Here is a 98,041-nt window from a genome sequence, read left to right as displayed (position 1 = left end):
GATGCCGGCCGCGTCGATATCGGTCGTCAGTTGCGCCATGGTCGTTGCGCCGATGATGGCTGATGTCATGAAGCGGCGTGTCAGGCAGAATGCGATGGCCATGGCCGATGGGTCGAGGCCGTGGCGCTTGGCGATCTCGACGTAAGCCTTGGTCGGTGCTTCCTGCAGCGGCTGCAGGCGTCCGCCGATGTCGCCGTTGATCGAGCCGCGCGATCCCTCGGGCTTGCCGCCGCCGATGTATTTGCCGCTCAGGATGCCGCCGGCGAGCGGCGAGTAGGCGAGCAGGCCCACATCTTCATGGTGCGACATTTCCGCCATGTCGAGATCGTAGTGGCGATAGAGCAGGTTATACTCGTTCTGGATGCTGACGACGCGCGGCAGGCCGAGCTGCTCGGCGATCGTGAGATACTTCTGCGTGCCCCAGGTCGTCTCGTTGGAGAGGCCGATCGCGCGGATCTTGCCTTCCTTCACCAGTGCGCCCACCGTCTCGAGAATATCGGTGATGTTGGCGACAGCCTTGGCGCGGTCCTGCTTGAAGGGGTCGTAGTGCCAGTTCTGACGGAAGTGGAAGTGACCGCGAACCGGCCAATGGATCTGGTAGAGATCGATATAGTCGGTCTTCAGCCGCTTCAGGCTGGCTTCGATTGCCAGGCGGATATTCTTGGCATCAGCGCCTTCGCCGCCGCGAATATAGGCGCGGCCGGGGCCGGCGACCTTGGTGGCGAGCACGACATCCTTGCGCTTTCCGGTCTTTTCGAGCCAGGTGCCGATGTAGTCCTCGGTAAGACCCTGCGTTTCCGGGGAAAGCGGCGTGGTCGGATAGAGTTCGGCGGTGTCGAAGAAGTTGACGCCCTTTTCGAACGCATAGTCCATCTGGCCGTGCGCTTCGGCTTCGGAGTTCTGCGAACCCCAGGTCATCGTGCCCAAGCAGATTTCGGACACCGAGATATCGGTGCGACCAAGTTTCTTGTGTTTCATTCGGGAGCCTTAATCGTGATCTTAAAAGAATGAGGTCTTTGAAGGACGGCGCGAATTTAGGCCGGAATTGAGCAAGCGCAAGAGCAAATCTGCGGCTTTGTTGCAGTCGCGAAAGCCTTGGAACGCAGGCCTCCGGCACTTGACTCTCGGGGAAAGAATGTCAATTGGAGGCGAAATGACCGCGGGTCCATATAAAAAGGACATAGGATGACCATCGCTTTCACGTTCCCTGGCCAGGGCAGTCAGGCCGTCGGCATGGGCAAGGATCTTGCCGAGAATTTCGCCGAAGCGCGCGCCGTTTTTGAAGAGGTCGATGACGCTCTCGGCGAGAAGCTGTCCGAGACCATGTTCAACGGTCCGGAAGAGACACTGACGCTGACCGCCAATGCGCAGCCGGCGCTGATGGCCGTTTCGATGGCCGTCATCCGCGTGCTCGAAGCCAAGGGTGTCGATCTCAAGGCCAAGGTCTCCTACGTCGCCGGCCACTCGCTCGGCGAATACTCCGCTCTCTGTGCCGCCGGCATGTTCTCGATCGCCGATACCGCGCGCCTCCTGCGCATACGCGGCAACGCCATGCAGGCTGCCGTGCCCGTCGGCGTCGGCGCCATGGCCGCCATCATCGGCCTCGAACATGCCGACGTGATCGCCGTCTGCGAGGAAGCCTCGGCTCTCGGCGCCTGCCAGATCGCCAACGACAATGGCGGCGGCCAGATCGTGATTTCGGGTGAGAAGGCGCCGGTTGAAAAGGCTGCCGCCATCGCCACCGAAAAGGGCGCCAAGCGCGCGATCCTGCTGCCGGTCTCCGCACCTTTCCATTCCGCGCTGATGGCGCCGGCGGCTGACGCGATGCGCGAAGCGCTGGCAGGCGTCGCGAAGTCGAACCCGGTCGTGCCTGTCATCGCCAACGTTCGCGCCGCGCCCGTCACCGATGCCGAAGAAATCGCCAAGCTGCTGGTCGAACAGGTCACCGGCCAGGTTCGCTGGCGCGAAACGGTCGAGTGGTTCGCGGCAAACGGCGTGACGACGCTTTATGAACTCGGCGCCGGCAAGGTCCTGACCGGCCTCGCGCGTCGCATCGACAAGAACGTGACCGGCATCTCGGTCAACTCGCCGGCTGATATCGATGCGGCCGTTGCCGCTCTTCTGGCCTGATTGATTTAACGATTACAAGGAATTCTTCCATGCTCGATCTCTCCGGCCGCAAGGCTCTGGTAACCGGTGCCTCTGGCGGCATCGGCGAAGAAATCGCCCGCATCCTGCACAAGCAGGGCGCTATCGTCGGCCTGCACGGCACCCGCGTTGAAAAGCTCGAGGCGCTGGCCAATGAACTCGGCGACCGCGTCAAGATCTTCCCGGCGAACCTTGCCGATCGCGACGAAGTCAAGGCACTCGGCGTCAAGGCCGAAGCCGAACTCGACGGCGTCGACATTCTCGTCAACAACGCCGGCATCACCAAGGATGGCCTCTTCGTGCGCATGTCGGACGAGGACTGGGACAGCGTCATCGAAGTCAACCTGACCTCGATGTTCCGCCTGACCCGCGAACTCACGCATCCGATGATGCGCCGCCGCTACGGCCGCATCATCAACATCACCTCGATCGTCGGCGTCACCGGCAATCCGGGCCAGGCGAACTACTGCGCCTCCAAGGCCGGCATGATCGGCTTCACCAAGTCGCTGGCGCAGGAGATCGCGACCCGCAACGTGACCGTCAACTGCGTGGCGCCCGGCTTCATCGAAAGCGCGATGACGGGCAAGCTGAACGACAAGCAGAAGGACGCGATCATGGGCGCGATCCCGATGAAGCGCATGGGCACCGGTGCCGAAGTAGCCTCCGCCGTTGCTTACCTGGCTTCGTCGGAAGCGGCCTACATGACGGGCCAGACTTTGCATGTAAATGGCGGCATGGCCATGATCTGAAACGGAAAACTGGCTTTCGGGCCGTTTTTCCCCGCAATAGCCTGTTCACCAACGCTATGGGGTTGATTTTCTGGCTTTGCGGCAGACATAAACCGTGTTAATCGGGCCATGACTGTGAACAGTCTCCCGAGAAAGAAGACGGACCGGCAGGCTTTCCAAGCAAGCCTGGGACATCTCTGGTAGCCGGGTACAACGAGTTTGCCGAAGGTGGCTTTAGGGCGCCGCAGGCTGAAACAGGGTAGGGTGCCATAAAGGCTCTCTGATCAGGATTATAAGGTCGAGGAAACCGACATGAGCGATATCGCAGAACGCGTAAAGAAAATTGTTATTGATCATCTTGGCGTCGACGCCGACAAGGTTGTCGAAGGCGCAAGCTTCATCGACGATCTGGGCGCTGACTCGCTCGACACCGTCGAACTGGTCATGGCGTTCGAAGAAGAATTCGGCGTTGAAATTCCTGACGACGCTGCGGACTCGATCCTGACGGTCGGCGACGCTGTTAAGTTTATCGAAAAGGCCCAGGCTTAATCCTGAGCACTTTAGAAAGGGCGGACCCGGAGTCCGCCCTTTTTATTTCTGGCATGGTCTCCATAGAACACAAAAGGCGGGGGAATGCAGTCGATGAGACGGGTGGTTATTACGGGCACTGGCATGGTGTCTCCCTTGGGATGCGGCACGGAAGTGACCTGGGCTCGCCTGCTGGCGGGTGAAAACGGCGCACGCCTCGTGACCGAGTTCGAAGTCGATGACCTTCCGGCCAAGATCGCATGCCGTATCCCTGTCGGCGATGGCACCGGCGGCACCTTCAATCAGGATGATTGGATGGAGCCCAAGGAACAGCGCAAGGTTGATCCTTTCATCGTCTATGGTATGGCTGCGGCCGACATGGCGCTCAACGATGCCAACTGGCACCCCGAGAGCGACGAAGACCAGATTGCCACCGGCGTCCTCATCGGCTCCGGCATTGGCGGCATCGAAGGCATCGTCGAAGCGGGCTATACGCTGCGCGACAAGGGCCCGCGCCGCATTTCTCCTTTCTTCATTCCCGGCCGTCTGATCAACCTCGTATCCGGCCAGGTCTCGATCCGTCACAAGCTGCGCGGACCAAACCACTCCGTTGTCACCGCCTGCTCGACCGGCGCGCACGCCATTGGCGATGCTGCCCGTCTGATCGCCTTCGGCGATGCCGATGTCATGGTCGCCGGCGGCACCGAATCGCCGGTCAGCCGCATCTCGCTCGCCGGTTTCGCGGCCTGCAAGGCGCTGTCCACGCAGCATAACGAGGACCCCACCAAGGCCTCGCGCCCCTACGACAAGGACCGTGACGGCTTCGTCATGGGCGAGGGCGCCGGCATCGTCGTTCTCGAAGAGCTCGAGCATGCCCTGGCGCGCGGCGCGCGGATTTACGCCGAAGTCGTCGGCTATGGCCTGTCGGGCGACGCCTACCACATCACCGCGCCGTCGGAAGACGGCGAAGGCGCTGGCCGCTGCATGGCGATGGCGCTGAAGCGCGCTGGCCTGACGCCCGCCGATATCGATTACATCAACGCGCACGGCACATCGACCATGGCGGACACGATCGAGCTCGGCGCTGTCGAGCGCCTGGTCGGCGACGCCGCGTCGAAGATCTCCATGTCCTCGACCAAGTCCGCCACCGGCCACCTTCTGGGCGCTGCGGGCGCTATCGAGGCGATCTTCGCGACGCTCTCGATCCGCGACAACGTCGTGCCGCCGACGCTCAATCTCGACAACCCGGAGCGCGAGACGAAGATCGATCTCGTCCCGCACAAGGCGCGTCAACGGGAAGTGAACGTGGCGCTGTCGAATTCCTTCGGATTCGGCGGTACAAACGCATCGCTGGTGCTGCGCCGCTACGTCGCCTGAGACTGACCCACGACGTCCGTAACGGGCAGGGCAGTCCAATCCGATGGCTGCCCACCCGCATTTCGCCGCATTGCTTCGCAAGAAGCAGCTTTTGGGGCCAAATTTAGAGGATTGCCGGTGAGCGATACGAACCAGAGCAACGACACGACCGGCCAGCAGGGCCAGCAGTCGCAGAGTGGCCCGATCATTCCGAAATCGCCAACCGAAGCGCTGCGCCCTGAGCGCGTGCCGGAGCCGCCGAAGCGCTCCAAGAAGGCCAGAAGCCAGGTCGTCATTTTCCTGAACTTCCTGATGACGCTGGTCGTGCTCGGCTGCGCCGCCGCCGTCGTCGTCTTCTACTATGCGATTTCCACCTACCAGAGCCCCGGTCCGCTGGAGGCCAACACCAATTTCATCGTGCGCAACGGCGCAGGGATCACCGAGATCGCGTTCAATCTTGAGCGCAACAACATCATCTCCGATGGCCGCGTCTTCCGCTATCTCACCGCCACCCATCTGAATGATGGCGAAAGCCTCAAGGCCGGTGAATACGAGATCAAGGCGCACGCCTCGATGAACGAGATCATGGAACTGCTGAAATCCGGCAAGTCCATCCTCTATTCGATCTCCTTCCCCGAGGGCCTGAGCGTCCGCCAGATGTTCAACCGCATGAACGAGGACCAGGTGCTTGAGGGCGACCTGCCGACGGTCCTGCCGGCCGAGGGCAGCCTGCGCCCGGATACGTATAAGTTCTCGCGCGGTACCAAGCGCGCCGAGATCATCGAGCAAATGGCCGCGGCCCAGCAGAAGCTCGTGGACCAGATTTGGGACAAGCGCGATCCGTCGCTGCCCTTCAAGTCGAAGGACGAGATGATCGTTCTCGCCTCCATCGTCGAGAAGGAAACCGGCGTTCCAGACGAGCGCGCCCATGTGGCCTCGGTCTTCCTGAACCGTCTCGGCAAGGGCATGCGCCTGCAGTCGGACCCGACGATCATCTATGGATTGTTCGGTGGCGACGGCAAGCCGGCCGACCGGCCGATCTACCAGTCGGACCTCAAGAAAGAGACGCCCTTCAACACCTACGTGATCAAGGGCCTGCCGCCGACGCCGATCGCCAATCCCGGCCGCGATGCGCTTGAGGCCGTTGCCAATCCGTGGAAGACGCAGGACCTCTATTTCGTGGCCGACGGCACGGGTGGCCATGTCTTCGCCGCCACGCTTGAGGACCACAACGCCAATGTCCGGCGTTGGCGCAAGCTGGAAGCCGACAAGGGCGCCGATCCGAATATCGCGGTCGACGGACAGCCCGATGCCGCAACGCCCGCCGATGCGCCTGCAGCGCCCGCTCCGGCTCCGAAGAAAAAGAGAAACTAACATTATTGGAGGCTTCCATGGCTTTGCAGTCCATGACGGGTTTTGCGCGGCGCGAAGGCACGACCGATCGCTGGCGCTGGGCCTGGGAACTGCGCTCGGTAAACGGCAAGGGTCTTGATATTCGCCTGCGCCTGCCGCCTGGCCTCGAGCGGCTGGAAAATGACGTCAAGCGGCTTGCCGGCGAGCAGTTCAGCCGCGGCAATATGCAGGTGTCGCTGTCCGTCTCGTCGCCCGAAAGCCGCGTCGAAACCGTCCTCAACCAGGAAGCGCTTGCCGCCGTTCTGTCGCTGCGCGATCAGCTGGCTGATATAATCGATCCGGCGCCGTTGAAGCTCGACACGCTTCTCGGCATTCGCGGTATCGTCGATTTCCGCGAGACCGAGGATAGCCCGGAAGCGATCGCCGCGCGCGATGCCAAGATCATGAACGGCCTATGGCTGGCGCTGACCGACCTCAGGCATATGCGCGAGCAGGAAGGGGCGGCGCTGTCCCGCGTGCTCCTCGACCAGGTGGCGATCATCGAGCGCTTGACCCAGATCGTGGAAAACGACCCGTCGCGTTCGCCGCGCGAGATCGCGGCACGGCTTGCGGCCCAGGTCGCGATGCTGATGGATGCATCCGGCAAGTTCGATCAGGATAGGCTCCATGCCGAGGCGGCGATCCTGGCGACCAAGGCCGATCTGCGCGAAGAGATCGATCGCTTGAAGGCACACGTGGCCGCGGCGCGCGACCTGCTGGCCAAGGGCGGCCCTATCGGCCGCAAGCTCGATTTCCTTGCACAGGAATTTAACCGGGAATCGAATACAATATGCTCGAAGTCCAATGCGGCTGCCGTGACAGCAGCCGGTATTGAGTTGAAAGTGGTCATCGACCAGTTCCGCGAGCAAGTTCAGAATTTGGAGTGAACCATGAGCCCGACCCCGTCGAGCCCCCCAACGTCAAGCAGCCCAACCGTGATCCCCCGTCGCGGGCTGATGCTTGTCCTGTCCTCGCCTTCGGGCGCCGGCAAGTCGACCATCGCGCGCAACCTCCTGGAGCGCGACCGCAGCCTTGAAATCTCGGTGAGCGTCACGACGCGCCAGCGTCGCCCGAGCGAGATTGCCGGCACGCACTATCATTTCATCACCATTCCCCAATTCGAGCGCATGCGCGACAGCGGCGAGCTGCTCGAATGGGCGGAAGTGCATGGCAATTTCTACGGCACGCCGCGCGAGCCGGTGGAGGCCGCCATGGCCGATGGTCGCGACATGCTGTTCGACATCGACTGGCAGGGCGCCTTGCAGCTGCAGGAAAAGATGAAGGCCGATATCGTCTCGATCTTCGTGTTGCCGCCGACCATGACCGAGCTTCAGTCGCGCCTGCACCGCCGCGCCGAGGACTCCGAAGAGGTGATCGCAACGCGTCTGGCCAACTCCCGCGCCGAGATCGCCCACTGGCGCGAATATGATTATGTGATTGTCAACGACGACCTAAACACAGCCTTCGAGGCCGTGCAGTCGATCGTCCGCGCCGAACGCCTTCGCCGCGATCGCCGCCATGGCATGTTCGACTTCGTGACCGGCCTGATCGAAGAGACGCCGGTTCTCTGATGCATCCGCCGGCGCATTGGCGCCGGCGTCATTCCTTGAAATGATCAGCCGTAGCGACCGGTGATGTAGTCCTCGGTCCGCTTGTTCTTCGGCGCCTCGAATATCTGCGATGTCGGGCCATGCTCGACAAGCTCGCCCAGATACATGAAGGCGGTGTTGTCCGAGATACGGCCGGCCTGCTGCATGTTGTGGGTCACGATCACGATCGTGAAGTTCGCCTTCAGCTGCGCGATCAGTTCCTCGACCTTGGCGGTCGAGATCGGATCGAGCGCCGATGTCGGCTCGTCGAGCAGCAGAACCTCGGGCCTGAGCGCCACGCCACGCGCGATGCACAGACGCTGCTGCTGACCGCCGGAGAGGCCGAGACCGCTCTGCTTGAGCTTGTCCTTCACCTCGTCCCAAAGCGCCGCCTGCCGCAGTGCCTCTTCCACGCGCCCGTCCATCTCCGTCTTCGACAGCCGCTCATGATGGCGGATGCCATAGGCGACGTTGTCGTAGATCGACATAGGGAAGGGGACGGGCTTCTGGAACACCATGCCGACGCGGGCGCGCAGTTCGTTCATCGGATAGCGAGGGTCGAGAATGTTGTCGCCATCCAGCTTCACGGTACCCGTCGCCCGCATGCCTGGATAGAGCGCGTAGATGCGGTTGAGGATGCGCAGCAGCGTGGACTTGCCGCAGCCGGACGGGCCGATCAGGGCCGAGACCTGCCGCTCCGGGAAGCTGATGCTGACGTCGCGGATCGCCTGCGTCTTCCCGTAGAAGAAGTTGACGTTTTCGAGCGTGATCTTGTCGGTCTTCATTGTGGGTGCGGTCCTGCCGGTATCGAGTGCGCTGGAAGAGTGCAGCATTATTTCCCCCGTCTGCTCAGGATGATTCGTGATCCGACACTGAGCAGCAGCACGATGGCGGTCATGACGAAGGCGCCGGCCCAGGCGAGCGTATGCCACTCGTCATAGGGGCTCATCGCGTACTGGAAGATGACGACGGGAATGTTGGCCATCGGCCCGGACATGTCCGTGCTCCAATACTGGTTGTTGAGGGCGGTGAAGAGAAGCGGCGCGGTCTCGCCCGAGATGCGCGCCACGGCAAGCAGCACGCCGGTGAGGATGCCGGCCGATGCGGCGCGATAAAGCACATGCACCGTCACCTTCCAGCGAGGGATGCCGAGCGAAAGTGCGGCCTCGCGCATGACGTCGGGCACCAGCCGCAGCATCTCGTCTGTGGTGCGCACCACGACCGGCAAGAAGATGAAACCGAGCGCGATACCACCGGCATAGCCCGAGAAGCGCCCGGTCTGGCGCACCACAAGCTCGTAGATGAACAGGCCGATGATGATCGACGGCGCGCTGAGCAGGATATCGTTCACGAAACGAACGAGATCGCCGATCTTCTTTCCGCGGCTGTATTCCGAAAGATAGGTGCCGGCGAGGATCCCGATCGGCGTGCCGAGAACGACGGCCATGAGAACGATCAGAAGGCTGCCCATGAAGGCATTCGCCAGGCCGCCGTCCTCGCCGGGTGGCGGCGTCATTTCGGTCAGCAGGCGAGGGCTGAGTGCCGTGATGCCGTTGATCAGCGTGGTCCACAGGATCCAGATGAGGAAGATGAGGCCGATCACCGTCGCGACGGTCGCGAGCGAGAGTGCGATCGCGCTCTTGATCTGCCGATAACGGTAAAGGGAGTTGGATGTCGTCATGATTATTCTCCCTTCTGCCTGGCGATCCGGAGCAGCATCAGCTTGGCGGCCGCCAGAACGATGAAGGTGACCACGAAGAGGATGAAGCCGAGGCCGATTAGCGACGACAGATAGAGATCCGTGTCGGCCTCCGTGAACTCGTTGGCGATGGCCGCGGCGATCGAGTTGCCGGGTTCCATCAGCGAGATCGCGATATTGTGCGTATTCCCGAGCACGAAGGTGACGGCCATGGTCTCGCCGAGTGCGCGGCCGAGGCCGAGGAAGATGCCGCCGACGACGGCGGTGCGGGTATGCGGGATGACGATATCGCGCACGACCTCCCATTTGGTCGAGCCGAGCGCGTAGGCCGATTCTTTCAGCTGTGCCGGGACGACGAGGAAGACGTCGCGCATGACCGAAGCGATGTAAGGAATGATCATGATGGCGAGCACGATGCCCGACGTCAGCATGCCGATCCCCATGGGAGCGCCCGAAAACAGCGCGCCAATAACCGGCAGCGGACCGAGCCAGTCGATCAGAACGGGCTGGATATAATCGGCCATGAAGGGCGCGAAGGTGAAGAGGCCCCACATGCCGTAGATGATGCTCGGAATGCCGGCGAGCAATTCGATGGCGCCGCCGATCGGTCCGCGCGCCCAGCGTGGCGCCACTTCGGTGACGAACACCGCGATGCCAAGGCTGATGGGGACGCCGATGATCATCGCGAGCGCCGAGGTGACCAGCGTGCCGTAGATCGGCACGAGGCCGGCGAATTTCTGGGCAACGGGGTCCCATTCGGTGCCGTAGAGGAATTCCAGGCCGAAGGTGCGGAAGGCAAGGAGGCCGCCCCAACCCATGGAAAAGGTCGCGGCCAGAAGCGCGATCAGCACGAACATGCCGCAGCACAGCACGATCGCGGAAAATACCATGTCGCCGGTCGCGCCATGGCGACGCTTCACGCCGACACTCTCGGCGCGCTGCGATGCCAAAACTTGGCTCATTGTCTGTTCTCTAATCTTTGAGGGGCAATCAAAGTTAAGCCGGCCGGAAAGCAGAGCTCTCCGGCCGTTTCGACAGTATGGGGATCAACCCTTGAACTGGGCGGTCCAGTAGGCTTCGATCTGCTTCACGAGGCTATCGGGAAGCGGAACGTAGTCGAGCGAGGAAGCCTGCTTCTGGCCGTTCTCGAGCGCCCACTTGAAGAACTCGAAGGCAGCCTTGGAGCGAGCTTCGTCCTTGGCCTGCTTGTACATGATTGCCCAGGTCGTAGCCGTGACCGGCCAGGCCTTGTCGCCAGGAGCGTTGGTCATGATCAGGTTGAAGTCCTGAGCCTTGTCCCATTCGGCGCTTGCAGCGGCAGCAGCGAAGCTCTCGGCGTTCGGCTTCGGATACTTGCCGGCGGCGTTTTCGATGAGCACGTAGGGCAGCTTGTTCTGCAGCGCGTAGGCGTATTCGACGTAACCGATCGAGTCCTTCACGCGCGTAACGTAGGCTGCAACGCCTTCGTTACCCTTGCCACCGATACCGACAGGCCAGTTGACGGCGGTGCCTTCACCAACCTTGGACTTCCAGTCAGCATTGACCTTCGAGAAGTAGTTGGTCCAGTTGAAGCTGGTGCCCGAACCGTCCGAGCGGTGAACGACGGCGATCTGCGAATCCGGCAGCTTGACGCCCGGGTTCAGGTCGGCGATGGCCTTGTCGTTCCACTTGGTGACGTTGCCGAGGTAGATGTCGGCGAGAACCTTGCCGGTGAGCTTCAGCTCGCCCGACTTGATGCCCTTGACGTTGATAACGGGAACGATGCCGCCGACGACCAGCGGAAACTGACCGAAGCCGCCATCCGTCAGTTCCTTGGATTCGAGCGGCTTGTCGGAGGCGCCGAAATCGACCGTTGCGGCCTTGATCTGAGCGATACCACCGCCAGAACCGATCGACTGATAGTTCAGCTTGTCGCCGGTCTTCTTGTTGTAGTCAGCCGACCACTTGGAGAGAACGGGGTAGACGAAGGTCGAGCCGGCGCCGGTGATATCGGCGGCGGAAGCGGAGGCGGCCATGACGGCCGCAAGGCCGATGCCGAAACAGGTCGTCAAAAATCTGTTGGTACGCATAAGGGTTCGCTTTCCTGAAAGCTGAAAAGATGACGGCGAGATCAATAGGGGGCTACTTGTTTGCTTGCGCAACGAGTCTCGCCGGGAACGGGCTATTCCCCAGAGATAACAGTTTCATGACAGTCGATGAGCCAAACCGCATTCACACGATGTTAAAGCGCATCGTCGAGGAAAAGTTGGTTTTCGGTCGCGGAAATACTTGGTTTTCCCAAGTCAAGACGACTGGATTCGTAGTGTTTAACAAGCATAAAAGGCCGCCGCCTCCGCGCAAGCTAACATTTGATCTTGATGTGGCGTGGAGGGCTTAGAGGCTGTTTGCCAGACGGCAGAACTCTTCGACGGAAAGCGTCTCGGCGCGTCTCTGCGGATCGATGCCAGCCTTTTCGAGTAGCTTCTCCCCACCGATCGGCTTCAGACTCTGGCGCAGCATCTTGCGGCGCTGCCCGAAGGCTGCCTGGGTCACTTTTTCGAGATTGGCGACGGAGCAGGGGATCGGGTTCTCGTTCGGCGTCAGATGCACCACCGTCGAGGTTACCTTCGGCGGAGGCGTGAAGGCCTGCGGCGGGATGTCGAACGCCATATGCGCGTTCGTACGCCAGCCGCAGAGCACGCCCAGCCGTCCATAGTGATCGTCTTCCTCGTCGGCGACGATACGCAAGCCCACTTCCTTCTGGAACATCAGCGTCAGCGACTGCCAGAACGGCGGCCATTGCTTCGGCAGCAACCAGTTCACCAGAAGCTGGGTTCCGACATTATAGGGAAGGTTGGCGATGATCTTCACCGGCCCCTCGGGCGCCAGCGCCTCGAAGTCGGTAGTCAAAGCGTCGCCTTCGATAACCTCAAGCCGGCCAGGATAATGCGCCTGCACTTCGGCCAGCGCTGGCAGACAACGCGGATCGCGCTCGACGGCGATGACCTTCTTGGCGCCGAGTGCAAGGATCGCTCGCGTCAAGCCGCCGGGACCGGGGCCGACTTCGAACACCGTCGCGTCTTCGAGCGGGCCTGCGTTACGCGCGACCTTCTGCGTGAGGTTGAGGTCGAGGATGAAGTTCTGGCCGAGCGCCTTGCGCGCATCCAGGCCATGCCGCCTGATCACGTCGCTCAGCGGCGGCAATCCGTCCAGTGCGGCCATCAGGAATTGCTCTTGGAAACGCGACCGAGATGCCCGGCAAGTTTCAGGGCGGCAACCAGGCTGCTCTCGCGCGCCAGCCCCTTGCCGGCGATGCCGAAGGCGGTGCCATGGTCGGGCGATGTGCGGATGAAGGGCAGGCCGAGCGTCACGTTGACGGCATCGTCGAATCCGAGTGCCTTGGCCGGGATCAGAGCCTGGTCGTGATACATGCAGACCGCCACGTCATAGCGCGAACGCGCCTCGTCATGGAACATGGTGTCGGCGGGCAGGGGGCCGATCGCATCGATGCCTTCTGCGCGAAGGAACTGGATCGCTGGGTGGATGACGCTGGCGTCCTCCTTGCCGATCGCGCCGTCTTCGCCGGCATGCGGATTAAGCCCCGCGACCGCAAGGCGTGGATTGGCGATGCCAAAACGCTGGACGAGATCGGCATGCGCGATCCGGCAGGTCTCGACGATCAGCTCCGCCGTCAGCGCCTGCGGCACATCCTTGATCGGTATGTGGATCGTGACAGGGATCGTGCGAAGCTTCGGTCCGGCGAGCATCATGACGGGTGTCACGGGCGTGCCGGTCACGCGTTTCGCAAGCTCGGCCAGAAACTCGGTATGTCCGGGAAAACGAAAGCCACTTTCGTAGAGAACGGACTTGGCGATCGGGTTTGTGACGACGCCGAGTGCTTCGCCGCTAATCGTTAGTGACACAGCATGCTCGATCGCTGCAATCGTCCCTCGGGCCGTCGCGACATGCGCTTCGCCGGCGATGACTTCAATTCCTGCGGGGATCGGCAGAACGGGAACGGCGTCGGCGAAGACGTCGATCGCGCCGGCGCAATCCGTCTCGCGGATCGCGACGGTCAAATCCAGCATCCGCGCGCGAGTGGCAAGGACGTCAGGATCACCGATGAAAACAAAAGGCGGCAGGCCAAGCTCGCGGCGGCGCAGCCAGGCCATCAATGTGACGTCAGGGCCGATCCCGGCGGGATCGCCCTGGCTCAGTGCAAGCGGACGGGAAAACGCGAGCGTCATCGACATCAGCGGCGAACGATCTGCGCTTTCTTGCGCAGTTCGTCGAGATACTTGGTAGCGTTGGCGTTTTCCGGCGGCGCGTTCTTGTCCTTGGCCTTGTTCAGATCTTCTTCGCGGAAAACCATCTCGGCTGCCTGGTCATCAGAGACCTGGCGCTGGCTGCAGATTGCGAGATATTCGACGCCCTTTTCGGTCACGCGCGTTGCCGTGGTATTGCCCTTGGCCTGTTCGACCAGCGGCTTCCATTCAGGCGGCAGTTCCGGCGCCAGCATGCGGCCGAGGTCGCGAACGGAAACGTCACGCATCGTGGCGGCGAAAACCTTCGCCTGTTCGCAGCCCGGATACTTCGAGCGCGAGGCTTCCGCTTCGCTCTTGCGCTTGCCGACGATACCCTTCTTGCTGGCGGGCACGACGAAGATCATCTGCTGCAGGATATACTCGGTGGTCTCCGGCTTCTGCTTGTTGTTTTCCATCATGCGGGCAACGAGGTCGGCGTTCGACATCTTGTTGCTGTTGCCATAGCGTGCGTTGACGAGGCGCGGCCAGCTCATCTGTACGGCGATGAACGCCTTGAAGTGATCGACGCCGACACCGGCCTGATTGAGGATCTGCGTCATCTGCGCTGTCGTCAGCTTGTTGCCGGTGGCAAAGCGCGCGAACGATGCATCGACGTCGTCCTTCGACACCGACATGCGAACGCGCGAGATTTCCTGCTCCTTCAACGTCTGCTCGATAAGCTGGTCTTCAGCAGCCTTGGCGTCCGCCTTCTGGTGCTGCAGGCGCAAGAAGGCTTGGCGCTTGGCCACGTCACCACTGGTGAGAGCCGTGCCGTTGACAACCACTCGGACTTCGCTCGCGGCATAGGCCATATTGGCCTTCGGTAGTGCCAAGCCTGCGACAGTGGCGAACGCCAAGCCTGCGATCATCGTTCTTACGGTGTTCTTCGCGCCAATCATCTGTCGACCCTTCCCATTGACGCCGCGCTTTCGCGTCGCGGCGCGCCTATCTTACCGAGATAACGTCAGCGTTGCTGCCTTCGAGACGCAGCAGCATATGCCGCATATATCCAATGGCCACAATGTCCTGCATAGCGTTACGGCGAAAGAAAGGCCCCTTTCTCTCGCCGTGCTACAAAATCGATCAGTTGTTGTAGATGTTACCGTATCCGAGTTCGCTGGCATCACCGACATTGATGTCGCCAAGCGTACGGAATGTCAGCCTCGCGCCGATCGTCCAATCGCTTGCCGACTGGTCGCTGGTGTCGCGCTTGTCGGAGTAGGCGATCGTGAAGATCGTGCACTCGTCCTCGTATGTGAGGCCGATGGTCTGGCGCGTGAACGTGTTGTTGTTCAGATCATAGGCGATACCGCCGAAGATCGACCAGTAGTCCTTGAACTTGACCCGAGCACGCGTCTGCAGCTCATCATTATCCGTGTCGTAGCCATATTCCGGCTGCGCGGAGACGTGCGTGTAGAGAAGCTGGCTCTGGAACGCGTCCGTCTCGAAGCCAGCCGTCAGATCGCCGCGGCGAAGCTCGAAGCTCTTTTCGTCGAGGCGGTACGAAGCGGCGAATGCAAAGCCCTGCGGCGTCTCGATACCGCCGAGACCGACATAGTCGGACCGCGTGGTTTCAAGGCCGGAATCGGCTCCGACATTGACGAGATCGTCGGTGTCGAACGAGTTCTGGCCGCCCAGCTGGAAGGACTGGCCGAAGATGCCGTGCAGCTTGTAGCCGTTGTCGAAGGTGCCGGTGTATTGAAAGCCAACGTTAGCGCGTGTGCCGCCTTCAATACGGTCGTAACCGGAGAACTTGTCGCGTTCGAACAGATTGGTCGCATCGAAGACCAGGCTCTGCGCGTCTTCGTTCGGAAGTCTGCCAGCCAGCGATTCGTTCGGGCGCGCATAGATCTGCATGATCGGCTCGAACACATGCGTGCTGTTGTCGGTGGTGGCGAGGATCGGATAGCGAACTTCCAGGCCAGCCGTCACCATGCCACGCGTTGCAGCATCGCTCGTGTCGTAGTTGCCGCCATAGCCGACCGGGTCGTCCATGTTGAGCGCCAGCGCGTCGCCGCGAGCCGAAAGCAGCGGCGTGATCAGAACGCCGGCAGGCGTCACGAACGTACGCTTCCACGTCAGCTCGCCCGTCAGTCGCGACGTCTGGCCTTCAAGGCCACGGTAACGATCAAAGCCCGCGATGTCGTAAAAGTCGTCATGACCGCGCGAGATATTGGTGAAGTTCACGTCGGCCGAGACTTCGCCGCCGGCAAGCGGCTGCGGAGCCACGTAGTGATAGTCCATCACCGGATAGACGATCGCCTGCTTCTTCTCCGCCGTGTTCGAAGGATCGGCGTCCTGCACGTCGAAATAGAAGGAGCGCAGGTCGAAGTAGTTCCGCTTACCTAGACCGGTCAGGTAGACTTGGTTGGTTTGCGTCGAACTGTCGAAACCCTTGAGTTTGTAGGTGTAGGCGAAGTTGTTGTCGCTCTGCACCATCACATCCCAGCCGAAAGACCAGCGAGGATTGATTTTGAATGCCCCCTTCGAGGCGATCATGCCGCGAGCATCGTTCTGCGCGTCGCTGGTTCCTTCAGTGAACGTGCTGGAATTCATCTGGCTGATACCGGCCACGCGCAGAGTGTGCGTGCCGTTCTCGAAACGCTGACGGAATTCGGCGTCGGCCAGGAAGCCCTGCGTCGTGTATCCAGTACCCGTCACTGTCGCGTCCATGCTGGGCGAGATCACGTAATAGTATGGGACAGACAGGCCGAAGCCGAGATTCTGCGCGCTGACGAAGCTCGGGAACAGGAAGCCGGACTTGCGCTTGACGGTGTTGTCGGGAACGACGAGCCAAGGAACATAGGCGATGGGATGGCCGAGCAGTTCCATGCGGGCATGCTCGAGGCGAATCGTGTGCTTCTCGCCGTTCTGGATAACGCGTTCAGCCTTCACCTGCCAGAATGGCGGTTTCTCAGGCTTCTCCGCGCAGGGCAGACAGGCTGTGTAGACGCCCTTGTTGAGAATCATCTCCGTGCCACCGACCCGCTCGCCGGTTTCGGCGACGATGCGCGTGTTGTCGGGTGTCTCGATTCGAAGCGAATTGATGAAGCCGTTGGCGAAGTCATCGGTGACGTCGAGCTTGTCGGAATACATGCGCGTGCCGTCTGGGCTGACGAGCTCGACATTGCCAAGCGCCATCATCCGGCCGGTCTTCTGATTGTACTCGACTCGCTGCGAGACCATCTTGTAGCCGGCGTAATTGATCTGCACGCCACCTACGGCCGAAACGACCTCAGCGTCTTTGTTATAGACGAGCTCATTGGCCGAAAGAAGCATCTTGGCTTCCTTCGAGACATTGGGCTTCATGTTTTGCAAAGCGTCTTGCGCAATGGCAACGGGCACGTTGCCGGTATAGCTGCACAGGGCTACGCCTGCGAACAGGGCAACCAACTGCTTACGAACACTTTTGCGGTTGCCTGCCGCCACTAGCCATCCTCCTGATGAAGCAGAATTGTTGCACCCAAAGCCAAGGCGACGATGACCGGAATCCACGTCGCCACGAAAGGCGGGACAACCCCACTGCTTCCGAATGCTTTCACAAGCACGGTGACCACATAAAGCACGAAGCCTGCCAGGATGCCACCCAGAATCACGGACCTCGATTGGTTGAACCGGCTAAATTTTAGGGACACTGTTGCAGCAATGAGAGTCATCGCCACGAGCAACAGTGGTTGGGACAACAAAGAGTGGAATTGGGTCTCTAGAGCCTTGGTCGGAATCCCGAAGGATTTGGCAATGTTGATTCGGTTCGAGAGATCAAAAAACGCAATGGTTTCAGGGGCGGTAAGCCTCTGTTCGACGAAGTCCCGTTTCAAATTGGTACGGACCTGTACCTCATCCTTACGCTGAGCGATCTCGCCGGGGCGACGCTCGATAACGTTCTTAAGAAGCCAGTAACCATCTTCCAATTTTGCGGACGTCGCGTCCTGTCTGAGGATGATGTGATTGCTCGAATCGAAGTGCACGAGCACTGCGTCGACGAGCATCGTTCCATCCTCAAGAACGCTTCGCGCACCGATGATGACATCGTCCTGGCCGCTGATCTGGCGAATCCACGGCACCTGCGGGCCACCCTTCGAGGCTCCGGCGTCACCGCGCCAGTTGCTCTCGACGCTGGCTGCCTGCCGCTGTCCCCATGCCGCAAGCGGATTGAGGATCGTCATGACGCCGATGCCGAGCAGAAATGCGCCGGCGATGAAGGGTGACATGAATTGCCAGGCCGAAATACCGGCCGCGCGTGTCACGACCAACTCGTACTTGCGATTGAGGCCGATCAGTACGGTCATGCCGACGAAAAGTGCGATGAAGGGAACCGTTTGCTGCAGAATGAGCGGCAGACGCACGGCCGTCATCAGCAATCCGCCCGTCACCGTATAGCCTGGCAGGCCGGACATGCGGCTCGCGGTCTCGCTGAAGTCGACGAGGTAGACGATGCCGATGACACCGAGGAAGAACCACATCGCCGTCGTTGCATAACGACGGAAGAAGTAGCGGCCGAGCGTACCGAAAATCATGCGTCACCTCCGGCCGAGCGGGGGAACCGCTGCTGCAGCTTGCGCCAGCCGATGGCGATCCAGTTACCGATGAAGCCCAGCAGCGAGATTCGTTTGTGCGAAACCAGCGAGACAATCGCGAAAGCGCTGATTCCGATCGGCAGCGCGTAGAGGATGCCGATGAATATCGGCTTCGTTTCGATCTGGTTGGCGGCGTAGAATGTCGCCCATCGAACCGCAAACGCGAGCACCAGTGCCGATACCATCGGGTGCAGCCGTGCCTCGCGATGCGAGCGTGCGTCACCGGCAATCGCTAGCGAAATCAGCGAAAAGACAAGCGGCAGCATCCAGTCGGTCAGGCGCCTGTGAAGCTCCGCGACGTAGCTGCCGGGTTTGGCGATGTAATCCTTGTCCGTTGGGTCGGGATTGAGCAGGAACGGCAGTTCGCGGTCGGACGCGCGCAGCGTCGACTGGCCACGGTTCTGCGTGAGGTCGGACAGGTCGAAGGAATAGGAATCGAAGCGGATGATGGACACGTCGCCGGTCGTGGTTTTCCGGTGCACCTCGCCATCATGCATAATCAGCGACGTGCCCTTTTCGTCCACAGCGCCTTCGCGGGCATAGTAGATCAGCTGGAAGGCAGGGTCGCGCTCGTCGACGACGAACAGGCCCTTGAGCACGCGTCCGGCCAGGCGCTCGGAGATCTGTACATAGAGGCCGGTATCGATCTGGCGGAAGTTCTTCTCTTCAATCACGGTTGAGAGCAGATCGGCGTAAGCCGCTGCAATCATTTGCCTTGCGCCGGTCTTCGCCTTCGGTTCGACGACGTTGTCGACCAGGAACGAGAAGGCGCTGATGACGGCCGCGAGAATGATGATCGGGCGCCAGATGATGCTGCGGCGCGCGCCGGCTGCATCGATAACGGCAAGCTCCGAATCGTTGTTCATCGTCGTCAGCGTCTGCGTGACGCCGATAACCAGCGCGAAGGGCAGAACGACGGGAATGATCGAGGGCAGGATAAGTGTGGCGAGCTTGGCGAACGAACCGACCGATTGGCCGCTATCCGTCACCAGATTGATGCGCTGCAGCACCTGCGTCGTCCAGATGATCGCGAGCACGGGCAATAGGGCGACGAGAAACATCTGGCCCACGCGCCGCAATATGTATGTTTCAAGCAGTTTCATGCACGCCCTTGAACGCTCTTCGCGAATTCTTGCCGCCACGCAGCGAAAACCATCTACGCTTTTTGGTTTGCTTTTGCGACAAGCTACCGTCGAAAATTCATTCAATTTTCAGTTTTTTTTCCCGCTGTGGCGAATCGGTCAGCGCCAGGATGCCGGCAAAAACAACGAAGGATGACAACCATCCAAGAATGACGTCGGACAGATAGTGCGCGCCGAAGGCCAGACGCAATGCCGGTGCCAGTAACGAAATCGTGGCCAGCGGCAGGAAGAGCGCGCGTCGCGACGCGCGCGGCATGATGAAGAGAAGACAGAGCAGCCAGCCGGCTCCAGCCGCTTCGCCTGACACGAAAGAACAGTTGGACAGGCACTTGCCCGCCGTCGACCCCGCCGGAACGAAGTCGAGCGCGCCGCCGAAATCGGTTGTGGAAAATGGACGAGGGCGCCCCCAATGGTCCTTCAGGATGAAGTTGACGAGAACGATCGGGCCGGCGATCAGCGAACCGAGGGCGATCTTCAGCTTGCGTGCGCGCTCGGCGTCGAAGGTGGCGCCGAACTGGCTGTAGCAATCGATGAACTTCCAAAGCAGTACAAAGGCGGCGATGTAGGGAAGGCGCAGGAAGAGCGTGCGAAGCATCTGCAGTGTGAATTCCTGGCGATAAGCAAAGTGTCCGCAAACCTCGCGAAGCGACGTGCCGGCGGTGCAGGCCTCCTTGGTGAAGAAATGCGCGGACACCTCCTGATCGATCTGTGGAAACAGATAGAAAATGGCGAGCAACACTAACCAGGTGATGAGAAGAAGCTTGAAGATATCGGCGGCGCTCAAGCCCGCCTCGCGTATGGCAACCGGCCTGAAAGCCTTCAGTATGGAGTTCAAGACCGATCCTCGCGCTGGCAATTGGCCCGGACCAATAGTCGTCGCGCATGACATTTTGTTGACGCGACTCCCGCGCTCGTTGCCGCGATGGGCGCGACAATGACTTGTCTTCAGTGGTGAAAACCTGAATGATCGGGCAAGAGGATTTAAAACGATCCCACTGGAGAAGACATGTCAGCCAAATTCGATATCTCGTTTGAAAAATCTGCCGAAATTGCCGGTGGATACGCCATTCTGTTGCAGGCCAAGGGGCAGGATCTCGCCGCTGGCGCAAGTGTCGCCGACCCATCGGGCGTGGTGGCCAAGGCCGCCAAGATCGCCGGCTTCTCAGCCAAGCTTGCCGGCGCGCTCGATATCGTGGCGCCCGAGGGATCGAAGGCTGAGCGCATCTTCGTCATCGGTCTCGGCAAGGTGGACGCTCTGGTTTCGTTCGATTGGCTGAAAGCTGGTGGTGCTGCCGCCTCAAAGATCAAGAACACGACGGATGTGACGATCTTTGTGGACGCGCCCGGCGTGGATGTCACCGCAAGCCAGGCCGCCGATTTCGCGCTCGGGATGATGTTGCGCGCCTATGGCTTCGATACCTACAAAACGAAGAAGTCGGAAGACGACAGCAACGCCAAGGACGGCGGCGCGTCCGTCAAGGTCCGCATCATAACCGCAAAGGCATCTGAGGCCGCCAAGGCTTTCGAGGTCTCGCAGGCGGTCGCCGATGGCGTCAATCTGGCGCGCGATCTCGTCAACGATCCGGCGAACGTGCTCGGCCCGGTCGAATTCGCAGCCAAGGCCAAGGAACTCGAAAAGCTCGGCGTCGAGGTCGAGATCCTGACGGAAAAGGAAATGAGCAAGCTCGGCATGGGCGCGCTTCTCGGCGTCGCTCAGGGCTCCGTACGCCCGCCGCGCCTGGCCGTCATGCAGTGGAAGGGCGGCAAGAGCGGTGATGCGCCGCTGGCCTTCATCGGCAAGGGCGTCGTCTTCGATACCGGCGGCATCTCCATCAAGCCGGCCGGCGGCATGGAAGACATGAAGGGCGACATGGGCGGTGCTGCCGCCGTCACCGGCCTCATGCATGTGCTGGCTGCCCGCAAGGCCAAGGCAAACGTCGTCGGCATCATCGGCCTGGTCGAGAACATGCCCGATGGCAACGCGCAGCGTCCCGGCGATATCGTCACCTCCATGTCCGGCCAGACCATAGAGGTCATCAACACCGATGCCGAAGGCCGCCTCGTTCTCTGCGACGCCGTCTGGTATTGCAACGATCGCTTCAAGCCCAAGTTCATGATTGATCTCGCGACGCTCACGGGCGCGATTCTCGTGGCGCTCGGCAACATCCAGGCCGGCCTGTTTTCCAACGACGACAAGCTGTCGGAGCAGTTGATCGCGGCTGGAACCGAAACCCACGAGCGTCTCTGGCGCATGCCGCTGGGTAAGGAATACGACAAGATGATCGACAGCAAGTTCGCCGACATGAAGAACACCGGCGGTCGCCACGCCGGCTCGATCACGGCCGCCCACTTCATCGGCCGATTCGTTGGCGAGACGCCCTGGGCGCATCTCGATATCGCCGGCACCGCCATCGGCTCGCCGCTGGACGAGATCAACCAGTCCTGGGGTTCCGGCTATGGCGTGCGGCTGCTCGACCAGCTGGTACGCGCCAACTACGAATCATGACCGAGGTCCTGTTCTACCATCTGACCGAATCCAAGCTGGAAGACGCGCTGCCGCCGTTGCTCGACAAAAGCGTCGAGCGCGGCTGGCGCGTCGCGGTTCAGATGAAGGAAGCGACTCACAGAGATGCGCTCGATGCGCATCTCTGGACCTTCCGCGAAGACAGCTTCCTGCCGCATGGCACGGATGAAGGGGAACTCGCCGGCAATCAGCCGGTTCTCCTGACCGTCGCCGACGACAACATCAACGGCGCCACCGTCCGCTTCATCGTGGCCGGCGCCGAGCCGCCGCCGCTCGATCTCTACGAACGGGTCGTGTTCATGTTCGATGGCTACGACCAGGAACAGCTCGAAGGCGCGCGCGCGCAGTGGAAAAAGCTGAAAGGTGAGGGACACAGCCTCACATACTGGCAGCAGACGCCCGAAGGGCGCTGGGAAAAGAAAGCCTAGCCCGGGCAGACCTGGCCGGGACAGGCGCTGGCGGGCTCAGCCGATCCCGGCATCCTTGACTACCTTCTGGATGAAATCGTGCTTCGCGCGGGTATACTCCGCCCGGCTTGCCGCATGCGTGCCGGCGAGGTCGATCTTTAGCTGCTCATAGGCACGGGCGAGATCGGGATCGGCGCGTAGCGCATCGCGAAAGGCCAGCATGCGGTTCCAGTTTTCGCCGCGATATTCCACGACATGCACGAGATGCGTCCGCGTCTCGCCCTTGATGCCGCGCCCGAAGATGTGATCGTCGGGAACAAGATCGGTGCCGGCATAATCGTAGCCGATACTCTCCATCGCGCCGACGCAGGCCGGGCCATCGGCGAAGTATCGGATGCCGACCATGATGTCGATGATCGGCTTGGCTTTGATGGCGGGAATTGAGGTACTGCCGACATGCTGGATGTCGATGACGGCGTCGCCGAGCGCCTGGCGGATCGCCTCGGCCTCTTCTTCATAGGCCTCATGCCATAAGGCATTTGCGTCGGAGAGCGATACCGTCAGGTTTTTCAAGCCTAGACCGAAAGCTTCATCGTCGCGCATGCCGAACCTCTGAGATACCCAAGATGACCTTACTGTATCACGAGGCTCGGCAATTTCGAATCAATCGTGGAAGGCTTCCACGAACTTGCGCCGGCCGAGCATGAAGGCATCAGCGACGTGGCGCAGCGGCGCCAGATCGACGTCCGACTTGCCAGCCTTGACGATTTCCGCGAAGCGGCGATAGAGCGAAGGATATTCTTCTTCGGGCGCCTCGAACTTCAGTTCGCCGTTGATCGACAGCTTCGAGCCGCCTTCGGCCAGAACCATCTTGCCGGCTGCCGTCTCGGCGAAGATATCCCAGCTCTGCTTGCCCGTCTGGCGCCAGTCGAATTCGACATGTGCGGGCACGTTGTCGGCGTTCTTGAAGTGCAGATCGGCTGCGATCGGCGCGTCGCGGTTCTCCGGGAATTCCAGCGTTGCGCTCGTCAGGAAGATCGCCTTCGGCAGGATATGCGTGACGATCGACAGCGCGTTGATGCCGGGGTCGAACACGCCAAGACCGCCGGCCTGCCAGATCCAATCCTGATTCGGATGCCACTGGCGCACGTCTTCCTTCCAGACGACGTGAACGCTTTCGATCGTCGTGGACGCGAGGAAGGACTTGGCTGCCTCGACGGCCGCCGCATAGCGCGAATGCCAGCTGGCAAACAGCGAGACACCCTTGGAGGCGGCGAGCGCCTCGAGGTCGGCTACTTCGCTCAGCGTCGCGCCCGGAGGCTTTTCGAGGAACACGTGCTTGCCGGCCGAAAGCGCCTTGTGCGCGGCCTCATAGCGGTACTGCGGCGGCATGCACAGCGACACCGCGTCGATCTCGGGCACGGCGCCGAGCATCGCGTCGATCGTCGTAAAGCTCTGGACGCCATCGACCGTGCCGTGACGGCTTGCCGTGGCGATCAGGTTGAAATCCGGGTTCTTGGCGATGGAGGGAAGGTGCTGGTCGCGGACGATCTTGCCGACGCCGACGATGGCGAGGTTGATGGGTGACATGCTGTTGGCTCGCTTCGGTGTTTCGCTCAAAAGTATGATTATTGGGCGCCTGTTTTAACAGAAAGACGCCGGCGGGCAAGCGCCGGCGTTTGCCGTGAAGCTCGAATTCCGCAGTCGGATTACAGCGACGCCAAGACGGTCGGCGCGGCCGGCTTCTTGAACTTCAGCGTCACCACCTTGTAGCCCTCGGCCTCCAGCTTGGAGAGCAGGGTGGGCAACATGGTTGCGGTGCGATTGTGGATGTCGTGCATCAGGATGATGCCGCGTCCGCGCTTGTGGAGCAGGTCGAGCGTCCGCTTGGTGACGGCGGCGGGCGTCGTGTTGAAATAGTCCTTGCTGTCGACATCCACGTCCATGACGACCATCTCCCGCATGGCGATCGCGGCGCGCAGCTTGTGGCTGTCGGCGAGATAGGGGAAGCGGAAGAAGTTGACGTCGACACCCGTGGCCTTCGTCACCGCCGCTTCGCCGCGCATGACTTCCGCCATCGCCATGTCGAAGGTCAGCGCCGCCAGATTGTCGTGCTTGTAGGTGTGGCTGCCGATCGCATTGCCGTCCATCGCAACCTTGCGGGCGAGTTCGGGGTGCAGCGCCGCCATCTCGCCGACCATCATGAAGGCGCCCTTGACGCCGAACTCGTCAAGCGTCGCCAGAACACGGTCGGTGCGGCCGGGGATAGGGCCGTCGTCGAAGCTGAGAATGACTTCCTTGTCCTGCAGCCGGATATCGTGGATCGACGAGACGGTCATGATGCGGCCGGCGAGGTGATGCTGCTTGGCAAATCCACGTGCGCGCGGCTGCTCGGCCGCATCGCCGCCGATCGTGTCCTGCTTGCCTTCAGGCGCCACGATCGACGAGGTCTTGATCGTCTTGTCGGGCGCGGGCTGCTTTGTTGTCTGGCAGCCGGCGAGGGCGGCGGCGCACAGAAGAAGGCCGGAGTAAAAAGCGAAGCGATGCATGAAGAGTGTCTCAACAAATCAGTAATGAATGTTGAGACAACCTTGATGATTATGGTTAACGATCGGTTTCTTTCGACCGTTCGCGCGCTAACAAATGTTAATTTCGAAGCGCTCGACTAACGACTGTGGCTATCCCGCCATAGCCTCTTCGTATTCGGATGAAAGCTCCAGCCATTGCTCTTCGGCCGCAGCCAGTTTGGCGGCCGCTTCGCCGCGCTGCTTTGCCTTCTCCGCGGCCTTCGCCGGCGCCTTCTCGTAAAGCACGGGGTCCGCAAGTTCCGCATCAAGCCCCTGAATCAGTTTCTCCAGCTTCCCCGTCAAGGATTCGATTTCGTTGATCTTTTTCTTGAGAGGGGCGAGCGAGGCGCGCCGGTCGGCATTGAGCTTGCGCTGGTCCGCCTTGGTCGCGGTCTCCTCAGTCACTTGCGGCTTTTCGTCTTTTTTTTTGCCGGAGGCGACGATCAGATCGCGGTACTCGTCCATGTCGCCTTCGAAGGTGGTGACCGTGCCATTGTTGACCAGCCACAGCCGGTCGACGGTCGCCTCGATCAGGTAGCGATCGTGCGAGATCAGGATCACGGCGCCGTCATAGTCGTTCAGCGCCTCAATCAGCGCGCGGCGGCTGTCGATGTCGAGGTGGTTGGTCGGTTCGTCGAGAATGAGCAGGTTCGGCGCATGGAAGGCGGCAAGACCCATCAGCAGGCGCGCCTTTTCGCCACCGGACAGATCCTTGGCGGCCGTTGACATCTTTTCTGTCGCCAGGCCCATCTGCGCGACGCGGGCGCGCACCTTGGCCTCCGGCGCTTCCGGCATCAGCCGGCGCACATGTTCGACCGGTGACTGGTCTGGAATCAGGTCGTCGAGCTGATGCTGGGCGAAGAAGCCGATCTTCAGGCTCGGTGCCAGCTTCACTTCGCCGCTTTCGGCCGCAAGTCTGCCGGAGATGAACTTCGCGAAGGTCGACTTGCCGTTGCCGTTCGAGCCGAGAAGCGCGATGCGGTCGTCATTGTCGATGCGAAGGTTGAGCCCCTTGAGGATCGGCTTGCCCGGCTCGTAGCCGACAGCGCCGCCCGATATGGCGACGATCGGGGAGGCGGGCTGCTTTTCCGGTTCGGGGAATGTGATCGGCTGCACGTGATGCTCGATGACCGAGGCCACCGTGCCCATGCGCTCCAGCGCCTTGACGCGGCTCTGCGCCTGCCGGGCCTTGGAGGCCTTCGCCTTGAAGCGATCGATGAAGCTCTGCAGGTGCTTGCGCGCCGCATCGTTTTTGGCCTTCGCCTTGGTCTGCAACTCGTCGGCTTCCGCCTTCTGCCGCTCGAACTGATCGTAGCCACCGCGATAGAAGGTCAGCTTCTTCTGGTCGAGGTGCACGATCGAGTTGACGGCATTGTTCAGGAGGTCGCGATCGTGGCTGATGATCAGCACGGTGTGCGGATAGCGGCGAACGTAATCCTCAAGCCAGAGCGTGCCTTCGAGATCGAGATAGTTGGTCGGCTCGTCGAGCAGCAACAGGTCGGGCTCGGTAAACAGCACCGAGGCCAGCGCCACGCGCATCCGCCAACCGCCGGAGAAGGACGATGCCGGCCGCGCCTGCGCTTCCTGGCTGAAGCCGAGGCCGGACAGGATGCTGGCGGCGCGTGCTTCGGCCGAATGCGCGTCGATATCGACCAGCCGCATTTGAATCTCGGCGATGCGGTGCGGATCGCTGGCAGTCTCGGCTTCCGCCATTAGCGCGGCGCGTTCCTTGTCGGCGGAGAGCACGATTTCGATCAGCGAATCTTCCGTGCCCGGCGCCTCCTGGGCGACCTGGCCGATCCGTGCATTCTTGGGGATGGTGATCGAGCCCGTCTCGGCCCCGAGATCGCCGGTGATGATGCGAAAGAGGGTGGACTTGCCGGCGCCGTTGCGGCCGACGAGGCCAGCCTTCGTGCCCGCGGGCAGCGAAACGCTGGCATGGTCGAGGAGCAGGCGGCCGGCAATGCGGGCGGAGATATCGCTAATCGTGATCATGCCCGGCGTTTTGGCCGAAAGCCGCGATCAGCGCAAGAGCTTGAAGAGGCCTCTCAGCGCCCGAAGGCCTGCACCGGTAGGCGCCGGTTCGATTGTGCGGCATGCAGCGCGATGCGGGCATTGGCCTGCAGCTGCGAAGCCGTCGCGGCATCGGCGCTCAGGGCAACGCCGAGCGACACCGTCAGCTTGGCGTTCTGTCCGGCGTCCGAGGTCGCGAAGACTACGTTCTCTTCCACGGAATTGCGCAGGCGCTCGGCGATCGCCATCGCCTCCTGCATGCCGACATTGGCGAACAGGAAGGTGAATTCGTCGCCATCAGTGCGGGCCACGAAGTCGTGCTTCTTGATCGACTTGCGGAACAGGTCGGCGAGCTTCTTCAGAAGACGGCTGCCGGTCTGCGTGCCGTAGCGGCTGTTCAGCGCCTTGAAGTCGTCGATATCCATCATGATCAGCGCGCTGCCGGCCGAGCCTTCCTCGCGCTCATAGAGATCGAGCACGGTCTTGTTGAGCGCGGTGCGGTTGGGAAGGCCGGTGAGCCGGTCGGTCGAAGACGCGGTTTGAGCAGCCGCAACGCCGCGCTCAAGCGCTTCCATCCGATCGACGTCATGGCGAAGCTTGGTCTCAAGATCGGTCTCGGCGGTCAGGAGGCCGGCGAGCGAGGTCGACAGGAACTCCATCTCGCTCATGAAGGAGGAAAGGCTCTGGTCCGGGCTGCCGGTGATCGATTTCAGCGCGGTTTCCGCCGCCCGCATGAAGCTCTGCTTCTGCTTTACGCCTGATGTCAGGCGCTCGACGGCATCGCGCATCATCTTGCTCATCTCGGCCTGCGAGGTCTCTCCGACCAGCCCGCAATGGCTGACAAGACGATACTTGAGGCCGAGTTCATCGAGCGATGGCTGGCGCGGTGCCGCGCCGAGCGAGGCGATATCCTGGGCAAGGGCGGCGTTCTGGCCGACGATCGCCTCATGAAACAGCTCGTAATTGCGCGGCAGGCCTGAAACGCCAAGGCGCGTCATGTGCTGGCTGATGCGCTGGATATCCGTGACCGGTGCCGGACGGGATGTCTCGCGTTGCGCCTGCGGGCTCGATGCTGCACTTGCCATGTTGCACTCCTCGCTCGTTGGCCCTGTCCGGCCTCGTTCTCTCCCCTATGCACCGGACTATTTAAGATGCGCTGAATTTGCACCTTTTCCGAGTAAATCCGTTTCCGGGATTTCGCCAACGCGGTTAATGCCGCGTTTCTGTCATGCGCTCAGCCAGCGCTTGCCATCGCTGTGCAGGAAATAGCTGAGATCGAGCGACAGGCTGGGCTTGCCGAGCGAGGTCAGCGTCATGTGGCACTGGCCGCGATGATGCGTCTGGTGGTTGAACAAATGCGACAGCGCCGGCCACAGCGGCTGGGTGATCGCGCCGGGGCGGGTGACAGGGGTATAGGTGAACGTACCCGCAAGCGCCTCGGCATCAAGCGTATCGACCCAGTCGGCGATCCTGCGATCCTCTCGCTCACGCGCGGCACGCAGGCCAGCGAGGTCGTCATAGAGGATGCTGTCGAGCGTCGTCGGCGCGTCGCCCGATCCGGTGAAGCGCTTCATCCAGATACGGTCGGCCGACAGGATGTGGTTGAGCGTTGCGTTGAGCGAGCCGAAGAAGGCGCCGCGGTTTTCCCGGTATTCGGCATCCGTCAGTTCCGAGGCTGCCGCATAGACCTTCCCGTTGGCCCAGCGGTTGTAATCCGCAAACATCGCGTATTGTTTCTGCATTCTGCCCTCCATCTCGTGATCTGTTCTATCCTATGAGGCTTTGCCAGCAATGGCGCTGATGGCTGCATGAAATTCCGTCATCGTCTCGCGCCAAACTGTCCCGCTCTGTGACGGACGCGTGAAATTCGCGCAGCCCCCTTGTTTTCAGCCTATCGGACGGGTAAACACCGCCCACTTTTCCCCGATGAATGAGGATTATTACAATGGCGATTGAACGCACCTTCTCGATGATCAAGCCGGACGCAACGAAGCGCAACCTGACCGGCGCCATCACCAAGGTATTCGAAGACAACGGCCTGCGCATCATCGCCTCCAAGCGCGTATGGATGTCCAAGCGCGAAGCTGAAGGCTTCTACGCTGTTCACAAGGAACGCCCCTTCTTCGGCGAACTGGTTGAAGGCATGACCTCCGGCCCGACCATCGTTCAGGTTCTGGAGGGCGAGAACGCCATCCTGAAGAACCGCGAAATCATGGGCGCCACCAACCCTGCCAACGCTGACGAAGGCACGATCCGCAAGCAGTTCGCTCTGTCGATCGGCGAGAACTCGGTTCACGGCTCGGACGCTCCTGAGACCGCTGTCCAGGAAATCGCCTACTGGTTTGCAGAAACCGAAATCGTCGGCTGATTCAAAAGCTCAGCCCCACGGCTGAACCTTTTGAAATGACTCGAAAAGCCCGGCCACCGCGCCGGGCTTTTTCACGTCTTGGGGCAGGTATCGGCGCTGTCGTAATCGACGGTGCCATCCGATTTGAAGACTTCGGGGTTCTTGGTGTAGAGCGGCCCGACCACCAGCGGCTTGCCCGGCATGATCGACTGATCGACATCCGATGTGACCGTCGTCTTCAGGCTCTGCAGTTCCTTTCCGTCGGCATCGATCAGCCGGATGCTGACGGCGTAGGGCCGGTCCTTCTTGACGCAATGTATCGGCGGGCTTTGCAGGCTGATCTTCTCCCAGGCCGGAAAGATCTTCTCGTTGATCACCAACGGCGCTCCGCCCGCCGGGTTCTCGAACTCGGCGATCGCCACCGCGCCGTCTGGCAGCGGCGCTTTCTTGCTGAGCGTCACCAGATAGGTCGCGATCGCGACGCGATAGTTGAACACGAAGATATGGCCGGTGACCTGCACCAGCGTGTCGCTCTCGCTCTCGCGCTGGCAGCCGGCAAGCACCAGCATCGCCGACATCACGGCCGCTCCGAACGCTCTCATGACCCGTTCTCCTCTTTCCGTCGCCGATAGTGCTTGATCGCCTTGGCCCGGTTGCCGCAGACGGCCATGTCGCACCATGTCCGGCTCCGGTTCTTGCTGCGATCGAGAAAGAGCCAGCCGCAATTGCCGCAGATCTTCATCCGCTCCGGCTCCGGCGAGGCGATCAGCCTCAGCACCGAATGCGCGGTGGCCCGATCGATGCCGGCGGCACCCGAGCTACCACGCAGCACGGCCGCTACCGCATCCAACAGCTCCGCCAACAACTGGTCACTACCACCGGCAAGCACGCGGTCGCGAAAATAGCGATCGGTAGCCTCGCGCAAGGCGATGAACGCAGGCCTGCCATCCGGCGCAACCGGCGCGACGTCACCGAAGATCGCCCGCTCGGCGCAGAAATTCGCAGCCGCCTGCGGAAAGGCATGCAGTTGTGCATCGACGGCAAAGCGATCGATACGGCGCTGTTCGTCATGCCGCAGCACGACGCTGTTGGCGACATCGAATGCCAGTGCGCCGCCGGAAAAGCGGTGAGGGGTCCATGAGAAGGTCATCGTCAAAATATAACTGGTAAAAGCAATTTTGCCAGTTATGATTTCGGCGAAATAGGATATGTCGATGGCCTATCTCTTGCAGCAATTGGCGAATGCGGTGCCGCTGGCGGCCCTTTATGCCGCGCTGGCCTTCGGCTATGCGGTCGCCTTCGGCGTCACCAAGCGTCCCGACATCACCTATGGCGCGCTCTTCGCCTTCTCCGGCCAGATACTGCTGCTCTTCACAGATTTCGGCTACAACAAGCTTTGGCTGGTCTTGCCCGCGGCAATCGCGCTCGGCGCCGCGGCCTCGTTGGTTTACGCGATGGGAGCGGGGGTGTGGATCGGCCGCTCGGTCATGCTGCCGCTGGTGCGCCAGTCCTCGAACACGGTCATCGTCGCCGCGCTCGGCGTCACAATCGTGCTGATGGAGACCGCGCGCCTGGCATCCGACACCCGCAGCCTGTGGCTATCGCCGTTTCTGAATGGCCATGTCGTTTTCTGGCAGAGCGACGGCTTCGAGGTGGTGTTGACCGAGATGCAGTTGATCAACACGGCGCTGATGTGTGGTTTCGTGGCGATCGGCGCCGTGATCCTGAAACGAAGTTCCTGGGGCCGCGCCTGGCGCGCCGTCACCGATGATCCGAAAGCCGCCGAACTCTGCGGCGTCAGCGCCACCAGCGTCTTTCTGATGGCCTACGCCGCCGCCGTCCTGATGGCGACGCTGTGCGGCATCCTCTCCACCGCTTACTACGGCACGATGGATTTCGGCGCCGGGCTGATGTTCGGGCTCAAGGTTCTGATGGTGGCCGCCGTCGGCGGCTATTCGGACCCGCTGAAATCGGCGGGTGGTGCTGCCGGTCTCGGTCTGGTCGAGACGCTGTGGACCGCTTACGGCCCGTTCCTCTGGCGCGACTTCGTGGTCTTTTCGCTGCTTGTGCTTTTGCTGGTGCTCAGCCGGCGCGAACGGGTGATCCCGTGATCACTTCCATTTGTCGCGCGCGGCATCGTCGTGGCCCTTGGCCTCGACCCATTCCCGCGCGACGCCGTCCTTGCCGTGCTCCTTCTTCCAGAAGGGCGCCGACGTCTTCAGAAAATCCATCACGAAATTCGCGCCGTCGAAAGCCGCTTGGCGATGCGGGGCGGCGGCGATCACTAGCACGATATTCTCGCCCGCCGCGATCTTTCCGTAGCGGTGAATGGCGGTCAGGCCGTTGAGCTTGAAGCGCTCGATCGCCATCTCCGCGATCCGCGTCATCTCCGCCTCGGCCATGCCAGGATAGTGCTCAAGCTCGAGTGCATCCAGCGTCCCGCCTTCGTCGCGGCACAGGCCGGAGAAGGTGACCACGGCGCCGATACCCGGCTTTCCCTTGCTCAACAGATCGACTTCGGCCTTAAGGTCGAAATCCTCGCGCTGGACGCGGATGGTGGGGGAGGTCGTCATCCGCCCGTCATCGGCGGAAAGATACCGATCTCCCGGGCATCGCCGATCGGCTCGTCGTGCTCGACATGTTCCTGATCGAGCGCGACGCGGATCACGTCGGGAAACTGCAATGCGGTCTCGTATTCCTCGCCGAGCGTCTTCAGGTGATCGAGAAGATCGGTGACTGTGACGACGGAGGCGGGGAGCGCGATGTCTTCTTCGGCCTTGCCGATCCGCTCACGCACCCAGGCGAAATAGATGAGCTTGGTCATTCGTCGTTTTCCACGATGTGCTTGATGCCGGCGCGGAAGTAATCGTAGCCGGTATAGATCGTCAGGATGGCAGCGAGCCAGAGAAGTCCGATGCCGGTCATCGTGGTGTACGGGAAGATCTCGTCGCCGGCAGGACCCGCGAGCAGGAAGGCGATCGCTACCAGCTGCACCGTGGTCTTCCACTTGGCGATGCGCGTAACGGGAACGCTGACCTTCAGCGCCGCGAGATATTCGCGCAGGCCCGAGACCAGGATCTCGCGGCAAAGGATGGTGATGGCAGCCCAGATCGACCAGCCGGCGATTGTCTGGTCCGCGGCTACGAGCAGAAGGATCGAGGCGACCAGCAGCTTGTCGGCGATCGGGTCGAGCATGCGGCCGATGTTCGACGTCTGGTTCCAGATACGGGCGAGGTAGCCGTCAAGAAAGTCGGTGATCGACGCGATGACGAAGATCCACAGCGCAACCCAGCGGGCCGTATTGCTGATCGACAGTTTTCCTTCCACGAAGAAGCACAGGACGATGAGCGGAACCGCGAGAATGCGGCCGTAGGTCAGCAGGTTGGGGATATTGTATGCGCGCGATGCCATGAAAATCTGTCTCTGATTTGATACGTCCGTAGATGACGGCTTTGACCGCAAAGCGTCAACATTCTTTCTGTTTTTTCGCTGCCTTTGCGTGGAATTTGCGACCGACGCCACCTATTTCGCGGCGTCGTCGTGAAAATGATTGTAAACCTGCTTGGCGACCGTCTCCGAAATCCCCTCGACGGCCATAAGATCCGACAGTGCCGCCCGCGAAACCGCCTTCGCCGTTCCGAAATGCTGGAGCAAGGCACGTTTGCGTGATGGGCCGATTCCACCGATCTCGTCGAGCGGGTTCTTGACCATCTCCTTCTTGCGCCGTGCCCGGTGCGAGCCGATGGCGAAGCGGTGCGCCTCGTCGCGCATACGCTGGGTGAAGTAGAGCACCGGATCGCGCGGCGGCAGCGTGAAGCTCTCGCCGCCGGGCAGGAAGAAGCGCTCGCGCCCGGCGTCACGGTCGACACCCTTGGCGACGCCGATGGCGGTGACGCTATCGGTGATCCCGAGCTCTTCCAGGATCGCCCGCACCGCCGTCATCTGCCCCTGACCGCCGTCGATCAGGATCACGTCGGGCCATGCGGGGAAGGGCATGTCGGCGGCATCCGCTGGAGCTACCGGCTGGCTCCTGTCGGGGATACCTTCTTCCTTGAGCAGGCGTGTGAAGCGCCGGGTCATCACCTCGCGCATCATGCCGAAGTCGTCGCCAGGCGTGATGTCGGTCGATTTGATGTTGAACTTGCGATACTGGCTCTTCACGAAGCCTTCCGGCCCCGCGACCACCATGCCGCCGACGGCATTCGTTCCCATGATATGCGAGTTGTCGTAGATCTCGACGCGCTGCGGCACGTAGGAGAGCTTGAACGTATCCTTGAAGCCTTCGAGCAGCCGCGATTGCGATGCCGTTTCCGCGAGCTTTCGCCCATGCGCCTCGCGCGCATTGCCCATCACGTGATCGACCAGATCGCGCTTTTCGCCGCGCTGCGGCACCAGCACCGAAATCTTGTGCCCCGCCTTTTCGGCGAAGGCTGCGGCGAGCAGCTCCATCTCCTCCACCGTTTCCGAAAGCAGGATCTGCTTCGGCACCGGCTTGTCGTCGTAGAACTGCGCCAGGAAGGCGCTCAGCACTTCGGCGCCCGTCAGTTGCGGGTCGGCCTTGGGGAAGTAGGCGCGGTTGCCCCAGTTCTGCCCGGTGCGGAAGAAGAACACCTGGATGCAGGAAATCCCGCCCTCGTGATAGATCGCGAAGACATCGGCCTCCTCGACACCGGCAGGGTTGATGCCCTGGTGGCTGGAGACATGCGACAGCGAGGCGAGGCGGTCGCGATAAACGGCGGCCTGTTCGAAATCGAGATCCTCGGCCGCCTGGTTCATCGCCTCGGCCATATGCGCTTTCACCTTCTGGCTCTTGCCCGAAAGGAAGTCCTTCGCCTCCTGAACCAGTTCGCCATACCCCGCATCGCTGATCTCATGCGTGCAGGGCGCCGAACAGCGCTTGATCTGGTAGAGCAGGCAGGGGCGGGTGCGCGTCTCGAACACGCTGTCGGTGCAGGTGCGGATCAGGAAGGCGCGCTGCAGCGAATTGATCGTGCGGCCGACGGCGCCTGCCGAAGCGAAGGGACCGAAATAATCGCCCTTGCGGGCGCGCGCGCCGCGATGTTTCAGGATGGCGGGTGCGCGGTGGTCGCCTGATATCAGGATATAGGGAAACGACTTGTCGTCGCGCAGAAGCACGTTAAAGCGCGGCCGCAACCGCTTGATCAGATTCGCTTCGAGCAGAAGCGCCTCGATCTCGGTCCGCGTCGTCACGAACTCCATATGCGCGGTCTGCCGCACCATCTGCGCGATGCGATTGGAGTGCACGCGGCCGAGCGCGTAATTGCTCACGCGCTTCTTCAGGCTGCGCGCCTTGCCGACATAGAGAACGTCGCCGGCCTCGTTGAACATGCGGTAGACGCCGGGGCTGTTCGGCAGCCGCTTGACGAATTCCGCGATCAGGTCGGCGCCGACAAGCCCCGTCTCGTTGCTGCCGCCTTCGTTCCAGTCGATGGCAGAGGCAACCGGCGCGCCAACGGCCGAGGCAGAGCTTTCGCTTTCCAGCTCGATATCGTCGTCGGTCTCGTCATTTTCGTCGTAAAGAACGCCGCCATCCGGCAGCTTCCTTGAATTCATTCCGTAATCTCCGCCACATCGGGCGTCTGCCAGGCAAGATGCTGGCCGCCGTCGAGGGCAATCATTTGGCCGGTGATGGAGGGCGTATCATAGAGGAAGCGGATCGTCCGTCCGAATTCGCCGAATCCCGGCCCCGCCTTCATGATAAGGCCGTCGACCTGCTGCTGGAAGTCCTCTTCGCTCTGTCTAGCACTTCGAACCGTCGGTCCGGGGCCGAGCGCATTGACGCGAATGCGTGGCGCGAAGCTCTGCGCCATCGTCTGCGTTGCAGTCCAGAGCGCCGCCTTGGACAATGTATAGGAATAGAAGCCCGGATTGAGCGCCCAAACCCGCTGGTCGATGATGTTGACGATCAGCCCCGCGGCACCCTTGGGCAGCTGTTCGGCAAAGGCGGCAGACAATATGGACGGCGCGCGCACGTGCAGCGCGAAATGGTCGTCCCAGGCTGAAGCGTCAAAGTGGTGCGCCGAATCATTATGGAAGGCCGAGGCGTTGTTGACGAGCAAATCGAGCGGCCCAAGCGCCTCAAACGCCTTTTTTATCAGTCCGTTGGTGTCCTCGACATTCTTCAAATCGGCGTGAAGCGCTATCGCGTTTTTGCCCTCTCGCCGCAATTCCGCCGCAAAATTTTCCGCCTCGGCGATGGAACCATTCGCGTGGATCGCAACCGAGAAGCCGCTCGCTGCAAGATCTTCGACTATCGCACGACCTATTCTCTTGGCCGACCCTGTCACCAACGCTGTTCGAAGTCTTGTCTCGCTCAAAATCCTGCCTCTTCATCCCGCAAATCTCTGCGGTGCTTATATAGGCGGCCGATCAGATCTTATAAATAGGCGTCTTGATTGCGCACAGAACTTGGATATTGTGCGTATTATTTAAGAATATAATTCGATAAAATAAGTATTCATGATTTAACGCTTGGTTAGGGTTAATGAATTGTTTGTTGCGATAAAGCAACATCGAATTTCAGCCACCGCTAAGCCACAATCAAATCACATTTTGGCTCTTCCAAATCCTCATTTGCGCATCAATTTCCCTCTCGATCCGAAAGGGACATGCGTAATTGCTCGCGAATGCTTCACGTTAACACAGTTGATGAAGGGCGCGGGTTCGATAAGGAGATGAGTATGCGTACGTTTATTGCTAGCCTGTTGGTTTCGACCGTTGCCCTTGGTGGCTTTTCCGCTGCTTACGCGGCTGATGCCATTGATCAGATCCCGGAAGCTCCGGTCGCCCAGAACGATGTTGCACCGACCGGCAACTGGCAGGGCTTCTACCTCGGTGGCGCCGGCACCTACAACATGGGCGGCTTCGCTCACGACTACAACGCGCGCGCTTTCGGCGGTCAGATCTACAGCGGCTACAACTGGCAGCAGGGCCAGATCGTATACGGTGTCGAAGGTGACATCGGCTACTCCGGCGCTGACGGCGCTGTCGACGGCGGCACTGCCAAGAACGAAGTCAACGGCTCGATCCGCGGCCGTATCGGTTACGACCTGAACCCCTTCCTGCTCTATGGTACGGCTGGTCTGGCCGCCACCAAGAACAAGTTCAGCAACGCCGCTGGTTCTGACAGCGACAGCGCTCTGGGCTACACGGTCGGCGCCGGTGCCGAAGCCATGGTGACCAACAACATCACGGCTCGTATCGAATACCGCTACACCGACTACCAGAAGAACGACTTCAACGTCGGCGGCGCGAACATCTCGCGCGGCTATGACGAGCACAGCGTCAAGGTCGGTATCGGCATGAAGTTCTGATCAGCCGATCAGGGAAATGAAAAAAGCCGGAGCATCGCTCCGGCTTTTTTGTTGCGTTTCGTTTGTTGGGGGGCCGTCATTCCCCCTTGGGGAAGTCCGTCGACACCGCGAGTTCCCGCCATGCGGCCAGTTCCTCGGCAACGCTTGCGTTCTTCTTCTCGATCGCAGCCACCGTGTCGCTGCCGAAGGGCATGCGCAGCGGCGGATTGTCGGAATGCGCCAGCGTGATCATCGCCTTGGCGAAGCGGGCAGGGTCGCCTGGCTGCTGGTGGTTATGGATGGCGGCAAAATCGCGCATCGCTCCCACAGGTGTCTCGGCGTAGTCGGCGATCGAGCTTGGGCTGACCGACAGCGAGGTTTCGTCGAGGAAGTCGGTGCGGAAGAAGCCGGGCTCGACGACCGTCGCCTTGATGCCGAGCGGCGCGACCTCGGCGGCAAGCGCCTCCGTCAATCCTTCGACCGCGAACTTGGTCGAGCAATAGACGCCCCAGCCGGCATGCGAGACATAGCCGCCGATCGACGAGATGTTGAGGATATGGCCGGAACGCTGGCGGCGCATATGCGGCAGCACCGCGCGCGTCACCTTCAGCAGGCCGAAGACATTGGCCGCGTAGAGCTTCTCGATCTCGTCGTTGGTCGCCTCTTCGACGGCACCCAGCAGGCCGAAGCCGGCATTGTTGAGCAGGATATCGATCCGGCCGAAGCGCTTGACGGCCTGCTCGGCGGCGGCGTGCGCCGAGGCTTCATCCGTCACATCAAGCGCGACCGTCAACAGATTCGAATGATTCTGGAATTTCTCCTGCAGACCTTTCGGGTTGCGCGCCGTGGCGACGACCGCGTCACCGGCATTGAGAGCTTCCTGGGTGATAAGGGCGCCGAAACCGCGCGACGCACCAGTGATGAACCAAACACGCATGACCTTTTCCTTTCGGGTTGTGATTTGCTGACACCCCGAAACTAGCCTATGCACATAGGTGAGAGAATTTACCTTATACTCCATGAGCTAGTGAGAAATACTCATCAATGAAGCGTGTGCGCTCGACCGATCTCGCCATTTTTCTCGCCATCGCCAGTCACCGAAGCTTTCGCAAGGCCGCCGTCGAGCTCGCCGTTACGCCCTCGGCGCTGAGCCATGCGCTGAGAGCGATCGAGGAGCGGCTGGAAGTCCGCCTCGTCAACCGCACCACCCGTGGCGTGGCTCTGACGGAGGCAGGCGAGCGGCTTTTCGATCGCATTCGGCCGGCCTTTCTCGATATCGACGCCGCGCTGGATGATCTCGACACTTTCCGCGGCCAGCCCTACGGCAAGCTGCGCATCAACGCGCCGCGCGCTGCAGCCAAGCTGGTGCTGCTGCCGATCGTCTCGCGTTTCCTGAAAGCTCATCCATCCGTCGAGGTCGATATCGTCATCGATGATGCCCTTATCGACATGGTCTCCTCAGGCTTCGATGCGGGCATACGCTTCGGCGAAAGCATCGCGGCGGATATGATCGCGGTCCCCATCGGTCCGCGCCACAGCTTCGCCGTCGTCGGTACGCCGGGTTACTTCGAGGGCAGGGGCAGGCCGCAGACGCCGCATGATCTGAAAGACCACGTCTGCGTCCGGTTCCGCTTTGCCGGCGGCGCCTTCTATCATTGGGAATTCGAACGCGGCGGCATCGAGTTGGAAATCGAGGTGCGGGGCGCGCTCACGCTAGGCGATCAGGACATCATGCGCGACGCCGTGTTGCAGGGCGACGGGCTGGGCTACCTGTTCGAGGATCAGGTGCGTGACGAGATCGAGATTGGCAAATTGGTGCGGGTGCTTGAGGATTGGTGCCCCTATTATCCAGGCTTCTTCCTCTATTATCCGAGCCGCCGGCAGCTGCCGACGGCTTTGCGCGCCTTCATCGATTTCGTGAAAGCGGAGCGCGATCGCGCTCAGCCCTGAGGCTTGAGTTCCGCATAGGCAGGGAACTTCTTCTCGAAGGTCCGGAGCCAGCCGATCAGCTCGGAGTGCTCGGCTTCCCACTGGCCATGAAAGCGCAGGTCGAGATAGCCAAGCGTTGCCGCCAGCGCGAAATGGCCGCCATGCAGCTTCTTGCCGATCTTTGGCAGGTGGACGCTCAGGTGATTGAGGCCGCTCACGACCTTCTTCCACTGCCGGTCGATCCAAGGCTGGTGGATCTTCTCCTCGTCGCGGAAGCGGCGCTCGTAGACGATGGCGAGCAGGCAGTCGCAGATGCCGTCGCAAAGCGCTTCCAGCACCTCTGCTTCCGTCCGCTTGCCGTTCTTCGACGGATAGAGCTGCTTGCCCTTGAGGCGGCCGAAATAGTGCATGATCGCGACGCTGTCGAAGACAGACACACCGTCATCCGTCAGCACGGTCGGGATCTTGCCCAGAGGATTGTTATCGACGAGGATCGCCGGCCCGGCATTGGTGTCGACGCGGATCTCGGTCGCGTCGAGTTCGAGATAGCGCGCGGCCATCCTGACCTTGCTGGAATAGGGGGAGGCGGGCGCGCAAAGGATCTTCATCGTCGGTCTCTTTCAAAATGCCTGGCAACGGACTTGGAATGTGGCCGGACTATTTCGCGCGGGAAAGAGTCGGTCAATCCTCTTTCACGGCCTTGTTTTCACCGCGCAGCCAGAACGCCCGGTGCGAGGCATAGCGGTCCTGCGCCATATGATCTTTCAGCGCCGGCAGCAGCTGGTGCAGCTCGTCCTTCAGTGTGTAAGGCGGGTTGACGATGATCAGCCCCGAGCCGGTCAGTCCGGTCACCATCCCGCGGTCGCTGCGCACGGTGAGTTCGGCGCAGAGTGTCTTCGGAATATCCAGCGCCTGCAGCGCCTCGTGGAATTCCTTGATCGGCGCACCCTTCTTGATCGGATACCACAGGCAATAGGTGCCGCCGGGAAAGCGGCGATAGGCCTTGGCGAGACCATCGACCAGCCGCTCGTATTCGCCGCCTTCCTCGAAGGGTGGATCGACAAGCACGATGCCGCGCTTCTCCTTCGGCGGCAGATGTGCGCCGAGCGACAGCCAGCCGTCGAGTTCGGTGATGCGGGCATGATGGTCGCCCTCGAACAGGCGATGCAACCGCTGGAAATCCTCTGGATGCAACTCCATCGCCGACAGCCGGTCCTGCGGCCGGAAGAGCATGCGCGACAGCTTCGGCGAGCCGGGATAGTAACGCATGCCGCCGTCAGGATTGAGCTCGCGGATCGCGCTCAGATAGGGCTCGAGCAGTTCGGCCACCTGCGGCGAAAGCTCGGCTTCCATGATCTTGCCGATCCCGTCGCGCCATTCGCCTGTTTTCTGCGCCTCTTCCGAGGAGAGATCGTAGAGCCCGATGCCGGCATGCGTATCAAGCACGCGGAAGCCCGCATCCTTCTTCTGCATGTAGCGGACGAGACGCGCGAGGACCGCGTGCTTCAGGACATCGGCAAAATTGCCCGCATGGTAGATGTGGCGGTAGTTCATTTTCGCTGATGCCTACATGAATTCGCGTGGGGGACGTCGTTTCCGGCTTTTGGCCGGTTTCCGGTTGGAATATAGAAACTCCATGAACATTGCGACCCCCATCGAAGCCAAATCCCCGAAGTCCTCAGTCCGGATCGGCCACACTGCCTGTCCGCACGACTGTCCCTCCACCTGCGCGCTGGAGGTGGAGGTCACCGACGATGGCAGGATCGGCCGCGTGCGTGGGGCAAACGACCACAGCTACACCTCTGGCGTCATCTGCGCCAAGGTTGCCCGATATGCCGAGCGTCTCTATCATCCCGACCGCCTGATGCACCCGCTGCGCCGCAAGGGCGCCAAGGGGGCGGGGGAGTGGCAGCAGATCTCCTGGGACGACGCGCTGGATGAGATCGCCGAAGCCTTCGTCAAGGCCGAGGCAAAGGATGGCAGCGAGGCGATCTGGCCCTATTACTATGCCGGCACCATGGGTTGGGTACAGCGCGACAGCATCGACCGCCTGCGCCACGCAAAGCGCTATTCCGGCTTCTTCTCGTCGATCTGCACCAACCCGGCTTGGACCGGCTTCACCATGGCGACAGGAGTCTTGAGAGGCCCGGATCCGCGCGAAATGGCACGCACTGATTGCGTGGTCATCTGGGGCACCAACGCGGTCGCCACGCAGGTCAACGTCATGACCCACGCGATCAAGGCGCGCAAGGAACGCGGCGCCAGGATCGTCGTGATCGATATCTACGACAGCCCGACGATGAAGCAGGCCGACCTGGCGCTCATCCTCAAGCCGGGCACCGATGCAGCGCTTGCCTGCGCCGCCATGCACATCGCCTTCCGCGACGGCTATGCCGACCGCGCCTACATGGCGAAATACGCCGACGATCCCGCCGGCCTCGAAGCGCATCTGAAGACCAGGACGCCCGAATGGGCCGCCGCCATCACCGGGCTTTCGGTCGAGGAAATCGAGGCCTTCGGCAGGCTCGTCGGCACCACCAAGAAGACCTTCTTCCGTCTCGGCTACGGCTTCACCCGCCAGCGCAACGGCGCGGTCGCCATGCATGCGGCGGCCTCGGTCGCCACCGTTCTCGGCTCCTGGCAATATGAAGGCGGCGGCGCCTTCCATTCGAACAGCGACATCTTCCGCATGAACAATGCGGAACTGACCGGCAAGTCGATGAAGGATGCCGATATCCGCATGATCGACCAGTCGCAGATCGGCCGCGCCTTGACGGGCGATGCCGTGGCGCTGCGCCATCGCGGCCCCGTCACCGCCATGCTGATCCAGAACACCAACCCTGTTAATATCGCGCCCGAGCAGCGGCTGGTGAAGCGCGGTTTCGCCCGCAACGATCTTTTCGTCGCCGTCCACGAGCAGTTCATGACCGATACCGCCGAGATGGCCGATATCGTCATCCCCGCCACCATGTTCGTCGAGCATGACGACATCTACCGCGCCGGCGGCCAGAACCACATCCTGCTTGGCCCGAAACTGGTCGAGCCGCCGGAGACGGTACGCACCAATCTCTTCGTCATCGAGGAACTCGCCAAGCGCCTCGGCGTCTCCGACCGGCCGGGCTTCGGCTTCACGGCGCGCGAGATGATCGACCGCGTTCTCCAATCGAGCGAACTGCCCGGCTATGATCATTTCCTCGAGCACAAGTGGTTCGATCGCCAGCCGGATTTCGATGACGCCCATTTCCTCAACGGCTTCGCCCACGCCGACGGCCGCTTCCATTTCCGCCCCGACTGGCGCAACCAGCCGGCGCCGAACCGCCCGCCGGAGGCCGTCGGCCTGCTCGGACCTTATCCGGAGCTGCCGGCGTTCCCGGATCAGGTCGACGTGATCGAAGTGGCCGATGCCGAGCACCCGTTCCGCCTCGCCACATCGCCCGCCCGCAACTTTCTGAACTCCAGCTTCGCCGAGACCAAGACCTCGCGTCAGAAGGAGGGGCGGCCGGAACTGATGATCAATCCCGTTGATGCGGAAGCCCAAGACATCGCCCACGGCGATCTCGTCCAGGTCGGCAACGTCAGAGGCGAGGTGCGCCTGCACGCCAAGCTGACGACAGAGGTCAAGCCGGGCGTACTGATCGCCGAGGGCCTGTGGCCGAACAAGGCGCATGTGGATGGCGAAGGTATCAACGTTCTGACCGGCGCAGACCCCGTCGCGCCCTATGGCGGCGCTGCCGTCCACGACAACAAGGTTTGGCTTCGCAAGGATGCGGCATGACGAAATTTGAAAAGGCGAAGGCCGAGATCATCCAGGAACGGACGCTCTCGGATGGCTGGACGCGGCTCAGCACCTACGAGGTCGATTACACCAACTCCGACGGCGAAACGCACCGCATCCACCGCGAGATCTACCACCGCACTCCCGCCGCCACGATCCTGCTGCATGACCCAAAGCGCGACACCGTCGTTCTCGTCCGCCAGTTCCGTATGCCCGTCTATCTCCACGGCGAGCCGGCCTGGATACTGGAGACGCCCGCCGGCCTGCTCGACGGCGATGAGCCGGAAGCCGCCATCCGCCGCGAAGCCATCGAGGAGACTGGCTTCCGCGTCCGCGATGTCCGCTTCTTGTTCAAGGCCTACAGCTCCCCCGGCGCCAACGCCGAGCTCGTCCACTTCTTCGCGGCCTCGATCGACACCGAAGACCGCGTCTCCGAAGGCGGCGGGTTGGCCGAGGAGCATGAGGACATCGAAGTCGTCGAAATCCCGCTGGAAGAAGCGATGAAGATGATCGCCACCGGCGAGATAATCGACTTCAAGACGATCATTCTGCTGCAATGGGCGGCCCTGAACAGGGCTGCCTTGAATAAGCCCTGAGACGTTCATTCGCATGTCATGAATCGGGGCTATCGGCTCCAGCCTGTCATAATTGCCTGATATGAGGAGTAAGCCGATGTGGCTCAGCAATTTCACGATCGTTCTGCCGGATGAGGTCGTGAACAACGGCTCGCTGCGCATCGAGGATGGCGTTATCGCCGAGATACGCCCGGATACGGTCGCCAATGCCGCAATCGATGGCGAAGGCCGCCTGCTGATGCCGGGGTTCGTCGATCTTCACGGCGACATGATCGAGCGCGAGATCGCGCCGCGCCCCAACGCCATGATGCCGATCGGCTTCTCCATCCACGAGCTCGACAAGAAGCTCGCGGCTCACGGCGTGACGACCGCCTATGCCGCCGTCTCCTTCGCTACCGAAAGCGTCTACGGCCATGTCCGCTCGCTGGAAACCACCTGCGCCGTCATCGAGGGCGTGAGCCGCTTCAAGGACAGCCTCCTGATCGATCACCGCGTTCACGCGCGCTATGAGATCACCAATGTCGGCGCGGCGCCTGCGCTCGAAAAGCTGCTGGATGCCGGCCATGTCGACATGGTGTCGCTGACCGATCACACACCGGGGCAGGGCCAGTATAACGACATCCAGAGCTATATTCTAAGCATGGCCGAACGCCGTGCCATCTCCGAGGAAATGGCAGCCGAGATGGTGGCCAAGCGCATCGCCATGCGTGACAATCCGGAGATCGAGACCAGGCTTCGCCACATCGTCGACTTGTCGCTACGCCACAAGCTGTCGCTCGCCTCGCATGACGACGACAGCGCCGAGAAGGTGGCTGAGATGCACGAGATGGGCGTCACGATCAGCGAATTCCCGGTAACGCTGCCGGCCGCCGAAGAGGCACGCCGCCGTGGCCTCTGGACGCTGATGGGTGCGCCGAACGCGCTGCGCGGCCAGTCGATGTCGGGTAATCTCAGCGCGCTCGATGCCGCCCGCGCCGGCGTCCTCTCCGTCATCGCCGCCGACTATCACCCGGCTGCCTTCGTTCCCGGCATCTTCAAGATCGCCGAGGCCACCAACCTGCCGACCGCCGTCGCCATGGCAACGAAAAACGCCGCCCGCTCCGCCGGTCTCACCGACCGCGGCGAAATCGCCATCGGCCAGCGTGCCGATCTGGTTGTCGTCGAAGCCGGCGACATCCACCGCATCCGCGCCACCTTCCGCGGCGGCCGCTTCGTCTACAGCGACGGCACGCTGCACCAGCCGCGGGCGATTGCGGCGTAAGGGTTGATACGATCAAGCGAGCAGCGGTACGTCTTCGCGTGCTGCTGCCTCGATCAGTTGCTTGTCCAAAGTGGCGAGCGGCAGCTTCGTTAGAATTGCCGATGATAGGTAAGCCGCGTCATAGCCGACCGGTCGCCTTCCACTCCGCAATTTCTTCCTGTGTGATGCTAGGGATGGTTTTCCGGAAGGCAAGGATTGCCTCGACCACTTGCCTGCGCTTCTCGTGATCCGCCACGACAGGGGCCAACCTCGCCACCGGTAAACCATCGCGCAGGATAACGACCTCCTCGCCGGCTTCGACCTTGGCAAGAAGTTCGGGAAGGCTCGCTTCATCGATATTGACGGTAACAGTCATGGCGTCGCTCCGTGGGCCACGCACATGATGATCTGCATCATCCCGCCGGTCAATCAGGCGGAGATCACGGCACCGGTTGCGGTAGTGTCGGACGCACCGGCAGTCCTGACAGCCTTGCCACCTTCCATCCGCACCTTGCCCTCGGCAAACAGCTTCAGCGCCTGCGGATAGATCTGATGCTCGACCGTTAGCACACGTGCTGCCAGCGCATCAGCGGTGTCGTCGGAGAGTACAGGCACCGCCGCCTGGCCGATGACCGGGCCTTCATCCATGCCCTCGGTGACGAAATGCACGGTGCAGCCGGCGATCCGCATGCCGGCGTCGATGGCGCGCTGGTGCGTGTGCAGGCCGGGGAATAGCGGCAGCAGGGAAGGGTGGATGTTGATCATCTTCCCCTCGTAGCGCTGGATGAACGTGCCGCTCAGCAGGCGCATGTAGCCCGCGAGGCAGAGAACGTCGGGCGACAGCGCGTCCAGCGCTGCGAAGATCGCCTCCTCGTGCGCTTCCTTGCTGGCGTAGTCCTTGCGCGCGAAGGCGAAGGTCGCGATGCCCTCGGCGGCCGCCTTGGCAAGTCCACCAGCATCCGGCTTGTCGGAGATCACGCCGACGATTTCGGCCGGGAAGTCCGGAGCCTTCGCGGCGGCGACCAGCGCCATCATGTTGGAGCCGCCGCCGGAGATGAAGACGACGACGCGTTTGCGCGGAGACGTCATATGGCGAGCGTGCCCTTGTAGAGCGTGCCGTGAGCGCCTTCAGCGCGCGCGATCATCCGGCCGAGCCGCACGACGCTTTCGCCCTGGGCTTCCAGCGCCGAAATGACGGTGTCGGCATTCTCGGCGGAGACGACGGCGATCATGCCGATGCCGCAGTTGAAGGTGCGCAGCATCTCGTTTGCTTCCACGCCACCGGTCTTCGACAGCCAGGAGAACACGGCCGGAACCTTGACGGCGGTGAGATCGATCTCGGCGGCAAGGTGCTTCGGCAGAACGCGCGGAATATTCTCGGGGAAGCCGCCGCCGGTGATGTGCGCCAGCGCCTTGATTGCGCTGGTCTCGCGGATGACGCTCAAGAGCTGCTTCACATAGATGCGGGTCGGCGTCAGCAGCGCTTCACCAAGCGTCTTGCCGTCTGCGAACGGTGCCGGCGCATCCCAGGCGAGGCCGGAAAGGCCGACGATCTTGCGCACCAGCGAGAACCCGTTGGAGTGAACGCCTGAGGAGGCGAGGCCGAGGATGACGTCGCCTTCGCCGATATCGCCCGAAGGCAGCAGCTTGCCGCGCTCGGCCGCACCCACGGCAAAGCCGGCCAGATCGTAGTCGCCGGAGGAGTACATGCCCGGCATCTCGGCGGTCTCGCCGCCGATCAGCGCGCAGCCCGCGTCGCGGCAGCCGGCGGCAATGCCTTCGACGATCGCCGCGCCCTGGTCCGGATCGAGCTTGCCGGTCGCGAAGTAGTCGAGGAAGAACAGCGGCTCGGCGCCCTGGACCACAAGATCGTTGACGCACATGGCGACGAGGTCGATGCCGACGGTGTCATGATAATCGGCGTCGATCGCGATCTTCAGCTTGGTGCCGACGCCGTCATTGGCGGCAACCAGAACCGGATCGGTGAAGCCTGCGGCCTTGAGATCGAACAGGCCGCCGAAGCCGCCGATTTCGCCGTCCGCGCCGGGGCGGCGGGTCGAGCGTACAGCGGGCTTGATCTTTTCGACGAGAAGGTTGCCAGCGTCGATATCCACGCCTGCATCGCTATAGGTGAGACCGTTTTTTCCGGACTGGCTCATACTGCTCTCCGATGGCTGTCGTCGGGCGGGAAATATCCCCGCGTCACATGCGGGTCGCAATTGCATGACAGGGGCCTTTATGCAAGGCGTTGCGTGGCAAAAGCCCCAATTTCCCGCTCTTTTGAACGGAGCTTCTGGGAAATTGGACGCTGGGGTTGACCATTCTCGCGGGTGCATCCTATGTGGCTCGCAGGCCGTATCGCTGCGATGCGGCAAATACCGACGTTCGATCAGCGGAGAACATGATGCCACACCAGGTTAGCGGCGCCGGTCTGAAGCGCCAGGTTATCTTCTGGCTGTTCGTGCTCGCCGCCTTCATCGCCTTCCTCTTGGTGTTCAGCTCCATCCTGCTGCCGTTCCTGGCCGGTATGGCGATCGCCTATTTCCTCGACCCGGTCGCCGACCGACTGGAGAGGCTCGGCCTCAGCCGTCTGATGGCGACCATCGTCATCCTGATCGCCTTCGTTATCCTGATCGTGCTGGCGCTGATGATCCTGATCCCGATCCTCGCCAGTCAGTTCGCCGATTTCGCCGGCCGTCTGCCGGGTTATATCGATCAGCTGCAGACCTTCATCGCCAAGCAGCAGAACTCGATGCTGCCGGATTGGATCAAGAACCAGCTCGGCACCATCAAGAACAATTTCTCAGAAATCCTGTCGCAGGGCTTCGGCCTGCTCACCGGGCTGTTCAGCCAGGTCTGGAGCTCCGGCCTTGCTGTCGTCAACGTGATCTCGCTGATGGTCGTGACACCAGTGGTCGCCTTCTACATGCTGCTGGATTGGGACCGGATGGTCGCCAATATCGACAAGTACGTTCCCCGCGATTATGTCGCCAACGTCCACCAGATCATGCGCGAGATCGACCAGGCGATCGCCGGCTTCATTCGCGGGCAGGGGTCTCTCTGCCTCATCCTCGGCATCTGGTATGCGGTCGGCCTGTCGCTGGTCGGGCTGAACTTCGGCCTGCTGATCGGCCTCTTCGCCGGCATGATCAGCTTCATTCCGTATGTCGGCTCCACGGTCGGCTTGATCGCTGCAGTCGGCGTGGCGCTCGTGCAGTTCTGGCCTAACTATATCTGGGTCGGCGCGGTTCTCGCGGTCTTCTTCAGCGGCCAGTTCATGGAAGGCAACATCCTGCAGCCGAAGCTCGTCGGCCACAGCGTTGGCCTGCATCCGGTCTGGCTGATGTTTGCGCTGTTTGCCTTCGGCGCGCTCTTCGGTTTCGTGGGGCTTCTGGTCGCGGTGCCGGCGGCGGCGGCTGTCGGCGTCCTTGTTCGCTTTGCGCTTTCACGGTATCTTGAGAGTGACCTGTATGCGGGCGAGGCGAAGGCCACCCCGGTACGGAAGACAAAAGCTGGCCCGAAATGACTGACGTGAAAAACGCTGACTCAAGGCGCAAGCCCGTGGAGCAGCTCCCCTTGGCCTTTTCTCATGATGCCGCGACCGGTCGTGACGATCTCCTGATCTCCGAGCGATTGGCGGCGGCTGTCGAGATCGTCGATGCCTGGCCGAACTGGCCGTCGCCCGTCGTCATCCTTGCCGGCCCGGTCGGATCGGGCAAGTCGCACCTCGCCAATATCTGGAGGGATCACAGCGGCGCCAAGCTCATCCACCCGAAGGCCGGCGCCAGCGCCGCCGTCGATGCGGCCAACGGCCCGGTCTTGTTTGAAGATGTCGATCGCCTCGGCTTCGACGACACCGAACTGTTTCATGTCATCAACAGCGTGCGCGAAAACGGCCACAGCCTGCTGATGACCAGCCGCCTCTGGCCAATGTCCTGGCCGGTCGAGCTGGCCGATCTGCGCTCCCGCCTGAAGGCCGCGACCGTCGTCGAGATCGGCGAGCCGGACGAGGAATTGCTGTCGCAGGTCATCGTCAAGCTGTTTGCCGATCGCCAGCTTTATATAGATGACAAACTGGTGCTCTATATTGTCGTCAGGATGGAGCGATCGCTGAACGCCGCGCAGACGATCGTCGAGCGGCTGGATCGGCTGGCCCTCTCCCGCGGCACCAAGATCACACGCGCGCTCGCCGCTGAAGTGTTGAATGAATTGGGCAATTCCGATCCGGCTGATTGACTGTCACAGTTCCGTCGTGAAACTGATATATTCGGCTTGGCGCAATCATGAGGGGACGTCGAACGATGGACAGTGCAGTCGCGGGAAACCAGGAAACGGCTCCCGAAGCCAAGGCGAACGTTCCTCCGCTTGAAGAACTGCTCTCCAGCCCCGAGCGCTTCATCAATCGCGAATTTTCCTGGCTGCAGTTCAATCGGCGCGTTCTTGAGGAAACGCTGAACACCGAGCATCCGCTGCTCGAGCGCGTTCGCTTCCTGTCGATCTCGGCTGCCAACCTCGATGAATTCTTCATGGTGCGCGTTGCCGGTCTCGAAGGCCAAGTGCGCCAGAACATCGTTGTGCGCACGCCCGATGGCAAGACGCCGGCCGAGCAGCTCGAATCCATCCTGCAGGAAATCGACAATCTGCAGATGGAGCAGCAGGCCTCGCTGGCCGTGCTGCAGCAATATCTCGCCAAGGAAGACATCCTGATCGTCCGCCCTGGCGCGCTCAGCGAGAGCGATCGCAACTGGCTCGCCACAGAGTTCGAGCAGGCGATCTTCCCGGTGCTGACGCCGCTCTCGATCGACCCGGCGCACCCGTTCCCCTTCATCCCCAATCTCGGCTTCTCGATCGGCCTGCAACTGGTCAGCAAGAATGGCCGCGAGCCGATGACGGCGCTGCTGCGCCTGCCGCCGGCGCTCGATCGTTTCGTGCGCCTGCCCGATGACGGCAACACGATCCGCTACATCACGCTCGAGGACGTCGCCAATATCTTCATCTACCGGCTCTACCCGGGCTATGAGGTGCAGGGTTCCGGTACGTTCCGCATCATCCGCGACAGCGATATCGAAGTCGAAGAAGAAGCCGAAGATCTCGTCCGCTTCTTCGAAACCGCGCTGAAGCGCCGCCGCCGCGGTTCGGTCATCCGCCTCGAAACCGATTCCGAAATGCCGGCCTCGCTGCGCCAGTTCGTGGTCCAAGCGACCAACGTGCCCGATAACCGCGTTGCCGTTCTGCCGGGCTTGCTGGCGCTGAACACGCTGTCCGAGATCACCAAGGCACCGCGTGACGACCTGCGCTTCCCCTCCTACAACGCGCGATTTCCCGAGCGCGTCCGCGAACACGCCGGCGATTGCTTCGCCGCCATCCGCGAAAAGGACATGGTGGTTCACCACCCCTACGAGTCCTTCGACGTGGTGGTCCAGTTTCTGCTCCAGGCTGCGCGCGATCCTGACGTCCTGGCGATAAAGCAGACGCTCTACCGCACCTCCAACGACAGCCCGATCGTCCGCGCGCTGATCGACGCGGCCGAATCCGGCAAGTCGGTCACCGCGCTGGTCGAGCTCAAGGCGCGTTTCGACGAGGAAGCCAACATCCGCTGGGCGCGCGACCTCGAACGCGCCGGCGTGCAGGTCGTCTTCGGCTTCATCGAATTGAAGACCCACTCGAAGATGTCGCTGGTCGTACGCCGCGAAGAGGGCAAGCTGCGCAGCTACTGCCATCTCGGCACCGGCAACTATCATCCGATCACCGCGAAGATCTATACCGACCTGTCGTTCTTCACCTGCAATCCGGTGATTGCCCACGACATGGCCAATATCTTCAACTTCATCACCGGCTATGGCGAGCCGGAAGAGAGCATGAAGCTCGCCGTCTCGCCCTATACGCTGCGCTCGCGCATCCTTCGTCACATCAACGAAGAGATCAAGCACGCCAAGAACGGCGCGCCGGCGGCCATCTGGATGAAGATGAACTCGCTCGTCGATCCCGAAATCATCGACGCGCTCTATACGGCAAGCCACGCCGGCGTCGAGATCGATCTCGTCATCCGCGGCATCTGCTGCCTGCGCCCGCAGGTCCCCGGCCTGTCGGAAAACATCCGCGTCAAGTCGATCGTCGGTCGCTTCCTCGAGCATAGCCGCATCTTCTGCTTCGGCAATGGTCACGGCCTGCCGTCGGACAAGGCGCTGGTCTATATCGGCTCAGCCGACATGATGCCGAGAAACCTCGATCGTCGCGTCGAAACGCTGGTTCCGCTGATCAATCCGACCGTGCACGAGCAGGTTTTGTCACAGATCATGCTGGGCAACCTCATTGACAATCAACAAAGCTACGAGATATTGGCCGACGGGACGTCAAGGCGCATGGAGGTGCGCAAGGGCGAGGAGCCGTTCAACGCGCAACAGTATTTCATGACCAATCCCAGCCTTTCGGGCCGTGGTGAAGCGTTGAAATCCAGTGCGCCAAAGCTGATCGCCGGCCTTCTTTCCGGCCGCACGAAACGATAAAACTGGACCTGCATGGTTGAATCAGAAGCCCAGGGGCGCCTTCCAGGGATTGCCCCGGTCTCCGTTGTCGATATCGGGTCGAACTCGATCCGTGTGGTCATCTATGAAGGCTTGTCGAGATCGCCCACGATCCTTTTCAACGAAAAGGTTCTCTGCGGTCTCGGTAAGGGCATAGCGCTCACAGGCAAGATGGACGAGGCCAGCGTCGAACGTGCGCTTTCCGCTCTGCATCGCTTCAAGGCGCTGTCCGATCAGGCACGTGCGGCCACGATGTACGTGCTGGCGACGGCTGCTGCCCGCGAGGCCTCGAATGGCCCGGATTTCATTCATCGCGCCGAAACCATCCTGCAGCGGAAGGTGCGCGTTCTCTCTGGCGAAGAAGAAGCCAAGTTCTCCGCGCTCGGCATCGTCAGCGGCTTCTACACGCCGGATGGTATCGCCGGCGACCTCGGCGGCGGCTCTCTGGAGCTGATCGACATCAAGGGCAAGGAACTCGGGCAGGGCGTGACGCTGCCGCTCGGCGGCCTGCGCCTGTCGGAATATGCCGGCGGCTCGATGGAAAAGGCCCGCACCTTCGCGCGCAAGCATGTGAAGACCATCTCCAAGCTTCTGGCCAAGGGCGAGGGGCGCACCTTCTACGCCGTCGGCGGCACCTGGCGAAACATCGCCAAGCTGCACATGGAGATGACCAACTATCCGCTGCACATGATGCAGGGCTACGAGATCTCGCTCGAACAGATGATGCTGTTTCTCGACCAGGTCGATGCAGCAAGGGATTCCAAGGACCCCGCCTGGATGGCGGTTTCGAAGTACCGCCGCGCATTGCTGCCCTTCGGCGCCATTGCGATGAAGGAAGTGCTGAGCGTCATGAAGCCCTCGGTCATCTCCTTCTCCGGCCAGGGTGTGCGCGAGGGCTATCTCTATTCGCTTCTCTCCGAAAGCGAACGCCGCGCCGATCCGCTGCTGGAAGCGGCTCGCGAACTGGCGATCCTGCGTGCCCGCTCGCCCGAGCATGCCCGCGAGCTCTCGGAATGGACCGGCCGGATGATGCCGTTCTTCGATATCTTGGAGACGCCCGAGGAGGCTCGCTATCGCCAGGCCGCCTGCCTGCTCGCCGATATCAGCTGGCGCGCCCATCCCGATTATCGCGGCCTGCAGGCGCTGAACATCATCGCTCACACGTCCTTCGTCGGCATCAGCCATCCCGGCCGAGCCTTCATCGCGCTTGCCAATTACTATCGCTTCGAAGGCCTGCACGACGACGGCGCGACCAGCCCGCTGGCAACAATCGCGACGCCGCAATATGTCGAGCGTGCCAAGCTGCTCGGCGGCATGCTGCGTGTCGTCTATCTGTTCTCGGCCTCGATGCCCGGCATCGTCCGCAACCTGACCTTCCGCAAGTCCAACGATCCCGATCTCGACCTCGAATTCGTCGTGCCCTCGGAGTATCGCGATTTCGCCGGCGAGCGTCTCGATGGCCGCCTGCAGCAGCTTGCGAAGCTCACCAACAAGCGCCTGGCCTTCCGCTTCGAATAGCGCTGCCACCGCTCAATTCCATCCAGACAAAACGGCCCCCGCTCTTTCGAACGGGGGCCGTTTTGATTTCGATCGCAGCTTACTTGGCGTTCAGCAGTTCGCCGACTTCGAGCAGGCTGAACTCGTTGTCGTCAGCCTTGTCGACGGCGCGGCCGGCCGAGAAGGGCAGGTTGTTGTCGTTGCCGACCACGATATGGGTGGCATCGACGCGGTCGACGTTCTCGATCGTCACGAACGGCATGTCGTAGACGCCATCCTTGGTGCCGGCCTTTTTCTTGTTGTCCGGATCCTTGATGTCGAGAAGGTCGATATAGCCGATCTTGCGAACGGCGCCGTTTGCGTTGGCGTCGTTGAACTCGATCTTGTAGATGCGCTTCAGCTCGGCGGGAGCCTCGAAGCAATCTGCCTTCGGCTGCTTCGGGTCGGCGCAAGCCTTGTCCTTGCTGCCGGCGCCGTTGTCACGCTCGATCACCAGCGCGGTGCTGTCGTCGAGCATGTTGAAGTCGCCGATCGCGATGCCTTTTTCTTCCAGCGGATAGAGCCAGCTGCGGCCGGTCCAGTTCTTGGCCGCCGTGTCGAACTCGACGATGCGGATGGCGGTCCGGCCATCGACCGTCTCGACCTTGCCGTCGTCCTGGAAGAGCGGGCCTTCGAGCAGACCGTAAAGCTTGGATCCGTCCTTGGACATGGCAAGGCCTTCGAAGCCGCCTGAGCGCTTCAGATTGAAGGCCGGCATCTTGGCGACCGGGTTTGCCGGAACCGAGAGCGTCGGGTTGTCGGGCGACAGCACCGGCTTGCCGTTGACGACGGTGGAAACGACGTCGGTCAGCTTGCCCTCGGTGTCGAACTTCAGGATGTAAGGCCCGAACTCCTCGCCGATCCAGAAACCGTCGGCGATCGGCTGGATGGATTCGATATCGAAATCGGCGCCTGTGAGGTAACGCTTCTCCGCACCTTCAAGCACGATCGGGAAGGGCGCCTTCTTGTCGGGATCGGACAGGAACAGGTTCTTGACGACCTCGACCTTGCCGGTTGCCCAATCGAACTTCACCTGATGCAGGAAAAGCATGGCGTCGCTGGAGTTGGCCTTTGAGCCGAAGCCGTTGTCAGACAGCGTCCAGAACGTGCCGTCTTCCATGGTCTTGATACCGGAGAAGCCCTGGATTGGCTGTCCGTCGAAGGGAAGCTTGAGGTCGGTCACGCGTGCACCGTCCTTGCCCGGAACGGTGCCGAGCGCCTCGGTGCGCTTGCGATCCGGCGTCGTGAACTTGCCGGAGTGCTTGAGGAATTCGGGCGCATCGGCGGGAGCCGGCACCATGGTGTTCGCCGGCAGAATAGCCTGGGCGGCGAGCTTCGCGGGAAACTGCTGCTGGTCGGCCATGGCCGAACCGGAGATCAAAAGAACAAATGAAACAGAAGCAAGGAGAGCATTTTTCATCGAAACCCCCATGTGATGGAATGCGGGCTTCGATTAGCAGGCCTCTTATGTCGGCGCTTTGACACCCGCGTGAAGCTTTGGTGACGCTATGCGGTCGTCCGCCTTGACGAGCGAGATCACGCCGAGGCTCTGTCCGCGCCCCTTGACGGCGTGTTGCCCGAGATCCTCCGCCACAACCTTGGCCGGGAGTTGGATCCGCTGGGCGAGGTCGGTCGATATCAGCACCGAGCGGTTCAGCGTCTTGCAGAGCGATTCAAGCCGCGACGCGGTGTTGATCGTATCGCCGAAATACGTGATCTTGTGATGGTCGACGCCGATTTCAGCGGTGATGATGCTGCCGCCATGGAGCGCCGCGCGCAACCTCGGCACCTGCCCATAGGTCGTCAGCCAGCTCTCGGCATCCGCTTCGATCGCATTGATGATGTCGAAGATGCAATTGACGCAGCGCGCGAATTTGACGCCACGGTCCAGCGGCCAGGTAATGATCGCGGCATCGCCGACATAGTCGACGATCGTTCCCTTGTATTTGCGCACCGGCTCGGCGAAGGCCGCGAATAGCGAGCTCAGCATCTGCTGTGCGCGCAAGTCGCCATGCTTCTCCGCGAAGGTCGTCGAATCGACGAGGTCGATGAAAAGAAACACCCGCTCTTCGCTGACCGGCTTGCGGTAGCGGCTGACGAGCATGCTGGTGAACACCTCGCGGCCCAGCAACTCGCGAACTCTGAGAACGAAGATCATCAGCGAGCAGACGGCCAGCGCATAAAGAAAGGCGTTGAACGGCAACACCACCATGTCGACCCAGTAATGCGGGATGACAATGCCCGTTCCCCACAAAGAGAGGCCGGCAGCTGCGAAGCCGACACTCATCAGCACTTCGTAGATGAAAAGCTCGGCGAGGAAGAAGGTGAGCGTCGGCAGCGCTTCAATCCGGTTGTGCAGCGCGCGAAAGATCACCTTTCGCTCAAAAGCGATGATCGGCATGCCCATGCACAGCGCGAAGACGGCGCCGATGAACGGGCGGCTGTCCTGGAAGAACATGACGCTGTAGAGCACGCCGCTTCCCGCCATGACGAGCATGATCAGAAGCCAGTTCTGGACTGGGGATACTTCTCTCATAAGGGTCTTTTCGTTCAGCCTTGGCCAGCGTGCGTCTGAAGCAATGTAGGCGCGCGTAAGCCCTTTCGGAAGGGGACCGGAAGTCCCTCCCGAAAAGATTTAGCTGAATGATTGGGCGCAGTTATGGCCTGAATCGAGGCAACGCAAAATTTGCGTCGCGACTTACAGAGCGACCGTCTCGACCTTCTTGCCGACGAAACGCAACGCGACGTCGCCCTTGATCAGCTGCAGGGCCGGATCGCCGAACAGCTCCCGGCGCCAGCCGCGCAGCGCGCCCACATCTGCGTTCTCACCTTCGGCGGCGATCTTGTCCAGATCCTCGCTGTTGGCGATCACCTTGGGCGCGACGCCGTGCTTTTCCGAGATCAGCTTCAACAGAACCTTCAGGAGCTCGGCTGCGGCAGCTGCTCCCTCCGGCGCCTGGGTTTGTTTCGGCGCATGCGGCATCTCGGCCTTGGGCAAGGCGAGTGCGATATTCACCGCCTCAACGACGGCGGCACCGGCCGACGACCGTTCCCAACCCTTCGGGATGGTGCGAAGGCGGCCAAGCGCCTCGGCGTCCTTCGGCTGCTGCTGGGCGATCTCATAGATCGCGTCGTCCTTGATGACGCGCGAACGCGGCACGTTGCGGCTGCGCGCTTCACGCTCGCGCCAAGCGGCCACGTATTTCAGCACGGCAAGTTCCTGCGGCTTGCGCAGGCGCATCTTCAGGCGCTGCCAGGCATCGTCGGGATGAATGTCGTAGGTCTCTTTCGCCTCGAGCACATCCATCTCCTCGGAGAGCCACAAGGAGCGGCCTTCGCGCTCGAGCTCTGCCTTGAGATAGAGGTAGACGTCGCGCAGATGCGTCACGTCGGCCAGCGCATAGTCGAGCTGCTTTTCGGAAAGCGGACGGCGGCTCCAGTCGGTGAAGCGCGAGGACTTGTCGATCTGCACGCCCTTGGTGCGGCTGACCAGCTGGTCGTACGAGACGGAATCGCCGAAGCCGCAGACCATCGCCGCAACCTGCGTGTCGAAGATCGGATGCGGAATGAGGCCGCCCCGGTTGTAGATGATTTCGATATCCTGGCGCGCGGCGTGGAACACCTTCAGCACGCTGGAATTGGCCATCAGCTCGAAGAAGGGTCTCAGGTCGAGACCCTTGGCCAGCGGATCGACAAGCACTTCCGTCGTCGGGCTCGCCATCTGGATCAAGCAAAGCTCCGGCCAGAACGTCGTCTCTCGCAGAAACTCGGTGTCGATAGTAATGAATTCTGACTTGGCCAGCTCGATGCAGGCCGCCTCCAAATCGGCGGTTGTTTCAATCATCTCAATTCATTCGCAGGATAGACATAGTTGAACCTTCCTTCTCCTTTCGGCCCAATATGTCAACCGCTACCGGCAAAGAGTGGTCAAACAACCCTGACATAACTCGTCATGCCGGTCTTCTGATGCTCAATGATGTGGCAATGCAACAGCCAATCGCCGAGATTGTCGGCGACAAAGGCTAGCTGCACCTTCTCGTCCGGCTGCACCAGATAGGTGTCGGTGACGAGCGGCATGACCTCCCGCGTGGACGATGAGAGTACCGTGAAGCTCATCCCGTGCAGGTGGATCGGATGCGTATGCGGCGTCACGTTCTCCAGCTGCAGGATATAGCTCTTGCCGAGCTTCAGTTCCGAAAGCGGTGCCGTCGGGTCATTCGTGTCGCCCGGCCACGGCACCTTGTTGATGGCCCAGAAGCTGTAGCCCAGCGTCCCGCAGATGCTATCGACCGGCGCATTCTCGGCGGTGGCGCTGAGCACGACGGAGATTTTCTCCGCCGAAGACAGGTCGGCCTTGGCGACGGGGTTCTCCGCGAGTGCCGCGAGGTCGCCGACATTGCGCTTGAGCGAGGTGCCCACCGAACGCAGCTTGGCGATCGTTTTCGGCGTGGTGCCGCGAATGTCCTCCAGCGTCGCAACCGCGCCTTCGGAATCTGGCATGCGAACGGCAAGATCGAGGCGCTGGCCTGGGCCGATCAGCAGCAGGCCGAGCGGGAAGCGCTTCGGCACGGGATTGCCGTCGATCGCGATCACGGTCGCCTCGGCGCCTTCCATCTTCAGCGAGAAGATGCGTGTTACGTCGGTGACGGCGATGCGCAGGCGTATCAGGCCGCCGGCCGGCGCGTCATATTGCGGCTCCTGGTGCCAGTTTGCTGTGCGGACAGTTCCGTAGGTGCCGGTCTTCGCCGCATCGCGCGGCCGGAATGCCGCAATGAACTGGCCATCGCCGCCAAGGCGCCAGTCGCGCAGGTTCAGCACCACTTCGGAATCGAATGTCGGGTCAGCCGGATCATCGACCACGATCACGCCGGTCATGCCCTGGCCCATCTGCGCCAGCGTATTGCAATGCGGATGATACCAGAAGGTTCCGGCATCGGGCGGTGTGAAGGCGTAGTCGAAGCTGTCGCCGGTATAGACATAGGGCTGCGTCATGAACGGCACGCCGTCCATCTTGTTGGGAATGCGCAGGCCATGCCAATGAATGGTGGTGGGTTCGTCGAGCGTGTTGGTCAGCCGCGCCGCATAGGGCTTGCCCTTGGTCATCCGCAGCACGGGCGGCATTCCCGCATCGTTCCCCGGATTACCCCAAGTCATGATGTTCTTGGTCACACCGGCGTCGGTGAGCGTTGCCTGCGTCTTCAGCGCTTTCAGTACCTGCGGCTTCGGTGCCGCTTCCGCCAGGCCGAACTTGCCGGCAATGCCGATGCCCACCCCGTAAGCGCCGGCGACGGCGGAAGCCTTCAGAAGGTTGCGGCGGGTGAGGAGGGGCATGGCAGGACTCCGGAGAAGAATGATACGTCCTCTTTAAAGTTGACCGCGACCTTCAGCAATATGCCTTGTGCAGCCAAACTGCCGCAGAGCCTGGCATAAGATAAGGCCGCGACCGCGTCGAAAACCGCGCGCAAAGCACGTGCGAGCGGTGCCAAGTCTTGACAAATCAGGCCGCACATGCGCTTTTCCGCCCGATTTTCTTGTCGGCGCGAGAGAGCTTTTGGAGCCCCTGCTGCCGTCTTCAAGCCAAATACTGGAAATTGAGATGATGCATCGTTACCGCAGCCACACATGTGCAGCCCTCCGCAAGGCGGATGTCGGCGCCAATGTCCGGATTTCCGGCTGGGTCCACCGCGTTCGTGACCATGGCGGCGTTCTCTTCATCGACCTTCGCGACCACTACGGCATGACCCAGGTCGTCGCCGATCCGGATAGCCCGGCCTTCAAGATCGCCGAAACCGTTCGCGGCGAGTGGGTCATCCGCATCGACGGCGTCGTCAAGGCGCGTTCGGAAGACACCGTCAACAAGAACATGGCGACCGGCGAGATCGAACTCTACGCCCAGGAGATCGAAGTCCTCTCCGAAGCCAAGGAACTGCCGCTGCCGGTCTTCGGCGAGCCGGATTATCCTGAGGACATCCGCCTCAAGTACCGCTTCCTCGACCTGCGCCGCGAGACGCTGCACAAGAACATCGTCAAGCGCAGCCAGATCATTTCCGATATCCGCAACCGCATGACGTCGGCCGGCTTCGGCGAATACACGACCCCGATCCTGACGGCGTCCTCGCCCGAAGGCGCGCGCGACTTCCTTGTGCCGTCGCGTATCCACCCCGGCACGTTCTTCGCCCTGCCGCAGGCGCCGCAGCAGTACAAGCAGCTCCTGATGGTCGCCGGTTTCGACCGCTACTTCCAGATCGCGCCGTGCTTCCGCGATGAAGACCCGCGCGCCGATCGTCTGCCGGGCGAATTCTACCAGCTCGACCTGGAAATGAGCTTCGTCACCCAGGAAGACGTCTGGGACACGATGGCCCCGATCATGACGTCTGTCTTCGAGCAGTTCGCCGAAGGCAAGCCGGTCACCAAGGAATGGCCGCGCATCCCTTACGACGTCGCGATCCGCAAGTACGGCTCCGACAAGCCCGATCTGCGCAACCCGATCGAGATGCAGGCCGTCACCGAACACTTCGCAGGCTCCGGCTTCAAGGTCTTCGCCGGCATGATCGCCTCCAACCCGAAGGTCGAAGTCTGGGCGATCCCGGCCAAGACCGGCGGCAGCCGCGCGTTCTGCGACCGCATGAACGCCTGGGCCCAGTCCCTTGGCCAGCCGGGCCTCGGCTACATCTTCTGGAAGGAAGAAGACGGCAAGGTGGTCGGCTCCGGTCCGCTCGCCAAGAACATCGGCGAAGAGCGCACCGAAGCTCTCCGCGTCCAGCTTGGCCTTGAAGCAGGCGACGCCGCCTTCTTCGTCGCCGGTGAACCTGCGAAGTTCTACAAGTTCGCTGGCGAAGCGCGCACCAAGGCGGGTGAAGACCTGAACCTGGTCGATCGCGACCGTTTCGAACTGTGCTGGATCATCGACTTCCCGTTCTACGAATGGAGCGAGGAAGACAAGAAGATCGACTTCGCCCACAACCCCTTCTCGATGCCGCAGGGTGGTTTGGAAGCGCTGCAGAGCCAAGACCCGCTGTCGCTCAAGGCCTACCAGTACGACGCCGTCTGCAACGGCTTCGAAATCGCCTCGGGCTCGATCCGTAACCAGTCGCCGGAAGCCATGGTCAAGGCCTTCGAGCTGGTCGGCCTCAGCCAGACCGATGTCGAGGAGCGCTTCGGCGGCATGTATCGCGCCTTCCAGTACGGCGCGCCTCCGCACGGCGGCTGCGCCTTCGGTATCGACCGCGTCGTGATGCTCCTGCTCGGCGCCAAGAACCTGCGCGAAATCACGCTGTTCCCGATGAACCAGCAGGCGCAGGATCTCCTGATGAACGCCCCATCGCCGGCAACGCCGAAGCAGCTGATGGAACTGTCGCTGCGCGTCATGCCGCCGGTCAAGAAGGACTGAGCGAACATCGTTTGAATGAGAAAAGCCCGGCGCGAGTCGGGCTTTTTTCGTTTCTGGCCCCGATCGTTTGCGGGCAACAAAAAAGGCCCGGCGAGCAATGCGCGCCGGGCCTTCCTGATTTCATGTCAAGGCGATCAATCGTTCGCCGAAACCTTCACGCCGAGCACCTGCGGCAGCGTGTTCGGGGCGCCCATGGCGGCACCCATGATCATCGGGAACGGCACGGGCTTGGCCGGAGCGGCGTTGACGGTCAGGCTCTTCGGGTCGTCGAGGAAGGTGTTGAGGGCGGCCGATAGGGCGTTCTGCAGCTCGGGGATGTTGAGCTGCGCCAGCATGATCGGCGCCATCGCCTTCAGCGAGTCGGCCATCTGCTTGCCCGACATGCCCTGCTGGCTGCCGGCGTAATCAAGCGCGCGTTTGGTGATCGAGGCGTCGTCGAAGCGGATCTGGGCGCTTTCGAAGGACAGTTGCTGCAACAAGCCAAGCATGGCAAGGCCGAAGGCCTGCTGGGCCTGGTCCTTGTTCTGGTTGGCTTCGGCTTGCTGGGCGGCTTCCTGCAGCGACTTCACGAAGGCGAGCGTGTAGCCATTGACCTTGAAGGCGAGGTTGAGCTTGCCGACATTGCTGAAGTCGAAGGCGAACTCGGACACGTCGATCGTGCCCGGTGCCAGGTCCCAGGCGCCCTTCATGGTGATGTCGCCATTGACCTGCTGCAGCGCCAGCTTCTCGATCGCTTCCTTGTTCTGCGGATCGGCCGCCTTGCTCAAATCAGCCTTGAGGCTCTTGAAGGCGCCGTCGAAATCGAAGCCGGACTCGTCTTCGCGCAGCGTCAGGTTCACATCGCTGCCGCCGAGCGAGAACACTTCCGCGCCATCCTTGACGACCTTCAGCGGGCCGCTGTGGGCGCTCTCGTAGAGCAGCATGGAGGAGAGGCCTTCGCCCTTGGCGTCGGCAGGGATGGAGATGCCGCCGAGCGACAGCTCGGTCACGGTCAGCGTCGCGCCGTCATTGGTGGTGTTGATATCGGGGAAGGCTGCTTCCTCGATGTAGTAGCCGCCGTCCTCGTCTTCCTCGACGCCCGAAAGCGTGATTTCGCCGATCGGCAGAGCGCTGCCGTTGTTCGGCTTGAAGCTGGCGTTCTTCAGCGTCACGGTCTTGCCGTCGACATCGACGCCATCGGCCGCGAGCGTGCCGCCCTGCAGCGTGTAGGCAGCATTGATCTTCGTCAGCAGATCCTGGCCATCGAGCGCGAAAGCGGAGCCGGCGAGAGAAAGGAATGCCACGCCCGAAAGCATGAGCCGTGTCGTCCGGTAAAATGTCATGGGTGTTCCTCAGATCCAAGTGGGCGGTTGGCCATAATCTACGATGGATTTGTGCCGGTTTATATTTCGTGTTTTCTAAAATTATGTTGAAGGGATAAGCAAACAAAGTCCAAATTCGGGCAGAAAGGTTTTAGCGGTTGTTTTCTTTCTGTTCGGAGACTTCATCCACAGCCGCAATGCCCGGATTCCTTGCTCACATCAACCATCTCGGTTAGTCAGAAGGTATGGGACAAGAGATTTTGCCGCCCTCTGGCGGAGACGATGACAGCATTCTTCCGATCGACCTGAAGGCGGCGCTCGAAGAGCGTTATCTCGCCTACGCGCTGTCGACCATCATGCACCGCGCGCTCCCCGACGTTCGCGACGGCCTGAAGCCGGTTCATCGCCGCATCATCCACGCGATGAGCGAGATGGGCATCCGCCCGAACTCGGCCTTCAAGAAATGCGCCCGTATCGTCGGTGACGTCATCGGTAAATTCCACCCGCACGGCGACCAGTCGGTCTACGATGCGCTGGTCCGTCTCGCCCAGGATTTCTCGCAGCGTTATCCCGTCGTCGACGGGCAGGGGAACTTCGGCAACATCGATGGCGACAGCGCAGCCGCCTATCGATACACCGAAGCCCGCATGACCGATGTCGCCGGGCTTTTGCTCGAGGGTGTCGACCAGGACGCCGTCGATTTCCGGCTGACTTATAACGAGGAAGACCAGGAACCGACGGTTCTCCCCGGCGCCTTCCCGAACCTTCTCGCCAACGGCTCGTCGGGCATCGCCGTCGGCATGGCGACCTCGATCCCGTCGCACAACGCACATGAACTGTGCGACGCGGCGCTGCATCTGATCAAGCATCCGGATGCGACGGTCGAGACGCTTGTGGAGCAGTTCATTCCGGGCCCGGATTTCCCGACCGGCGGCATCATCATCGACGACCGCCAGACGATCATCGACGCCTACAAGACCGGCCGCGGCGGCTTCCGCACGCGCGCCAAGTGGGAGACCGAGGATCTCGGCCGCGGCGGCTATCAGATCGTCGTCACCGAGATTCCATTCCAGGTGCAGAAGTCGCGCCTGATCGAGAAGATCGCCGAGCTCTTGATCGCCCGCAAGCTGCCGCTGCTGGAAGATATCCGCGACGAGTCGGCTGAAGACGTCCGCGTCGTGCTGGTTCCGAAGAACCGCACCGTCGACCCGACCATCCTCATGGAATCCATGTTCAAGCTTACGGAACTCGAAAGCCGTTTCCCGTTGAACATGAACGTTCTCTCCATGGGCCGCATTCCGCGCGTCATGGCCCTGAACGAGGTTCTGAAGGAATGGCTGGACCATCGTCGCGACGTGCTTCAGCGTCGTTCGCGTTTCCGTCTTGCTGCGATCGAACGTCGCCTGGAAGTCCTGGGCGGTTTGCTGATCGCTTACCTCAACATCGACGAGGTGATCCGCATCATCCGCGAGGAGGATGAGCCCAAGCCCGTCATGGTCGCGCGCTGGTCGCTGACCGAGATCCAGGTCGAAGCCATCCTCAACATGCGCCTGCGCTCCTTGCGCAAGCTGGAAGAATTCGAGATCCGCACCGAGTTCGACGCGCTGAGCAAGGAAAAGGCCGAGATCGAAGCGCTGCTCGCCTCCGAGGACAAGCAGTGGCAGACCGTCGCCTGGGAAATCGGCGAGGTGAAGAAGAAGTTCGCCAAGGCGACCGAACTCGGCCGCCGCCGCACCCAGTTCGCCGAAGCGCCCGATGCCGACGAGCAGGCGATCCAGCAGGCGATGATCGAGAAGGAACCGATCACCGTCGTCGTTTCCGAAAAGGGCTGGATCCGCGCGTTGAAGGGCCACATCTCCGACACCGCGACGCTGACCTTCAAGGAAGGCGACGCGCTGAGGATCGCATTCCCGGCGCAGACGACGGACAAGATCCTTGTCATCACCACCGGCGGCAAGGCCTTCACGCTCGGCGGCGACAAGCTGCCGGGTGGCCGTGGCCATGGCGAGCCGTTGCGTATCATGATCGACATGGACAACGACCAGGACGTGCTGACGGCATTCGTCCACGATCCGCAGCGCAAGCAGATGATCGTCTCGACAGCAGGCAACGGCTTCGTCGTCGCCGAGACCGACATGGTCGCCAATACCCGCAAGGGCAAGCAGATCATGAACGTCTCCATGCCCGACGAGACCAAGCTGCTCGTGCCCGTCTCCGGTGACCACGTTGCTGTTGTCGGCGAAAACCGCAAGCTTCTCGTCTTCCCGCTCGATCAGGTTCCGGAGATGTCGCGCGGCAAGGGCGTTCGCCTGCAGCGCTACAAGGATGGCGGGATTTCCGACGTTCGCTGCTTCGCGATAGCGGATGGCCTCGTCTGGGAAGACAGCGCCGGCCGTACGTTCAGCAAGAACAAGGACGAGCTGGCCGAGTGGCTCGCCGACCGCGCTTCCGCCGGCCGCACGGTTCCCAAAGGCTTCCCCCGCAGCGGCAAGTTCGCCGGCTGAAATATATCAGCGTCCCGCTCTTGGCGAGCGGGGCATTTCCTCTAGTTCTGTCCTGTAATCACAACATGGACAAACATCATTCCGAAGGCGGACGGAATGATCGTATGTGGCGCCTTCGTGGGAAGGCGGCATGTCCGATCATGGAGGTCCGATCACGGAGGAATGTTGATGAGCGCTTGCAAGACCATTACGCTTTCAGTCGGCCACACCTACAATGCCTCGCCCTGCGAGGTTTATGACGCCTGGCTCAACCCCGAAATCGCCAAACGCTTCCTCTTCGCCACCGATGACGGCCGGGTCATCCGCGCCGATATCGAGCCGCGCGTTGGCGGCCATTTTCTCGTCATCGACAGACGGCCGACCGGTGACGCCGTTCATTATGGCGTATTTCTCGAAATGCGTCGGCCGCGCCTGATGGTGTTCTCGTTTTCGGTCGCCGAACACGATCACAATGCCGATCGCATCCGCGTCGAAATCGAGCCGCTGGGCGAGGGCACGCGCCTGACGCTGTCGCATGAAATGTGCGCTGAGTGGTCGGCTTTTGAAGAGCAGACCCATCGCGGCTGGACGCACGTGCTGAACGGGCTGGAGCGCGAGCTCGATGCGGCTCACACGGTCAAGCTGCCGGAGCTTGTTGCGTCGCAGGCTGTTTCCGAACCATCCAAAGCGAGTGCGCCATAATCGCGGTGACGAGGATGAAGCCGCCGATCAATGTCATGACCGGCGGCGTTTCCGCGAAGATCAGCCAGATCCAGATCGGCGCAAGAATGGTCTCGAGCAGATAGAACATGCCGACCTCGGGTGCCGACAGATAGCGCGGCCCGCTGGCAAGGCACCAGAACGACACTGGCATCAGCACCGCACCGTTGAAGATGATCCAGGCGGGATGCTCGATCACGAGGCCTGCCGGCAAAGCGTTCGCGAGGCCAAGCGCGGCGGGAAAGGCCGCAGCAAGCAACGGCACGAAGCCCATGGCGCGACGTGACGCGCGCCCGACGGTAATCGCACCCGCAAGCACCAGCGCCGTCAAGAGCGCCATCGCATCCCCGAAGCTGTGGCCGCCGGCCAGGCCGTCGCCGACGATCAGGCCGACGCCGACAATCATCACCGCCATGGTCACCAGCGTCGACACCGACGGGCGCTCCTTCAGGAACAGCCATGACAGCAGCGCGCCGAACATCGGATTGAAGGCGACGATGAAGACCACGTTAGCGGTGGTCGTGTTAAACACCGCAAGCAGGAATGTTATAGTCGATAGCCCGTAGAGAAGTCCGGCGAGCAGGCCCGGCTTGCCGGGCACCATCGCCGGCCAGCTTCCCTTAATCCACCGCATCGCGCAAAGGATCAGCAACGTCACGGCAACCGTTGTGATGCTGCGCATGCCGACAATCGACCACATGTCGCCATGGGCGAGACGCACGAGCGGAATGTCCATGGAGAGCGCAAGGCCGCCGATCGCCGTCAGCAGCAGGCCCTTCCGATGATCGGAAAGGGTGAGGAAACTCATTTAGGGCTGGCTACCTTCGGGAAGGGATGTTGGATCGAAACGCTCCCAGCCGCGCGCGGTCAGATGTTCCTGCGGCTGGTAGCGGGTCTTGTAGTCCATTTTCCGCGAGCCTTGAACCCAGTAGCCGAGATAGACATGCGGCAGGCCGAGCGCCTTTGTCCGTCTGATGTGATCGAGGATCATGAAGGTGCCGAGCGAGCGCTTGTCGAGATCGGGATTGAAGTAGGAGTAGACCATCGAGAGCCCGTCGCTCATCGTGTCGGTCAGGGCCGCCGCAATCAGTTCGCCGCTCGGCCGCGTTTCCAGTCCGGAGCCTTCCACACGCCGGCGATACTCGATGATCTTGGTGTTGACGTGCGTATCCTCGACCATGATCGCATAATCGAGCACCGTCATGTCCGACATGCCGCCCTGCTGGTGGCGATAGTCGAGATAGCGGCGAAACAGCGAATATTGCTCGCTCGATGGCTGCGCCGGAAATTCTGTCGAGATGATATCGGAATTGGTGGCGATGACCCGCTTCATCGACTTGGTCGGCTCGAACTCGTCGGCGAGGATGCGAACCGAGACACAGGCCCGGCAAGCTTCACAGGCCGGGCGGTAGGCGATGTTCTGCGAGCGGCGAAATCCGCCTTGCGTCAGGATGTCATTCATCTCGGCGGCGCGGGGGCCGACGAGATGCGTAAAAACCTTTCGTTCCATCTCATGCGCAAGGTAAGGGCAGGCAGCCGGGGCCGTCAGATAAAACTGCGGAGATGGCGTGGTCTGCGTATTCATCTGCTGCTGAGATGTCCTTAGGTTGCATGCTGAAATGACAGCATGACTTAAGAAAAGAAAACGTCAACAGCGCGGCAGTGCGCCGCGCTTTGTGACTGATTATACTTTCGGATATTGGCCAAAAATTTCCCCTCAAAAAGAGGGGAAATCCGCTTATTTCAGAGACTTGATCAATCTCAGGCGGTTCTGACCGTCACCGTGCCGACGAGAAAATCGTGCAGCAGGCGGCTGCGTTCGGTGAACAGGCCGACCAGCAGAATCAGCGGCGTCAGAACCGAGTTCAGGATCCAGAACAGCGCCAGGTGAACGATCGCCGTCAGGAAATCCATCTCCCGCCCATCGACGCGCACGATCGCAATCCCCATCGCGCGCATGCCAAGCGATGCCTGGCTCGAGCCGCCGACCGTGAAGCCGAAATAGAGGCCAGCGACGATCACGAACAGCGCCGGATAAAGAAAGAAACCGAGGCCGAGCGTGACGATCGACAGGAAGAACAGGATGACCGCCGCCGGAATGCAGAGCAGCAGAATGATCACATAGTCGAGGATGAACGCAAAAACGCGCCGGCTCAGCGTGCCGCTATAGGCGCGCCAATCGTCAGGTGCGGCATAGAGCGGGTTCGGGTTGAGCGACATCGTTACGGTCTCCTTTCGAGAGTGGCTACCGCTGATATGGTGACGCTCTCTGCGAATGCAATATTAGCGCGAAGCGATCAGCGCTTGGCGAGAATCTTGGCGACCTCGATGGAGAAGTAGGTGAGGATGCCGTCGCAGCCGGCGCGCTTGAAGGCTAGCAGGGTCTCGAGCATCGCCTTTTCGCCGTCAATCCAGCCGTTCATCGCCGCCGCCTTGATCTGCGAATATTCGCCCGACACCTGATAGGCGAAGGTCGGAAGGCCGAATGCTTCCTTCATCCGCCAGCAGATGTCGATATAGGGCAGGCCGGGCTTGACCATCAGCATGTCGGCGCCTTCCTCGACATCGAGCGCCGCGTCGCGGATCGCCTCGGTGCCGTTGGCCGGGTCGATATAGTAGCTCTTCTTGTCACCCTTCAGTAGCCCGCCGGTAGAGATCGCCTCGCGGTATGGGCCATAGAAGGCGGAAGCGAACTTCGTCGCATAGCTCATGATCCCGACATCCTGGTGCCCGGCGGCGTCAAGCGCCCGGCGGATCGCGCCGATGCGGCCGTCCATCATTTCGGACGGCGAGATGATGTCTGAGCCGGCATCGGCCTGCATCACGGCTGCGCGCGCAACCTGGTCGACCGTCTCGTCATTGACGATCTCGTTGCCGCGCAGGATGCCGTCATGGCCGTGGCTGGTGAAGGGGTCGAGCGCCACGTCGGTGATGACGCCGATATTCGGCACGGCCTTCTTGATGGCGATTGTTGCCTGGTTGATCAGGTTGTTCGCTTCCAGGCTGTTGGAGCCGGTCTCGTCGCGCAGCGACATCTCTATATTCGGGAAGGTCGCGATAGCGGGAATGCCGAGATCGGCCGCTTCCTTGGTGGCTTCCACCAGCTTGTCGACGCTCATGCGGTTGACGCCAGGCATGGCGGGGATCGGCTCGATGATGCCGGAGCCCGGAACCACGAAGACCGGCCAGATCAGATCGTCGACCGTCAGCCGGTTTTCCTGCACCATCCGGCGCGTCCAGTCGGCCTTGCGGTTACGCCGCATCCGGCGGTGGCCCGTGATTTCATCGACGAGGTGTGTCTTGTCCTGCATGATCGTTCCAGCTCTTGGCAGTTCGAATTGTTGCTGCGCTCATTATCATGCCATCCGACAAATCCAAACCGGGCGAATGGCCGCAACCAATCAACAGCTTGCGATCAACCGCTGGCGAAGACGCCGCAGCAATCCTATTGTCTGACGCATGAACGCTGATTCTCCGACCATACCGAAAAGCACGCTCACCGGCGTTCTCTTTGTCCTGTTCCTGCGCCTGATCGCGATCTCGTGTTTCTGGTTCGGATTGCAGTATTGGGCGATGCTTGTCGGCTACTCGCTGATCGGTGCGGGACGCTTCGATCTTCTGAGCCTGCCGTGGAAGGTGGCGAGCACCAGCCTTGCGGTTCTGTTTCCTGTGGCTGCCCTCGGGCTCTGGCTGGCCGTCTCCTGGGGACCCGTCATCTGGGTGCTCGCGGCCGGTGGCCAGATCATAATGTATGGCTTTCTTCCGGAGATTTTCGGAGCCAACAAACTCATCATTCTGCTGCATGCGGCGGTGGCCATTATATATGCCGTTTTCCGCTTTCTGCTGTGGCAGGAGAAGCGCCGGCGCCGGCAGCAGGTAAGCGTTGATTTACCCTGATACAACAGCGCGTTTTGGTAAGGCACTGTTAAGCCTGCAGTTTAAGTAGAATTTTATCTGTATTCGATAGGGTCTGTCTCAAGGCGGGAAGACAACCAACACCGCCAAACAAAACAGTGAGGCAGTCATCATGAATACGAAAATCAAGCCGCAGGCGGTATCGAACTTCCGTGAACAGCAGGACCTGGGTATCCGCGATCTTTACATGGAATCCCTTCATCTTGTTGAACGTCTTCACCGCCGTCTTCTGGATGTCATCAAGGATGAATTCGACCGTCAGGGTCGCAGCGACGTCAACGCCATCCAGGCTCTCCTCCTCTTCAACATCGGCAACTCGGAACTGACCGCTGGCGAACTTCGCTCTCGCGGTTACTACCTGGGCTCCAACGTTTCCTACAACGTCAAGAAGCTCGTCGACCTCGGCTTCATCAACCACCAGCGCTCGCGCATCGACCGTCGCTCGGTCCGCATCAGCCTGACGGAAACCGGTCAGGAAATCGCCGAGACGGTTGCCAAGCTCTATGAGCGCCACACGGCATCGATCGACAAGGTCGGCGGCATCGGCACCGATGAGTTCGCGCAGATGAACAAGCTGCTGACCCGTCTCGACCGCTTCTGGAACGACTCGATCATGTATCGTCTCTAAGCAACAAGACCCCTCCAAGGTCAAAGAAAGCCGGATGCGTTTCCCTGCGCGTCCGGCTTTGCCGTTTGCGCCGACGTGGCATCTTTGCAACGCATGGCCAGCCAACCGCGCTTCGAGCCTTAAACCCCTGTATTCAAGCCGCCTTTTAGCCGCTATTAGCCGGCAGAATCCTTGCAATGGTTTGGTTCATTCTTCGCTTCGATCGCTATCTAAAGTTGCACTTTTCGGCGGAGACACGAATTGGCCATATTAGCATGGCAGCGGAAATACACGGCAATCGGCGCTTTTCGAATCCGGGGTTTTGAGAACCTCGTCTTTCCTGCTCGCGATCATGTGATCGCCGGCAGCGAGAATTTGAGGTGCGCCGTGGCAACGGATGGGTAGTGACTGCGTTATTCGCGGTGACGAAGGGCAAAGCCACCGGTCTCTCAAGCGGCGGCATTATTGTGGTTGGGATGCATGTCTAAAAAAACAGGTACTGAAGCTCTTTCTCGGCGGGCATTTCTTGCTTCGGCCGCAGCCGTTGGCGCAAGCTCGGTAGCGGCGCCGGCACTGGCGCAATCGGCGATCGATTCGCTCATCAATGCACCGGAGCGCGGTGACTGGGATGACCAGTTCGATGCGAAAGCCGCTTCGCGTACGGCAAACGCCGTGGTGTCGAACACCCCGATCCTCGGACCGCAGTCCGTCCCCAGCATTCAGCAGGCGATTGCCCAGTATCAGCAGATCGCATCAGCAGGCGGTTGGCCGCAGGTCAATCCGGGCCAGCAGCGCCTGCAGATCGGCGTCACCGATCAGTCCGTCCAGGCCCTGCGCCAGCGCCTCTTCGTTACCGGCGACCTGCCGCAGGAAGCCGGCATGTCCTCGTCGTTTGATTCCTACGTCGATGGTGCGGTCAAGCGCTTCCAGGCACGTCATGGTCTTCCTGCCGACGGCGTGCTTGGTGAATTCACGCTGAAGGCGATGAACATCCCGGCCGACGTGCGCCTGCAGCAGCTGAACACCAACCTGATCCGCCTGCAGACCTTCCCGGAAGAGCTCGGCCGTCGCCACGTGATGGTCAACATCCCGGCCGCTTACGTTGAAGGCATTGAGGACGGCAGCGTCGTCACGCGTCACAACGCGGTTGTCGGCCGCCTCAGCCGCCCGACACACCTGGTCAACTCGAAGATCTACGAAGTCATCCTCAATCCTTACTGGACCGCGCCGCGCTCGATCGTCGAAAAGGACATCGTGCCGCTGATGCGCAAGGACCCGACTTATCTCACGAAGAACAACATTCGTCTGATCGACGGCAAGGGCACGGAAGTGGCGCCCGAGACGATCGACTGGAACGCCGAAAAGGCGCCGAACCTGATGTTCCGCCAGGATCCGGGCAAGATCAACGCCATGGCCTCGACGAAGATCAACTTCTACAACAAGAACGGCGAGTACATGCACGACACGCCGCAGCAGGGCCTGTTCAACAAGCTCATGCGCTTCGAATCCTCCGGCTGCGTCCGCGTTCAGAACGTTCGCGACCTGACCACCTGGCTGCTGCGCGACACGCCTCCGTGGTCTCGCCAGCAGATGGAGCAGGTGATCACCACCCGCGTGAACACGCCGATCAAGCTGGCCGAGGAAGTGCCTGTATACTTCGTCTACATCTCCGCCTGGGGCATGCCTGACGGTATCGTGCAGTTCCGCGACGACATCTACCAGATGGACGGCAATGCCGAACTGGCGCTCGACACGACCGCGGGCATGGAGCAGCCGGTTCAGTAAGAGCCGAAAGCTGCCTTAGAGTTATAAAAAACCGCGCCTTTCATGGCGCGGTTTTTTGTTGCGCGTAGATTGCCCAGCAAATGTCGCTCTCCGTATTGCCCTTGGCGGGGCAGGGCGCTAATAGCCTAGCGCATTCCAGTTAAGGAGCCCGCCGATGACCAATGCTTCTACCCAGACCTTCTTCAATCGCTCGCTTGCCGATACCGATCCGGAAATCTTCGGTTCGATCCAAAAGGAACTCGGTCGCCAGCGTCATGAGATCGAGTTGATCGCCTCGGAAAACATCGTTTCCCGCGCGGTTCTGGAAGCCCAGGGCTCCATCATGACCAACAAGTACGCCGAGGGATATCCGGGCAAGCGCTATTATGGCGGCTGCCAGTTCGTCGATATCGCGGAAGAGCTTGCGATCGAACGCGCCAAGAAGCTCTTCGGCGTCAACTTCGCCAACGTTCAGCCGAATTCCGGTTCGCAGATGAACCAGGCCGTCTTCCTCGCGCTGCTGCAGCCGGGCGACACCTTCATGGGCCTCGACCTCAATTCGGGCGGTCACCTGACGCATGGTTCGCCGGTCAACATGTCCGGCAAGTGGTTCAACGTCGTCTCCTACGGTGTTCGCGAAGGCGATAACCTGCTCGACATGGACGACGTCGCTGAAAAGGCACGCACCCACAAGCCGAAGCTCATCATCGCCGGCGGCACCGCCTATTCCCGCATCTGGGATTGGAAGCGCTTCCGCGAGATCGCCGATGAAGTCGGCGCCTATCTGATGGTCGACATGGCTCACATCGCCGGTCTCGTTGCCGGTGGCCAGCATCCGTCGCCGTTCCCGCACTGCCATGTTGCGACCACGACGACCCACAAGTCGCTGCGCGGCCCGCGCGGTGGTGTCATCCTGACCAACGACGAAGATCTGGCGAAGAAGTTCAACTCTGCCGTCTTCCCGGGTCTCCAGGGCGGCCCGCTCATGCACATCATCGCTGCCAAGGCCGTTGCCTTCGGCGAAGCGCTGCAGCCTGAGTTCAAGGATTACGCCGCCCAGATCGTCAAGAACGCCAAGGCGCTGTCGGAAACGCTCATCGCAGGCGGCCTCGACGTCGTCTCCGGCGGCACCGACAACCACCTGATGCTGGTCGACCTTCGCAAGAAGAACGCCACGGGCAAGCGCGCCGAAGCCGCACTCGGCCGCGCCTACATCACCTGCAACAAGAACGGCATCCCGTTTGACCCTGAAAAGCCCTTCGTCACCTCCGGCGTTCGCCTCGGCGCGCCTGCCGGCACGACGCGCGGCTTCAAGGAAGCGGAATTCAAGGAAATCGGCAATCTCATCGTCGAGGTTCTCGATGGCCTGAAGGCGGCCAACTCCGACGAAGGCAATGCCAGCGTCGAAGCAGCCGTACGCGACAAGGTGATGAACCTCACCGGCCGCTTCCCAATGTACGACTACATCGGCTAAGGATAGCGCATGCGCTGCCCATTCTGCGGATCGGAAGACACACAGGTCAAGGATTCACGCCCGGCGGAGGACAATACGTCCATCCGCCGCAGGCGTATTTGTCCTGATTGCGGCGGTCGTTTCACGACCTTCGAGCGCGTGCAGCTGCGCGAGCTCATGGTCTCGAAGAAGACCGGCCGCAAGGTGCCTTTCGATCGCGACAAGCTGGTGCGTTCCTTCGAGATCGCCCTGCGCAAGCGCCCCGTCGACCGCGACCGCATAGAGCGCGCGGTCTCGGGCATCGTGCGGCGCCTGGAAAGCTCCGGCGAAGTCGAGATCAGCTCCGAGCAGATCGGCCTGCAGGTTCTCGAAGCGCTGAAGAGCCTCGATGACGTCGGCTTCGTGCGCTATGCTTCGGTCTACCGCGACTTCTCTCATGCCGAGGATTTCGAGAAGGTGATCTCGGAGATCAACGCCAAGATCGCTCGCGATCCTTTGGATAGTTGAGCGATGAGCGCCTCGCCAGACGACGCGCAATTCATGCAGGAGGCGATCCGCCTGGGTCTCCTCCATCTCGGCCAGACATCCACAAACCCCTCCGTTGGTTGCGTCGTCGTGCGCGACGGCAAGATCGTTGGCCGCGGCACGACCGCCGTCGGCGGCCGTCCGCATGCCGAGCCGCAGGCGCTGGCCGAGGCCGGTGAACTGGCCCGCGGCGCCACCGCCTATGTCACGCTCGAGCCATGCTCCCACCACGGCAAGACGCCGCCATGCGCCGATGCGCTGATTGCATCCGGCGTGTCCCGCGTCGTCATCAGCGTCACCGATCCGGATGAACGGGTGTCGGGCAGGGGTATTGCCATGCTCCGCGATGCCGGCATCACAGTCGAGACCGGGTTGCTGGAAGAAGAAGGCCGCCACTCACTGGCCGCCTATCTCACCCGCCAGACGAAGAACCGTCCCTATGTGATTCTGAAGCTTGCCACTTCTCAAGACGGCATGATCGGCCGCATGGGCGAGGGGCAGATCGCCATTACCGGTCCCGCGGCGCGCGCCGAAGTGCAGCAGCTGCGCGCCGAGACGGATGCGATCCTTGTCGGTATCGGCACAGCTATTGCTGACGATCCGGAACTGACGGTGCGCATTCCGGGGCTTGAGGGACGCTCGCCGGTGCGTGTAGTGCTGGATCCGTTGCTGGAGCTGCCGTTGACATCGAAGCTGGTGCGGACGGCGCGGCAGGTTCCGGTCATCGTGGTGGGGCGTGAGGAGGTTTCAAAGGCGTGGGAGCAAGATTTACCCCCCTCTGTCCTGCCGGACATCTCCCCCACAAGGGGGGAGATCGACTCGTTGCGGGCGCCTTCGCAAAACGTAGATGTTGGAATGAGCGGCTCCGCCCAGCCAATCTCCCCACCTGTGGGAGAGATGCCCGGCAGGGCAGAGGGGGGTATCTCAATCGCCGACGCCTCGAACAATCAACTCGAAGCCCGCCGCCAAGCCCTCGAATCCACTGGCGTCGAAGTCGTCTATTGCCACCCCTACCACCCGGAACAGCTTCTCCCGGCACTCGCCTCCCGCGGCATTTCCTCGCTGTTGGTCGAAGGCGGTGCCAAGACGGCGCGGCTTTTCCTTGAGGCAGGCTATGTCGACCGCATCCTGCTCTACCAGGGGCCGGGCACCATTGGCGAAGGCGGTATTGAAACGCCGATCCGCAAAACCGATATTCCATCCGATTTCAAGCATGTGGGCACGCGCATCGTTGGCGCTGACAGCCTGGACGAATACGAAAGAGAAGTTTGATGTTTACAGGCATTGTCACCGACGTCGGCACGATCGAATCCGTTTCGCCTCTCAAGGAAGGCATCAAGCTTCGCGTCGCGACCAGCTATGATCCCGCGACCATCGACATGGGCGCCTCGATCTCGCATTCCGGCATCTGCCTGACAGTCACCGGCCTGCCCGAAGAGGGCAGCAATGGTCGTTGGTTCGAGGTGGAAGCCTGGGAAGAAGCGCTGCGCCTGACTACGATCGGCACCTGGACAGAGGGCAGCCCCGTCAATCTCGAGCGCTCGCTGAAGATCGGCGACGAACTGGGCGGCCACATCGTCTCCGGCCATGTCGACGGCAAGGCCGAGATCCTCTCCGTCACCGAAGAGGGTGACGCCACCCGTTTCCGCATCCGCGCGCCGGAGCATTTGGCAAAGTTCGTCGCGCCGAAGGGCTCGATCGCGCTCGACGGCACATCGCTGACGGTCAACGCCGTCGATGGCACCGACTTCGACGTGCTCCTTATTCGCCACACGCTCGAGGTCACGACCTGGGGCAAGCGCCAGGCTGGCGATTTCGTCAATTTCGAAGTCGACACCATGGCCCGTTATGCGGCTAGGTTGGCCGAGTTCCCGGTCGCGAAAGCAGAATAACCTCGCCATTGTAGTTCGTGCGCCTCGCATTGCCAAAGCCGAGCTTTTCGGCGAGGCGCAGCGAGGCGGCATTGTCGGGATCGATGATGCAGCTCATCGGCCGTGACGGAAAGTGATGTTCCGCCCAGCCGATCAAAGCCCGCAGTGCCTCGGTCGCATAACCCTTTCCTTGAGCCTCCGGCATCAACGCCCAGCCCGTTTCCAGCGTCCCCTCGGTGCTGACGGGCTGCATGTCGCGCTTCATCTCAAGAAAGCCCGCTTCGCCCACAAACCTCCCGCTCTCTTTTTCTTCGATGGCGAGGAAGCCGAAGCCCATATGGTGCCACATTCCGGCGACGCGCAACATGCGCCCCCAGCTCTGCTCCCGCGTCGATGCCACCCCGCTGATGAAGCGCACGAACTCATCGTTGCTCCACAGCGCATGATAGGCCTCGAAATCCTCAACTGTGTGCGGCCGCAGGATCAGCCGCTCGGTCTCGATCGTCGGTATCTCGGTCATTGCATCGCTTTCCTCGTCAGGCTCCTGGCTCGCCATCCCAGTAGTCGAGGCCGTCGCCGGCGCGTCCCATCACGCGAAACGACCGATCGGGCGATCCCTCGCGGCGCGTCTTCGCGAGAAACTTGCCAGAGTCAGGGTATTCAACGATATCGGTCGCGGCCTTCGTCGAGATGCCGAGATAGATGAGCGGGGTGGCACCTGTGTTGATGATCTGGTGCGCCGTCTCCGGCCCGCCCGCCGGCGCGCCGAGCACATCGCCCTTGCGGATCGGGTAGCGCTCCGTTCCAAAACGATATTCACCGGTCCCCTCGATCACGAAGAACATCTCGTCCTCGGCATGATGGTTGTGAAAGGGACAGCCCGACTTGCCCGCGGGTACCTCGTTATACCTGACGCCGAGCCCTTTCAGCCCGAGCATCGCGCCGAAAGATGTATCCGCGCTCTGGTAAAACTCTCCCTGCTTCCAGCGCTCAAGGCTGAGTGCATCCACGTTGATAACGAGTGTTTGCTGATCGGTCATTCTCGTCTCCCTTTACCTCAGGGAACTATGAGTTTGCGCGGGAAATCAACCCGTTATCGATCACGACCTGGCGTTTTCGCCCCGGCAGTCCGCCAGCACCTCGACACCCGCCGGGACGATTCGCGATTTTGCACCGCAGCCATGAGCCGAATTTGCTTGCCATTCTGCCGAAGGCATGTTTTGACCGCCGCCTGTCGAACGGCAAGTCCTCTAGGAAATGAAGGTGACCCATGGCGCGAGAAACCGCTCCTCATATCTTGATCGTTGAAGCACGTTTCTACGACGACATGGCTGATGCTCTCCTGGAAGGCGCAACCTTCGCATTGACCGAAGCCGGCGCGACCTATGACGTCGTCACCGTTCCCGGCGCGCTGGAAATTCCGGCTGCGATTGCAATGGCTCTCGATGGAGCGGATAATGACGGCACGAACTACGACGGCTACGTCGCGCTCGGCATGGTCATCCGCGGCGAGACCTACCACTTCGATATCGTGTCGAACGAATCCTCGCGCGCTCTGATGGACCTGTCCGTCAGCGAATCCATTGCCATCGGCAATGGCATCCTGACGGTCGAAAACGACGAGCAGGCTTGGTCGCGCGTACGCCGTTCGGATAAGGACAAGGGCGGCTTTGCCGCTCGCGCAGCTCTCACCATGATCGAGCTGAAGAAAAAGCTGGGTGCATAAGGCATGAGCAACGAAAACGTAGAGCGTCCGGTCAAGGCAGCGAACCAGCGTGGCGCCGCGCGTCTCGCCGCCGTTCAGGCGCTCTATCAGATGGATATCGGCGGCACCGGCGTTCTCGAAATCGTCGCCGAATATGAAGCCCACCGTCTCGGCCAGGAACTCGATGGCGAAACATATCTGAAGGCTGATCCTTCGTGGTTCCGTTCGATCGTCTCCGGCGTCGTGCGCGAACAGAAGCGGCTCGATCCGCTGGTTGCCTCGGCCTTGCAGGACGATTGGGCGCTGTCGCGTCTCGACAGCACTGTTCGCGCCATCCTTCGTGCCGGCGTTTTCGAACTTCTCGACCGCAAGGACGTGCCGGTCGCGGTCATCGTCACCGAATATGTCGAGATCGCCCAGGCGTTCTTCAGCGACGATGAGCCCAAGCTCGTCAACGCTGTTCTCGACCGCATCGCCAAGCAAGTTCGCGGCGATCAGAAAAAGTAGCGTTTCGCGCGCAAGAATCGGCCCCTTCCTCCGATTGGCTAATCTCCTCTTTCCCATTGCTCCGTAAGGGTTTTCAGCCCTTGCGGGCTTGACGTCCCGTTTTCCTCCCCGCAATCTCCACTCGGCGTTGCAGCATTTCTGTGGGAGGAAATGGAGACGGCGTGTTCGCAGCCGGAGAGGGAGTGAGCTCCGGCTCTTTTGGAGGAAAGAGCGAAATGACGATTCTTTTATGCGTAATAGCGTGCGGTTTGCTTTCGGTGGTCTATGCCATCTGGGCAATCCGGTCGGTGCTATCAGCCGATCAGGGGAACGCCCGCATGCAGGAAATTGCAGGATATATTCGCGAAGGCGCGCAGGCCTATCTGACGCGCCAGTATACGGCAATCGCCATTGTCGGCGTCGTCGTCTTCATCGCCGCCTGGCTGCTGCTCTCCGCCACGGCCGCGATCGGCTTTCTGGTTGGTGCCGTGCTATCGGGCGCTGCGGGCTTCATCGGCATGCACGTTTCGGTTCGCGCCAATGTGCGCACCGCGCAGGCTGCCTCGCATAGCCTGGCCGCCGGTCTCGGCATCGCCTTCAAATCGGGCGCCATCACCGGCATGCTGGTCGCCGGCCTGGCGCTGCTCGGCGTCTCCATCTACTATCTGATCCTCACCGGCGTGCTCGGCCACGATCCCGCCTCGCGTGAAGTCATCGATTCCCTGGTCGCTCTCGGCTTCGGCGCATCGCTGATTTCGATCTTCGCCCGTCTCGGTGGCGGTATTTTCACCAAGGGCGCCGACGTCGGCGGCGATCTCGTCGGCAAGGTCGAAGCCGGTATCCCGGAAGATGACCCACGCAACCCCGCGACCATCGCCGATAACGTCGGCGACAATGTCGGCGATTGCGCCGGCATGGCGGCCGACCTTTTCGAAACCTATGCGGTCTCCGTCGTCGCGACGATGGTTCTTGCCGCAATCTTCTTCGGTGGTACGCCCGTTCTTGCGTCGGCGATGATCTACCCGTTGGCCATCTGCGGCGCCTGCATCATCACCTCGATCATCGGCACTTTCTTCGTCAAGCTCGGCAGCAACGGTTCGATCATGGGCGCCCTCTACAAGGGGCTTATCGTCACCGGTCTGTTGTCGATCCTGGGTCTTGGGGCTGCAACGTCGCTGACAGTCGGTTGGGGCCCGATCGGCACGGTCGCCGGCCATGACATTACCGGCATGAACCTCTTCATCTGCGGTATCGTCGGGCTCATCGTCACCGCGCTGATCGTCGTCATCACCGAATACTACACCGGCACCAACAAGCGCCCGGTCAATTCGATCGCCCAGGCATCGGTCACCGGCCACGGCACCAACGTCATCCAGGGGCTCGCCGTATCGCTGGAATCGACAGCGCTTCCGGCGATCGTCATCGTTGGCGGCATTCTGGCGACCTTCCAGCTGGGCGGTCTGTTCGGCACCGGCATCGCCGTCACCGCCATGCTCGGCCTTGCCGGCATGATCGTGGCGCTCGACGCTTTCGGCCCTGTGACCGACAATGCCGGTGGCATCGCCGAAATGGCGCATCTGCCACCTGAAGTGCGCAAGTCCACGGATGCGCTCGATGCGGTGGGCAACACCACCAAGGCCGTCACCAAGGGCTATGCGATCGGCTCCGCCGGTCTCGGCGCCCTCGTGCTCTTTGCGGCCTATTCGAACGACCTGCAATATTTCGCCTCTCATGGTGATCAGTATCCGTACTTCGCCAATATCGGCGCGATCTCGTTCGATCTTTCCAATCCCTATGTCGTCGCCGGACTGCTTTTCGGCGGCCTCATCCCCTATCTCTTCGGCGGCATCGCCATGACGGCGGTGGGACGTGCGGCCGGATCGATCGTCGAGGAAGTGCGTAAGCAGTTTCGCGAAAAGCCCGGCATCATGCAGGGCACCGAAAAGCCGGATTACGGCAAGGCGGTCGATCTTCTGACCAAGGCCGCCATTCGCGAAATGATCATTCCGTCGCTTCTGCCCGTCCTGGCGCCCGTCGTCGTCTATTTCGGCGTGCTGTTGATCTCCGGCTCCAAGGCGTCGGCTTTCGCGGCGCTTGGCGCATCGCTGCTGGGCGTCATCATCAACGGTCTGTTCGTGGCGATCTCGATGACCTCGGGCGGTGGCGCATGGGACAACGCCAAGAAGTCCTTCGAAGACGGCTTCGTCGACAAGGACGGGACGCGCCACATGAAGGGTTCGGAAGCCCACAAGGCATCCGTGACGGGCGACACCGTCGGCGATCCCTACAAGGATACGGCGGGTCCAGCCGTCAATCCGGCGATCAAGATCACCAATATCGTGGCGCTGCTGCTGCTTGCCATCCTGGCGGGCTGATCGACCTTAGATCGATAACCAATAAAAAACCCGCCGGAGCGATCCGGCGGGTTTTGTGTGGGCGAATGACTTGGCGCTTAGCGCAAGCTGGCCGGATTCTGCGGCGAGGGACGATCGCCGGCTCCGAACAGGCCCTTGGCCATGTTCGCGGCGCTGCCGCCGGAAAGCAGCTGCTGCAGGAAGGTGAGGTCCTTGCCGCCAGTCGGCGTGACGCGCGTAATCGTGTCGAACGGCTTGCCGTCCTTGAGCGTGTAGTTGGCGCGGCGGGTCACGACGCCGTCCTTGTCGAAGTAGATGGCCAGAACGCTCTGGTCCACGACCTTCAGCTTCTGGAACGCCATGGAGCGCTCGCGACGCTGAGAGATGTAATAGAAGACTTCGCCATCGAAGGTAGCGGTCGTCGAAGGCGTGCCCAGCGAAAGCAGAACCTGCTCGCGGCTCGAACCCTCGGGAACCAGGTTGAGCGACTGCTCGTCGGCGACGTAACCGCCGTTGAGAACCGTACCTGTTTGGCAGCCGGTCAATCCGGCGGAGGCGATCATGATGGCAATGGCGGCATTGCTGAGGAATTTCTTGTCAGACTTGAAATACCGTTTCTTCAACGACATCTACTCCCTTAACGTATCGATACCAGCCATCGGCCATGCAATGTTACGCTGATGCAAAACCATTGTGGCCTTTCCGGGGTCGGACGTGAGCCATCTGCCGAGTGGCCATCGTCGAAGCGCTGTCCCGAAAGTGGCCACCTTCGCCATTGCAATTCGCGCATGCTTCGGTAAACCAGCTTTCGAAATCATGCAACAAGGCCGGACGCAGGTTGGCGCCAAGAACGAGGCCTTTCCGGAAAAAACAATGATATTCGGGCTCTTCGGCAAGAAAAACAACAACCAGGCGATCGTCGACCGGCAATATGAGGCGCTGACATCGGCCGCCCGCATGCCCGCGCTTTATGAGAGACTCGGTGTGCCGGATACGGTCATGGGTCGCTTCGAAATGCTGTCGGCTGTCATGATCCTGTTTTTTCGCCGCACGCGTGCATCCGAGACGAGTGGCCAGGAAATCGCGCAGGAAATCGTGGATGCATTCTTCCAGGATATCGATTATTCGATCCGCGAACTTGGCATTGGCGACAACACCGTGCCGAAGCGCATGAAGAAACTCGCCGGCATGTTCTACGGCCGGCTCGAAGCCTATTCCAAGGCGATGGACGCTGGCGACGCGGAGGCGCTCGCCGTGGCGCTTGGCCGCAACATTCATCCGAAAGAAACAGACCCGGTCGATATGCACGCGCTTGCCGATTGGATGTTTTCCGCTGAAAAACACCTGTCGGCACAGTCCGAAGATACGATCGCGACCGGCTCGGCAACGCTGCCCGCCGTCGCGTGAGGAGACAATGATGAAGAATTCAAACGAAGACACGCCTTTCTCTTATCTGGTCAAGGTCGGCAACGTCTCGGCCAACCCGGTCGACGTCCATCTCGAAGCCGACAAGGACGAGTTGCGGGCGCTCGCCGAAACCTGGGACGTGATCTCCGTCGATGATTTCCGCGCCGATCTGCAGATCGCGCGATGGAAAAAGGATGGCATCCGCGTGAAGGGCAGGGTGCGGGCGAGCATTGTGCAGAGCTGCGTCGTCACGCTGGAGCCGGTGCCGTCGAAGATCGATGAGCCCTTCGAGCAGATCTTCGTGCCCGAAAACTCCAAGCTTGCGCGTCGTCCGGCCAACGATACCGGCGAAATGATGCTGGATCCCGATGGTCCCGACCTGCCGGAAAGCTTTGTCGGTGACACGATCGATGCCGGCGAAGTCGCCACCGAGTTCGCCGCCATGGCGATCGATCCGTACCCCCGCAAAGAGGGCGTTGCCTTCGATGGTCACATAGAAGACACCGGAGAGAACGATAAGAAGCCTTCCGCCTTTGCTGTTCTGAAAGACTGGAAAAAGGACTGAAAGCCGCTCGCGGTTTGACATAATTCAGTTGTCAGCGACGGTAAAACCGGTATTTTGGCCAAAATTTCGCCCTCCTGGGACGAAAAAAAAGGATCAGGGACGCGTGATCAGAATTTCTCTCGACCTCATGGGTGGCGACTTTGGTCCCCAGGTAGTCATCCCCGGTGCCGCAAAGGCGCTGGAACGGCATCCGGACATTTCGTTTGTGATGTATGGCTTGAAGGAACAGTGCGAGCCTATTCTCGCCCAGTTTCCGAAGCTGAAGGAGAAATCCGTTCTCCACGATTGCGAACTTGCGGTGCGCATGGACGAGAAGCCGAGCCAGGCTTTGCGCCGCGGCCGCTATGTCTCTTCCATGTGGCGTTCGCTCGAGGCCGTGAAGACCAAGGACGCCGACGTCGCGGTGTCCGCCGGCAATACCGGCGCGCTGATGGCGATGGCCAAGTTCTGTCTGCGCACGATGGCCAATATCGAGCGCCCGGCGATCGCGGCGATCTGGCCGACCATGCGCGGCGAAAGCATCGTGCTCGATGTCGGTGCGACGATCGGCGCCGATAGCCAGCAGCTGATGGATTTCGCGCTGATGGGCGGCGCCATGGCGCGCGCGCTGTTCGAGATCGACCGTCCGACGATCGGCCTGCTCAATGTGGGCGTTGAAGAGATCAAGGGCCAGGAAGAGGTCAAGGAAGCCGGACGCTTGCTGCGCGAGGCTAATATCGACTCGCTCGATTATTTCGGTTTCGTCGAGGGCAATGACATCGGCAAGGGAACCGTCGATGTCGTGGTCACCGAAGGCTTCGCCGGCAACATCGCGTTGAAGGCCGCAGAAGGCACGGCGCGCCAGATCGGCGAATACCTGAAAGCTGCGATGTCGCGCACCCTGCTTGCCAAGATCGGCTATATCTTCGCCAAGAGCGCTTTCGACATGCTGCGCGAGAAGATGGACCCGAGCAAGGTCAATGGCGGCGTGTTTCTGGGCTTGAACGGCGTGGTCATCAAGAGCCACGGCGGCGCCAATGCCGAAGGGATCGCGTCTGCGATCGAGGTCGGCTACGACATGGCCAAGAATGGCCTCAATCAGAAAATAGAAAACGATTTGCAAAAGTATCATGCCAAGCGGCTGCCCCCAATCGGGCCGGAAGCGGCATGAGCGACGGGATTTGAAGAATATGATCCGTTCAGTGGTTCGCGGTTTCGGATCCGCGCTTCCGAAACGCGTTATGACCAATCGCGACATGGAAGATGTCGTGGACACCTCCGACGAATGGATTGTCCAGCGCACGGGCATTCGCCAGCGTTATCTCGCCGGAGAAGATGAGACGACGTCCTCGCTCGGCGCGGCGGCGGCTCTGGCCGCGCTCGAAAAGGCCGGCATGACGCCCGATGACATAGACATGATCATCTGCGCGACATCGACGCCAGACAACACCTTCCCGGCGACCGCCGTCAGCATCCAGAACCGTCTCGGCATGAGCCATGGCTTTGCCTTCGACGTACAGGCGGTCTGCACCGGCTTCGTCTATGCGGTCACCACCGCTGACGCCTATATCCGTGGCGGCCTTGCCAAGCGCGTGCTTGTTATCGGCGCCGAAACCTTCTCGCGCATTCTCGACTGGAACGACCGCACGACCTGCGTGCTCTTCGGCGATGGAGCGGGCGCGATCGTGCTGGAAGCGGCCGAAGGCGAGGGGACCACTGCTGATCGTGGCGTTCTCACGGCACATCTGCGCTCCGACGGCTCGCACAAGGAAAAGCTCTTCGTCGATGGTGGACCATCGACCACGGGCACCGTCGGCAAGCTGCGCATGGAAGGCCGCGAAGTCTTCAAATATGCGGTCGGCATGATCACCGACGTCATCCAGGCAGCCTTCGACAGCACCGGCACCACCTCGGACGATCTCGACTGGCTGGTGCCGCATCAGGCAAATCGTCGCATCATCGATGGCTCCGCCAAGAAGCTGAACATCGCGCCTGAAAAGGTCGTCGTCACCGTCGACCTGCACGGCAACACGTCGGCGGCTTCGATCCCGCTCGCGCTCGCGGTTGCAGCCGGTGACGGACGTATCAAGAAGGGCGATCTCGTCATGCTCGAGGCGATGGGCGGCGGCTTCACCTGGGGTGCAGTCCTGCTGCGCTGGTAACAGGCTAAAAACCCAAAAAGCTGACAACGAACAAGGGCTTGACCGTAAGGCGCAAGACAAATACTCTTCGCTCGTCCTCACAAAACAAAACCGATGGGCAGGGAAAAAGATGACCGGCAAAACAGTCACGCGCGCAGACTTGGCGGAATCCGTTTTTCGTAAAGTCGGTCTGTCCCGAACGGAATCGGCGGAGCTCGTGGAGACTGTTATCGACGAGATCTGCAACGCCATCGTTCGCGGTGAAACGGTCAAGCTTTCCTCCTTCGCGACCTTCCAGGTGCGTGACAAGAACGAGCGCATCGGCCGCAACCCGAAGACCGGAGAAGAAGTGCCGATCTCTCCGCGCCGCGTCATGACCTTCAAGGCATCGAACGTCTTGAAGACGCGTATCCTGAAGGCGCACACCCTGCGCAAGGTAAAGACCAAGCCGGCCAATCCGGCTGCCTGATCGCTTTCCGATCTCGTCGCGCGACGAGGCTGATCGACGCTTCCCGTGAATTTTCCGCAACGTTTTCTGTGCGAATTCGAGACGTGACTTGAATTAACGCAAGCAAACCGTTGAAATATGATGAGTCGCGGCTCGGACATATCAGGTGCGAGCCCCTTCGCCTTGCCGATAAACGGCAAGCGCGACGCGCTGAAGATCGCGTGCTGAAAATCGCGTAGGGAGTGAGAACCTTGGATAAGAGCCCGGATGCTTTTCGCACCATCAGCGAAGTAGCGGATGACCTCGATCTTCCGCAGCACGTGCTGCGCTTCTGGGAGACCCGCTTCCCGCAGATCAAGCCGATGAAGCGCGGCGGCGGCAGGCGATACTACCGGCCGGAGGATGTAGACCTGCTGAAGGGCATCCGGCACCTGCTCTATGATCACGGCTACACCATCAAGGGTGTGCAGAAGCTCCTCAAGACCAATGGCAACAAGTTCGTCATCGCCATCGGCCATGGCGATCTTGCAAGCGTCCAGGCGCTCACAGGCCAGAGCGAAGGCGAAGCCGGCGAGCCCCGAGTCGGCATGTCGGAAGAAGATCAGCTGGTCGGACGCGCCAAGGCGCCCGCTTCCCGCCGCTTCTTCAATTTCGGCGGTGGTGACGACGAGGCGGCCGAGGTGTCGCTTGGTAAGTCGAGCGTCGGCAAGGAAGATCGCGCGCTGTTGCAGGAGGCGCTGTACGATCTCCTGGAATGCAAGCGCCTTCTCGACCAGGTCCGCTAAGGCTGGCGTCATGCCGTCCGAGATCATCTGATATTGCCAGCCAGGAGAGCGTCGCGTGCCGGTTCCCACAAAGATGTATGACGCCTTCCTCTTCGACATGGATGGAACGCTGCTCAATTCAATCGCCGTGGTCGAGCGCGTCTGGACCGGCTGGGCGGTGCGCCATGGGTTCGAGCCCGAGGTTTTCCTGAAGACGATCCACGGCGTTCGCGCCAGCGACGTGATCCGCAATCTGGCGCTGCCGGGTGTCGATCCCGAGCACGAAGCAAAATTGTTGCTGGAGGAAGAGCTTGAGGACGTAAACGGGATCATCGAGATCCCGGGCGCCGTAAAATTCCTGAACAGCCTGCCGCCCGAGCGCTGGGCCATCGTCACATCGGCGCCGACAGAGCTTTTCAAGCTCCGAATGGCCGCAGCCGGCATCCCGATGCCGAAAGTGATTGTAACGGGTGAAGAGGTTTCATCCGGAAAGCCAAGCCCGGAAGGCTATCGCCTTGGCGCCGAGCGTCTGGGCGTCGATCCAGCCAGGTGCCTCGTGTTCGAGGACGCGGTCGCCGGCATTCTCGCGGGCGAGGCGGCGGGTGCGGATGTGGTCGTTGTGACCCAGACCCACGCCACGCCTTTTGAGACCCCGCATATGTCGATCGCCGATTATCTCGGCAGCAGTGTCACGATCGCCGAAGACGGGCGAATGGGTTTCGTACGCGGCTAAAGCTTACTGCTTCCGCGGCAGGCCTTGCTTCTGCATCCGCTCGAATGCCGCCATCATCTTCGCCTTGACGGAACCGAGCGTTCCGAGCTCATGGCCGCAGGTAAAGCATGTCAGCATGTCGCTATCCAGCGGCTGCGGGCGTTCGAACTTCATTCTGGTGTTCCTGCACTTCGGGCAGGGGATCTCGATTTCCATGCTATGTCTCCCTGAGCAATCTGACGTCCCAATAGTCAGATGATCGCGGCAGGGCAAGCGCTTTACGGCGGCGGAGAGCTTGGTCGTCTGGGATATGGCGAAAAGAACCGGTGAATTTCTGAGCGATGTCGATTTTTCGCTTGCGCCGAGAATCCCAAAAGACTAACAGGATCAGGCCGTAAAGGCAGGTCGGGGCGTAGCGCAGCCCGGTAGCGCACTTGACTGGGGGTCAAGGGGTCGCAGGTTCAAGTCCTGTCGCCCCGACCATTTAATCAGATTTTCGGCAGCCCCCAGGAGCCGAGATCATAATCAAAACTCTGATGAATAACTGGATTTTGCTGCATGTCATCGCGTGCAGCACTAGCTGATTCGGCGGTTGTCAATAATATTTGACGCCAATATTCAGTATTAAATCAACGCGAGATGTAATTTCTAATAAATATGCTGGTAAACCGCTGATGATCTCGAATATCGCTTCAATATGTGGCATAGATATACGCGAGATACATGAGGTTTTTCATGATTGATGTCGCTGGCAGCGAATCTCTTCGAGATAAAATGTCCGAATCACTGTCGAAGATGGTCGATAATGCTGTTCGATCCGGCTGGTCAGAGCATGATGTCGCACTCTTGCTGATGGAACTCGCGGAAGCACATCTGATGAAGGTCGCAGCTGGCGTCATCACCGACGGCGCGCTGCATTGCGAGCGCGCCGCCAGCTTTAAGAACTGAGCGCGATCACGTCGCGCCAGTCATCCGAAACCATCATTTCTGTTCGATGGACACGCCGTTTTGGCCGATGCTCATCTCGACGCCCTTAGGCTTTGTCTGTTCGTGATAGATATAGGCGCCAAGCCCTGCGACGACGACAATCAGAGCGCCGATAACAACATAAAGACCGTTCGAGTTTCTCAAGAAACATCCCCCAACATTTTGATAATGCGCGGGAATAACGCGAAACCTCGATTTTGGTTCCAGCGCTCAGTCGTCGTTTGCCGAGTTCAGGTTTTCCGGACGGATACCCTCGTCGCTGCCGGTGCGTGCCTTCAGCCGAACGCCCGGTCCGCCCTCGTCATGATTGCCGCTGGCAATGAACAGCACGCCGCCCGTCTCGAGCGCCTGCTTGACCGCCAGCAGCGCCTGCGGCTCGCCTTGCGTCTCGTCGCGCTCAAGAGTTTCGAGGGTTGCGACGGGCAGGCCGGATGCGGTTGCCAGTTGCTCTATGGAGATGCCCATCATGGCGCGGGCGGCGCGTATCTGCATGGCTGTGATCATAAGGAAAGACTAGCGCGCCGGCGGCGGTTCGCAAGGGCTCAGTGGCGGTCGCGAGCGTTTGGATCGCGCATATGCCTCGCCTCGAGCGCAGCGCAGCCCCATACGACGCCGAAGAGCAGATAGACATGGCGCCAGTGGTCGATGTCGATGACGTTGCCGATCGCGGCGTGGCCGAGCACACCGATCCAGGCGATCATCAGATAGGGCTGCCAGGGGCGGTTCTTCAGCAGGTTCTTGAAGCCGAGATAGAAGGTCCAGAAGAGCATGCCGACATAGCTGACGAAGCCAAGCCAGCCGTAGGTCGTTAGCGATTTCAGCCAGATATTGTGCTCGTCCTCGGGAAAGATGGTGCCGAATACCATCGGCCCGATGCCGAGCGGCCGCTCCATCATCATCGTGAAGCCGATCCGGTGGCGATCGAAGCGCCCGAGGTGTTCTCCGTCATATTGCTGCACCAGCTGCGCGCGGGTCGAGAACAGATCGCTGACCTGTGGAAACTGCAACGCGATGACAAGCGACGCCACCATCATCAGGATCGCGGCCAGCGACAGAACGAGAATGCGCAGCCGGAAGGCGCCGCTGCGTTCCTTGAGCAGCATCACGAAGATCAGGAGGATGATGGTGAGCAGGAACAAGCCCCATGCCGCGCGAGAGAACGACAGGAAGACGCCGAGCGCGAGGATCAGCAGCGCCCCAGCTTTGATCGGCGCGGCTCGCAGGTTTCCGGTCAGGATGCCGTGCACGAGATAGAGGGAAGGGGGCACGAGGAACGGTCCGAACACGTTCGGGTCCTGAAAGGCACCCTTGGCGCGGTCGTAAAGCGTGAAGACCTCGGAGCCCGGAAAGGCGTGGAAATACCCGAGAATGCCAAGCATCGAGGTGATGACGGCGGCAAACGTCCAGGCATTGAAGATGAGCGGCAGTCGGCGATGACTGTCCTCGATGATTGCCGCGTAGAAGACGGCGGTCAAGGCGAGGAAGGTCGAGACCGCCACATACATCGGACCATCGGCGAGGTCCTTCATCTGCGTCAGCGACAGCATGCCGCCGACGTTGAAGGTGATCAGCAGGGCCAGAAGGGGAAAGGTATAGCGCGAGATCCTGAGCCCCAGGATGAACCACAGCCCGACCAAACAGGCCATCCAGAGCTCATAAGGAGCGGGCTCGCTGATGACGAAGCCCGACAGGAACACGCCGACGGTCACGGCTGCCGAGCCGATCAGTCGCAGCGTTGCCCGTTGTGGGTGGGCGACGCGTGGGTATGTCGCCTCGATCGCGCTCAATATGCGTTTTCCGTGTTAAACAGGCGGAACGGCGTGAAGAACAGGATTTTCAGGTCGAACCAGAGCGACCAGTTCTCGATGTAATAGAGATCGTAGGCCGTGCGGAACTTGATCTTGTCGTCATTGTCGACTTCGCCGCGCCAGCCATTGATCTGTGCCCAGCCGGTCACGCCGGGCTTGACGCGGTGGCGCGCGAAATAGCCCTCGACGACATCGCCGAAGGCGCGGTCGCGGGCCTGGGCAAGCACGGCATGCGGGCGGGGACCGACGAGCGAGAGATTGCCGAGAAGCACGTTGAACAGCTGCGGCAGTTCGTCGATCGACGTCTTGCGGATGAAGCGACCGACGGGGGTGACGCGCGGGTCGCCCTTGGTCACCGCCGCCTTTCCGGTCGGATCGCTCATGTTCGTGTACATCGAGCGGAACTTGAAGACGTTGATGACCTCGTTGTTGAAGCCATGCCGCTTCTGCATGAAGAAGACGGGACCCTGAGACGTCGCCTTGATGGCAATGGCCGTTCCCAGCATGATCGGCCAGAGAACGAGAAGCGCAAGTAAAGCGAAGAAGATGTCGAAGCAGCGCTTGGCGACCGAGTCCCAGTCGCGAATGGGCTTGTTGAAGATATCGAGCATCGGCACCGAGCCGACATGCGAATAGGCGCGCGGACGAAAGCGTAGCCGGTTGGAGTGGGCGGCCAGGCGGATATCGACAGGCAGCACCCACAGCTTCTTCAGCAATTGCAGGATGCGTGCTTCGGCGCTGAGCGGCAGCGCGATGATCAGCATGTCGATGCGTGTCAGGCGCGCGAACTCGACAAGCTCGCCGATCGTCCCGAGCTTCGGGTAGCCCGCGACCATCGCCGGCGACCGTTTGTCGCCGCGGTCATCGAAGATGCCGCAGATGCGGATGTCGTTGTCTGGCTGTTGTTCGAGCAGGCGAATGAAATCCTTGGCCGGCTGGCCGCCGCCGACGAGAACCGCGCGGCGCTCCATGATGCCGTTTCTCGCCCAGTTGCGAATGCCGTAGGCGAGAAGGAAGCGCGATGCGAGCAGAAAGACACCGCCGAGGATGAACCACGAGAGATAGGACCGCAGCTGCGCCGCATCGACAGGGCTGACGATCGCGACAATGGCGACCATGGCACCAAACACCAGCGTCCATGTGAGCAGCACCTTCGGCAGCGGGCGTGTGCGGGCGCGCAGTGCCGGGATCGTGTAACAATCGGCCGTCTGCAGGGCGAGCACCAGCGCGGCGCCGACGCATATGGAGGCGACAGCGCGCATGGAGATCGTTTCCTCGGTATCCATCCACAGCAGGAAGGAGAGGAGGCCGATGCCGAACTGTGAGAGAAATTCGATCAGGCGGAACTGGCCGATCATGATCGCGGGCGTGCGCGTGCCATCGCTGAACTGTTCGGCGATCTGACGCGCGTAGTCGTTGAGCGGCTCCGAGGTGGTCTTCTCAGTGCCGCCGCCGCTGCGTCGATTGACGTCGGAAACTTGCTTGCGCAGGGTTTCCAGATCAAATTGATCGTTGTTCTCTGCCTTGTTCATGAGGCTACCGCCGCTGTTTCACCAGTCGGCAATAGCAGAAAGCCCCTAAGAAACGTTTTACGAAGTGGCTTTACTTGTCTTTGCGGCCCGGCGCTCAAGCAGTTCGCGATAGAGTTTCAGCACATCCTTGGCCATGACGGTGGCGGAAAAGACCGACCGTACCTGATCGATTGGAGGCATGGTTTTCTCATGCCATTCGGGAACGCGAATGGCGTCCGCCATCACCCGGGCGAGGTCGTCGGCATTGTCAGGGGCGACGAGCGCCTCGCTGTTCTTGCCGAGCGCTTCCGGAATGCCGCCGACGCGCGTCGCGATGATCGTCTTGCCGGCGCCAAGCCCCTCCAGCACGATATAGGGCATGGCTTCGGCCCGCGATGGGACGACGAGGTTCTGCGACATCGCGAATGCCTGCTGCACGCGCATCGCAGGCAGCATGCCAATACGTTTCCCAAGGCCGCGCTCGACCATCATCTCGCGGTAGCGATCCCGGTCCGGTCCGTCGCCGATCATCAGCGCCGATAGCGGCCGGCCGATCAGGCGCTCCGTCTTTGCAAACGCGTCCACAAAAAGGTCGGGACCCTTAAGGTCCCGCAGCATGCCAACATAGATGAAGTGGACGGCATCGGACCGGGTCGGGACGAGCTCGAAGTCTCGCTCGCTGATCCCGTTGTAGATCAGCCGGGTCTTCGTCCGGGGGCGGCCGACCCGCTTGGTGTAGGTGTCGCGCTCATACTCGCAGATGAACACCAGGGCGTCCGTGAGATATTCCTGCAGCCGCTCCATGCGGAGCACGAACTGCCCCAGAAGCGACGAGCGGGAATAATGCAGGCTTCCGCCATGGGCAGTGTAGAGGCGGGCTACGCAATACCTGTTCACCCGCAGGGCTGAGCCGGCTAGTCGCGCGAGCACGCCGCCTTTGGCGCCGTGTCCGTGCAGCACATCCGGCCGCAAACTTTTGATCTTCTTGTAGGCGTCCCAAAGCACGCCGATATCCGAAGGGCCGATCGAGCGCCGGATCGGCACGCGCGTCAGCCCCAACGCCAGATAGGGCCTGATGTCGTCAAACAGCGCATCCTCATGCTCCCCACCGGTCGAGCTGTCGCAAAGAATGCCCACTTCATGGCCGGCCTTGCTGTGCTCAATCACCAGATCGCGCACGTGGCGGAAGATGCCGCCGACCGGGGACCTGAAGCAGTGAATGATGCGAAGGGGCCGCTGTTCGCTCATCTATGATCAGAACAGCCGTTCGCGGACATAGAGCGTATCGCCGGCAATGATGGCGGACGAGATGTTGACGCGTCCGGTCATCACCTGGCCGTTGATCTTTCGGGTCACATCGACGGCGCTCTGGTTGGCGCGCGGCGTGAAGCCGCCGGCAACGGCAATCGCGTTCTGCGCGGTCATGCCAGGCACGTAGGCGTACTGGCCGGGCTGTCCGACTTCACCCATGATGAAGATGGAACGATAACGGTCGACATCGATGGTGACGTCGGGGTCGCGGAGGTAGCCCTGCTTGAGCTTCTGCGCGATCTGGCCGGAGAGCTGCTGCAGCGTGCGGCCGCGCGCCGGCACCTGGCCGACGAGCGGGAAGGCGATGTAGCCGGCTTGGTCGATCGTGTAGGTGTTGGTCATGCTCGGCTGGTCGAACACGGTAATACGAAGCCGGTCGCCGCTATCCAGCGAGTATGGTTGGATCGTTGCCTGGTTGAATGCGCGCGGCGCGGGCTGATAGCTGTTGCAGCCGCCCAGGACTGCTGTCATGGCGGCGAGGCTCAAAGCCATCAGAAACTTGGGCTGTGCAACAGGCATCTGCTTCTCACAGGAAACGAAACTCTTGCCCCGTTATCGATCCGTTAGGGTTAATGACCGGTAAAGACTGCCGTCAAATTCGCTCTTTCTTGAGTAGCGGAAGGCAGCCGGCCCCGCGCCCACAAGCATTAACCCTTGAGTTACTATAGTCATTTACCCTCGCGGCACCTTTGTTCTTGGAGTACGAGCATGTCCGGCGTGACGGGTAATCAGGATGTCGATATCGATCTTGCCCAGCTGGTTCGCGGCGTCTGGGCCCGTCGGCTCAAGGTCGTGGCGATCACCTTGCTCGGGGCAGGGGTGGCCTTTGCCGGCGCCAAGATGATCTCGCCGAAGTATCGCAGCGAGACCCGCATCCTGATCGAGCCGCGCGCCCCGGCCTTCGCCACCGCGCAGGCAACGGACGCGAATGCAGGCCAGCTCCTCGACGAACTGAACATCTCCAGCCAGGTGCAGCTCCTGCAATCGGCCGATCTGATCAAGCTGGTCATCAGCAGCCAGAAGCTCTACGATCTCCCCGAGTTCGACGCGGCCGCCAACAGCTCCGCGCTCGGCGACATTCTGATCGCGCTGCATTTGAAGAAGAGCCCGCTTGCGAACCCGCCGGAAGAGCGCGTCATCGACGCCTTCGTAGAGCGCCTGCAGGTTTATCAGGTTCCCGGCTCCCGCGTCATCGGCATCACCTTCACCTCCAAGGATCCGGCGCTCGCCGCAACGATCCCCAATGCCATGGCCGCCGCCTATCTCGCGAAGCAAAGCGGCGCCAAGCTTGATTCCAACTCTGAAGCCACGCGTTGGCTGGAGCCGGAAATCGAGAACCTCCGCACCAAGGTGAGCGACGCCGAGCAGAAGGTCGCCGAATACCGCGCCGCCCACGGCCTGCTGCCGACCACCGGCGGCGGGAATTTCCAGACGCAGCAGCTGAACGATATCTCCGCCGAACTCACACGTGTCCGCGGCGAGAGGGCGAATGCCGAGGCGCGCGCGCAGTCCGTGCGCAATGCGCTGTCGTCTGGCGAAGCATCCGATACGCTGCAGGACATCATGTCGTCGCAGTCGATCCAGCGGCTGAAGGGAACGGAATCCGGCCTGCAGTCGCAGATATCCGACCTTCAGACGTCGCTCCTCAACAACCATCCGCGCCTGAAAAGCCTCCGCGCCCAGCTCGCAGACATCAAGACGCAGATCCGTCAGGAAACGCAGAAGATCCTGGCCAGCATCGAAAACGAGGCAAAGGTCGCGACGCTTCGCGAGCAGGAGCTTGAGCAGCAGTCCAACAAGGTCAAGGCAAACAGCGCCCAGGCCGGTGAGGATGAGGTCGGCCTGAACGCGCTTGAGCGCGAGGCCGCTGCCCAGCGTCAGCTGCTCGAAACCTACCTGTCGCGCTTCCGCGAGGCCGCCTCGCGCGCCGACAAGAATTCCAGCCCGGCCGATGCCCGCATCGTCTCCACCGCCGTTCAGCCGGTCGATCCCTATTTCCCCAAGGTCATCCCGATCGTTGTCGTCGCGGCACTTGCGACCTTCATCATGACGTCGATCGCGATCATGCTGGCCGAGCTGTTCAGTGGCCGCGCGCTACGGCCGACGTCGAGCGCCGAGGTCGAGGAACGCATCGAACGGGAAACGGTTGAGGTCGTCGTTGCTGCGCCGCCGGCACGCGTTCCGGCGCAGAGCATGCTCGCCGTCCAGCAGGAAGAGAAAGACGAACAGGAAGACGAGGTGGCCGTAGACCTCGTCCCGGAACAGCCTGAGGAGGAGAACGAATTCTCCATCGCTTCCGTCGCGCACTATCTCATCGGCAGCCGTGCGCCGCTGGCGATCGCAATTTCACCGACCGGTGACAATGGATCGGCCGCGACCGTCGCCCTGGCGCGCACGCTTGCGTCCGCGGGCTCGCGTGTCGTCCTCGTCGACATGACCGGCTCCGGACACCCGACGGAACTGATGGCGCAGGGCCGCTCGCTGCCTGGGGTCACCGACCTTCTGTGCGGTGAGGCAGCCTTTGGCGACACCATCCATGGTGACTACCTCTCCGACGCCCACTTCATTCCGCAGGGTAGCAGCGACATGCGTCGCGCCATGCGCGGGGCCGATCGCCTCTCGCTGCTGCTCGACGCCCTGTCCTCCGCCTATGACTTGGTGCTGGTCGAATCCGGCGCCGCTGATGTGGCCGGCGTCTCCAAGCTCACGCAGAGCAAGACCGTCGAGATCATCCTCTCCATGCCCGAGATCGTAGAAGAAGAGTTCGTGGCTGCGATGACCAGCTTCGAGGAGGCGGGCTACGAGCGCGTCGTGCTGATGTCCGGCGGCAATGCGGATGGCAATGCGACGGTCGCCCAGCAGGCGGCCTGATCAGACGCGCGCGAACCGGCGCAGGCGCTGGGCGGCGCGATAGAGCCGCTGCTGCGATTTGACGTACGCCTTGGCCCGGGTGACGAGCCGGTGCACCGTGCCGGCGACCATGCCGCGAGCGGTGAGCGGCAGCACCACATCGTAATGATCGGTCTCGACCGGCGCCCAGGAGCGCTTGTAGCCTTGGTCGCCCAGGCCGAAATCGAACATGCTGACGCCCTTGCCGTGCAGCCCCGATATCATCTGCCAGAACAGAAACTCGCCCGGGCTGGCCTCGGCGCCGATGCTCTCGTCGATCGCGCTGAACTGGCAGATCACATGATCACCCTTGCGTGAGATGCCGGCGACAGCCGCCACGTGACCGGCATGCTCGCCCTTCAACTGGATCGCATGCATTTCGAGACCTGACAGCTCGTTCTGGGCATCGCGGATATCGATCGCGCCATGAAGAAAGGCCTTCGTCTCGGCGTCCGCGAAAACATCGGGCAGTCCCATCGCCTTGAAGCGTTCGCTTTTCAGCCGGAAGAACTGATCGAGAAGTGCGTGCTGGCTCTTGGCATCCGTGTCATGGACATAATCGAAGCCCCCGAGCTCCTCCAGCCGCTTCGACTGCACCCGGAACTTCTTCCGCCGGCTCTTGGCATTCAATTGCTTCAGCGTCGCTTCCATCGTGTCGAACAGCGGCAGCTGATAGGCGTGGTTCTGATTTTGGACCATCGGCAGCAGCGCCAGCGGATTACGGCGGCCGCGCCATGTCAGGGGAATGTTCTGCAGGAGCAGGAGATCGGCTTTCTCTTTGAGCGCGCCGGAGATGCGCGCGGCAAGGTCATGTGCATCGAGTGCCTCGAAGGCATCTGCGAGATCGGCGGCAAACAGACCGGTATTGATGTTGCTATGGTCCGCCCCGATGAACTTCGCAACACGCACGCCGCGCGAGCGGACGATCTCGACCGGGAGGATGAAGACGGTTCGCGCTCCTGACCGGCCACGGATGATGGCGGCCTTATTGCCGTAGGCCTTCATCCAGGATGCGCACCAGTCATAACCCTGGTGCAGGGAATTCAGATTGTCACGCTCGAGCGCGCGCCACTCCGGCTCGATCGCCGCGATGGAATCGACAATGTCGATCTCGATCTTATCGAAAGACAGCCGCGCATTGATCTCCCTGAGCTTCGCCAATCCGGCATCGGCGTCTGCGGCGATGTCACGCGGCGCGGATTCCAATGGAAGCTTTTGCGTCTGCACGGGCGTTCTCCGGGAAAAGATACTGCCCGGGAAAATAGCGCGGCAGCGCATCCATTTCCTTTACGCGCGCGATGCCGCCGGCTTTTCCGTCAATCACGGTTAGTCCGTGATTAATGCCTATTGCTGCTTCGGGCCGGCCATCCACTTGATGATGACCATCGCCGGCAACACCCAGAGCAGCCCTGTCAGCGAGAAATAAAGCAGGTGGCCCCACCATGGCGCATTGCCGAGCGTCGCAACCGCGATCGTATTCGCAACCAGCGCATAGACCAGAACGAGGACGACGATGAGGATGGTGCCGATGAACTTGCGAAGGCGGACAGGCATCTGGTGAATTCCGGTATGGGATGTGCAGGCAGGCCACCGCGACTGCATGCCGCAAATGTTCGGACTTGTTTTGCATCAGTGGCTAAGGCAAATCAACTGTCGGAACGAAGGAGTCCGTCCATGGCCGTCGCTGATCTCACGACTGAACAGGAAATTCTGCGCCAGGTGCGCAAGCAGGATGATAATCGCAAGGCCATACGAATTTGGCTCGGCGTCGTCCTTCTCGCGCTGTTCTGTCTGGTGATTGTGGGCGGCGCGACGCGCCTGACCAATTCCGGCCTGTCGATCACCGAGTGGAAGCCGATCCACGGCGTTATCCCGCCGCTGAACGCGACGGAATGGGAAGAAGAATTCAAGCTCTACCAGCGCATTCCCGAGTTTCAGCAGATCAACAGCGACATGACCGTCGATGAGTTCAAGGGCATCTTCTGGTGGGAATGGGCCCACCGCCTGATCGCCCGCGGCATCGGCGTGATCTTCGCGCTGCCTCTCCTCTATTTCTGGGCAACTGGCAGGATCGAGCGCCGACTGCGCTGGCCTCTCGTTGGCATTCTGGCGCTCGGCGGCTTCCAGGGCGCCATCGGCTGGTGGATGGTCTCGTCGGGACTGACCGCACGCACCGATGTCAGCCAGTACCGCCTGGCGACACACCTGATCACGGCATGTCTGATCTTCGCATCCTGCATGTGGATCATGCGCGCTTTGTCGCCGCATTCCGAAGACACGGCGCCGACCAAAAGCGCGCGTGTCTGGGCCTGCGTGATTGCCGCGCTGACCTTGTTTCAGATCTACCTCGGCGCTCTTGTCGCCGGTCTCGACGCGGGCTTCACCTATAATACATGGCCGCTGATGGACGGCGCCATCGTGCCTTCCGATCTCCTGATCCAGCAGCCAGCCTGGATCAACTTCTTCGAAAACCCGAAGACGGTGCAGTTCATCCACCGCGTAGGTGCCTACACGCTGTTTGCCGTGACGCTGATCAACATGATCATGCTGCTGCGCGCAGCACCGGCAACGACCCACGCACGCCGCGCCGTCGTCATGTTCGCCCTCGTCACCATCCAGGCCTCGATCGGCATCGCCACCTTGCTGCTCGAAGTCCCGCTCCACTGGGGCCTGCTGCACCAGGGCGGCGCACTCGTCGTCTTCGGCTTCGCGATCGCCAACTGGCGCGGCTTCTACGGCGAATACCCACACGCGACGGTGATATCCGAACGCGATTGATTTGGGGACTACGGCCCGCGGTGTGAATGCGACGGGTCGTGGCTAGCCTTGCACGGCCGACGCGCCTTATAGCAATCATCAAGTTTGCCTCAGCGAGATCTGGCCGGAAGCGGATCTCGCTGTTTGCTTATCCGCCTATCGCTAAACCGTTGCAGCTTCCGGCTGGAACCAGTTTCCCGCTCATGACAGCCGGCGGCGTCGGTGTGCTAGCCGAGCTAGCGTGAGCGATGGTTGCTGGCAGAGTAGAGATGAGACGCCGCCGCGTGTGGAAAGCTCAGGCATCCGGAGGGCGGATATAGCGCGCCCTGTTTACCGTGGCGGCAAGACCGACATCCAGTCTCCGCCACCGGGCAACCGATGCGTCCAAGATCGAACTACACATAACCCCTGAACGAAAAAATCCGGCTGCGTCGCCGCAGCCGGATTTCAATCATTTACGTCCGAAAATCAGTCTCAGAAAAAACCGCGGCGCTGCCACCAGCCGGCCTTCTTCGGCTTGCCGTCGCCATCAGCCGCTTCCGTGGTGGACGACTTGACGGTCGGTTCGGAGGAGGCAACGTTTGCGCCGCGATTGGCGCGAACGGGCTTTGCTTCTTCCTCGGCAGGCGCTGCCAGATCGGCGGATGCTTCAGCGACTTCCGGCTCGGCGGCAGGAGCTGCTTCGGCAACCGGTGCTGCTTCAGCGGCAGGCGCCACTTCTGCTTCCACGACAGGCTCTTCGACCGGCGAGGCCTTGCGGCTGCGGCGAGCGCGCTTCGGCTTCACGTCTTCCGTCACCGTGGCGCCAGCTTCAACGGCGGCCATGGCCGAGGAGGCTTCGACAGCTTCCGCCGCTGCGGCTTCGACGACAACGTCCACCGGCGCGCTGTCTTCGGTTGCGGCTGCGGCTTCGCCCGTGGTCTCAACGGCTTCCGCGCTTGCGGCGACATCGCCATCAGCTTCGGCGATATCGTCGCCCTCAGCGCCTTCGGCACCTTCCTCGCGGTTGCGGCGACCGCCGCGCTTGCCGCGACGGCGGCGCTTGCGGCGCTGTGCGTCATCGCCTTCGGCCCGCTCTTCGGAGCCGGCAGCGGACGTGGTTTCGGCGTCGTCGCCTTCCTCGTCACCACCGTCTTCGTCGCCAGCCTGTTCGGCACCGTTCTCGTCGGATGCCTGCTGCTCGCCATTGCCGTTACGGCCGCGACGACGACGGCGACGCTTACGCTTGCGTCCGTCCCCTTCGCCCTCTGCACGGGCAGCGGCAGCCGGACGTTCCGACGCCTGCTTTTCTTCCAGTTCTTCGTCTTCTTCCTCGTCGATCTCGATCACGACGTCATCGTCGTCGTCTTCCGGGATAGCCGCGAAGTTGAAGAGGGTTTCGATCTTGACCGGGTTCTCGACGGCTTCGCCGCGATCGATCGCGAAGTGCTGCGCGCCAACCGCGCCATCGGCATCGATGATGATGGCGACGCCGAAGCGGGCTTCATAGTCAACGATCGTCTGACGCTTGTGGTTGAGGATATAAAGAGCGATCTCCGGCGTCGTGCGAACAGTGATGTCGTGGGTCGTGTTCTTAAGCAGATATTCTTCGATACCGCGCAGCACATGCAGGGCAACGGAAGACTGCGAGCGAACGTGACCGGTGCCGCCGCAATGCGAGCAGACCTGCGTCGTCGATTCGAGAACCGATGCGCGAATGCGCTGGCGCGACATTTCGAGCAGGCCGAAGTGCGAGATGCGGCCGACCTGGATGCGGGCGCGATCGTTCTTCAGGCAATCCTTCAGCTTCTTTTCGACAGCGCGATTGTTGCGCTTTTCTTCCATGTCGATGAAGTCGATGACGACAAGGCCGGCCAAGTCGCGCAGGCGCAGCTGACGAGCGACTTCGTCGGCGGCCTCGAGGTTGGTCTGCAGTGCCGTGTCTTCGATCGAATGCTCGCGGGTCGAACGACCGGAGTTGACGTCGATCGAAACCAGCGCTTCCGTCTGGTTGATG

96 protein-coding genes, 1 tRNA gene and 1 pseudogene (1 of these 98 running past the window's edge) are annotated in these 98,041 nt (G+C 61.3%); 44 read left to right on the top strand and 54 right to left on the bottom strand.

Annotated features, from left to right (window positions below):
- The coding region (locus tag ACCD05_RS02790) for an aldo/keto reductase (RefSeq protein ID WP_413391035.1) at nt 1-978 on the bottom strand (978 nt) is incomplete at its 3' end.
- Nucleotides 979-1,185: 207 nt separating this feature from the next.
- Here ACCD05_RS02790 and fabD point away from each other — a divergent pair.
- The 7 genes from fabD (at nt 1,186) to gmk (ending at nt 7,723) form a co-directional block, all read left to right on the top strand.
- Entirely contained in the window at nt 1,186-2,130 is a 945-nt protein-coding gene (fabD, locus tag ACCD05_RS02785) for an ACP S-malonyltransferase (RefSeq protein ID WP_413391033.1), read from the top strand.
- A 29-nt stretch (nt 2,131-2,159) separates the two neighbouring features.
- Nucleotides 2,160-2,897 carry a 3-oxoacyl-[acyl-carrier-protein] reductase gene (fabG, locus tag ACCD05_RS02780; protein WP_018898755.1) on the top strand — a complete coding sequence of 246 codons (738 nt, stop codon included), beginning with the start codon at nt 2,160-2,162 and terminating at the stop codon, nt 2,895-2,897.
- A 291-nt stretch (nt 2,898-3,188) separates the two neighbouring features.
- Nucleotides 3,189-3,425 (top strand): acyl carrier protein, encoded by a 237-nt coding sequence (locus tag ACCD05_RS02775; protein WP_003502080.1) that lies wholly within the window; start codon nt 3,189-3,191, stop codon nt 3,423-3,425.
- 93 nt (nt 3,426-3,518) lie between these two features.
- The gene (gene fabF / locus ACCD05_RS02770; RefSeq protein ID WP_413391030.1) at nt 3,519-4,781 is read left to right on the top strand and encodes a beta-ketoacyl-ACP synthase II; all 1,263 of its coding nucleotides are present in this window, start codon (nt 3,519-3,521) and stop codon (nt 4,779-4,781) included.
- Between the two features lie 117 nt (nt 4,782-4,898).
- On the top strand, nt 4,899-6,134 hold the full coding sequence (gene mltG / locus ACCD05_RS02765) for an endolytic transglycosylase MltG (RefSeq protein ID WP_047513340.1): 1,236 nt from the start codon (nt 4,899-4,901) through the stop codon (nt 6,132-6,134).
- Between the two features lie 17 nt (nt 6,135-6,151).
- The gene (locus tag ACCD05_RS02760) at nt 6,152-7,039 is read left to right on the top strand and encodes a YicC/YloC family endoribonuclease (protein ID WP_413391028.1); all 888 of its coding nucleotides are present in this window, start codon (nt 6,152-6,154) and stop codon (nt 7,037-7,039) included.
- Nucleotides 7,040-7,042: 3 nt separating this feature from the next.
- Entirely contained in the window at nt 7,043-7,723 is a 681-nt protein-coding gene (gene gmk, locus ACCD05_RS02755) for a guanylate kinase (RefSeq protein WP_112980271.1), read from the top strand.
- Between the two features lie 44 nt (nt 7,724-7,767).
- On the opposite strand, the gene pstB is transcribed toward gmk, so the two are convergent.
- The 11 genes from pstB to ACCD05_RS02700 form a co-directional block, all read right to left on the bottom strand.
- Entirely contained in the window at nt 7,768-8,574 is an 807-nt protein-coding gene (gene pstB, locus ACCD05_RS02750) for a phosphate ABC transporter ATP-binding protein PstB (RefSeq protein WP_413391026.1), read from the bottom strand.
- Complete coding sequence (gene pstA, locus ACCD05_RS02745) at nt 8,574-9,422, bottom strand: phosphate ABC transporter permease PstA (RefSeq protein ID WP_413391024.1); 849 nt, start codon at nt 9,420-9,422, stop codon at nt 8,574-8,576. Before pstA ends, pstB begins: the two co-directional genes overlap by 1 nt.
- A gap of 2 nt (nt 9,423-9,424) precedes the next feature.
- Nucleotides 9,425-10,402 carry a phosphate ABC transporter permease subunit PstC gene (pstC, locus tag ACCD05_RS02740; protein WP_026283050.1) on the bottom strand — a complete coding sequence of 326 codons (978 nt, stop codon included), beginning with the start codon at nt 10,400-10,402 and terminating at the stop codon, nt 9,425-9,427.
- A gap of 84 nt (nt 10,403-10,486) precedes the next feature.
- Nucleotides 10,487-11,509, bottom strand: a complete 1,023-nt coding sequence (gene pstS / locus ACCD05_RS02735; RefSeq protein ID WP_112980267.1) for a phosphate ABC transporter substrate-binding protein PstS — start codon at nt 11,507-11,509, stop codon at nt 10,487-10,489.
- Nucleotides 11,510-11,813: 304 nt separating this feature from the next.
- Nucleotides 11,814-12,641, bottom strand: coding sequence for a 16S rRNA (adenine(1518)-N(6)/adenine(1519)-N(6))-dimethyltransferase RsmA (gene rsmA, locus ACCD05_RS02730; RefSeq protein WP_413391021.1), 828 nt, complete (start codon nt 12,639-12,641; stop codon nt 11,814-11,816).
- Nucleotides 12,641-13,666, bottom strand: a complete 1,026-nt coding sequence (pdxA, locus tag ACCD05_RS02725; RefSeq protein WP_413391075.1) for a 4-hydroxythreonine-4-phosphate dehydrogenase PdxA — start codon at nt 13,664-13,666, stop codon at nt 12,641-12,643. The genes rsmA and pdxA overlap by 1 nt, the downstream gene beginning before the upstream one ends.
- Nucleotides 13,667-13,671: 5 nt before the next feature.
- Nucleotides 13,672-14,622: a peptidylprolyl isomerase gene (locus tag ACCD05_RS02720; RefSeq protein WP_112941318.1), complete on the bottom strand. Its 951-nt coding sequence runs from the start codon at nt 14,620-14,622 to the stop codon at nt 13,672-13,674.
- A gap of 184 nt (nt 14,623-14,806) precedes the next feature.
- A complete protein-coding gene (locus ACCD05_RS02715; protein WP_413391018.1) occupies nt 14,807-17,152 on the bottom strand; it encodes an LPS-assembly protein LptD in 2,346 nt (781 codons plus the stop codon).
- Nucleotides 17,152-18,240 (bottom strand): LPS export ABC transporter permease LptG, encoded by a 1,089-nt coding sequence (lptG, locus tag ACCD05_RS02710; protein WP_047513313.1) that lies wholly within the window; start codon nt 18,238-18,240, stop codon nt 17,152-17,154. The genes ACCD05_RS02715 and lptG overlap by 1 nt, the downstream gene beginning before the upstream one ends.
- Nucleotides 18,237-19,403, bottom strand: coding sequence for an LptF/LptG family permease (locus ACCD05_RS02705; protein WP_413391016.1), 1,167 nt, complete (start codon nt 19,401-19,403; stop codon nt 18,237-18,239). Before ACCD05_RS02705 ends, lptG begins: the two co-directional genes overlap by 4 nt.
- A gap of 97 nt (nt 19,404-19,500) precedes the next feature.
- A complete protein-coding gene (locus ACCD05_RS02700) occupies nt 19,501-20,277 on the bottom strand; it encodes a phosphatase PAP2 family protein (protein ID WP_413391014.1) in 777 nt (258 codons plus the stop codon).
- A 171-nt stretch (nt 20,278-20,448) separates the two neighbouring features.
- Here ACCD05_RS02700 and ACCD05_RS02695 point away from each other — a divergent pair, with 171 nt between their 5' ends.
- Nucleotides 20,449-21,948 carry a leucyl aminopeptidase gene (locus ACCD05_RS02695; protein WP_413391012.1) on the top strand — a complete coding sequence of 500 codons (1,500 nt, stop codon included), beginning with the start codon at nt 20,449-20,451 and terminating at the stop codon, nt 21,946-21,948.
- The gene (locus ACCD05_RS02690) at nt 21,945-22,394 is read left to right on the top strand and encodes a DNA polymerase III subunit chi (protein ID WP_413391010.1); all 450 of its coding nucleotides are present in this window, start codon (nt 21,945-21,947) and stop codon (nt 22,392-22,394) included. Before ACCD05_RS02695 ends, ACCD05_RS02690 begins: the two co-directional genes overlap by 4 nt.
- 36 nt (nt 22,395-22,430) lie before the next feature.
- Here the strand turns inward: ACCD05_RS02690 and ACCD05_RS02685 are convergent, their stop codons facing one another.
- From ACCD05_RS02685 to ACCD05_RS02660, 6 genes are all read right to left on the bottom strand, one after another.
- On the bottom strand, nt 22,431-22,976 hold the full coding sequence (locus ACCD05_RS02685) for a GrpB family protein (protein WP_413391008.1): 546 nt from the start codon (nt 22,974-22,976) through the stop codon (nt 22,431-22,433).
- 60 nt (nt 22,977-23,036) lie between these two features.
- Nucleotides 23,037-23,963 carry a Gfo/Idh/MocA family protein gene (locus tag ACCD05_RS02680; protein WP_413391006.1) on the bottom strand — a complete coding sequence of 309 codons (927 nt, stop codon included), beginning with the start codon at nt 23,961-23,963 and terminating at the stop codon, nt 23,037-23,039.
- 119 nt (nt 23,964-24,082) lie between these two features.
- Entirely contained in the window at nt 24,083-24,922 is an 840-nt protein-coding gene (locus tag ACCD05_RS02675; RefSeq protein WP_413391003.1) for a polysaccharide deacetylase family protein, read from the bottom strand.
- A gap of 129 nt (nt 24,923-25,051) precedes the next feature.
- Nucleotides 25,052-26,935: an ABC-F family ATP-binding cassette domain-containing protein gene (locus ACCD05_RS02670; RefSeq protein WP_413391001.1), complete on the bottom strand. Its 1,884-nt coding sequence runs from the start codon at nt 26,933-26,935 to the stop codon at nt 25,052-25,054.
- A 53-nt stretch (nt 26,936-26,988) separates the two neighbouring features.
- Complete coding sequence (locus ACCD05_RS02665; RefSeq protein ID WP_181459185.1) at nt 26,989-28,038, bottom strand: GGDEF domain-containing protein; 1,050 nt, start codon at nt 28,036-28,038, stop codon at nt 26,989-26,991.
- A 141-nt stretch (nt 28,039-28,179) separates the two neighbouring features.
- Nucleotides 28,180-28,695: a DinB family protein gene (locus ACCD05_RS02660; RefSeq protein WP_413390998.1), complete on the bottom strand. Its 516-nt coding sequence runs from the start codon at nt 28,693-28,695 to the stop codon at nt 28,180-28,182.
- Between the two features lie 203 nt (nt 28,696-28,898).
- On the opposite strand from ACCD05_RS02660, the gene ndk reads away from it, so the two are divergent.
- Nucleotides 28,899-29,321 carry a nucleoside-diphosphate kinase gene (gene ndk / locus ACCD05_RS02655; protein WP_018898730.1) on the top strand — a complete coding sequence of 141 codons (423 nt, stop codon included), beginning with the start codon at nt 28,899-28,901 and terminating at the stop codon, nt 29,319-29,321.
- Nucleotides 29,322-29,392: 71 nt separating this feature from the next.
- On the opposite strand, the gene ACCD05_RS02650 is transcribed toward ndk, so the two are convergent.
- Nucleotides 29,393-29,902, bottom strand: coding sequence for a hypothetical protein (locus tag ACCD05_RS02650; RefSeq protein WP_413390996.1), 510 nt, complete (start codon nt 29,900-29,902; stop codon nt 29,393-29,395).
- On the bottom strand, nt 29,899-30,450 hold the full coding sequence (locus tag ACCD05_RS02645) for a CGNR zinc finger domain-containing protein (RefSeq protein WP_413390994.1): 552 nt from the start codon (nt 30,448-30,450) through the stop codon (nt 29,899-29,901). The genes ACCD05_RS02650 and ACCD05_RS02645 overlap by 4 nt, the downstream gene beginning before the upstream one ends.
- Before the next feature lie 64 nt (nt 30,451-30,514).
- On the opposite strand from ACCD05_RS02645, the gene ACCD05_RS02640 reads away from it, so the two are divergent.
- Nucleotides 30,515-31,411 carry a branched-chain amino acid ABC transporter permease gene (locus ACCD05_RS02640; RefSeq protein ID WP_413390992.1) on the top strand — a complete coding sequence of 299 codons (897 nt, stop codon included), beginning with the start codon at nt 30,515-30,517 and terminating at the stop codon, nt 31,409-31,411.
- On the opposite strand, the gene ACCD05_RS02635 is transcribed toward ACCD05_RS02640, so the two are convergent.
- The 5 genes from ACCD05_RS02635 to ACCD05_RS02615 all read right to left on the bottom strand — a co-directional run bounded on the left by ACCD05_RS02635 (nt 31,412) and on the right by ACCD05_RS02615 (nt 35,638).
- Complete coding sequence (locus ACCD05_RS02635; protein WP_413390990.1) at nt 31,412-31,873, bottom strand: molybdenum cofactor biosynthesis protein MoaE; 462 nt, start codon at nt 31,871-31,873, stop codon at nt 31,412-31,414.
- A complete protein-coding gene (moaD, locus tag ACCD05_RS02630) occupies nt 31,870-32,124 on the bottom strand; it encodes a molybdopterin converting factor subunit 1 (protein ID WP_047513275.1) in 255 nt (84 codons plus the stop codon). The genes ACCD05_RS02635 and moaD overlap by 4 nt, the downstream gene beginning before the upstream one ends.
- Nucleotides 32,121-32,711, bottom strand: a complete 591-nt coding sequence (gene pgsA, locus ACCD05_RS02625) for a CDP-diacylglycerol--glycerol-3-phosphate 3-phosphatidyltransferase (RefSeq protein ID WP_018898724.1) — start codon at nt 32,709-32,711, stop codon at nt 32,121-32,123. The genes moaD and pgsA overlap by 4 nt, the downstream gene beginning before the upstream one ends.
- A 111-nt stretch (nt 32,712-32,822) precedes the next feature.
- A complete protein-coding gene (uvrC, locus tag ACCD05_RS02620) occupies nt 32,823-34,874 on the bottom strand; it encodes an excinuclease ABC subunit UvrC (RefSeq protein ID WP_413390987.1) in 2,052 nt (683 codons plus the stop codon).
- Nucleotides 34,871-35,638 carry an SDR family oxidoreductase gene (locus ACCD05_RS02615; RefSeq protein ID WP_413390985.1) on the bottom strand — a complete coding sequence of 256 codons (768 nt, stop codon included), beginning with the start codon at nt 35,636-35,638 and terminating at the stop codon, nt 34,871-34,873. Before ACCD05_RS02615 ends, uvrC begins: the two co-directional genes overlap by 4 nt.
- Before the next feature lie 363 nt (nt 35,639-36,001).
- Between ACCD05_RS02615 and ACCD05_RS02610 the strand changes: the two genes are divergently transcribed.
- Nucleotides 36,002-36,634: an outer membrane protein gene (locus tag ACCD05_RS02610; RefSeq protein ID WP_113008486.1), complete on the top strand. Its 633-nt coding sequence runs from the start codon at nt 36,002-36,004 to the stop codon at nt 36,632-36,634.
- A gap of 76 nt (nt 36,635-36,710) precedes the next feature.
- Here ACCD05_RS02610 and ACCD05_RS02605 read toward each other — a convergent pair whose 3' ends face one another.
- Nucleotides 36,711-37,550, bottom strand: a complete 840-nt coding sequence (locus tag ACCD05_RS02605) for an oxidoreductase (RefSeq protein ID WP_413390983.1) — start codon at nt 37,548-37,550, stop codon at nt 36,711-36,713.
- 107 nt (nt 37,551-37,657) lie between these two features.
- Between ACCD05_RS02605 and ACCD05_RS02600 the strand changes: the two genes are divergently transcribed.
- Nucleotides 37,658-38,563 carry a LysR family transcriptional regulator gene (locus tag ACCD05_RS02600; RefSeq protein ID WP_413390979.1) on the top strand — a complete coding sequence of 302 codons (906 nt, stop codon included), beginning with the start codon at nt 37,658-37,660 and terminating at the stop codon, nt 38,561-38,563.
- Here ACCD05_RS02600 and ACCD05_RS02595 read toward each other — a convergent pair.
- Nucleotides 38,554-39,150, bottom strand: a complete 597-nt coding sequence (locus tag ACCD05_RS02595; protein ID WP_018898719.1) for a glutathione S-transferase family protein — start codon at nt 39,148-39,150, stop codon at nt 38,554-38,556. The genes ACCD05_RS02600 and ACCD05_RS02595 overlap by 10 nt on opposite strands.
- A 73-nt stretch (nt 39,151-39,223) precedes the next feature.
- Nucleotides 39,224-40,096 (bottom strand): 23S rRNA (adenine(2030)-N(6))-methyltransferase RlmJ, encoded by an 873-nt coding sequence (locus tag ACCD05_RS02590; protein WP_413390977.1) that lies wholly within the window; start codon nt 40,094-40,096, stop codon nt 39,224-39,226.
- A gap of 16 nt (nt 40,097-40,112) precedes the next feature.
- Between ACCD05_RS02590 and ACCD05_RS02585 the strand changes: the two genes are divergently transcribed.
- The 3 genes from ACCD05_RS02585 to ACCD05_RS02575 all read left to right on the top strand — a co-directional run bounded on the left by ACCD05_RS02585 (nt 40,113) and on the right by ACCD05_RS02575 (nt 44,153).
- Nucleotides 40,113-42,317: a molybdopterin-dependent oxidoreductase gene (locus ACCD05_RS02585; RefSeq protein ID WP_413390975.1), complete on the top strand. Its 2,205-nt coding sequence runs from the start codon at nt 40,113-40,115 to the stop codon at nt 42,315-42,317.
- The gene (locus ACCD05_RS02580; RefSeq protein WP_413390973.1) at nt 42,314-42,913 is read left to right on the top strand and encodes an NUDIX domain-containing protein; all 600 of its coding nucleotides are present in this window, start codon (nt 42,314-42,316) and stop codon (nt 42,911-42,913) included. Before ACCD05_RS02585 ends, ACCD05_RS02580 begins: the two co-directional genes overlap by 4 nt.
- A 76-nt stretch (nt 42,914-42,989) precedes the next feature.
- A complete protein-coding gene (locus ACCD05_RS02575) occupies nt 42,990-44,153 on the top strand; it encodes an alpha-D-ribose 1-methylphosphonate 5-triphosphate diphosphatase (protein ID WP_413390971.1) in 1,164 nt (387 codons plus the stop codon).
- A 118-nt stretch (nt 44,154-44,271) separates the two neighbouring features.
- On the opposite strand, the gene ACCD05_RS02570 is transcribed toward ACCD05_RS02575, so the two are convergent.
- The 3 genes from ACCD05_RS02570 to purM are packed head-to-tail and all read right to left on the bottom strand — an operon-like array spanning nt 44,272 to nt 46,291.
- A complete protein-coding gene (locus ACCD05_RS02570; protein ID WP_413390969.1) occupies nt 44,272-44,508 on the bottom strand; it encodes a type II toxin-antitoxin system Phd/YefM family antitoxin in 237 nt (78 codons plus the stop codon).
- A 53-nt stretch (nt 44,509-44,561) separates the two neighbouring features.
- Nucleotides 44,562-45,221, bottom strand: a complete 660-nt coding sequence (gene purN, locus ACCD05_RS02565) for a phosphoribosylglycinamide formyltransferase (protein ID WP_413390967.1) — start codon at nt 45,219-45,221, stop codon at nt 44,562-44,564.
- Nucleotides 45,218-46,291, bottom strand: coding sequence for a phosphoribosylformylglycinamidine cyclo-ligase (gene purM / locus ACCD05_RS02560; protein ID WP_413390965.1), 1,074 nt, complete (start codon nt 46,289-46,291; stop codon nt 45,218-45,220). Before purM ends, purN begins: the two co-directional genes overlap by 4 nt.
- 245 nt (nt 46,292-46,536) lie before the next feature.
- On the opposite strand from purM, the gene ACCD05_RS02555 reads away from it, so the two are divergent.
- From ACCD05_RS02555 to ppx, 4 genes are all read left to right on the top strand, one after another.
- Nucleotides 46,537-47,658 carry an AI-2E family transporter gene (locus ACCD05_RS02555; RefSeq protein ID WP_413390963.1) on the top strand — a complete coding sequence of 374 codons (1,122 nt, stop codon included), beginning with the start codon at nt 46,537-46,539 and terminating at the stop codon, nt 47,656-47,658.
- Nucleotides 47,655-48,368 carry a DnaA regulatory inactivator HdaA gene (gene hdaA / locus ACCD05_RS02550; protein WP_413390961.1) on the top strand — a complete coding sequence of 238 codons (714 nt, stop codon included), beginning with the start codon at nt 47,655-47,657 and terminating at the stop codon, nt 48,366-48,368. The genes ACCD05_RS02555 and hdaA overlap by 4 nt, the downstream gene beginning before the upstream one ends.
- 65 nt (nt 48,369-48,433) lie before the next feature.
- The gene (locus tag ACCD05_RS02545; protein ID WP_413390959.1) at nt 48,434-50,638 is read left to right on the top strand and encodes an RNA degradosome polyphosphate kinase; all 2,205 of its coding nucleotides are present in this window, start codon (nt 48,434-48,436) and stop codon (nt 50,636-50,638) included.
- Nucleotides 50,639-50,650: 12 nt separating this feature from the next.
- The gene (gene ppx / locus ACCD05_RS02540; protein WP_111561149.1) at nt 50,651-52,174 is read left to right on the top strand and encodes an exopolyphosphatase; all 1,524 of its coding nucleotides are present in this window, start codon (nt 50,651-50,653) and stop codon (nt 52,172-52,174) included.
- Between the two features lie 79 nt (nt 52,175-52,253).
- Here ppx and ACCD05_RS02535 read toward each other — a convergent pair whose 3' ends face one another.
- The 4 genes from ACCD05_RS02535 to ACCD05_RS02520 form a co-directional block, all read right to left on the bottom strand.
- Nucleotides 52,254-53,612: an esterase-like activity of phytase family protein gene (locus ACCD05_RS02535; RefSeq protein WP_413390957.1), complete on the bottom strand. Its 1,359-nt coding sequence runs from the start codon at nt 53,610-53,612 to the stop codon at nt 52,254-52,256.
- Between the two features lie 45 nt (nt 53,613-53,657).
- Complete coding sequence (locus tag ACCD05_RS02530) at nt 53,658-54,728, bottom strand: adenylate/guanylate cyclase domain-containing protein (RefSeq protein WP_413390955.1); 1,071 nt, start codon at nt 54,726-54,728, stop codon at nt 53,658-53,660.
- 162 nt (nt 54,729-54,890) lie between these two features.
- Nucleotides 54,891-56,036 carry a ribonuclease D gene (gene rnd / locus ACCD05_RS02525; protein WP_413390953.1) on the bottom strand — a complete coding sequence of 382 codons (1,146 nt, stop codon included), beginning with the start codon at nt 56,034-56,036 and terminating at the stop codon, nt 54,891-54,893.
- An 83-nt stretch (nt 56,037-56,119) separates the two neighbouring features.
- Nucleotides 56,120-57,523, bottom strand: a complete 1,404-nt coding sequence (locus ACCD05_RS02520) for a multicopper oxidase family protein (protein ID WP_413390951.1) — start codon at nt 57,521-57,523, stop codon at nt 56,120-56,122.
- A 268-nt stretch (nt 57,524-57,791) separates the two neighbouring features.
- On the opposite strand from ACCD05_RS02520, the gene aspS reads away from it, so the two are divergent.
- A complete protein-coding gene (gene aspS / locus ACCD05_RS02515) occupies nt 57,792-59,582 on the top strand; it encodes an aspartate--tRNA ligase (protein WP_413391073.1) in 1,791 nt (596 codons plus the stop codon).
- A 134-nt stretch (nt 59,583-59,716) separates the two neighbouring features.
- On the opposite strand, the gene ACCD05_RS02510 is transcribed toward aspS, so the two are convergent.
- The gene (locus ACCD05_RS02510) at nt 59,717-60,904 is read right to left on the bottom strand and encodes a hypothetical protein (protein ID WP_413390949.1); all 1,188 of its coding nucleotides are present in this window, start codon (nt 60,902-60,904) and stop codon (nt 59,717-59,719) included.
- A gap of 224 nt (nt 60,905-61,128) precedes the next feature.
- Here ACCD05_RS02510 and parC point away from each other — a divergent pair, with 224 nt between their 5' ends.
- Both parC and ACCD05_RS02500 read left to right on the top strand, forming a co-directional pair.
- Nucleotides 61,129-63,387, top strand: a complete 2,259-nt coding sequence (gene parC / locus ACCD05_RS02505) for a DNA topoisomerase IV subunit A (protein ID WP_413390947.1) — start codon at nt 61,129-61,131, stop codon at nt 63,385-63,387.
- 168 nt (nt 63,388-63,555) lie between these two features.
- The gene (locus ACCD05_RS02500; RefSeq protein ID WP_047513216.1) at nt 63,556-64,068 is read left to right on the top strand and encodes an SRPBCC family protein; all 513 of its coding nucleotides are present in this window, start codon (nt 63,556-63,558) and stop codon (nt 64,066-64,068) included.
- Here ACCD05_RS02500 and ACCD05_RS02495 read toward each other — a convergent pair.
- The 4 genes from ACCD05_RS02495 to hemB all read right to left on the bottom strand — a co-directional run bounded on the left by ACCD05_RS02495 (nt 64,004) and on the right by hemB (nt 67,397).
- Complete coding sequence (locus ACCD05_RS02495; protein ID WP_413390945.1) at nt 64,004-64,894, bottom strand: DMT family transporter; 891 nt, start codon at nt 64,892-64,894, stop codon at nt 64,004-64,006. The two genes, ACCD05_RS02500 and ACCD05_RS02495, sit on opposite strands and share 65 nt — an antisense overlap.
- Nucleotides 64,895-65,671 (bottom strand): arginyltransferase, encoded by a 777-nt coding sequence (locus ACCD05_RS02490; RefSeq protein ID WP_018898697.1) that lies wholly within the window; start codon nt 65,669-65,671, stop codon nt 64,895-64,897.
- Nucleotides 65,672-65,847: 176 nt separating this feature from the next.
- A complete protein-coding gene (locus ACCD05_RS02485) occupies nt 65,848-66,306 on the bottom strand; it encodes an RDD family protein (protein ID WP_018898696.1) in 459 nt (152 codons plus the stop codon).
- A 77-nt stretch (nt 66,307-66,383) separates the two neighbouring features.
- Nucleotides 66,384-67,397 carry a porphobilinogen synthase gene (gene hemB, locus ACCD05_RS02480; RefSeq protein ID WP_413390943.1) on the bottom strand — a complete coding sequence of 338 codons (1,014 nt, stop codon included), beginning with the start codon at nt 67,395-67,397 and terminating at the stop codon, nt 66,384-66,386.
- A 148-nt stretch (nt 67,398-67,545) separates the two neighbouring features.
- Here hemB and ACCD05_RS02475 point away from each other — a divergent pair, with 148 nt between their 5' ends.
- The 7 genes from ACCD05_RS02475 to ACCD05_RS02445 all read left to right on the top strand — a co-directional run bounded on the left by ACCD05_RS02475 (nt 67,546) and on the right by ACCD05_RS02445 (nt 74,242).
- Nucleotides 67,546-67,983: a DUF6163 family protein gene (locus ACCD05_RS02475; protein ID WP_018898694.1), complete on the top strand. Its 438-nt coding sequence runs from the start codon at nt 67,546-67,548 to the stop codon at nt 67,981-67,983.
- 130 nt (nt 67,984-68,113) lie between these two features.
- Nucleotides 68,114-68,629, top strand: coding sequence for a transcriptional regulator LdtR (gene ldtR, locus ACCD05_RS02470; RefSeq protein WP_018898693.1), 516 nt, complete (start codon nt 68,114-68,116; stop codon nt 68,627-68,629).
- Between the two features lie 459 nt (nt 68,630-69,088).
- Nucleotides 69,089-70,393 (top strand): L,D-transpeptidase family protein, encoded by a 1,305-nt coding sequence (locus ACCD05_RS02465; RefSeq protein ID WP_026283037.1) that lies wholly within the window; start codon nt 69,089-69,091, stop codon nt 70,391-70,393.
- A 154-nt stretch (nt 70,394-70,547) separates the two neighbouring features.
- Nucleotides 70,548-71,846: a serine hydroxymethyltransferase gene (gene glyA / locus ACCD05_RS02460; RefSeq protein WP_413390940.1), complete on the top strand. Its 1,299-nt coding sequence runs from the start codon at nt 70,548-70,550 to the stop codon at nt 71,844-71,846.
- A 9-nt stretch (nt 71,847-71,855) separates the two neighbouring features.
- The gene (nrdR, locus tag ACCD05_RS02455) at nt 71,856-72,332 is read left to right on the top strand and encodes a transcriptional regulator NrdR (RefSeq protein WP_047513200.1); all 477 of its coding nucleotides are present in this window, start codon (nt 71,856-71,858) and stop codon (nt 72,330-72,332) included.
- Nucleotides 72,333-72,335: 3 nt separating this feature from the next.
- On the top strand, nt 72,336-73,622 hold the full coding sequence (gene ribD / locus ACCD05_RS02450) for a bifunctional diaminohydroxyphosphoribosylaminopyrimidine deaminase/5-amino-6-(5-phosphoribosylamino)uracil reductase RibD (protein WP_413390938.1): 1,287 nt from the start codon (nt 72,336-72,338) through the stop codon (nt 73,620-73,622).
- A complete protein-coding gene (locus ACCD05_RS02445; protein ID WP_047513196.1) occupies nt 73,622-74,242 on the top strand; it encodes a riboflavin synthase in 621 nt (206 codons plus the stop codon). The genes ribD and ACCD05_RS02445 overlap by 1 nt, the downstream gene beginning before the upstream one ends.
- Here ACCD05_RS02445 and ACCD05_RS02440 read toward each other — a convergent pair.
- Complete coding sequence (locus ACCD05_RS02440) at nt 74,205-74,741, bottom strand: GNAT family N-acetyltransferase (protein ID WP_413390936.1); 537 nt, start codon at nt 74,739-74,741, stop codon at nt 74,205-74,207. The two genes, ACCD05_RS02445 and ACCD05_RS02440, sit on opposite strands and share 38 nt — an antisense overlap.
- A gap of 16 nt (nt 74,742-74,757) precedes the next feature.
- Nucleotides 74,758-75,261, bottom strand: a complete 504-nt coding sequence (locus tag ACCD05_RS02435) for a cupin domain-containing protein (RefSeq protein WP_413390934.1) — start codon at nt 75,259-75,261, stop codon at nt 74,758-74,760.
- Between the two features lie 230 nt (nt 75,262-75,491).
- Here ACCD05_RS02435 and ribH point away from each other — a divergent pair, with 230 nt between their 5' ends.
- The 3 genes from ribH to ACCD05_RS02420 all read left to right on the top strand — a co-directional run bounded on the left by ribH (nt 75,492) and on the right by ACCD05_RS02420 (nt 78,787).
- Complete coding sequence (ribH, locus tag ACCD05_RS02430; protein WP_018898685.1) at nt 75,492-75,947, top strand: 6,7-dimethyl-8-ribityllumazine synthase; 456 nt, start codon at nt 75,492-75,494, stop codon at nt 75,945-75,947.
- A gap of 3 nt (nt 75,948-75,950) precedes the next feature.
- Complete coding sequence (nusB, locus tag ACCD05_RS02425; RefSeq protein WP_018898684.1) at nt 75,951-76,433, top strand: transcription antitermination factor NusB; 483 nt, start codon at nt 75,951-75,953, stop codon at nt 76,431-76,433.
- Between the two features lie 215 nt (nt 76,434-76,648).
- On the top strand, nt 76,649-78,787 hold the full coding sequence (locus ACCD05_RS02420; RefSeq protein ID WP_413390931.1) for a sodium-translocating pyrophosphatase: 2,139 nt from the start codon (nt 76,649-76,651) through the stop codon (nt 78,785-78,787).
- A gap of 77 nt (nt 78,788-78,864) precedes the next feature.
- On the opposite strand, the gene ACCD05_RS02415 is transcribed toward ACCD05_RS02420, so the two are convergent.
- Entirely contained in the window at nt 78,865-79,395 is a 531-nt protein-coding gene (locus ACCD05_RS02415; protein ID WP_018898682.1) for an outer membrane protein assembly factor BamE, read from the bottom strand.
- Between the two features lie 187 nt (nt 79,396-79,582).
- On the opposite strand from ACCD05_RS02415, the gene ACCD05_RS02410 reads away from it, so the two are divergent.
- From ACCD05_RS02410 to ACCD05_RS02380, 7 genes are all read left to right on the top strand, one after another.
- Nucleotides 79,583-80,173, top strand: a complete 591-nt coding sequence (locus ACCD05_RS02410; protein WP_413390929.1) for a ubiquinol-cytochrome C chaperone family protein — start codon at nt 79,583-79,585, stop codon at nt 80,171-80,173.
- A 10-nt stretch (nt 80,174-80,183) separates the two neighbouring features.
- Entirely contained in the window at nt 80,184-80,738 is a 555-nt protein-coding gene (locus tag ACCD05_RS02405) for a YceD family protein (RefSeq protein ID WP_111561167.1), read from the top strand.
- A 103-nt stretch (nt 80,739-80,841) separates the two neighbouring features.
- On the top strand, nt 80,842-81,888 hold the full coding sequence (plsX, locus tag ACCD05_RS02400) for a phosphate acyltransferase PlsX (protein WP_047513181.1): 1,047 nt from the start codon (nt 80,842-80,844) through the stop codon (nt 81,886-81,888).
- Nucleotides 81,889-81,907: 19 nt separating this feature from the next.
- Complete coding sequence (locus ACCD05_RS02395) at nt 81,908-82,879, top strand: beta-ketoacyl-ACP synthase III (protein WP_111561168.1); 972 nt, start codon at nt 81,908-81,910, stop codon at nt 82,877-82,879.
- A gap of 109 nt (nt 82,880-82,988) precedes the next feature.
- The gene (locus ACCD05_RS02390; RefSeq protein ID WP_018898677.1) at nt 82,989-83,327 is read left to right on the top strand and encodes an integration host factor subunit alpha; all 339 of its coding nucleotides are present in this window, start codon (nt 82,989-82,991) and stop codon (nt 83,325-83,327) included.
- A gap of 230 nt (nt 83,328-83,557) precedes the next feature.
- Nucleotides 83,558-84,091, top strand: coding sequence for a MerR family transcriptional regulator (locus ACCD05_RS02385; RefSeq protein ID WP_018898676.1), 534 nt, complete (start codon nt 83,558-83,560; stop codon nt 84,089-84,091).
- 73 nt (nt 84,092-84,164) lie between these two features.
- Nucleotides 84,165-84,803 (top strand): HAD family hydrolase, encoded by a 639-nt coding sequence (locus ACCD05_RS02380; RefSeq protein ID WP_413391071.1) that lies wholly within the window; start codon nt 84,165-84,167, stop codon nt 84,801-84,803.
- A 3-nt stretch (nt 84,804-84,806) separates the two neighbouring features.
- On the opposite strand, the gene ACCD05_RS02375 is transcribed toward ACCD05_RS02380, so the two are convergent.
- On the bottom strand, nt 84,807-84,956 hold the full coding sequence (locus tag ACCD05_RS02375) for a hypothetical protein (protein ID WP_018898674.1): 150 nt from the start codon (nt 84,954-84,956) through the stop codon (nt 84,807-84,809).
- 232 nt (nt 84,957-85,188) lie between these two features.
- Between ACCD05_RS02375 and ACCD05_RS02370 the strand changes: the two genes are divergently transcribed.
- A tRNA-Pro gene (locus tag ACCD05_RS02370) sits at nt 85,189-85,265 on the top strand.
- Nucleotides 85,266-85,517: 252 nt separating this feature from the next.
- Entirely contained in the window at nt 85,518-85,730 is a 213-nt protein-coding gene (locus tag ACCD05_RS02365) for a hypothetical protein (protein WP_047513168.1), read from the top strand.
- A 33-nt stretch (nt 85,731-85,763) separates the two neighbouring features.
- Here the strand turns inward: ACCD05_RS02365 and ACCD05_RS02360 are convergent, their stop codons facing one another.
- The 7 genes and pseudogenes from ACCD05_RS02360 to ACCD05_RS02330 all read right to left on the bottom strand — a co-directional run bounded on the left by ACCD05_RS02360 (nt 85,764) and on the right by ACCD05_RS02330 (nt 90,918).
- A complete protein-coding gene (locus ACCD05_RS02360; protein ID WP_018898672.1) occupies nt 85,764-85,913 on the bottom strand; it encodes a hypothetical protein in 150 nt (49 codons plus the stop codon).
- A gap of 66 nt (nt 85,914-85,979) precedes the next feature.
- A complete protein-coding gene (locus ACCD05_RS02355) occupies nt 85,980-86,273 on the bottom strand; it encodes a helix-turn-helix domain-containing protein (RefSeq protein WP_047513165.1) in 294 nt (97 codons plus the stop codon).
- Between the two features lie 38 nt (nt 86,274-86,311).
- Nucleotides 86,312-87,556: an O-antigen ligase family protein gene (locus tag ACCD05_RS02350; RefSeq protein WP_413390924.1), complete on the bottom strand. Its 1,245-nt coding sequence runs from the start codon at nt 87,554-87,556 to the stop codon at nt 86,312-86,314.
- Nucleotides 87,553-88,839 carry an undecaprenyl-phosphate glucose phosphotransferase gene (locus ACCD05_RS02345; protein WP_413391069.1) on the bottom strand — a complete coding sequence of 429 codons (1,287 nt, stop codon included), beginning with the start codon at nt 88,837-88,839 and terminating at the stop codon, nt 87,553-87,555. The genes ACCD05_RS02350 and ACCD05_RS02345 overlap by 4 nt, the downstream gene beginning before the upstream one ends.
- A 41-nt stretch (nt 88,840-88,880) precedes the next feature.
- Nucleotides 88,881-89,109 (bottom strand): annotated as a pseudogene (locus tag ACCD05_RS02340) (undecaprenyl-phosphate glucose phosphotransferase); the annotation flags it as partial.
- A 57-nt stretch (nt 89,110-89,166) separates the two neighbouring features.
- A complete protein-coding gene (locus ACCD05_RS02335; RefSeq protein WP_413390922.1) occupies nt 89,167-90,336 on the bottom strand; it encodes a glycosyltransferase family 4 protein in 1,170 nt (389 codons plus the stop codon).
- Between the two features lie 6 nt (nt 90,337-90,342).
- A complete protein-coding gene (locus ACCD05_RS02330) occupies nt 90,343-90,918 on the bottom strand; it encodes a polysaccharide biosynthesis/export family protein (RefSeq protein WP_018898667.1) in 576 nt (191 codons plus the stop codon).
- A 189-nt stretch (nt 90,919-91,107) separates the two neighbouring features.
- Between ACCD05_RS02330 and ACCD05_RS02325 the strand changes: the two genes are divergently transcribed.
- Nucleotides 91,108-93,270 (top strand): GumC family protein, encoded by a 2,163-nt coding sequence (locus ACCD05_RS02325; protein WP_413390920.1) that lies wholly within the window; start codon nt 91,108-91,110, stop codon nt 93,268-93,270.
- Here ACCD05_RS02325 and ACCD05_RS02320 read toward each other — a convergent pair whose 3' ends face one another.
- Both ACCD05_RS02320 and ACCD05_RS02315 read right to left on the bottom strand, forming a co-directional pair.
- Entirely contained in the window at nt 93,271-94,515 is a 1,245-nt protein-coding gene (locus ACCD05_RS02320; protein WP_413390918.1) for a GNAT family N-acetyltransferase, read from the bottom strand. It lies immediately after the preceding gene.
- 117 nt (nt 94,516-94,632) lie between these two features.
- Nucleotides 94,633-94,842, bottom strand: a complete 210-nt coding sequence (locus ACCD05_RS02315) for a DUF2842 domain-containing protein (RefSeq protein ID WP_018898664.1) — start codon at nt 94,840-94,842, stop codon at nt 94,633-94,635.
- A 120-nt stretch (nt 94,843-94,962) separates the two neighbouring features.
- Here ACCD05_RS02315 and ACCD05_RS02310 point away from each other — a divergent pair, with 120 nt between their 5' ends.
- A complete protein-coding gene (locus tag ACCD05_RS02310; RefSeq protein ID WP_413390916.1) occupies nt 94,963-96,066 on the top strand; it encodes a COX15/CtaA family protein in 1,104 nt (367 codons plus the stop codon).
- A 453-nt stretch (nt 96,067-96,519) separates the two neighbouring features.
- Here ACCD05_RS02310 and ACCD05_RS02305 read toward each other — a convergent pair whose 3' ends face one another.
- On the bottom strand, nt 96,520-98,041 hold the 3' portion of the coding sequence (locus ACCD05_RS02305; RefSeq protein WP_413390914.1) for an Rne/Rng family ribonuclease. The gene runs 1,376 nt beyond the window's last position; the window shows 1,522 of its 2,898 coding nt (coding positions 1,377-2,898); its start codon lies off the right edge, out of view — the gene reads right to left on this strand; it ends in the stop codon at nt 96,520-96,522.

The sequence above is a fragment of the Rhizobium sp. Rhizsp42 genome (assembly GCF_047304155.1).
In the GTDB taxonomy this organism is placed as follows: domain Bacteria; phylum Pseudomonadota; class Alphaproteobacteria; order Rhizobiales; family Rhizobiaceae; genus Rhizobium.
Note: the sequence above shows the minus strand (reverse complement) of the source record. Positions and strands in the feature narration are given on the sequence as shown.

Excerpts from the sequence above, each read along its gene's own strand:
- fabD (WP_413391033.1), top strand. The coding sequence starts at position 1,186 with ATGACCATCGCTTTCACGTTCCCTGGCCAGGGCAGTCAGGCCGTCGGC.
- fabG (WP_018898755.1), top strand. The coding sequence starts at position 2,160 with ATGCTCGATCTCTCCGGCCGCAAGGCTCTGGTAACCGGTGCCTCTGGC.
- ACCD05_RS02775 (WP_003502080.1), top strand. The coding sequence starts at position 3,189 with ATGAGCGATATCGCAGAACGCGTAAAGAAAATTGTTATTGATCATCTT.
- fabF (WP_413391030.1), top strand. The coding sequence starts at position 3,519 with ATGAGACGGGTGGTTATTACGGGCACTGGCATGGTGTCTCCCTTGGGA.
- ACCD05_RS02760 (WP_413391028.1), top strand. The coding sequence starts at position 6,152 with ATGGCTTTGCAGTCCATGACGGGTTTTGCGCGGCGCGAAGGCACGACC.
- gmk (WP_112980271.1), top strand. The coding sequence starts at position 7,043 with ATGAGCCCGACCCCGTCGAGCCCCCCAACGTCAAGCAGCCCAACCGTG.
- pstB (WP_413391026.1), bottom strand. The coding sequence starts at position 8,574 with ATGCTGCACTCTTCCAGCGCACTCGATACCGGCAGGACCGCACCCACA.
- pstA (WP_413391024.1), bottom strand. The coding sequence starts at position 9,422 with ATGACGACATCCAACTCCCTTTACCGTTATCGGCAGATCAAGAGCGCG.
- pstC (WP_026283050.1), bottom strand. The coding sequence starts at position 10,402 with ATGAGCCAAGTTTTGGCATCGCAGCGCGCCGAGAGTGTCGGCGTGAAG.
- pstS (WP_112980267.1), bottom strand. The coding sequence starts at position 11,509 with ATGCGTACCAACAGATTTTTGACGACCTGTTTCGGCATCGGCCTTGCG.
- rsmA (WP_413391021.1), bottom strand. The coding sequence starts at position 12,641 with ATGGCCGCACTGGACGGATTGCCGCCGCTGAGCGACGTGATCAGGCGG.
- pdxA (WP_413391075.1), bottom strand. The coding sequence starts at position 13,666 with ATGACGCTCGCGTTTTCCCGTCCGCTTGCACTGAGCCAGGGCGATCCC.
- ACCD05_RS02720 (WP_112941318.1), bottom strand. The coding sequence starts at position 14,622 with ATGATTGGCGCGAAGAACACCGTAAGAACGATGATCGCAGGCTTGGCG.
- lptG (WP_047513313.1), bottom strand. The coding sequence starts at position 18,240 with ATGATTTTCGGTACGCTCGGCCGCTACTTCTTCCGTCGTTATGCAACG.
- ACCD05_RS02705 (WP_413391016.1), bottom strand. The coding sequence starts at position 19,403 with ATGAAACTGCTTGAAACATACATATTGCGGCGCGTGGGCCAGATGTTT.
- ACCD05_RS02695 (WP_413391012.1), top strand. The coding sequence starts at position 20,449 with ATGTCAGCCAAATTCGATATCTCGTTTGAAAAATCTGCCGAAATTGCC.
- ACCD05_RS02690 (WP_413391010.1), top strand. The coding sequence starts at position 21,945 with ATGACCGAGGTCCTGTTCTACCATCTGACCGAATCCAAGCTGGAAGAC.
- ACCD05_RS02685 (WP_413391008.1), bottom strand. The coding sequence starts at position 22,976 with ATGCGCGACGATGAAGCTTTCGGTCTAGGCTTGAAAAACCTGACGGTA.
- ACCD05_RS02680 (WP_413391006.1), bottom strand. The coding sequence starts at position 23,963 with ATGTCACCCATCAACCTCGCCATCGTCGGCGTCGGCAAGATCGTCCGC.
- ACCD05_RS02675 (WP_413391003.1), bottom strand. The coding sequence starts at position 24,922 with ATGCATCGCTTCGCTTTTTACTCCGGCCTTCTTCTGTGCGCCGCCGCC.
- ACCD05_RS02670 (WP_413391001.1), bottom strand. The coding sequence starts at position 26,935 with ATGATCACGATTAGCGATATCTCCGCCCGCATTGCCGGCCGCCTGCTC.
- ACCD05_RS02665 (WP_181459185.1), bottom strand. The coding sequence starts at position 28,038 with ATGGCAAGTGCAGCATCGAGCCCGCAGGCGCAACGCGAGACATCCCGT.
- ACCD05_RS02660 (WP_413390998.1), bottom strand. The coding sequence starts at position 28,695 with ATGCAGAAACAATACGCGATGTTTGCGGATTACAACCGCTGGGCCAAC.
- ndk (WP_018898730.1), top strand. The coding sequence starts at position 28,899 with ATGGCGATTGAACGCACCTTCTCGATGATCAAGCCGGACGCAACGAAG.
- ACCD05_RS02650 (WP_413390996.1), bottom strand. The coding sequence starts at position 29,902 with ATGAGAGCGTTCGGAGCGGCCGTGATGTCGGCGATGCTGGTGCTTGCC.
- ACCD05_RS02645 (WP_413390994.1), bottom strand. The coding sequence starts at position 30,450 with ATGACCTTCTCATGGACCCCTCACCGCTTTTCCGGCGGCGCACTGGCA.
- ACCD05_RS02640 (WP_413390992.1), top strand. The coding sequence starts at position 30,515 with ATGGCCTATCTCTTGCAGCAATTGGCGAATGCGGTGCCGCTGGCGGCC.
- ACCD05_RS02635 (WP_413390990.1), bottom strand. The coding sequence starts at position 31,873 with ATGACGACCTCCCCCACCATCCGCGTCCAGCGCGAGGATTTCGACCTT.
- moaD (WP_047513275.1), bottom strand. The coding sequence starts at position 32,124 with ATGACCAAGCTCATCTATTTCGCCTGGGTGCGTGAGCGGATCGGCAAG.
- pgsA (WP_018898724.1), bottom strand. The coding sequence starts at position 32,711 with ATGGCATCGCGCGCATACAATATCCCCAACCTGCTGACCTACGGCCGC.
- uvrC (WP_413390987.1), bottom strand. The coding sequence starts at position 34,874 with ATGAATTCAAGGAAGCTGCCGGATGGCGGCGTTCTTTACGACGAAAAT.
- ACCD05_RS02610 (WP_113008486.1), top strand. The coding sequence starts at position 36,002 with ATGCGTACGTTTATTGCTAGCCTGTTGGTTTCGACCGTTGCCCTTGGT.
- ACCD05_RS02605 (WP_413390983.1), bottom strand. The coding sequence starts at position 37,550 with ATGCGTGTTTGGTTCATCACTGGTGCGTCGCGCGGTTTCGGCGCCCTT.
- ACCD05_RS02600 (WP_413390979.1), top strand. The coding sequence starts at position 37,658 with ATGAAGCGTGTGCGCTCGACCGATCTCGCCATTTTTCTCGCCATCGCC.
- ACCD05_RS02595 (WP_018898719.1), bottom strand. The coding sequence starts at position 39,150 with ATGAAGATCCTTTGCGCGCCCGCCTCCCCCTATTCCAGCAAGGTCAGG.
- ACCD05_RS02590 (WP_413390977.1), bottom strand. The coding sequence starts at position 40,096 with ATGAACTACCGCCACATCTACCATGCGGGCAATTTTGCCGATGTCCTG.
- ACCD05_RS02585 (WP_413390975.1), top strand. The coding sequence starts at position 40,113 with ATGAATTCGCGTGGGGGACGTCGTTTCCGGCTTTTGGCCGGTTTCCGG.
- ACCD05_RS02580 (WP_413390973.1), top strand. The coding sequence starts at position 42,314 with ATGACGAAATTTGAAAAGGCGAAGGCCGAGATCATCCAGGAACGGACG.
- ACCD05_RS02575 (WP_413390971.1), top strand. The coding sequence starts at position 42,990 with ATGTGGCTCAGCAATTTCACGATCGTTCTGCCGGATGAGGTCGTGAAC.
- ACCD05_RS02570 (WP_413390969.1), bottom strand. The coding sequence starts at position 44,508 with ATGACTGTTACCGTCAATATCGATGAAGCGAGCCTTCCCGAACTTCTT.
- purN (WP_413390967.1), bottom strand. The coding sequence starts at position 45,221 with ATGACGTCTCCGCGCAAACGCGTCGTCGTCTTCATCTCCGGCGGCGGC.
- purM (WP_413390965.1), bottom strand. The coding sequence starts at position 46,291 with ATGAGCCAGTCCGGAAAAAACGGTCTCACCTATAGCGATGCAGGCGTG.
- ACCD05_RS02555 (WP_413390963.1), top strand. The coding sequence starts at position 46,537 with ATGCCACACCAGGTTAGCGGCGCCGGTCTGAAGCGCCAGGTTATCTTC.
- hdaA (WP_413390961.1), top strand. The coding sequence starts at position 47,655 with ATGACTGACGTGAAAAACGCTGACTCAAGGCGCAAGCCCGTGGAGCAG.
- ACCD05_RS02545 (WP_413390959.1), top strand. The coding sequence starts at position 48,434 with ATGGACAGTGCAGTCGCGGGAAACCAGGAAACGGCTCCCGAAGCCAAG.
- ppx (WP_111561149.1), top strand. The coding sequence starts at position 50,651 with ATGGTTGAATCAGAAGCCCAGGGGCGCCTTCCAGGGATTGCCCCGGTC.
- ACCD05_RS02535 (WP_413390957.1), bottom strand. The coding sequence starts at position 53,612 with ATGAAAAATGCTCTCCTTGCTTCTGTTTCATTTGTTCTTTTGATCTCC.
- ACCD05_RS02530 (WP_413390955.1), bottom strand. The coding sequence starts at position 54,728 with ATGAGAGAAGTATCCCCAGTCCAGAACTGGCTTCTGATCATGCTCGTC.
- rnd (WP_413390953.1), bottom strand. The coding sequence starts at position 56,036 with ATGATTGAAACAACCGCCGATTTGGAGGCGGCCTGCATCGAGCTGGCC.
- ACCD05_RS02520 (WP_413390951.1), bottom strand. The coding sequence starts at position 57,523 with ATGCCCCTCCTCACCCGCCGCAACCTTCTGAAGGCTTCCGCCGTCGCC.
- aspS (WP_413391073.1), top strand. The coding sequence starts at position 57,792 with ATGCATCGTTACCGCAGCCACACATGTGCAGCCCTCCGCAAGGCGGAT.
- ACCD05_RS02510 (WP_413390949.1), bottom strand. The coding sequence starts at position 60,904 with ATGACATTTTACCGGACGACACGGCTCATGCTTTCGGGCGTGGCATTC.
- parC (WP_413390947.1), top strand. The coding sequence starts at position 61,129 with ATGGGACAAGAGATTTTGCCGCCCTCTGGCGGAGACGATGACAGCATT.
- ACCD05_RS02500 (WP_047513216.1), top strand. The coding sequence starts at position 63,556 with ATGAGCGCTTGCAAGACCATTACGCTTTCAGTCGGCCACACCTACAAT.
- ACCD05_RS02495 (WP_413390945.1), bottom strand. The coding sequence starts at position 64,894 with ATGAGTTTCCTCACCCTTTCCGATCATCGGAAGGGCCTGCTGCTGACG.
- ACCD05_RS02490 (WP_018898697.1), bottom strand. The coding sequence starts at position 65,671 with ATGAATACGCAGACCACGCCATCTCCGCAGTTTTATCTGACGGCCCCG.
- ACCD05_RS02485 (WP_018898696.1), bottom strand. The coding sequence starts at position 66,306 with ATGTCGCTCAACCCGAACCCGCTCTATGCCGCACCTGACGATTGGCGC.
- hemB (WP_413390943.1), bottom strand. The coding sequence starts at position 67,397 with ATGCAGGACAAGACACACCTCGTCGATGAAATCACGGGCCACCGCCGG.
- ACCD05_RS02475 (WP_018898694.1), top strand. The coding sequence starts at position 67,546 with ATGAACGCTGATTCTCCGACCATACCGAAAAGCACGCTCACCGGCGTT.
- ldtR (WP_018898693.1), top strand. The coding sequence starts at position 68,114 with ATGAATACGAAAATCAAGCCGCAGGCGGTATCGAACTTCCGTGAACAG.
- ACCD05_RS02465 (WP_026283037.1), top strand. The coding sequence starts at position 69,089 with ATGTCTAAAAAAACAGGTACTGAAGCTCTTTCTCGGCGGGCATTTCTT.
- glyA (WP_413390940.1), top strand. The coding sequence starts at position 70,548 with ATGACCAATGCTTCTACCCAGACCTTCTTCAATCGCTCGCTTGCCGAT.
- nrdR (WP_047513200.1), top strand. The coding sequence starts at position 71,856 with ATGCGCTGCCCATTCTGCGGATCGGAAGACACACAGGTCAAGGATTCA.
- ribD (WP_413390938.1), top strand. The coding sequence starts at position 72,336 with ATGAGCGCCTCGCCAGACGACGCGCAATTCATGCAGGAGGCGATCCGC.
- ACCD05_RS02445 (WP_047513196.1), top strand. The coding sequence starts at position 73,622 with ATGTTTACAGGCATTGTCACCGACGTCGGCACGATCGAATCCGTTTCG.
- ACCD05_RS02440 (WP_413390936.1), bottom strand. The coding sequence starts at position 74,741 with ATGACCGAGATACCGACGATCGAGACCGAGCGGCTGATCCTGCGGCCG.
- ACCD05_RS02435 (WP_413390934.1), bottom strand. The coding sequence starts at position 75,261 with ATGACCGATCAGCAAACACTCGTTATCAACGTGGATGCACTCAGCCTT.
- ribH (WP_018898685.1), top strand. The coding sequence starts at position 75,492 with ATGGCGCGAGAAACCGCTCCTCATATCTTGATCGTTGAAGCACGTTTC.
- nusB (WP_018898684.1), top strand. The coding sequence starts at position 75,951 with ATGAGCAACGAAAACGTAGAGCGTCCGGTCAAGGCAGCGAACCAGCGT.
- ACCD05_RS02420 (WP_413390931.1), top strand. The coding sequence starts at position 76,649 with ATGACGATTCTTTTATGCGTAATAGCGTGCGGTTTGCTTTCGGTGGTC.
- ACCD05_RS02415 (WP_018898682.1), bottom strand. The coding sequence starts at position 79,395 with ATGTCGTTGAAGAAACGGTATTTCAAGTCTGACAAGAAATTCCTCAGC.
- ACCD05_RS02410 (WP_413390929.1), top strand. The coding sequence starts at position 79,583 with ATGCAACAAGGCCGGACGCAGGTTGGCGCCAAGAACGAGGCCTTTCCG.
- ACCD05_RS02405 (WP_111561167.1), top strand. The coding sequence starts at position 80,184 with ATGAAGAATTCAAACGAAGACACGCCTTTCTCTTATCTGGTCAAGGTC.
- ACCD05_RS02395 (WP_111561168.1), top strand. The coding sequence starts at position 81,908 with ATGATCCGTTCAGTGGTTCGCGGTTTCGGATCCGCGCTTCCGAAACGC.
- ACCD05_RS02390 (WP_018898677.1), top strand. The coding sequence starts at position 82,989 with ATGACCGGCAAAACAGTCACGCGCGCAGACTTGGCGGAATCCGTTTTT.
- ACCD05_RS02380 (WP_413391071.1), top strand. The coding sequence starts at position 84,165 with ATGTATGACGCCTTCCTCTTCGACATGGATGGAACGCTGCTCAATTCA.
- ACCD05_RS02375 (WP_018898674.1), bottom strand. The coding sequence starts at position 84,956 with ATGAAGTTCGAACGCCCGCAGCCGCTGGATAGCGACATGCTGACATGC.
- ACCD05_RS02365 (WP_047513168.1), top strand. The coding sequence starts at position 85,518 with ATGATTGATGTCGCTGGCAGCGAATCTCTTCGAGATAAAATGTCCGAA.
- ACCD05_RS02355 (WP_047513165.1), bottom strand. The coding sequence starts at position 86,273 with ATGATCACAGCCATGCAGATACGCGCCGCCCGCGCCATGATGGGCATC.
- ACCD05_RS02345 (WP_413391069.1), bottom strand. The coding sequence starts at position 88,839 with ATGCGCGCTGTCGCCTCCATATGCGTCGGCGCCGCGCTGGTGCTCGCC.
- ACCD05_RS02335 (WP_413390922.1), bottom strand. The coding sequence starts at position 90,336 with ATGAGCGAACAGCGGCCCCTTCGCATCATTCACTGCTTCAGGTCCCCG.
- ACCD05_RS02330 (WP_018898667.1), bottom strand. The coding sequence starts at position 90,918 with ATGCCTGTTGCACAGCCCAAGTTTCTGATGGCTTTGAGCCTCGCCGCC.
- ACCD05_RS02325 (WP_413390920.1), top strand. The coding sequence starts at position 91,108 with ATGTCCGGCGTGACGGGTAATCAGGATGTCGATATCGATCTTGCCCAG.
- ACCD05_RS02315 (WP_018898664.1), bottom strand. The coding sequence starts at position 94,842 with ATGCCTGTCCGCCTTCGCAAGTTCATCGGCACCATCCTCATCGTCGTC.
- ACCD05_RS02310 (WP_413390916.1), top strand. The coding sequence starts at position 94,963 with ATGGCCGTCGCTGATCTCACGACTGAACAGGAAATTCTGCGCCAGGTG.